The sequence below is a fragment of the Lysinibacillus sp. NPDC097287 genome, assembly GCF_044761695.1.
Taxonomy (GTDB): Bacteria; Bacillota; Bacilli; order Bacillales_A; family Planococcaceae; genus Lysinibacillus.
In genome coordinates this window covers 1-115,343 of sequence record NZ_JBIWCX010000012.1, presented here as the reverse complement: position 1 = coordinate 115,343, position 115,343 = coordinate 1, and the positions used below count along the sequence as shown (strand labels likewise).

Annotated in this window: 103 protein-coding genes, 1 other RNA gene and 5 other annotated features (1 of these 109 running past the window's edge); of the genes, 10 read left to right on the top strand and 94 right to left on the bottom strand. The window is 38.7% G+C overall.

All coding sequences use genetic code 11. The features are described from left to right. From alaS to recD2, 6 genes are all read right to left on the bottom strand, one after another. Window positions 1-2,049 carry the 5' portion of an alanine--tRNA ligase gene (gene alaS, locus ACIQ2D_RS16295; RefSeq protein WP_402865848.1) on the bottom strand. It extends 612 nt beyond the left edge of the window, so only the first 2,049 of its 2,661 coding nucleotides appear in the window; it begins with the start codon at window positions 2,047-2,049; its stop codon lies beyond the left edge, outside the window. Between the two features lie 78 nt (window positions 2,050-2,127). Continuing rightward, window positions 2,128-2,340: a binding site (T-box leader), on the bottom strand. 122 nt (window positions 2,341-2,462) lie between these two features. Beyond that, on the bottom strand, window positions 2,463-3,146 hold the full coding sequence (locus ACIQ2D_RS16290) for a zf-HC2 domain-containing protein (RefSeq protein WP_402865846.1): 684 nt from the start codon (window positions 3,144-3,146) through the stop codon (window positions 2,463-2,465). Between the two features lie 2 nt (window positions 3,147-3,148). After that, complete coding sequence (locus tag ACIQ2D_RS16285) at window positions 3,149-3,628, bottom strand: RNA polymerase sigma factor (protein WP_402865844.1); 480 nt, start codon at window positions 3,626-3,628, stop codon at window positions 3,149-3,151. A gap of 318 nt (window positions 3,629-3,946) precedes the next feature. Next, a complete protein-coding gene (gene hpaB / locus ACIQ2D_RS16280; protein WP_402865842.1) occupies window positions 3,947-5,383 on the bottom strand; it encodes a 4-hydroxyphenylacetate 3-monooxygenase, oxygenase component in 1,437 nt (478 codons plus the stop codon). A 152-nt stretch (window positions 5,384-5,535) separates the two neighbouring features. Continuing rightward, window positions 5,536-7,242, bottom strand: a complete 1,707-nt coding sequence (locus ACIQ2D_RS16275; protein WP_402865840.1) for a polysaccharide deacetylase family protein — start codon at window positions 7,240-7,242, stop codon at window positions 5,536-5,538. Between the two features lie 179 nt (window positions 7,243-7,421). Further along, a complete protein-coding gene (gene recD2 / locus ACIQ2D_RS16270; RefSeq protein WP_402865838.1) occupies window positions 7,422-9,863 on the bottom strand; it encodes an SF1B family DNA helicase RecD2 in 2,442 nt (813 codons plus the stop codon). 196 nt (window positions 9,864-10,059) lie between these two features. Here recD2 and hisA point away from each other — a divergent pair, with 196 nt between their 5' ends. From hisA to ACIQ2D_RS16250, 4 genes are all read left to right on the top strand, one after another. Beyond that, window positions 10,060-10,827, top strand: coding sequence for a phosphoribosylformimino-5-aminoimidazole carboxamide ribotide isomerase (gene hisA, locus ACIQ2D_RS16265; RefSeq protein WP_402865836.1), 768 nt, complete (start codon window positions 10,060-10,062; stop codon window positions 10,825-10,827). Beyond that, on the top strand, window positions 10,824-11,111 hold the full coding sequence (locus ACIQ2D_RS16260; RefSeq protein ID WP_402865834.1) for a hypothetical protein: 288 nt from the start codon (window positions 10,824-10,826) through the stop codon (window positions 11,109-11,111). The genes hisA and ACIQ2D_RS16260 overlap by 4 nt, the downstream gene beginning before the upstream one ends. Before the next feature lie 128 nt (window positions 11,112-11,239). Next, window positions 11,240-11,953 carry a GTP pyrophosphokinase gene (locus tag ACIQ2D_RS16255; protein ID WP_402865832.1) on the top strand — a complete coding sequence of 238 codons (714 nt, stop codon included), beginning with the start codon at window positions 11,240-11,242 and terminating at the stop codon, window positions 11,951-11,953. Window positions 11,954-12,001: 48 nt separating this feature from the next. Next, window positions 12,002-12,667: a DedA family protein gene (locus tag ACIQ2D_RS16250; protein ID WP_402865830.1), complete on the top strand. Its 666-nt coding sequence runs from the start codon at window positions 12,002-12,004 to the stop codon at window positions 12,665-12,667. Window positions 12,668-12,686: 19 nt separating this feature from the next. Here ACIQ2D_RS16250 and ACIQ2D_RS16245 read toward each other — a convergent pair whose 3' ends face one another. Genes ACIQ2D_RS16245 through cymR form a run of 4 tightly spaced genes read right to left on the bottom strand, consistent with a single transcriptional unit; the run spans window position 12,687 to window position 16,147 of the window. Next, the gene (locus ACIQ2D_RS16245; protein WP_402865828.1) at window positions 12,687-13,346 is read right to left on the bottom strand and encodes a tetratricopeptide repeat protein; all 660 of its coding nucleotides are present in this window, start codon (window positions 13,344-13,346) and stop codon (window positions 12,687-12,689) included. Window positions 13,347-13,397: 51 nt separating this feature from the next. Next, complete coding sequence (gene mnmA, locus ACIQ2D_RS16240) at window positions 13,398-14,522, bottom strand: tRNA 2-thiouridine(34) synthase MnmA (RefSeq protein WP_402865827.1); 1,125 nt, start codon at window positions 14,520-14,522, stop codon at window positions 13,398-13,400. 20 nt (window positions 14,523-14,542) lie between these two features. Further along, a complete protein-coding gene (locus tag ACIQ2D_RS16235; RefSeq protein WP_402865825.1) occupies window positions 14,543-15,688 on the bottom strand; it encodes a cysteine desulfurase family protein in 1,146 nt (381 codons plus the stop codon). 39 nt (window positions 15,689-15,727) lie between these two features. Continuing rightward, on the bottom strand, window positions 15,728-16,147 hold the full coding sequence (cymR, locus tag ACIQ2D_RS16230; protein ID WP_402865823.1) for a cysteine metabolism transcriptional regulator CymR: 420 nt from the start codon (window positions 16,145-16,147) through the stop codon (window positions 15,728-15,730). Window positions 16,148-16,282: 135 nt separating this feature from the next. Between cymR and ACIQ2D_RS16225 the strand changes: the two genes are divergently transcribed. Further along, on the top strand, window positions 16,283-17,575 hold the full coding sequence (locus ACIQ2D_RS16225) for a replication-associated recombination protein A (RefSeq protein WP_402865821.1): 1,293 nt from the start codon (window positions 16,283-16,285) through the stop codon (window positions 17,573-17,575). Between the two features lie 128 nt (window positions 17,576-17,703). On the opposite strand, the gene ACIQ2D_RS16220 is transcribed toward ACIQ2D_RS16225, so the two are convergent. The 21 genes from ACIQ2D_RS16220 to ACIQ2D_RS16120 form a co-directional block, all read right to left on the bottom strand. Beyond that, window positions 17,704-19,803, bottom strand: coding sequence for a methyl-accepting chemotaxis protein (locus ACIQ2D_RS16220; protein ID WP_402865819.1), 2,100 nt, complete (start codon window positions 19,801-19,803; stop codon window positions 17,704-17,706). A 230-nt stretch (window positions 19,804-20,033) separates the two neighbouring features. Further along, window positions 20,034-20,744, bottom strand: a complete 711-nt coding sequence (locus tag ACIQ2D_RS16215) for a hypothetical protein (RefSeq protein WP_402865817.1) — start codon at window positions 20,742-20,744, stop codon at window positions 20,034-20,036. Between the two features lie 247 nt (window positions 20,745-20,991). Next, the gene (locus tag ACIQ2D_RS16210) at window positions 20,992-21,507 is read right to left on the bottom strand and encodes a hypothetical protein (protein WP_402865815.1); all 516 of its coding nucleotides are present in this window, start codon (window positions 21,505-21,507) and stop codon (window positions 20,992-20,994) included. A gap of 226 nt (window positions 21,508-21,733) precedes the next feature. Then, window positions 21,734-22,120 carry a hypothetical protein gene (locus ACIQ2D_RS16205; protein WP_402865813.1) on the bottom strand — a complete coding sequence of 129 codons (387 nt, stop codon included), beginning with the start codon at window positions 22,118-22,120 and terminating at the stop codon, window positions 21,734-21,736. A 99-nt stretch (window positions 22,121-22,219) separates the two neighbouring features. Further along, window positions 22,220-22,981, bottom strand: a complete 762-nt coding sequence (locus ACIQ2D_RS16200; protein ID WP_402865811.1) for a tRNA threonylcarbamoyladenosine dehydratase — start codon at window positions 22,979-22,981, stop codon at window positions 22,220-22,222. A gap of 848 nt (window positions 22,982-23,829) precedes the next feature. Beyond that, a complete protein-coding gene (locus ACIQ2D_RS16195; RefSeq protein WP_402865810.1) occupies window positions 23,830-24,810 on the bottom strand; it encodes an N-acetylglucosamine kinase in 981 nt (326 codons plus the stop codon). A 120-nt stretch (window positions 24,811-24,930) separates the two neighbouring features. After that, window positions 24,931-26,013 (bottom strand): DUF871 domain-containing protein, encoded by a 1,083-nt coding sequence (locus ACIQ2D_RS16190; protein ID WP_402865808.1) that lies wholly within the window; start codon window positions 26,011-26,013, stop codon window positions 24,931-24,933. Between the two features lie 148 nt (window positions 26,014-26,161). Then, complete coding sequence (locus tag ACIQ2D_RS16185; RefSeq protein ID WP_402865806.1) at window positions 26,162-27,493, bottom strand: PTS sugar transporter subunit IIC; 1,332 nt, start codon at window positions 27,491-27,493, stop codon at window positions 26,162-26,164. A gap of 51 nt (window positions 27,494-27,544) precedes the next feature. Beyond that, entirely contained in the window at window positions 27,545-27,865 is a 321-nt protein-coding gene (locus ACIQ2D_RS16180; protein WP_402865804.1) for a PTS lactose/cellobiose transporter subunit IIA, read from the bottom strand. A 13-nt stretch (window positions 27,866-27,878) separates the two neighbouring features. Next, entirely contained in the window at window positions 27,879-28,190 is a 312-nt protein-coding gene (locus tag ACIQ2D_RS16175; RefSeq protein ID WP_402865802.1) for a PTS sugar transporter subunit IIB, read from the bottom strand. Window positions 28,191-28,423: 233 nt separating this feature from the next. After that, complete coding sequence (locus ACIQ2D_RS16170; protein ID WP_402865916.1) at window positions 28,424-29,584, bottom strand: GNAT family N-acetyltransferase; 1,161 nt, start codon at window positions 29,582-29,584, stop codon at window positions 28,424-28,426. A gap of 50 nt (window positions 29,585-29,634) precedes the next feature. After that, window positions 29,635-31,356, bottom strand: a complete 1,722-nt coding sequence (gene ptsP / locus ACIQ2D_RS16165) for a phosphoenolpyruvate--protein phosphotransferase (RefSeq protein ID WP_402865800.1) — start codon at window positions 31,354-31,356, stop codon at window positions 29,635-29,637. Beyond that, window positions 31,350-31,619 carry an HPr family phosphocarrier protein gene (locus tag ACIQ2D_RS16160; protein ID WP_402865798.1) on the bottom strand — a complete coding sequence of 90 codons (270 nt, stop codon included), beginning with the start codon at window positions 31,617-31,619 and terminating at the stop codon, window positions 31,350-31,352. Before ACIQ2D_RS16160 ends, ptsP (ACIQ2D_RS16165) begins: the two co-directional genes overlap by 7 nt. Before the next feature lie 18 nt (window positions 31,620-31,637). Next, complete coding sequence (locus ACIQ2D_RS16155) at window positions 31,638-32,357, bottom strand: sugar isomerase domain-containing protein (protein WP_402865796.1); 720 nt, start codon at window positions 32,355-32,357, stop codon at window positions 31,638-31,640. 4 nt (window positions 32,358-32,361) lie between these two features. Next, entirely contained in the window at window positions 32,362-33,084 is a 723-nt protein-coding gene (locus ACIQ2D_RS16150; protein ID WP_402865794.1) for a GntR family transcriptional regulator, read from the bottom strand. 17 nt (window positions 33,085-33,101) lie between these two features. Next, window positions 33,102-34,274, bottom strand: a complete 1,173-nt coding sequence (gene nagA, locus ACIQ2D_RS16145) for an N-acetylglucosamine-6-phosphate deacetylase (RefSeq protein ID WP_402865792.1) — start codon at window positions 34,272-34,274, stop codon at window positions 33,102-33,104. 240 nt (window positions 34,275-34,514) lie between these two features. Further along, window positions 34,515-36,386 carry a PTS fructose transporter subunit IIABC gene (locus ACIQ2D_RS16140; protein WP_402865790.1) on the bottom strand — a complete coding sequence of 624 codons (1,872 nt, stop codon included), beginning with the start codon at window positions 36,384-36,386 and terminating at the stop codon, window positions 34,515-34,517. Between the two features lie 169 nt (window positions 36,387-36,555). Beyond that, complete coding sequence (gene pfkB / locus ACIQ2D_RS16135; RefSeq protein WP_402865788.1) at window positions 36,556-37,470, bottom strand: 1-phosphofructokinase; 915 nt, start codon at window positions 37,468-37,470, stop codon at window positions 36,556-36,558. Then, complete coding sequence (locus ACIQ2D_RS16130; RefSeq protein ID WP_402865786.1) at window positions 37,467-38,219, bottom strand: DeoR/GlpR family DNA-binding transcription regulator; 753 nt, start codon at window positions 38,217-38,219, stop codon at window positions 37,467-37,469. The genes pfkB and ACIQ2D_RS16130 overlap by 4 nt, the downstream gene beginning before the upstream one ends. 513 nt (window positions 38,220-38,732) lie before the next feature. After that, window positions 38,733-40,445, bottom strand: a complete 1,713-nt coding sequence (gene ptsP, locus ACIQ2D_RS16125) for a phosphoenolpyruvate--protein phosphotransferase (protein WP_402865784.1) — start codon at window positions 40,443-40,445, stop codon at window positions 38,733-38,735. Continuing rightward, window positions 40,439-40,708: an HPr family phosphocarrier protein gene (locus ACIQ2D_RS16120; protein WP_402865782.1), complete on the bottom strand. Its 270-nt coding sequence runs from the start codon at window positions 40,706-40,708 to the stop codon at window positions 40,439-40,441. Before ACIQ2D_RS16120 ends, ptsP (ACIQ2D_RS16125) begins: the two co-directional genes overlap by 7 nt. A 175-nt stretch (window positions 40,709-40,883) precedes the next feature. Between ACIQ2D_RS16120 and ACIQ2D_RS16115 the strand changes: the two genes are divergently transcribed. Further along, entirely contained in the window at window positions 40,884-41,063 is a 180-nt protein-coding gene (locus tag ACIQ2D_RS16115) for a hypothetical protein (protein ID WP_402865780.1), read from the top strand. A 620-nt stretch (window positions 41,064-41,683) separates the two neighbouring features. On the opposite strand, the gene ssrS is transcribed toward ACIQ2D_RS16115, so the two are convergent. The 3 genes from ssrS to hisS form a co-directional block, all read right to left on the bottom strand. After that, window positions 41,684-41,885: non-coding RNA, 6S RNA (gene ssrS, locus ACIQ2D_RS16110), on the bottom strand. A 194-nt stretch (window positions 41,886-42,079) separates the two neighbouring features. Next, on the bottom strand, window positions 42,080-43,849 hold the full coding sequence (gene aspS, locus ACIQ2D_RS16105; protein ID WP_402865778.1) for an aspartate--tRNA ligase: 1,770 nt from the start codon (window positions 43,847-43,849) through the stop codon (window positions 42,080-42,082). 19 nt (window positions 43,850-43,868) lie between these two features. Further along, window positions 43,869-45,134 (bottom strand): histidine--tRNA ligase, encoded by a 1,266-nt coding sequence (gene hisS / locus ACIQ2D_RS16100; RefSeq protein ID WP_402865776.1) that lies wholly within the window; start codon window positions 45,132-45,134, stop codon window positions 43,869-43,871. 175 nt (window positions 45,135-45,309) lie between these two features. Then, window positions 45,310-45,553: a binding site (T-box leader), on the bottom strand. Window positions 45,554-45,716: 163 nt separating this feature from the next. Here hisS and ACIQ2D_RS16095 point away from each other — a divergent pair. Continuing rightward, entirely contained in the window at window positions 45,717-47,306 is a 1,590-nt protein-coding gene (locus tag ACIQ2D_RS16095; RefSeq protein ID WP_402865774.1) for an N-acetylmuramoyl-L-alanine amidase family protein, read from the top strand. 55 nt (window positions 47,307-47,361) lie between these two features. On the opposite strand, the gene dtd is transcribed toward ACIQ2D_RS16095, so the two are convergent. The 13 genes from dtd to ACIQ2D_RS16030 all read right to left on the bottom strand — a co-directional run bounded on the left by dtd (window position 47,362) and on the right by ACIQ2D_RS16030 (window position 61,485). Beyond that, window positions 47,362-47,802 carry a D-aminoacyl-tRNA deacylase gene (dtd, locus tag ACIQ2D_RS16090; protein ID WP_402865772.1) on the bottom strand — a complete coding sequence of 147 codons (441 nt, stop codon included), beginning with the start codon at window positions 47,800-47,802 and terminating at the stop codon, window positions 47,362-47,364. Window positions 47,803-47,895: 93 nt separating this feature from the next. Beyond that, complete coding sequence (locus tag ACIQ2D_RS16085; RefSeq protein ID WP_402865770.1) at window positions 47,896-50,091, bottom strand: RelA/SpoT family protein; 2,196 nt, start codon at window positions 50,089-50,091, stop codon at window positions 47,896-47,898. A gap of 207 nt (window positions 50,092-50,298) precedes the next feature. Next, entirely contained in the window at window positions 50,299-51,213 is a 915-nt protein-coding gene (locus ACIQ2D_RS16080) for a pseudouridine-5'-phosphate glycosidase (protein ID WP_402865768.1), read from the bottom strand. Window positions 51,214-51,217: 4 nt separating this feature from the next. Continuing rightward, window positions 51,218-52,309, bottom strand: coding sequence for a carbohydrate kinase (locus tag ACIQ2D_RS16075; RefSeq protein WP_402865766.1), 1,092 nt, complete (start codon window positions 52,307-52,309; stop codon window positions 51,218-51,220). A 104-nt stretch (window positions 52,310-52,413) separates the two neighbouring features. Continuing rightward, entirely contained in the window at window positions 52,414-52,926 is a 513-nt protein-coding gene (locus tag ACIQ2D_RS16070; protein WP_402865764.1) for an adenine phosphoribosyltransferase, read from the bottom strand. A 35-nt stretch (window positions 52,927-52,961) separates the two neighbouring features. Continuing rightward, a complete protein-coding gene (recJ, locus tag ACIQ2D_RS16065; protein ID WP_402865762.1) occupies window positions 52,962-55,280 on the bottom strand; it encodes a single-stranded-DNA-specific exonuclease RecJ in 2,319 nt (772 codons plus the stop codon). Between the two features lie 167 nt (window positions 55,281-55,447). After that, window positions 55,448-56,242 carry a tryptophan synthase subunit alpha gene (gene trpA, locus ACIQ2D_RS16060; RefSeq protein ID WP_402865760.1) on the bottom strand — a complete coding sequence of 265 codons (795 nt, stop codon included), beginning with the start codon at window positions 56,240-56,242 and terminating at the stop codon, window positions 55,448-55,450. Then, on the bottom strand, window positions 56,242-57,450 hold the full coding sequence (gene trpB, locus ACIQ2D_RS16055; protein WP_402865758.1) for a tryptophan synthase subunit beta: 1,209 nt from the start codon (window positions 57,448-57,450) through the stop codon (window positions 56,242-56,244). The genes trpA and trpB overlap by 1 nt, the downstream gene beginning before the upstream one ends. After that, window positions 57,447-58,064, bottom strand: coding sequence for a phosphoribosylanthranilate isomerase (locus ACIQ2D_RS16050; protein WP_402865756.1), 618 nt, complete (start codon window positions 58,062-58,064; stop codon window positions 57,447-57,449). Before ACIQ2D_RS16050 ends, trpB begins: the two co-directional genes overlap by 4 nt. Then, a complete protein-coding gene (gene trpC, locus ACIQ2D_RS16045) occupies window positions 58,061-58,852 on the bottom strand; it encodes an indole-3-glycerol phosphate synthase TrpC (protein ID WP_402865754.1) in 792 nt (263 codons plus the stop codon). Before trpC ends, ACIQ2D_RS16050 begins: the two co-directional genes overlap by 4 nt. Beyond that, window positions 58,852-59,880, bottom strand: a complete 1,029-nt coding sequence (gene trpD, locus ACIQ2D_RS16040) for an anthranilate phosphoribosyltransferase (protein WP_402865753.1) — start codon at window positions 59,878-59,880, stop codon at window positions 58,852-58,854. Before trpD ends, trpC begins: the two co-directional genes overlap by 1 nt. Then, on the bottom strand, window positions 59,880-61,241 hold the full coding sequence (locus tag ACIQ2D_RS16035) for a chorismate-binding protein (RefSeq protein WP_402865751.1): 1,362 nt from the start codon (window positions 61,239-61,241) through the stop codon (window positions 59,880-59,882). The genes trpD and ACIQ2D_RS16035 overlap by 1 nt, the downstream gene beginning before the upstream one ends. Further along, entirely contained in the window at window positions 61,201-61,485 is a 285-nt protein-coding gene (locus tag ACIQ2D_RS16030; protein WP_402865749.1) for a hypothetical protein, read from the bottom strand. The genes ACIQ2D_RS16035 and ACIQ2D_RS16030 overlap by 41 nt, the downstream gene beginning before the upstream one ends. Window positions 61,486-61,599: 114 nt before the next feature. Next, window positions 61,600-61,815: a binding site (T-box leader), on the bottom strand. Between the two features lie 572 nt (window positions 61,816-62,387). Between ACIQ2D_RS16030 and ACIQ2D_RS16025 the strand changes: the two genes are divergently transcribed. After that, window positions 62,388-64,073 carry a methyl-accepting chemotaxis protein gene (locus tag ACIQ2D_RS16025; protein ID WP_402865747.1) on the top strand — a complete coding sequence of 562 codons (1,686 nt, stop codon included), beginning with the start codon at window positions 62,388-62,390 and terminating at the stop codon, window positions 64,071-64,073. A 143-nt stretch (window positions 64,074-64,216) separates the two neighbouring features. Here ACIQ2D_RS16025 and ACIQ2D_RS16020 read toward each other — a convergent pair whose 3' ends face one another. From ACIQ2D_RS16020 to ACIQ2D_RS16010, 3 genes are all read right to left on the bottom strand, one after another. Continuing rightward, a complete protein-coding gene (locus ACIQ2D_RS16020) occupies window positions 64,217-65,848 on the bottom strand; it encodes an ABC transporter substrate-binding protein (protein WP_402865745.1) in 1,632 nt (543 codons plus the stop codon). A gap of 272 nt (window positions 65,849-66,120) precedes the next feature. After that, window positions 66,121-68,388, bottom strand: a complete 2,268-nt coding sequence (gene secDF, locus ACIQ2D_RS16015; protein ID WP_402865743.1) for a protein translocase subunit SecDF — start codon at window positions 68,386-68,388, stop codon at window positions 66,121-66,123. 301 nt (window positions 68,389-68,689) lie between these two features. Beyond that, window positions 68,690-68,998: a post-transcriptional regulator gene (locus tag ACIQ2D_RS16010; protein WP_402865741.1), complete on the bottom strand. Its 309-nt coding sequence runs from the start codon at window positions 68,996-68,998 to the stop codon at window positions 68,690-68,692. A gap of 93 nt (window positions 68,999-69,091) precedes the next feature. Here ACIQ2D_RS16010 and ACIQ2D_RS16005 point away from each other — a divergent pair, with 93 nt between their 5' ends. Next, window positions 69,092-70,609 (top strand): putative polysaccharide biosynthesis protein, encoded by a 1,518-nt coding sequence (locus ACIQ2D_RS16005; protein ID WP_402865739.1) that lies wholly within the window; start codon window positions 69,092-69,094, stop codon window positions 70,607-70,609. On the opposite strand, the gene ACIQ2D_RS16000 is transcribed toward ACIQ2D_RS16005, so the two are convergent. From ACIQ2D_RS16000 to ACIQ2D_RS15965, 8 genes are all read right to left on the bottom strand, one after another. After that, window positions 70,606-71,241, bottom strand: coding sequence for a DUF421 domain-containing protein (locus tag ACIQ2D_RS16000; protein ID WP_402865737.1), 636 nt, complete (start codon window positions 71,239-71,241; stop codon window positions 70,606-70,608). The two genes, ACIQ2D_RS16005 and ACIQ2D_RS16000, sit on opposite strands and share 4 nt — an antisense overlap. Before the next feature lie 96 nt (window positions 71,242-71,337). Further along, entirely contained in the window at window positions 71,338-71,613 is a 276-nt protein-coding gene (gene yajC / locus ACIQ2D_RS15995; RefSeq protein WP_402865735.1) for a preprotein translocase subunit YajC, read from the bottom strand. A gap of 135 nt (window positions 71,614-71,748) precedes the next feature. Beyond that, the gene (gene tgt / locus ACIQ2D_RS15990; protein WP_402865733.1) at window positions 71,749-72,894 is read right to left on the bottom strand and encodes a tRNA guanosine(34) transglycosylase Tgt; all 1,146 of its coding nucleotides are present in this window, start codon (window positions 72,892-72,894) and stop codon (window positions 71,749-71,751) included. 115 nt (window positions 72,895-73,009) lie between these two features. Beyond that, window positions 73,010-74,053 (bottom strand): tRNA preQ1(34) S-adenosylmethionine ribosyltransferase-isomerase QueA, encoded by a 1,044-nt coding sequence (gene queA, locus ACIQ2D_RS15985; protein WP_402865731.1) that lies wholly within the window; start codon window positions 74,051-74,053, stop codon window positions 73,010-73,012. Between the two features lie 18 nt (window positions 74,054-74,071). Next, the gene (gene ruvB / locus ACIQ2D_RS15980) at window positions 74,072-75,076 is read right to left on the bottom strand and encodes a Holliday junction branch migration DNA helicase RuvB (RefSeq protein WP_402753307.1); all 1,005 of its coding nucleotides are present in this window, start codon (window positions 75,074-75,076) and stop codon (window positions 74,072-74,074) included. A gap of 18 nt (window positions 75,077-75,094) precedes the next feature. Next, entirely contained in the window at window positions 75,095-75,715 is a 621-nt protein-coding gene (gene ruvA / locus ACIQ2D_RS15975; protein ID WP_402865729.1) for a Holliday junction branch migration protein RuvA, read from the bottom strand. 150 nt (window positions 75,716-75,865) lie between these two features. Beyond that, a complete protein-coding gene (locus ACIQ2D_RS15970) occupies window positions 75,866-76,729 on the bottom strand; it encodes a phosphotransferase (protein WP_402865727.1) in 864 nt (287 codons plus the stop codon). Between the two features lie 4 nt (window positions 76,730-76,733). Next, the gene (locus ACIQ2D_RS15965; RefSeq protein WP_402865725.1) at window positions 76,734-77,777 is read right to left on the bottom strand and encodes a LysM peptidoglycan-binding domain-containing protein; all 1,044 of its coding nucleotides are present in this window, start codon (window positions 77,775-77,777) and stop codon (window positions 76,734-76,736) included. Window positions 77,778-77,919: 142 nt separating this feature from the next. Here ACIQ2D_RS15965 and ACIQ2D_RS15960 point away from each other — a divergent pair, with 142 nt between their 5' ends. Beyond that, a complete protein-coding gene (locus ACIQ2D_RS15960; RefSeq protein ID WP_402865723.1) occupies window positions 77,920-78,453 on the top strand; it encodes a transcription repressor NadR in 534 nt (177 codons plus the stop codon). 349 nt (window positions 78,454-78,802) lie between these two features. Here the strand turns inward: ACIQ2D_RS15960 and ACIQ2D_RS15955 are convergent, their stop codons facing one another. The 36 genes from ACIQ2D_RS15955 to ACIQ2D_RS15780 all read right to left on the bottom strand — a co-directional run bounded on the left by ACIQ2D_RS15955 (window position 78,803) and on the right by ACIQ2D_RS15780 (window position 115,152). Further along, entirely contained in the window at window positions 78,803-79,966 is a 1,164-nt protein-coding gene (locus tag ACIQ2D_RS15955; protein WP_402865721.1) for a globin domain-containing protein, read from the bottom strand. Window positions 79,967-80,239: 273 nt separating this feature from the next. Then, window positions 80,240-80,629, bottom strand: coding sequence for a thiol-disulfide oxidoreductase DCC family protein (locus tag ACIQ2D_RS15950; protein WP_402865719.1), 390 nt, complete (start codon window positions 80,627-80,629; stop codon window positions 80,240-80,242). Between the two features lie 22 nt (window positions 80,630-80,651). Next, window positions 80,652-81,530, bottom strand: coding sequence for a prephenate dehydratase (gene pheA, locus ACIQ2D_RS15945; protein ID WP_402865717.1), 879 nt, complete (start codon window positions 81,528-81,530; stop codon window positions 80,652-80,654). Between the two features lie 104 nt (window positions 81,531-81,634). Beyond that, the gene (locus ACIQ2D_RS15940) at window positions 81,635-82,090 is read right to left on the bottom strand and encodes an ACT domain-containing protein (RefSeq protein WP_402865715.1); all 456 of its coding nucleotides are present in this window, start codon (window positions 82,088-82,090) and stop codon (window positions 81,635-81,637) included. 25 nt (window positions 82,091-82,115) lie between these two features. Continuing rightward, window positions 82,116-83,405: a GTPase ObgE gene (obgE, locus tag ACIQ2D_RS15935; protein ID WP_402865713.1), complete on the bottom strand. Its 1,290-nt coding sequence runs from the start codon at window positions 83,403-83,405 to the stop codon at window positions 82,116-82,118. 5 nt (window positions 83,406-83,410) lie between these two features. Next, the gene (locus ACIQ2D_RS15930) at window positions 83,411-83,938 is read right to left on the bottom strand and encodes a Spo0B domain-containing protein (protein ID WP_402865711.1); all 528 of its coding nucleotides are present in this window, start codon (window positions 83,936-83,938) and stop codon (window positions 83,411-83,413) included. Between the two features lie 147 nt (window positions 83,939-84,085). Beyond that, window positions 84,086-84,385: a 50S ribosomal protein L27 gene (gene rpmA / locus ACIQ2D_RS15925; protein ID WP_010860051.1), complete on the bottom strand. Its 300-nt coding sequence runs from the start codon at window positions 84,383-84,385 to the stop codon at window positions 84,086-84,088. After that, window positions 84,382-84,738: a ribosomal-processing cysteine protease Prp gene (locus ACIQ2D_RS15920; RefSeq protein WP_402753317.1), complete on the bottom strand. Its 357-nt coding sequence runs from the start codon at window positions 84,736-84,738 to the stop codon at window positions 84,382-84,384. The genes rpmA and ACIQ2D_RS15920 overlap by 4 nt, the downstream gene beginning before the upstream one ends. Window positions 84,739-84,754: 16 nt before the next feature. Next, on the bottom strand, window positions 84,755-85,063 hold the full coding sequence (gene rplU / locus ACIQ2D_RS15915; RefSeq protein WP_010860053.1) for a 50S ribosomal protein L21: 309 nt from the start codon (window positions 85,061-85,063) through the stop codon (window positions 84,755-84,757). Between the two features lie 14 nt (window positions 85,064-85,077). Then, window positions 85,078-85,154 (bottom strand) — a sequence feature (ribosomal protein L21 leader region). 45 nt (window positions 85,155-85,199) lie between these two features. Continuing rightward, on the bottom strand, window positions 85,200-85,811 hold the full coding sequence (locus tag ACIQ2D_RS15910) for a zinc metalloprotease (RefSeq protein ID WP_402865709.1): 612 nt from the start codon (window positions 85,809-85,811) through the stop codon (window positions 85,200-85,202). After that, window positions 85,801-86,352 carry a peptidoglycan DD-metalloendopeptidase family protein gene (locus ACIQ2D_RS15905; RefSeq protein ID WP_402865707.1) on the bottom strand — a complete coding sequence of 184 codons (552 nt, stop codon included), beginning with the start codon at window positions 86,350-86,352 and terminating at the stop codon, window positions 85,801-85,803. Before ACIQ2D_RS15905 ends, ACIQ2D_RS15910 begins: the two co-directional genes overlap by 11 nt. A gap of 94 nt (window positions 86,353-86,446) precedes the next feature. After that, a complete protein-coding gene (minD, locus tag ACIQ2D_RS15900) occupies window positions 86,447-87,244 on the bottom strand; it encodes a septum site-determining protein MinD (protein WP_402865705.1) in 798 nt (265 codons plus the stop codon). Window position 87,245: 1 nt separating this feature from the next. Then, on the bottom strand, window positions 87,246-87,914 hold the full coding sequence (minC, locus tag ACIQ2D_RS15895) for a septum site-determining protein MinC (protein ID WP_402865703.1): 669 nt from the start codon (window positions 87,912-87,914) through the stop codon (window positions 87,246-87,248). 27 nt (window positions 87,915-87,941) lie between these two features. Next, window positions 87,942-88,466: a rod shape-determining protein MreD gene (gene mreD / locus ACIQ2D_RS15890; RefSeq protein WP_402865701.1), complete on the bottom strand. Its 525-nt coding sequence runs from the start codon at window positions 88,464-88,466 to the stop codon at window positions 87,942-87,944. After that, entirely contained in the window at window positions 88,466-89,377 is a 912-nt protein-coding gene (mreC, locus tag ACIQ2D_RS15885) for a rod shape-determining protein MreC (protein ID WP_402865699.1), read from the bottom strand. Before mreC ends, mreD begins: the two co-directional genes overlap by 1 nt. A gap of 13 nt (window positions 89,378-89,390) precedes the next feature. Continuing rightward, entirely contained in the window at window positions 89,391-90,410 is a 1,020-nt protein-coding gene (locus ACIQ2D_RS15880; RefSeq protein WP_402865697.1) for a rod shape-determining protein, read from the bottom strand. 313 nt (window positions 90,411-90,723) lie between these two features. After that, window positions 90,724-91,395: a RadC family protein gene (gene radC / locus ACIQ2D_RS15875; protein ID WP_402865914.1), complete on the bottom strand. Its 672-nt coding sequence runs from the start codon at window positions 91,393-91,395 to the stop codon at window positions 90,724-90,726. A 32-nt stretch (window positions 91,396-91,427) separates the two neighbouring features. Continuing rightward, window positions 91,428-92,021, bottom strand: coding sequence for a Maf family protein (locus ACIQ2D_RS15870; protein ID WP_402865912.1), 594 nt, complete (start codon window positions 92,019-92,021; stop codon window positions 91,428-91,430). A 100-nt stretch (window positions 92,022-92,121) separates the two neighbouring features. Then, on the bottom strand, window positions 92,122-92,748 hold the full coding sequence (locus tag ACIQ2D_RS15865) for a hypothetical protein (protein ID WP_402865695.1): 627 nt from the start codon (window positions 92,746-92,748) through the stop codon (window positions 92,122-92,124). 245 nt (window positions 92,749-92,993) lie between these two features. Next, a complete protein-coding gene (locus ACIQ2D_RS15860) occupies window positions 92,994-94,268 on the bottom strand; it encodes a bifunctional folylpolyglutamate synthase/dihydrofolate synthase (RefSeq protein WP_402865693.1) in 1,275 nt (424 codons plus the stop codon). Beyond that, complete coding sequence (locus tag ACIQ2D_RS15855) at window positions 94,265-95,557, bottom strand: bifunctional folylpolyglutamate synthase/dihydrofolate synthase (protein WP_402865691.1); 1,293 nt, start codon at window positions 95,555-95,557, stop codon at window positions 94,265-94,267. The genes ACIQ2D_RS15860 and ACIQ2D_RS15855 overlap by 4 nt, the downstream gene beginning before the upstream one ends. A 123-nt stretch (window positions 95,558-95,680) precedes the next feature. Further along, a complete protein-coding gene (locus tag ACIQ2D_RS15850) occupies window positions 95,681-96,085 on the bottom strand; it encodes a hypothetical protein (protein ID WP_402865689.1) in 405 nt (134 codons plus the stop codon). A gap of 323 nt (window positions 96,086-96,408) precedes the next feature. Then, window positions 96,409-99,054 (bottom strand): valine--tRNA ligase, encoded by a 2,646-nt coding sequence (locus ACIQ2D_RS15845; protein WP_402865687.1) that lies wholly within the window; start codon window positions 99,052-99,054, stop codon window positions 96,409-96,411. A gap of 45 nt (window positions 99,055-99,099) precedes the next feature. After that, window positions 99,100-99,360, bottom strand: a binding site (T-box leader). Between the two features lie 265 nt (window positions 99,361-99,625). Further along, window positions 99,626-100,258 (bottom strand): valyl-tRNA synthetase, encoded by a 633-nt coding sequence (locus tag ACIQ2D_RS15840; protein ID WP_402865685.1) that lies wholly within the window; start codon window positions 100,256-100,258, stop codon window positions 99,626-99,628. An 88-nt stretch (window positions 100,259-100,346) separates the two neighbouring features. Then, window positions 100,347-100,793, bottom strand: coding sequence for an SRPBCC family protein (locus ACIQ2D_RS15835; protein ID WP_402865684.1), 447 nt, complete (start codon window positions 100,791-100,793; stop codon window positions 100,347-100,349). Between the two features lie 386 nt (window positions 100,794-101,179). Then, window positions 101,180-101,722, bottom strand: a complete 543-nt coding sequence (locus tag ACIQ2D_RS15830; RefSeq protein WP_402865682.1) for a TlpA family protein disulfide reductase — start codon at window positions 101,720-101,722, stop codon at window positions 101,180-101,182. Between the two features lie 315 nt (window positions 101,723-102,037). After that, complete coding sequence (hemL, locus tag ACIQ2D_RS15825) at window positions 102,038-103,330, bottom strand: glutamate-1-semialdehyde 2,1-aminomutase (protein ID WP_402865680.1); 1,293 nt, start codon at window positions 103,328-103,330, stop codon at window positions 102,038-102,040. Beyond that, window positions 103,331-104,311: a porphobilinogen synthase gene (hemB, locus tag ACIQ2D_RS15820; protein WP_402865678.1), complete on the bottom strand. Its 981-nt coding sequence runs from the start codon at window positions 104,309-104,311 to the stop codon at window positions 103,331-103,333. Next, complete coding sequence (locus tag ACIQ2D_RS15815) at window positions 104,308-105,072, bottom strand: uroporphyrinogen-III synthase (protein ID WP_402865676.1); 765 nt, start codon at window positions 105,070-105,072, stop codon at window positions 104,308-104,310. Before ACIQ2D_RS15815 ends, hemB begins: the two co-directional genes overlap by 4 nt. Then, the gene (gene hemC / locus ACIQ2D_RS15810; RefSeq protein WP_402865674.1) at window positions 105,062-105,994 is read right to left on the bottom strand and encodes a hydroxymethylbilane synthase; all 933 of its coding nucleotides are present in this window, start codon (window positions 105,992-105,994) and stop codon (window positions 105,062-105,064) included. The genes ACIQ2D_RS15815 and hemC overlap by 11 nt, the downstream gene beginning before the upstream one ends. Window positions 105,995-106,012: 18 nt before the next feature. After that, complete coding sequence (ccsA, locus tag ACIQ2D_RS15805) at window positions 106,013-106,840, bottom strand: cytochrome c biogenesis protein CcsA (protein ID WP_402865672.1); 828 nt, start codon at window positions 106,838-106,840, stop codon at window positions 106,013-106,015. Between the two features lie 219 nt (window positions 106,841-107,059). Continuing rightward, window positions 107,060-108,421 carry a glutamyl-tRNA reductase gene (gene hemA / locus ACIQ2D_RS15800; RefSeq protein ID WP_402865670.1) on the bottom strand — a complete coding sequence of 454 codons (1,362 nt, stop codon included), beginning with the start codon at window positions 108,419-108,421 and terminating at the stop codon, window positions 107,060-107,062. Between the two features lie 274 nt (window positions 108,422-108,695). Continuing rightward, window positions 108,696-111,605: a vWA domain-containing protein gene (locus tag ACIQ2D_RS15795; protein WP_402865668.1), complete on the bottom strand. Its 2,910-nt coding sequence runs from the start codon at window positions 111,603-111,605 to the stop codon at window positions 108,696-108,698. A gap of 17 nt (window positions 111,606-111,622) precedes the next feature. Continuing rightward, on the bottom strand, window positions 111,623-113,065 hold the full coding sequence (locus ACIQ2D_RS15790) for an S-layer homology domain-containing protein (RefSeq protein WP_402865666.1): 1,443 nt from the start codon (window positions 113,063-113,065) through the stop codon (window positions 111,623-111,625). A 93-nt stretch (window positions 113,066-113,158) separates the two neighbouring features. Then, window positions 113,159-114,811 (bottom strand): hypothetical protein, encoded by a 1,653-nt coding sequence (locus ACIQ2D_RS15785; RefSeq protein ID WP_402865664.1) that lies wholly within the window; start codon window positions 114,809-114,811, stop codon window positions 113,159-113,161. Window positions 114,812-114,978: 167 nt separating this feature from the next. Continuing rightward, window positions 114,979-115,152 (bottom strand): YjfB family protein, encoded by a 174-nt coding sequence (locus ACIQ2D_RS15780; RefSeq protein ID WP_402865662.1) that lies wholly within the window; start codon window positions 115,150-115,152, stop codon window positions 114,979-114,981. Window positions 115,153-115,343: the final 191 nt, after the last annotated feature.

Below are 115,343 nucleotides of genomic sequence, written 5' to 3'. Positions count from 1 at the left end.
TTTTACGTGAAGTCCACCACAAAGTTCAATTGAGTAGTCGCCAATTGATACAACGCGTACTACATCGCCATACTTTTCGCCGAATAGAGCCATAGCGCCCATTGCTTTTGCTTCGTCGATAGCTTTTTCTTCGATCACAACTTCAATATCTTCCCACACTTTTTCGTTAACGATACGTTCGATTTGTTGTAATTCCTCTTTTGTAACTTGTCCAAAGTGCGAGAAGTCAAAACGTAAGCGGTCAGGACCAACATAAGAACCCGCTTGGTTGACATGGTCGCCCAATACATCTTTTAATGCACGCTGCATAATATGTGTAGCTGTATGGTTTTTTATAATAAGATTACGTTCATCACGATGAACAGACGCTTTTACAGCATCTTCAATGTTCATTTCACCAGTTTCAATGACCACCGTGTGTAATGGTTGTCCGTTTGGTGCTTTCTGAACATCTTTTACAATTGCTTTAAAGCTATCACTTGAAATGACACCGCTATCCGCAATTTGTCCACCCATTTCTGCGTAGAATGGTGTTTGAGCTAACACAACTAGTGCTTCTTGACCTTCAGATGCCACTTTCACTACCTGACCATCGACAATAATTGCCGCGACAGTTGTCTTAGCTTCTAACGTATCATAGCCTACGAATTCACTTGCTACTGTTAAGTTCGCTAATACTTCACTTTGGACTTGCATTGAGTCTACATCTTGGCGAGCAGCACGTGCACGTTCACGTTGTTGTTCCATTGCCGCTTCAAAGCCCTCGTGATCTACTGTCATGTCAACTTCTTCTGCATACTCTTCTGTTAATTCAATTGGGAAACCGTATGTGTCATATAAACGGAATGCATCTGCACCTGGAATGTAGTTGTGACCAGCTGCTTTTTGCGTAGCTACAACTTCGTTAAAGATCGCTAAACCACCGTCTAATGTTTCATGGAAACGAATTTCTTCGTTTTTAATTACACGTTGAATGAATTCCACTTTTTCTGTCACTTCTGGGTAGAAGTCTTCCATGATGCTACCTACTGTTGGTACTAATTCAAACATAAATGGCTTTTCGATACCGATTTGTTTTGCATAACGTACTGCACGACGTAATAAACGACGTAATACATAGCCACGACCTTCATTTGATGGAAGTGCGCCATCACCAATCGCAAACGCTACAGTACGGATATGATCTGCAATTACTTTAAATGGTGTATTAATATCCTCTTCGCTACCGAAAATCTCATTTAAATCAATTTCGTTCGGACGTTTGTACGTACGATTTGAGAATTGTTCAATTTTCTCGATAATCGGCATGAATAAATCTGTATCAAAGTTTGTTGGTACGTTTTGTACAACTGATACTACACGCTCTAGACCCATCCCTGTATCGATGTTTTGCTTTGGTAGTGGCGTGTAAGTGCCATCAGGATTGTGGTTAAATTGAGAGAATACTAAGTTCCATACTTCAAGATAACGTTCATTTTCCCCACCAGGATATAGTTCTGGATCATTTTCATCATTACCGTAAGCTTCTCCACGGTCGTAGAAAATTTCAGAGTTCGGACCAGATGGACCTTCACCGATATCCCAGAAGTTACCTTCTAAACGGATTAAGCGTTCTTCTGGAATACCAATTTCATTTTTCCATACATTATATGCTTCTTGGTCTTCCGGATGAATTGTAATCGATAATAGTTCTGGATCAAAGCCCATCCACTTTTTATCTGTTAGGAATTCCCACGCGAAGTGAATAGCTTCTTTTTTGAAGTAATCACCAATTGAGAAGTTACCTAACATTTCAAAGAATGTATGGTGACGCGCTGTTTTCCCAACGTTTTCAATATCGTTTGTACGAATTGATTTTTGCGCGTTTGTAATACGTGGGTTATCAGGAATAACACGACCATCGAAATATTTTTTCAGTGTAGCAACACCTGAGTTAATCCAAAGTAATGATGCATCGTTAATTGGTACAAGTGGTGCTGACGGCTCATGATGATGGCCTTTTTCTTTAAAGAATTCTAAATACATGCGGCGAATTTCTGCTGATTTCATGTGAAAATTTCCTCCTCTTATATGTGTAAAATTACGATATGAATCCACTTATAGACGCAAAAAAGCCCTCATTCCCAAAAAAGGGACGAGGACTTAGAATCATCTCGCGGTACCACCCTAGTTGTAAGTTTTAAAAACTTACCTCTCAAGCACTTGTAACGTAAGTGAACGGCAGGGATTAGCTGCACTCTGGAGTAGCTTTCGGCATTTGTTAATCGTGAGGATTTTTCCAGCCTAGAAATCCCTTTCTGAACACTTGCAAATACGTACTTATTCCATCGTCGTTTTTACTATTATATAGTGAATTATAAAAAAGAATTCGCGGTGTGTCAACGTTCTGCTTTTCATAGAAATCTTAGTGTTAAGATTGCTTGTATGGTGATTTGTAACAATTCAAAAAAACAGTTTCTAATTTATTCGAAATCAAACATCTTTTCAATTTCCTTACTTGCTTTCGGCAAGTCCATTCCTTCTTTCCAAATTAAAATGCTATCTTTTGGTGTGCCGTAATACAATGCTTTGATGTCCTTCCCGTGGTTTATCTCGTTCATTTCAAAATTAAAATAATCGTAGCCTCTAAGCGGATGTGGCACCTGTGACTTCTCCTTAATAATTGGCCGTAAGGGAATCAGATAAAAATTGCCGTCTTCATCCATGTCATATTTAAGATGTCGCAAGTAATAATCGTCCTTTATGTCAACATGATATGCGATATCACCATTTGCCAATTGACTTACGTTTGTTATTTCTACCTTGCTGGATGGAATACTCGTAATATTCCACTCAAATAAACCATAATAGCTCCCAAAAATTAATGAACAAGCAATTGCTGTTAAAATAGTCCCTTTCAGAAAGGCTTTTACTTTTGAGCGATTCCAAAATGTCGCTATATTCTTTATGACATTCCCATCTGCTCTGTTTTTCGTCTGCTCTACTTGCGGCATTTCAAAATCCTTTTGTATACTAGCTAATTCACTTTTACAACCATCACACCCTACAAGATGTTCTTCTATCATTTTTTTGCTATCTTCGCTGCAAACATCATCATAATACAAAGGCAGTATATCTTTGATGATATTGCATGTTATTTTATTCATTTTTATTCCTCCTCTAACAAAGATTGCATTTTTTGTTTCGCTCGATGAAATGTGACCCTTGCCCAGCTTTCCGTTTTCTCAAACAACTGACTTATTTGCTTAAATGATAGCTCGCCAAATACTCTTAATGTAAATACCTCTTTATAAGGCTCGTCTAATCGATGGAGTGCCTTATGAATACGGAATGTCTCTTCCTTACTCTGCATCATTTCTTCAATATTATGGTTGCTTTCTTTTTCTGGGACATCTTCAATATCAAACCGTTTTTCTTTATCGAGGTACGTGAAGTATGTATTTTTTGCTATTTGACAAAGCCATACATTGATTTTGCAAGTACCTTTGAATGTATCAATACTTTTTAAAGCCTTGAAAAAAGTTTCCTGTGTAATTTCTTCAGCAACCTTGTCATTTTGACATAGCTTCAAAGTAAACGAATAAACATCCCGAAAATATTGACTGTAAATTTGCTCAAAATCTGTCACATCTCTACCTCCTCACATATATATGACTAAGTAACAAGCTATTCGTTACAAAATTTTTAAAAATTATTGATGAAGAAGTATTATGCAAACCAAAATTAAATTTCAATATTTCTTCAGTTTTCAGGTTGTTACAATTACTAGAAGGTAAAGTCGTTCACTCCACGGTAAATAACATCCATTTAGAATAATCGGCTTTTTCATATCAGGTACATACAAATTGTACCTAAGAAAAACGCAATCATAATTCAACACAAAAAAATAACTTGTGAGAATCAGCACGATTTCACAAGCTATTCTAAAATTTATTTGCAATTTAATTCATTGGGACTGTCGCAAAAAATTCTCTACCCGATTCACAAGATGCTCTCTATTATATGATTGGTAGAGTATGCTCGATAAACGCACCGGGTCCCCGAAAAAATATCGTTCGTACAGTGTTTGACGTGTACCAAAGTTACTCATCGTTAAATCCCAAGCGAGTCGGAATTTTTTCACCCGCTCCTCCCCACCTTCATGAGCCGATTGTAAGTACTGTTCAAGGTCTCCTTCATCTGCTTGAAAAGCTTTCTCAGTGGGAATCGACATTAAACCACTCGCACCAAGAAGTTGAATAATTTCCGTAAAAGTCGGATACACTTTCGGGAAAATTTGAATAGCAACTTGAAGCGTCGGATGATCAGGTCTCAAATAACCGAAACTATCTCTCTTTGCCTCTTCCTCTGATTTAATCAGCAAAGCCTTCATTGTTTCTAAAGCCACAATCACTTCAACGACCTTTTGCTGAACATGCTGATAATCTCCAATGTTAATTGTATCAACAATCGATTGCACAACTCCTAAAACAAACTCTGTCTTAGCAATTTGGCGGGACAATACTTGATGCAATGAAAATGATTGGAAGCCACTCATATTCATAAACTGATTAGCCACTTCCACATTTTCATAATAAAACACTCGCTCCCATGGCACAACAACATCATCAAATACAACAATCGCATCCATTTCCTCAAAGCGTGCACTTAATGGATAATCAAATGTAGATGTTCCACCAACAAAAGATTGTCTACACAGAAACTTTAACCCTTCTGTATCACTTGGAATCGAGAAGGCGAAACCTTTTCCTTCATCATAGCCATTTGTAGATATTACAAGCAATTCATCGGTAATCCCACCTTGTGTAGCAAGCAGTCTCGCCCCTTTTATGACTAAGCCCTTACTTGTTTTCCCTACTATTTTTGCCGCAATCGTCTTTTCTTCGTCTTCAAAGTAAAATTTATGCCGATTTACTTGTGGCTCAATAAACGTATGTGTCATCGTAAGGTCATGTTCTCGCGCAAGTTCATAGAAACTAAGTAAATGCTCCGGAAAACAATTAGGCTTACCTTTTAAGTATTCAGCTGCAGATGCAAGCGCCATTAATGTTGTATTCATATAATCCGGACTCCGCCCCATGAAACCATGAGTCGACAATGCCCATTCACGTGCAGCATGTCTTCTTTTCACTAAATCTTCCTTCGTCACTGGCTGTAAAAACGACATGCCCACTTGTTCACCGCTCGTTGGCGACAAATACGTCATCATGCCTTGCTGCGTATCACCATGCTGCAAATCAAAAAGCCTCGCCTGACTTTGCATAACCCCTTTAAACGCAGGATGCTCCGATACTTTTCCTTTTATAACTTCCCCATCTAACGAAATAAAGGTCTTCAATGCATCAATACGATCAATATACTGTTTTCCTGTTATTGCTGGCATATACACACCTCCTAAACTTCACCGTTTCTTTTGTACTCATTTAATATATGACCTTCCGCAAAAATCCGTTCCACTAATAGACGAGCTGTAATACTTGTCACAACCAACAACAAAAAAATCCATTCCAGTCATTGTGACGGAATGGATCTCTATTATTTCGCAAAAGGCGAAACCATTTTTTGATATTGTGCGAATGATGTTTGCTGATCACTGGATAATCGTTTAATTTGGAAAATATCATCAAACGGATTGTTGTAGCCTAGTTTTGTTGAAAAGCCCATCGTAAAGCCCGCTTCTCTAGCCGCATAAATAGTATTTGTATTGTATTGACCAAATGGATAAGCTAGTGCTTTTGCATCTGGAATAATCGCTAAACTTCTCTTTAAGTCCTGTACCACTTCACGATAAGGAACTAATAACATTTTCCCTGTTCGTCCAATCATATCATGCAAATTATATGTGTGTGATTCATATGAAAATACATCACGCATATTGTTTATATCTTGTCGTGAAAGTGCCTGTAAATCTGTGTAGTCAAATCGTTGCTCTTCTGGCGAATACTCGTTACGGTATGTAATTAAAAACTGTGTCGCTTGGAAGCCATGTTTTTTCAAAATCGGATATGCATATTCACGTGTTGATAGTAAGCCATCATCAAATGTAATGACAATAGAATACGCTGGTAATGTAATTTCATTGCGCATAAATTGCTGTAATTCGTAAATACTTATCGTTTCATAATTTTTACTTTTTAAATACTGCATTTCATTCGCAAATTGTACGTCGGTCATCGTTGTACTTACATTTGTAAAACGTCCTAGCTCATGTTTTTTCAATAAATGATGATACATTAAGACCGGGACACCACGGTCTAACGCAATCTTCGAGCTATGGATATAGCCTTCTCGACCCCCGATTGTCGTAACATACCAACTATCCTCTTTACGCAAAATCGGATAACGACGATTTGTATCGAGCTTTGCAAATGGAATCAATTTCCCTGTTGAACGGTCGTAAATTTCACTATTTCCCGAAATCGGGATGAAGTACTCGTTTTTCATAGCACTATCTTTGCCGACATTTTTATAAGACGGTGTATTCACAAACTTCACTTTTGATTTTTCAACATAAACGAACGTTTTTCCCCAGCGAACTTTTACATATGTGGGATCTTCCGCATTTTCAACCTTCAATTGCTGCCCCTTTAGTAAAGTAGCAATCACCATAGTCTTATTTTCACGACGGAAATCGTACAGTATAGCATTCTCTGTTGCCTCAATGTAGCCATTTGGAGTGCTTTGCACAGGCGGAGGTGTTGGTTTATTTTCTACAGGCGGTTTTGTTGGCTTACCCGTCGTTACCTCGTTTTTCTCCTCCACAACATATTTACTATGTACAAACCCTAATCGACTGTTTACAGCTATCCCATACCAGTCGCCACCTTTACTGTATATCGGATATTTCACTCCTTCTGATAAAGTTGCAAATTGGACAAGCTTATTACCCGTATTATCGAAAATCGGTGTTACTCCAGTAGCCGTGATGTGGTTAGTTACTTTGACCTGCCATTTCACATCATTTTTATACGTCTTGGCGGGTACAATCGTTGTGTAACGCTTACTCACAAAGCCATCAAAATCACCCCAACGAATTTGCCACCAATTGGCACCGTAATCTTTTTTCACAACAAAAGTTTGTCCCGCAGATAGAGTTCCGACTTGGATAAGCGAACCCGATCGATTATCATAAACAACGGTCTCCTCATTAGTTTGTACAACCGTACCACTAGCCTGCGCTTCTAACGTAAATGGTAGCAACGATAAAACCATCAGTACTAATGCCATACACTTCAATCTCACTTCTATTCACCTCATACTATTAATTTCCAAATTATAACACAAATAATTTATCACCGAAAGTCAGGGTTATTGAGCCGCAACATGTGAAACCATCGACTGCACAAAGTAACGAACACAATACCCTTTACAACATCCACATCTAGTTACGGTGATGAACTACCTAATTCAAAAAGCCCTTTTTATTTAGCCTCGTCCATAAAATCATATGGAGAAACTCCGTCCATCCCAATCATCGGATGAATATGCGGCATCGTCTCTACAGAAAGGTGCAGATCCACCACGGCTTTTTCTTCATCGGTTGTTTCAACAGTTGGTAGTGTATCCACCACTTCTACAACATCCTCTGGCATATCCATTGGATTTAAACGCGCACGAAGTGATGTAAATCGTTGCAAATCATCCGTACGCTGTAAACCATTCGCTAACACATCTGGCTCACCACATAAAATTAAGAAATTTTTCGCACGTGTAATACCTGTATATAGTAAATTCCGTCTTAACATTTTGGAGTAGCCTCGAACTACTGGCATTATCACCGTTGGGAATTCAGAACCTTGTGACTTATGAATGGAACAGCAGTAAGCGAGCGTTATCTGATTTAAGTCACTACGCTGATACGTAACCTCTATACCATCAAATGACACGACGAGTAAATCTTGCTTTTCAACCGTTTCCTTTGCCTTAATAATACTGATGACTTCACCCATATCACCATTAAACACATTGCTTTCTGGCTGGTTGACGAGCTGTAAAACCTTATCCTTTATGCGGTAGATTACATCACCGAAAACCAACTCTTTTCTTGTACCTGTATCATTTGGATTCACGAGCTCTTGAATCATCTTATTTAAATTATCAATTCCAGCAGGTCCTTTATACATCGGTGCAAGCACTTGAATATTACGAATTTCTTGTCCCTTCGCTACAGCACTTTGTACAACTTGTGTCACAACACTTGCTACTTGCTCAGATGATGCTTTAATAAATGAACGATCAGATGTTTTTGCTGTTAAGTTTTGTGGAATTGTTCCACGTTTAATTTGGTGCGCAAGTTCTATTATCGTGGAACCTTCTGCCTGCCGATACACATCTGTCAGTTCAACCGTTGGAATTTGTTTAGAGGCAAGTAAATCTTTTAATACTTGTCCTGGTCCGACTGGAGGCAATTGGTCTTGGTCGCCAACGAATACTACTTGTACATCTTCATGCAAAGATTTTAACAATTGGTGAGCAAGCCACGTATCGACCATAGACATTTCATCGACGATTATGAGTTTTCCAGTTACTTCGCGCTCGGTTTCTTCTTCTTTTTCCTGCCCTGTAAACCCTAGTAAACGGTGAATCGTCATCGCAGGAAGCTCTGTTGATTCAGCTAAACGCTTAGCTGCCCTTCCAGTGGGTGCACATAAAATGATTGGGAATGGCTCTTCTTTTTGTGCATACTCTTTTGGATTAAGCGACAGTCCGTGTAATTTTGCATATACCTCAACAACTCCTCGTACAACTGTCGTTTTCCCTGTTCCAGGTCCACCAGTTAAAATCATGACAGCTGAATTGAGTGCTTGCTCAATGGCACGTGCTTGCGTTTCTGCATACGTCACTTTTAAAAATTCTTCTGTCTCACCTATTGCCTTGCGAATTTCGTCTTTACTAAAATGTGTCGCTTTTTCATTACGCTCAATTAAGCCCAAAATTTTGGAGGCAATGCCAACCTCTGAAAAATATAAGGAAGGCAAGTATAACCGTGTTTCCTCACCACATACTTTACTTTCCTCACGCATCTCAATACACGCCTGTGAAATCGTTTCAAATGGAATGTCTTCTCTTTGGCTTTGTTCCAACATGCCCTTCACTTGTGGTAACACATGCTCAGCATCCAAATACACATGACCATCCGATAATGCCGCGGTATTTAAGACGTGGAAAACAGCTGCTTTTATGCGATCAGGGTGATTACCAGTAATACCAAGCTTTGCACCTAGTTCATCTGCACGGAAAAAACCGACTCCTTCAACATCTTCAATAAGTCGATACGGGTTTTCCGTTAAAAGTTGAATCGCTTCTGTTCGATAAGTTTGATAAATTTTCATACCAAGCTGCGGGCCAAAGCCCCATTCATTTAGTTGAATCATGACACGTTCTAAACCTAAATTTTGTTCAATCGTATTACGGATTACTTCTTTTTTTTCTGTCGATAAACGAGGCACAACATCCAGTGCACTTGGGTCTTCTAAAATTAGACGAAGTGCATTAGCCCCTAGTTTTTCAACAATCGTTTCGGCTGTCTTCTTGCCAATTCCAACAAATAAATCACTCGATAAATAGTGTACGATACCCTGCTCTGTGGCTGGTACTTCCTTAGCAAACGTTTCAATCTGAAACTGTACGCCATACTTTGGATGCTGTTTGAGCACACCTGTAAAGCGATACTGCTCATCCATTTGCAGCGGCGGGAAATAGCCTACAATAATAATCTCTTTATCTTCATACTGTAAATTTGTCTCTTGAATTTTTACGCGCACAATTGAATACATATTTTGTGTATTGTGAAAAATTGACACGATGGGACGGCCGAGTATAAAAAGCTTATTAAGCTCAAATAAATCTAGATTTTCTGTCATCAACGGTTCGTCCTTTCTCATTCATAATCAATCCTTTTATTTTACCACAGTCAGCCATGAAAATTCGCTCTATAATGGAAACATATCAAATTATTTAACATTATTTTGACAATTAACTATACTCAGCCATTCGAATGTTTTACATGCTATGATAAAGACTACGAATGTCTTGAATAAAGGAAGGATTGTGGAATAATTGGAATTTAGACCTTGCATCGACTTACACGATGGCAAAGTAAAGCAAATCGTCGGCAGTACACTAGGTCATACAGATCGAGAAATTATTGAAAATTTCATTTCTGAGTATGATTCAAGCTACTATGCAAAAATGTTTGCACAAGATAAATTAACAGGTGGTCACGTCATCATGCTAGGTGACGGCAACGAAGAAGCGGCACTTTCCGCATTAGTAGCTTATCCTCGAGGTTTACAAATAGGTGGAGGTATTACTGCAGATAACGCCATAAAATATATTAATGCTGGTGCATCACATGTTATCGTAACTTCTTACATTTTCCATGATGGCAAGCTCGATACTGAACGTCTCGAAAAACTAGTGACTGCAGTAGGTAAAGAGCATCTTGTAATCGATTTAAGCTGTCGTATGCGTGATGGAAAATGGTTTGTCGTGACAGATAAATGGACAAAATTCAGTGATTTTGAAGTGAACGCTGAATCAATTTCCTATATCGAAGGTTTTTGTGATGAGCTACTTATCCATGCCGTAGACGTAGAAGGTAAAAAAGGTGGGATGCAAGAAAGCTTAGTACGTGATTTAGCTGAGTGGACATCGATTCCAACGACTTATGCAGGTGGTGTACGTTCACTTACTGATTTAGAGAAATTCAAGGAAATAGCAGGTGGTAAGCTCCACGTCACAATCGGAAGTGCACTTACTATTTTCGGTGGCGACTTAAACTACTCAGATGTTGTAAACTATTGTAAAAAGGATGAAGCAAAGTGAAATTGATATACAAAGATTACGTTTTTCCATTCCACGAAACAAATTTAGAACGCATTATTGACGGTAAATATTTTAAAGTGAATACGTTAGACGGCTTACTTTCACTACAGGTACAATTAGATAACGAGCAAATGTTATTAGAATTTTCGAAATCTCTAAAAGCAACTTGTGGCTTTTTACGCGATCAAGAAACAGAACCATATATCGGTACATATATTGATTTACAAGTGTTTGTCGATGAATTTAATAAACGATATAACTTAAACGCCAAAATCATTGCGTAAACGGAAAACCTATCCTTCATTTTCTGAGGGATAGGTTTTTTCATGGAGTGCTTATTTTTATTTCAAGGAGATTTTTGCTATTCTTAACAGAAGTATGACTACTTGTAGCAGAAAGGATACTAGGACATATGAAAAATGAAACTGAACTAACTACCATTAAATCATTTCATACCGATATAAAACGTTTCTTTTTAGCTTATAAATTTGCACTGAGTGAAGTTGAAACAAAAATAAATATTTTAAAAGAAGAATTCAAAATAATTCATGACTATAATCCGATAGAACATGTTTCCACACGTGTAAAATCAGCAAAGAGTATTTTACACAAAGTACAGAAAAAGAAGCTTCCACCCACAATTGATGCAATTCGTGAAAACATCCGTGATATTGCAGGTGTACGTATTACATGTTCATTTGTCGAAGATATTTATAAAGTAAGTGAAATGCTCCACAATCAATGTGATATTGAAGTAGTAGACGTAAAAGACTATATCGCGGAGCCAAAAGAAAATGGCTACCAAAGTTTACATCTTATTATTAAAATTCCAATCTATATGTCTGATCGTATGGAAAAAATTTATACAGAAGTTCAAATCCGAACGATTGCTATGGACTTTTGGGCAAGCTTAGAACATAAAATTTACTATAAATATAATAAAGACATGCCTGATCATATTCGTAATGAATTAAAAGAGGCTGCACTTCAAGCAGCTGAACTAGATCGTAAAATGGAAAGACTTAACAAAGAAATAAATATTTTAAAAGAGCATGATACTGAGCCTTCGTCTTTCGGTGAAACACCAATAGTCGACTTAGCTAAATATTTATCACGTGTTAAGTAGAATTACTCACTAAATAATAAGTAAACCAGAAAGGAATTTCCCCTAACTATGCAAGAAGCCTTCACCTTTTTAAAATCAATCGATACCGAATTGTATCGATATATTGAACAATATGGCCTTGTGATGTATATTGTTTTATTTTTCATTGTTTATGCGAAAACTGCCTTTGTCGTATTAACATTTTTACCCGGAGATTCTACGGTCTTTGCCAGCGGTACGATTGCTGCAACCGGCCATTTAAATGTTTGGGTACTATTTTTAATATTTTTCTTAGCAACGGTGATTGGCGATGCACAAAATTATACAATCGGTGTGATGATACGACGTGCAAAAGCAACTTCAGGACGATTTTCACCATTAAAATACATTCCTGAAAAAACGATAACGAAAGCCACAAACTTTTTAGAAAGCTATGGTAAAATCGCTATCACCTTCTCTCGCTTTGTACCTCTTATGCGTACTACTGTGCCATTAGTCAGTGGCTTCACTTCTTATAAATTCCGAGACTTTTTTATAAATAATTGTATCGGAGCACTTATTTGGACAGTCGTTTGGCTATTTACAGGTTTAGCACTAGGAAATATTCCGGTAGTAGCAGACAATCTATTTATTTCCCTAATACTAATTTCATTTACAGGCCTAATCCCCGCGATTATTGCATTTATTGTGGAATATATAAAAAAATACGCAAAAAAAACTCGTCAGCCTCAATAGCTTGACGAGTTTTTTCACATTAGTTAAAGCGCTGTGCAATCATATCGTAAATGTAGCGCGCTTGATCGTATTCAGGTTGTAATGTAAATGCTTGCTTTAAGTGGTACATTGCATCTTCTGTATTTTCAGTAGATACCGCAAATAATACACCTAAATTATAATGTGCATCTGCATTATTCCAGTCCTGCTCAATGATGAAGTCTAATTCCTTCTTCCCTTCATCGAACATTTCTAACGCACATAGTACAATTGCATACGCTAAACGAATTTGCATATCTTCTGGCGCTAATTCGGCTGCACGTTGTAAATATGGTAAAGCAAGCTTTGGATTTTCAAGCTTCTCAAAGCATTTACCCATCATATAATAAACATCAGCACCTTCAATTTTGTGCTGAACTGCCAACTCATACAACTTCACCGCTTCTGCATAACGTTCCACATTATAATATAAATTCGCTAAACCATAGTACGCAGTTGCTACTGTTTCATCAACTGTAATCGCCTTTTGGAAGAAACGTTCTGCACGTTCCGTATCATCTAATACTGCTAATAGATTACCAAAGTTCACGTAACCAATCGCATTTTCTGGCTCTGCTTCAATGGCTTGCGTAAAAAATTGTGCTGCATCCTCATAGCGCTTTTCTTGAAAAGCTAAAATACCTTGTTCATTAAAATCCATATTATTCACCTCTACGTAGCGAAAGACTGCCTAAGCAGTCTCATCACAAATTCATCCTACATATGTTAGTTTTTCGTTGTTTTTGAAAACTTCATCAATTGTGCCGCCACCTAAGCATACTTCACCGTCATATAAAACGACTGCTTGTCCAGGTGTAATTGCACGTACTGGCTCTGCAAATGTAATATGCGTACGACCATCTTCTAAAATTTCCACTTCAACTGGTGTATCCGTTTGACGGTAGCGGAATTTCGCTGTGCACGAAAATTTCCCGGGCAATTTTTTTGTCGAAGTATAGCTCATTTTCACCGCTGTTAACGAAGTAGAGTATACCGCATCATTGTGGAAGCCTTGACCAACAAGCAATACATTGCGCTCTAAGTCTTTTCCAAGTACAAACCAAGGCTCACCGTCACCACCAATACCAAGTCCATGACGTTGACCAAGTGTGTAATACATTAGCCCGTCGTGTTGTCCCATCACTACGCCGTCCATTGTTTCCATTTTGCCGGGTTGTGCTGGTAAGTATTGACTTAGAAACTCTTTAAAGTTACGTTCGCCAATGAAGCAAATACCTGTTGAATCTTTTTTCTTCGCAGTCGCAAGCCCTGCTTCTTCAGCAATTTTTCGCACTTCTTTTTTCTCAATATCACCGATTGGGAACATAACATGTTTTAACTGCTCCTGTGATAATTGATTTAGGAAATACGTTTGGTCTTTATTTTCATCGACACCACGAAGCATTAATACTTCACCATCACCACTGCGATCAATACGCGCATAGTGACCAGTTGCCAGATAATCAGCACCAAGACTCATCGCATGCTCAAGGAAAGCCTTAAACTTAATTTCCTTATTACACATAACGTCTGGATTTGGCGTGCGTCCTGCTTTATATTCTTCTAAAAAGTATGTGAAAACTTTATCCCAGTATTGCTTTTCAAAATTCACCGCATAGTACGGGATACCGATTTGATTACATACTTTAATAACATCGTCATAGTCTTCTGTAGCTGTACAAACTCCATTTTCGTCTGTATCATCCCAGTTTTTCATAAAAATCCCGATTACTTCATAGCCTTGTTGTTTTAACAGGTATGCAGCAACCGAAGAATCTACCCCACCCGACATGCCGACAACGACACGTATTTGCGAAGGGTCTCTTGTTTCTTTCATTGAGGTCACCTTTTCTTTTATTAATTCACCAGTCTTTTCACAATAGCTGCTGTTTTTTCTGCTGCTAGTCTTACATCTTCTTCCGTTAAGCCTTGACCGAAGCTAAAGCGGATCGAATTACGTAATTCTTCTGCTCCTTGACCGAACATTGCCACCAAAACATGTGATGGGTCAATCGAACCCGCTGTACATGCCGAACCACTTGACGCACAAACTCCCGCCATATCAAGATTTACTAAAAACGATTCGACTTCCATCCCAGTAAAACTAACATTAAATACATGTGGTAGTACGTTTTGTGTATCACCATTTACATGGAATGTAAGTGCTTCTTGTGTGAAAACATCTAGCATGACTTGCTTAAAACGATTGTACAATGCACGCTTTTCCTCACGCAACTCACTTGCATTTTGCACAGCCGCTGCAAAGCCAAGTACTGCTGGTACATTTTCAGTTCCTGCACGACGTTTTTTCTCTTGTGCGCCACCATATGCATAGCTTGCAAGAGGCGTGCCTGCCTTTTGATACAGGAAGCCAATGCCTTTTGGTCCATTAATTTTATGTGCTGACACACTTAATAAATCAACATGTAAATTCACTACATCGATTTTTTCTACGCCATACGCTTGTACAGCATCAGTATGAAACGTCGCCTTATGATCACGTAAAACCTCACCAATTTCAGCAATTGGTTGAATCGTGCCAACTTCATTGTTGCCATACATAATCGTTACTAAAATCGTATCATCGCGAAGTGCGTTTTTTACCGCTTCAACAGAAACCCGACCTTTAGTATCGACTGGTAAATACGTTACGTCAAAGCCTTCACGTTCAAGCTTTTCACAGCAATGTAACACTGCATGATGCTCGATTTGTGTTGTAATGATATGCTTACCTTCAGCTGCACGCGCATATGCCGTACCAAAAATAGCTGTATTATCAGCTTCAGTACCACCACTCGTATAAATAATTTCACCTGGTTTTGCACCTATCGAATGTGCAAATACATCACGCGCATTGTCTATATGTTTACGAGCTTCTCGACCTGTCCTGTGAACACTAGACGCATTGCCATATACTTCACGCATCGCGACCGTCATCGCATCAATGACCTTATCGTTCATTGGTGAAGTCGCTGCATGATCAAGATATATAAATGAACTCATTGTTATTGCTCCTTTAAAAATTAAATGCAACTTAAAATGTTAAATGTAGAACATATAACCGTCAGTTGCATTTTCTTCTGTATATTGCGCAAGATCTTCTATTGTTGTCGTGTCTAAAACATTTTTTACGGCATCACGAACACGTAGCCATAACTCACGTTGAGGTGCTTCTTCATTTTCGATTCCTTCTACTGGTTGAATCGGTCCTTCAAGTACACTGATGACATTCGCAGTTGTAATTTCACTTGGTGGGCTCGCTAACATATACCCTCCATATGCACCGCGCACACTTTTTACTAAGCCAGAATTACGTAACGGCGATACCAATTGCTCTAAATATGCTTCTGAAAGTTCTTTTTCTGCAGCTATTTTTCGTAGTGGAATTGGCCCCTCACCGTAGTGTTTTGCCAGTTCAATCATAATTGTCAGCCCATAACGGCCCTTTGTTGAAATTTTCATTTTATCACCCTCAATTAGTCTAGTCAAAATACTAAAAACAGTATATCATAATATCCTCTCGTATAACTCGGAAATACTCCTCTAAGTATATGATATAATACCAATTAGAACAAACGTACGAAGGGAGGATTACTTTTGCATAACGAACCACTTGCTTATCGTATGCGTCCACGTACGCTTGATGAAATCGTGGGTCAACAAGGTTTCATCGGCCACGGTACAGCACTTTATAAAATGATTCAAAACGGACATGTACCGTCCATGCTGTTATTTGGTGAGCCTGGTATCGGGAAAACCTCGATTGCCAATGCCATTGCAGGTAGCTCCAAACTACCATTTTTCTCGCTAAATGCCACTCGTGCTGGCAAAAAAGACGTCGAAGATATTGTACAAGAAGCAAGAATCGCTGGAAAAGTCATTCTTTTTTTAGACGAAATCCACCGTTTCAACAAACTACAACAAGATACACTCTTACCACACGTCGAGAATGGCTCCATTGTGCTAATTGGTGCAACAACAGAAAACCCCTATCACGATGTCAACCCCGCGATTCGTTCACGTTGTGGAGAAATTCATCAACTAACACGACTAACAACAGCTAATTTAGTCGAACTTATCGAAAAGGCATTAGCCGATGAAACGCGAGGACTCGGCAAACACAATTTTGCACTAACTGATGAGCAAATCGCTCGCATCGCTAACGCTGCAAACGGCGATGCTCGAAAAGCACTTACGTTACTCGAATCCATTTACTACGCAAGTGATGAGGTCAATGGACAAACTATTGCTGCAGATCACGTCATTGAACACCTAATCGGTCGCATTGGTGTTTACGGTGATAAAAACGGCTCTCATTTCTATAACTTATTGTCAGCACTGCAAAAATCAGTACGTGGTAGTGATACAAATGCAGCCCTCTTCTATTTAGCACATTTACTTGAAGTAGGTGACTTAGTCGCTGTCAATCGTCGTTTACTAGTGATGGCATATGAAGATGTTGGTCTTGCCAATCCTGATGTCGGTCCACATATACTCGCAGCCGTTCAAGCAGCTGAACGACTCGGCTTACCAGAAGCACGCATTCCTCTCGCAAGCGCAGTAATTGAAATGTGCCTTGCCTCTAAATCAAACTCAGCTATTCAGGCCATTGATGCTGCAATTGCGAGTATACATGAAGGGAAAACAGGCGATATTCCGCTTCACTTAAGAGATGCCCACTATTCTGGCGCCAAGGAATTAGGACACGTAGGCTACAAATACCCACACAACACCCCGATTGGTACATTTGGCGGCTGGGTGGATCAGCAATATTTACCCGACTCATTAGTAGGCACAGAATTTTATAAACCTGTTATTGCTGGCGAAGAAAAACGCATGGCAGGCATTTACGAAAAATTAAAAGCTTTCCATACAGAAACGAAAAAATAACACTGAAAAGCATACTCGGCATGAGTATGCTTTTTGTGTGTAATGTTTTATACAATAGATATGATGATTCACTTTTTTTGGTGTGAGCCGTTATACACTGGAATGATCTGTTCGCTCGAGATACTTCGCTATTTCACTTGAAATTTCGATACAGCATGTGCCAATGTTCCAATTACTAGTGAGGCACGTTCCGTATCAAAACGTGCACGTTGAATTTGTGCCATCATTTCCGCTGTTGACTGCGAAACAAGGTTCACGACACGCACATTTTGCTCACTGCTTGCTGCAATGCTCTGGATAATATCTTTCATTTGCTCCGTCTCAAAATTTTGCGAAGCATTATTCGACATCTTCATAAGGACCGCATGAACATCCCGAATAAAGCTTGCACCTTGCTCCACTTCCGCACTACTTACTCCAATGGATTGTTGAATGCGTGCAGAGCTATTTTCAATTAACTGTAAAGTTGTATGAATTCCCTCAGTCGCTTGTTTTGTTTGGGTAGACAATTTTCGAATTTCATCGGCTACAACTGCAAAACCTTTACCATGTTCTCCAGCTCTCGCCGCTTCAATCGACGCATTTAAAGCTAGTAAATTTGTTTGCTCAGCAATGGCATTGATGGATAACACAACACTACCAATGCTATCAGAGGCTTGCTGGAAGGTTGAGGTAAGCTGTAATGTATCTTGCACTTTCCCAACAATCCCTGTCATTTTTGCATTAATTCCAGCTATTTGTTGTTGCGCCACATGTAGTTGCTCTTCCGAACCAGCTTCCATCGCAAGCATTTTCTCTTGAATTTCTTCAATTTGCGCCATTGCCTGCTGTACATCATAAAGCTGTTGCTGAATGGCAATATGCATTTCCTTCATTTGCACTAATACGATCATTGAATCTTCCTCTACCTGTAATGTGCGCTCTCGTAATACTTGGTTCGTCACTTCAACATCATTAGACGAGCTTTGTACCTTTGCTAATAAACTCCCCTGGCTATCTACAAAATTATTTAAGGCACGTCCCATATCCCCAGTTTCATCACGCGTGAGCATGTCCTGTGGTGTACGTATTGTTAAATCGCCTGCACCCTCTGCAATTTTCTGAACCATTTTCGTCATATTTTCAAGTTGATGGGTAATTGGTGCTAAACGACGTTTTAGGAAGTACCATGCTCCTGCTGCTCCGTATACTACATTAATGCAAAAGATAAGCAAGTTAGGCAAATGTAGTGATGACAAAAGTTGGAACATTAAAATATTCATCATCATCAGGGCTAAAAAGCTGCTTGCTAACTTATAACCAATCGAGCGCTCGTTATACACTTCTTCTAAATCTGCCTCACACATCATTCCCCACTGATCTGGTGAATGCTGTAATTGAAATAGGACACCACTTCCAACGACTGGTATATGACGGTAATCTGCATAACCTGGGAAATTTACATACACATTTTGACCTCTAGTAATTGTTCTTGAGATGCCTGAATGTAATTTTTGTGTTGCAGGATTTAAAAAAGTGAGCTCAAACTCTGTGTGACGAGTTACTTTAACGACTCCCCACTCCTTCGTCTTAATTCCCGATTTCAGATTATCACCGAGTGCAAATGTACTATCCTCAAATCGACTACGAGAAAGTGCAACTCCTTGCTCAATCGAAGGATTAAAATTTGATTTTGCCATGAACAAATAATTATCCCCTGAATTTGGAAATACATGTCCAGCCTCACGTTGAATTAAGTCACCAAGGACATCATTTGGCACTCGCGCCACTAATACACTGTGTAAAATACCATCCTTTAAAACTGGTTTTAAAAACAGCAATGTCACCGCATCATGAAAACGAGATGATCTTGCACCAATTTTTTCAGTTAAGGGATCAATAAATGGTCCGTATAATAAAGGTGCTTTTGTTTGAATGACCTGCTTAATGGCTTTATTATACATAGGGTCATTCGTCACACTATAGAACTTACCGATATGCTGCGAAAAACTCGAAGCTACAACTTCCACTTCATTATTTACTAAAAATAACTCTGTAAAATAGCTGCTTTTCTCCTTCGATTCTGTCAAAAAAGCATTCAACTCATGCTGTTCAGTTTGCACAATAACTTGCACACGATTTTCCAGAGACAACCATCGATCTCTCGTCCAACTTTCTAATAAATCAACTCGAGTTTTCGCGATACCCTCAAACGTTTCCTGTTTCGTTTGCGCAGTTTTCTTATTCAATAGAAAATTCCACCATAAATGATATCCCTCTTTAAAAGGTATCCAACCAAACACACCCACAAGCACCACTCCTATGTAATGTCATATTTTCTAACACAAATTATCATTTTATCCAAAATAAACTTACAAATTATAAACAATGATAACATACATGACATAACAACGGGATAATTATCTGAAAATTTTAAAAACAAAAAAAACAGGATTGATTGTTTTTTCAATCATCCTGTCTAGTTCGTTTTATTTGCCACATAGCGCTTTTTATAAAATGTATCTAAGTCTTCGGCAACATGACGCATAGATGGCAACGTTCTTGTGTCTGCACTTTTACAGCTAGCTTCTTCATGTAAATATTCAATCAAATTATAGGTCTGAAACAATAAACTTGAAAACTCTTGCCGATTATTTTGTACTTCAAAACGTATAGATTTCACGATTATTGCTTGTGCAACCGTTATTTCTCTTGATATGGTTAGATAATTATCTTCTTTTTTATTCCCACCCGCTTGTGGTAATAACATTTTAGAACTTTCACAGATCTGTCCATTTCCCTGAAATTTTTCTTTTAGCCATTGCAACACAAATTGGATGTAGATAATGGCATATAGTAATGACAGACATTTATCGCCTCTAGCTTTCTCAGCCAAGTGCTTAAAGTACTCTTCTTTTGACACGAATTCAAAAAGTACTAATCGTATTGGATATAACATGGCTTGTTCACTATTAATAATTAATGTATCGCTACCTTTAAATAGCGCTAGCCAAATATCCCTTATTAATGAAATAGATTTCCTCGTCGATAGTGCTAATTTACATTCTACTAATTCAAATTTTAGTACAGGAAACATGAGTTGCTGAAATAATAGAATATCCTCATCACTTATTATCAACAGAGGTTCCTCTAATTGTTTAAGATTAACCTTGTCTTTATGTAAAAGCACTTTGACGCCTCCTCCTCAATAATTTGCAGTTTTCCACTTAAATAATCCATAAATTTACTATTCCTGTATCACCTTAGTTATTTCGACAAAAAACAGCATTTCCCTTCCATTGATTATATAAGTAATGAAAATGTAACAAACGCTCCATATCACTATTCAAATATAGTAAATCTTTTCTAAATTAAATAGGGGAAAAGTAAAACCACCATGACTAAAATCAGTCATAGTGGTTTATATAGTAATAACCTTAATCTATTTCAATATCAACAAAAGCTTTAAATTGTTGCAAACAATATTTGACATTACCTTTTTGTTCCAAAACTTCTTCTCGTAGTAAAGTCGTTTTGGATTCATCACCAACAATTTCCGAATGGAGAGATAACACAGCTGTTAAAAACTCTTCATTTTCTTCTTGCTCAATGTTTGGTAAAGTGCGAGCAGCTGTTTCTAGCAGTTTCTCTACTTTCCCTGGTGTTTCTTGCAGTTCATTAGAAGCGTAATAAGTAGCAGTAGCTAAGAAATAACAGAGCTTCGCACTACAATCTATAAATAAATACCAATACGTATTAGCTGGCGGTAATTCTCCATCACGTCCATCGATAAAGTCTTTATAAAATGTAGTCACTTGCGTATACATTTGATTTAAATCTCTCATCGCTTTTCTATAATTATTTGAAGTATCAATATTATCGAACACAATGTTATTCATTTTTTCTTGTAGTCTCACAATATCTAAATGCTCACGTATAACTTGAATTTCCATCTCTCCACTCTCCCATGTTCCCATTTGTTTTTACAAAACGCCAATCCTGCTTTCCCCTATAGCAGTCATGTACATCCCAAACAAAAATTGACCTGATGTCTCTATCTATTGGAATTATTCAAATTATAGCAATAAACTAAAAGAAGAAGTGAACTCATGAAAAAAATAAGGCAATTTCGTGAATTAATAGCATTTTATGGACGTAAGCTCCATAGTTATGGTAGATTTATACTCTTTGTACATAGTATTCAAACAGTGACTGTTCCTTTTTAACATCAACTATTTCCATAATGCAACCATCTACATACTTTCTAATTCTTTTATTAGGTACATAAAAATAGACATTGTTTTTCACAAGCCAATTGCTTAGTGTGAACTCACCCTCGGAATCCTGCGAAATTAAAATATTTTTATGGCGAAGGACATCTGCCATTTTATAAAAGTTCTCTGATAATTCATAAGCGGAAACATCAAAATTAAAAATTGGCACAACCACTTCTCCTGGGTCAAAAATATGTAACGTTTGTTGTGCTTCATCAATTGCTAATTCAACCGTACTAATTTCATCGAATATATTTAACCCTCGATATTCCATTTGATAAATTTGCTCCATATGAACGCCTCCTCTTTTTTGACGTTCCTATTGTAACATAAGAAGACCATAAAAAAAGACATGCAATTAAAGTAAATCCTGCATGTCTTTTTTCTCCATTTAATCTTGAACGCGTGTAATTTTCACATCTGCTAAAATTGTATTAATGACCCAACTCGCTGCGATTAAACCAGCTACTGATGGCACAAAGGCATTAGAAGATGGCGGCATTTTCGCTTTACGAATTGCTGCATCTGGTTTTCCAACATGCTCAACTACATCCTGACGTACGACAATCGGGCTTTCATCAGAGAATACAACCTTCACACCTTTATGAATTCCCTCTTTACGAAGTTTCGTACGAATCACTTTTGCTAGTGGATCTGTATGTGTTTTTGAAATATCTGCAATTTGGAAGCGTGTTGGATCCATTTTATTGGCTGCCCCCATACTAGAGATAATCGGGATATTGCGTCTCAAACATTCCTTCATAATATGAATTTTATAAATCACTGTATCACTTGCATCAATGACATAGTCAATCCCTTGCGCGAAGAAATCTTCATATGTCTCCTCTGTATAAAACATATGCATGTCAATAACTTCACATTCAGGATTGATGTCTGCAATTCGCTCTTTCATTACAGCTGATTTTGATTTTCCGACTGTCGAAAGATACGCAACTAACTGACGATTCACGTTTGTAATATCAACGTTATCTTTATCAACTAAAATAATACGACCAACGCCACTTCTCGCACACGCCTCTGCCGCAAACGAACCCACACCACCAACGCCTAAAATAGCGACCGTTGTATTTTTTAATTTATCGAGCCCTTCTGAACCTATAGCTAGCTCGTTTCTTGAAAATTGATGTAACATAACTACACTCTCCATTTATATGAATTTTCTCTTCATAAATCCATTATACCTACTGATCAAAAGTAAACCTAGTCATATACTATGAAAAAGGCAAATTTATTTGTATATTTTATCATGGATTTCTCTAAGTGAAAAATGGTATCAAAAAAGTATCCTTGGATAGGGATACAAAAGAATTAATATAAACAGACAGAAGCTGATTTTTGCTCCGAGCGGACGCTTTCCGCGGGCTTGGCTTCAATCTCCTCGCCACTGCGTTCCTACAGGGCTTCAGCTTCAGCTCAAGCTCACCCCGCTGGAGTCGCCACTCTCCTCAAAAATCAACTATTCCCCATATCATAACCTAGGCGAAAAGCTTAAACAAAAATTGCATTCTATTATGACTACGATAAAGTGCAGATAAGAGTATAGATTTACTCATTTTTTAACCATACAGTGTTATGCAAACAACACCGTGGTTGTCTACAAACTGAAGAATATTTTCAATAGTAATTATATGAATAAGGTCTGCCGCTTTCAACCACTTACTCGCAAAATTAGATTAGTCCATTCTTGTTCACTCCCTCATAAAATAAATGTCTTATTTCTAATAAATATCTAGTTGATAGAAGTGGAAGGTGGCGACTCCTAGGGGTTCAGCGAGCAATTTGAGACACTACAGGAGCAATAGAGGAACGAAGGCTCAAAGCTCGCCGCCTGTAGCGGAAATCAACGGTTGCCTTAAACAACCTCTAATAATCTTTTACAAAGAATTTATTAACATATTCGTTACTCAATAAAGTGAAAAAGTATCCTTCAACAAGGATACTTTACGATTTCAAACAATATATTTTAGTATGTAGAATCTCTTAAACACTCCACTGTGTATAGTTTAGATGAAATGCCTCTACAAAGTTCTTATCTATTTGGATTCCTTCTATTTTTAACGCACCTACCACGGCTCCACCAATCGGCTCCAGCAAAGTTGGGATGAAATGTACTGGTAGCTGCTCCACCGTTGCTAATTGCTTTAGCTTCGGTAGGAAAAGTGTCGAGTTAGAAAATACACCACCCGCTAATACGACTGGAACTGTCCCTTCTCCCCACGACATCATATAGTAGCATGTTTTAATCGCATGATAGAATTTTTCACATGCTTCGTGAATAATGACATTTGCGACTACATCCCCTTTTTCAGCAGCCTGATGCACATACCTACTTAACGGCGCAATCATCGTTCGCGGATGTTCCTCCTGATAAACACATTCAATCAATTCCGGTACACTATCCACAGCAAAATGCTCTAATACAGCATCACTTAATGCTGTCGGCAACGCTCTCCTATCATAGCTTTGAAATACAGCCCTAAGTGCTTGTATGCCAAGATCATATCCACTACCCTCATCATCAAACAAATATCCCCATCCACCTACTCGATGTACATTTTGCATACTATCGTAACCCATCGTAATGGTACCTGTCCCAGCAATTTGTACAATGCCTTCATGTCCAAGTGTGCCTGAGTAGAGAGCAATGACAGCATCATTTTCAATAACGATTGCTGCAGTTTTACCGATATATTCACGTAGTATTGCCTCTACAGTTCTTTCCGCAGTTTTCTCCTTAACACCTGCCATGCCTGCGAAGCAACTGTGAATAGTTGCAAATGCTTGTGGATTTTGTACTTGCAATGCCTCTAGCATCTCGCGAATCGTAGCTTCAAAATGCTGTGCATCCATCGCTGTCGGATTACTACGTCCTGTTATGATTTTTGCGTGCACTTGACCAAATTCATCGCAAATAACGGCTGTCGTTTTTGTACCTCCACCATCAATTGCTAATACATACATAGCCTCTCCCCCTAAGCTTTCTATCAACCAATTATGCTTCAGCGTAATCGTCACTTCTCTTTTTCACAGGTAAAAGGATCGAGCTAATACTTCTAGACTCAACCCTTTTATCACTACACACTATTTTGTAAAACCAAATGACGACCACGGTTGAATTTGTTTTAGTAAAAAACGCTCTTCTTCTACCACTTTTGCCACTACATTCGTACAACCTGAATTTGGCATTTCTTTTAAGACCACTTGTAATTCACCTTTGTAACGAATATCCAAATCATTATCGATAGTAACATCACCCGGCTCTAAATCATGTGTATCATGTGCAGGAAAACTTTCATTTTTAAACTTTACACGTGATTGTGTACTACGAATAACATATTCTGAAACATCCCCACGATTAAAGTGTGGTTCATTAAATATAACTGCTTTTTCTAATGCATTCGTTTCGGCATTAGGTATGACTTTTAGCTCTAGCTTATTCCGATTTAATTGCCCCAATGCCCGTAGTTCTTCCTCTGAAGCATACATATTCCCAATAATACAATCATCAATCAAGCCTGTATGCCACAGATCTTTAGCTTGAACAGTTATTGGCAAATGCCTATGTTCTTCTAATGTAGGCAAACCATGTGGCGTTTCTTCCCAAGGACCATATTTAGCATGCTGCGAAGAAATCATAGCAGCTGTACGAATATGATTATCTTTAAACAGTTTAGATACCACTAAAAAGTGTTGCCGTGAAAGGCCTGTATACTGTCTTGGATAAAAATTATGACAACCAGTAATATTCTCTTTGTTCGGTTGGTAAGATAAAATATTTTCGACGTACTTTGTGCCATTACTAATATTTAGCTCTACTTTCAAATTACAAGCATCTAGTGACATGAATGCTTCCTCTTGACCTGAGAATCCCATATCTAAACGCAACGCAGCTAAATGATAATGCTCTTTAAAATAAGCAATATCTCTATACGTTAAGCCTTGTTCCTCAAACACTTGTGGTGCAATATCAGCAGAAATATCAAAGCCTAGTTGTTTAGCAAATAGATTGATTTGTTGTAGCTTTGTTCTTTCCTCATCGTTTTTCATCGACATTAGGCATGTGAAAATACGAGTAAAACCATTTTCATGCGCTAACTGAATGTAGTTTTGCATGTCTTGTAATGTACTATGTTGAGGATATAGCGAAATACCTAATTGTCTCATTTAAATACCTCCGCTGATTATTTAATGAATTACGCCTCGGCGTAATTCCGTCTAGATTCAGAAAAATGCGACTGCAGTTTTCTGAATCTAGACATCCGCCAGAGGCTTAGAATTTATTTACTCAGTGTCCTATCGCTTATTGAAAAAGTTAAACTTTTACTTTCTCCATTTCAACTTTTTCCACATTTACCGCTTCAAGCTTACTAACTTGCTGTGCTGCTTTGTTTGCTTCTTGTTTTGCGATACGGTTTGCCATCGCTATGAATGGTAGATAAATACTTACTGCCACAACAATCAGCACGACACTCAGTGCAGCTCCACGCCAAGATTGAGTTACTAAAAATCCGTTAATAATTGGCGGTGTTGTCCACGGTGCTGCAACAGTTGCCGCTGGAACAAATCCCCACTTTGTTGCAAAGAAAGCAATTGTAACATTGATCATAGGTGTCAAAATAAACGGTATAAATAAAATTGGGTTTAATACAATTGGTAAACCAAATAGTAACGGTTCATTAATATTGAATATCCCTGGTGCTGCGGATAATTTCCCTACTGTACTATATTGTTTATTTTTCCTCGCGATAATGAAAATCGCAATAATGAGTGCAATAGTCGTACCAGATCCACCCATGTTTATGAAAGCATCGAAGAATGGTTTGTTTACAATATATGGAGCAACTTCACCAGCTGTAATCGCCGCAACGTTGGCTTCAATGGCTGGTAGATTAATAGATTGCATAAATGGCTCGATGATATTTGCACCATGAACACCTAAAGTCCATAGGAACGCTGGAATGAACGCTAAGAGTAACGCTGCAACCCATGTATTTGTTAAGCCCATAAATGGCTCTTGAATTGTCGAATAGAATGTACCCACAATATCCGGAATACCGAAACCTGCAGAAATAATCGTACGCACTAATGCTAATATACCAATAGTAATAATTGCTGGCAGCAAAGCTGCAAATGATTTCGAAACTGCTGGTGGTACCCCATCTGGCATTTTAATTAATAGTTTACTATTGCCTGATAATCTACAAAATATTTCTGTAGAAATTAATGCGACTATAATGGCTATAAATATCCCGCCAGTGCCGGTTGTTAAACCTGTTAAACCACCTTCACCAAAAGTTCCAAATGTCATATAACTTGATAGACCAATTACCCCTGCAGAAAGTCCATCCTTGTCATAGCTTTTCGCTAGATTATAAGCTATAGAAAATGCTAGTAATAGAGAGAGGATACCGAATGTCGCTCCCCAAATATTGCCGCCCCATTGCGTCCAAGTTTCATGCTTCCAAATTGAATCTAGCGCATTTTGATAAAACGGAATAGGCAGATTGTTGACTAGTACTGCTAATGATCCAACAATTGTTAGTGGCATGATTGTAATAAAACCATCACGAATTGCGACTAAATGACGTTGACTTCCTACCCTTGCGGCTACCGGAACAAATTTTTCTTCTAAAAAACGGAACATCGTATACACTCCCCTTTGTGTTTTCTTTATCATTAACACCTAATTTAGATGTTATTCCCCTTTGATACGTTCATACAAATCTATCATTTCTTTTGCTAAGTCTCGAAAAGTGATTGAATTCATCAAATGATCTTGCGCATGTATAAGCAACATGGTTACTTCCACTTTTTCGCCTCTAGCTTCTTGAGTTAGTAAAGCTGTTTGTGAATGATGAGCTGCTGTTAAAGCTTCGTTTGCTAACTCAATCTTTTTTCTCGCCTCATCAATCTCGCCTGCTTTTGCTAATTGAATGGCTTCCATACATTCACTTTTTGTATTTCCACTATGGATAATTAAGCCCATAATGGATTCCATCATTACTGCTTCTTCCATTGCCATTCCTCCCTTATCCGATAAGCTTTAGTGCCTGCTTCAATACATTTTCGCCGTTCATCATACCGTAGTCCGCCATGTTAATGACATCGATTGGTAAATTCAGCTGCTTGTATTTTTTTTCAAATGTTCCTTTTAAATAACGTACTTGTGGTCCAAGTAACAATACATCCGCTTCTTTGTCTGCTAAAACTTTATCGACTTCACTTTCAGCGATGGCATAAATGTCAGCCTCAATATTTTGTTCTTGTGCTGCCTTTTGCATTTTGGATACAAGTAAACTCGTACTCATACCTGCTACACAAACTAACATAATGTTTTTCATATTTAGCACCCCTTCATTAAAATGTAATCGCTTTCGTACACTGAGAATAGCATTTATTGGTATATACCACAACACTTTTTTACACATTTTTTACACATTTTTTCCCATAAAAACATACTAAAATTATTGGGCTATTGCCTTAATACTGGTAAATAAATGATATAACACAACTGGTATAGTCCACAAAAAACTTCAAAAAATTTTTCAGAATCTCACGACTGTTCACTGGTTACTTAAAAATACTCATAAAAAACTGGCCTACTACTAGGAATAGCATCTTGCCAATTATCGATCACTTCCTTTAATACCTCTTTGTTTGCATATATAATTGTGTCCCTTACAGAAAGGTATCCGACCATCATTGCTGAAAATATGTTGATTGGTAATGCTAAGATATGATTATCCTCGATCGAATTATCCTCGATTTTCTCCACATCACCATTTTTATTTATTTTATAGAGATGTTCATTCCAAGGCCCAAATACATCTTTAATACTTAAATACAAAGGTTGAGTTATATCCTCCCATGGATAACGTTTCAAAAATTCAAAAACATCCACTATTCTTACCATGACATCTTTCGTAATTTCTTGTTTAAATTGAGGTTGCTCAAAATGAAAACCAAAGCGGCAATCATTCGAGGTAATACCTTCAATTTTATTTACACTTGCAGTATGCGACGTGATAAAGCGCCATATAGCTTGTTCAGCTACGATATCCTCTGCTACAAAGTCTTTAACCAAGAAAGTTAAATTACTTATCTCATAGCGCACATAACCCGCTATTTGATGATCACGGTAATAGGCAGCTAAATGACTGTCCGGTTCTCTCCTCGCTATACGTTGCCACCATGCACTATCGCGCTTCATACTACCGTTATTTAGTAAAGCTTGCTCATTAAAGAATTGTTGGATATCCTGAAAAACATCCTCGTCTGGCCATTCAAAGCTCATTCGCTTTACGTCATCCACCTGTTGACCGAAATTAGGAAACGCCTCCGTCGGGATCGAATAATGCAGTTTTTCAAAAAATAGCTCCCACCCAAAATAACGATAAAAAGACACTGAGAAAGGGGCTAGTACAGATATGAATTGCCCATTGTTACGCATTTCAATTAATGCTTTAATCATTAGTTTTTTCATAATTCCTTGATTACGATTTTCAGGATATGTCGCAACAAAACCAATGCCACCCATCTCATAATTCATACCATGCACCGTCATATTAAGTGGGAGCACCAATAACTGACCAACAACTTTTTCCCCATTATATGCACCTAGCGTTTGGCTATGCTGCACCCAATAGTGAAAATCCTCACGACGCGACCCTACATATTTGTTTGGAAAACAATAATCCCTTAATCGATGGACTTGTGGATAGTCTTCTTGTGGAATCGATTTAATTTCTATAATAGATACCCCCTTCCATTCTCGAAATCTTCAATCTATTGATGATAGACTACCAGATGATTACGTACGTAATGCTCGACATCTTCTGCAGTTGATAGCATCATTATGTGCTCGATATGTTCCATTAACGGCTCTCGCGAAAGCTTCGTAATTTGCGCACGGGTCTTTAATATAGCCGACGCATTCATCGAAAACTCATCTAAACCTAATGCGAGTAATATAGGGATTGCAATCTCATCCCCCGCCATTTCCCCACACATGCCTACCCATTTCCCTTGACTATGGGCTGCATCAATAACTGTTTTAATTAGTCTTAGAACAGCAGGGTGATACGGCTGATATAAATAAGAGACATTTTCATTCATACGATCTGTTGCCAATGTGTATTGGATTAAATCATTTGTACCTATAGAGAAAAAGTCCGCTTCCTTTGCAAATAAATCTGCAATAATAGCTGCTGATGGAATTTCAATCATCATACCGACTTCAATTGTTCCAGACACAGCAAATCCTTCATTTTTTAAATTTTGCTGTTCTTCCAGTAATAATGCTTTTGCCGCTCTGAACTCCTCAACTGTAGCAATCATCGGAAACATAATCTTCAAATTCCCAAACATACTAGCCCGTAATAAGGCACGTAGCTGCGTGCGGAAAATCTCTTGCTGATCTAAGCACAAGCGGATCGCACGATAGCCTAAAAAAGGGTTCATTTCTGGTGCCAACTTTAAATAAGGTAGATTTTTATCGCCACCAATATCTAAAGTCCGTACAACAGTTGGTTTGTCATGCATTTTCTCAAGCACAGCCCGGTAAACAGCGAATTGTTCTTCCTCATTCGGTAACTCCTGTCGATCCATATAAAGAAATTCTGTCCGAAATAGACCGATACCGTCTCCGCCATTCGTGACAACTGTATCGACATCTTCTGGCTTACCGATATTGCCACCGATTTCCACAGTGTATCCATCTGCACTCTTACTCTCTAAGAAGCGATATTGCGCAAGGTCTCGTTTCTCTTTTTCATGCGCCTCTTGTTGGTTGATGTAATATTGCGATAATTCTTCCGTTGCGTTCATGATGATTGTTCCGTTTGTGCCATCTACAATTACGGGCGCACCATGTTTTATAGTCTTTGTCGCTGTTTTTGTACCCACGACTGCAGGAATTTCCATTGTACGAGCCAATATCGCTGAATGTGATGTTCTACCACCAATATCTGTAATAAAACCCTTCACATACCTTGTATCTAACTGCGCAGTCATCGATGGTGTTAAGTCTTCTGCCACTATAATAACGTCTGTAGTCAAACGGCTATAATCGGGTATTGTCACGCCCAGTAAATGCGCTAAAATGCGTTTTGCAACATCTCGAATATCGGCAGCTCTTTCTCGCATATAATCATTATCCATCGACTCAAACATAGCTATAAACATAGAAGATACTTCATGCAAAGCGTATTCGGCATTAATACCTTCATTGATTTTTACTTCTATAGCAGACAGCATTTCAGGATCTTCAAGTAATAAAAGATGTGCAGAAAATATTGCTGCTTTTTCTTCACCAAACTTATGTCTAGCCATTTCACATATTTCTTGTAGTTCAAGCTTTGATGTTGCCACAGCATTCTTAAATCTAGTATTTTCTGATTCTGTATTTGACACTTCAACCCTAGAAAATGATAAATCTGGTTCTATTAAACAATAAGCTTTTGCTAGGGCGATGCCGTTGGAAACAGCAATCCCCTTCAATTCTAGCATTCTTCACCAATTCCTTTTGAAATGATTACTTCTGTTACAGTCTTCATAAGCTTGTCAGCATCTGCACCCTGTGCCGAAATCGTTACAACACTCCCTGGTGAAATACCTTGTGACATCACGCCCATTATAGACTTTAGGTTGACTGATTTATCTTTATAAGTTAGTTCTACCTCAGCTTCAAATGGTGTTACGGCAGAAACTAAAAGTGCTGTTGGACGTGCATGTAAACCTTCTGGCGTAGTAATTTTATATGTTTTTTTCATAGATAAAACCTCCTATTATTATTTAAAGTCAATTCGACCTTCATATTTGGTAATCATTAAGGTGTTGTGATTTTGATCGCTTGTTACATTTGTGCTTTCAAAAACAGGCAAGACATCCATTTGGTCCGCCATTTTTTCAATCACTTGGCTCAATAAAGTATTTAGTATTGTAGAGCCAACAACTGTTGAAGCTGGGCCATACTGCATGCCAGAACGACTAAGTAATCCATCACCAACAGGAACATGGGTATCTAACACAAAATCAACAATATCCTCAAGGCGTTTTTCACTTTTATGTCGTGTTGTATGTTCTTTATAGTCTAACGACTGAAGTGACATCACTGGTATCCCCTGTTCTTTTGCTAATAATGCAGCATCAATCGGTGCATTATTACGCCCAGAAGTGGAAATGACCATCAGAATATCCTGTTCATGAAAATTAAATTGATCTGCATAGCTGTGAATGATGTCTGGATCTTTTTCATTTGTGGAAGAAGTAAGTGCCCCTGCATGAAGCGTTAACGGCTCTATAATGATTGGGCGTACTGGCACAAGGCCTCCTGCACGGTAATATGCCTCTTGCGCCAATAAATGTGAATGTCCACATCCAAACAATTGTAAAACGCCCCCATTTTGAAGTCGCTCTACGATTACTTGTGAAGCTCTTTCTATACTTACATGCTCCTTCTCTAAAACACGAGACAGAAGTTTTTGTACTTCTTGAAAATAAGTATGCATATTATCACCTTTTTATTTCACTTATGAATTTGTATCGATCAGCACGATATATACTTCGTACTAATTCGAATGGGATACCGTCAGCTAAAAAACTTGTACGTTTTATGATTAAAACAGGAGCAGTGCTGTTGATCTGCAAATATTTACTATCCTCATTTGAGACAATCGCAGCCTCCATTTGTTGAATGGCATTACCAATTTTCTGATGAAATTTAGCTTCAATTAATGCATATAGAGAACCCATAATTTTCTTTTCATCCAGTTCAGGATACACTTTGACTGGGATATACGTTCTTTCTATAGCCATCGGTTTTGAATCTGCACTTCTTATCCTTACAACAAAGAATACCTCTTCGCCTTGTTCTAAGAGTAAATCACGTGCAATATCCATCGGTGGCACGATTTTTTCAAAGCGTAATACCTTACTACTCGGCTCCATACCTCTAGCTTTCATATCCTCTGTAAAACTTGTTAAACCCATTAACGGTTGTTCTAATTTTGGATTAGCCACATACGTGCCTCGCCCTTTTTCACGATACAATAAACCACTATTCACTAAATTTGTAATGGATTGGCGTACTGTCATTCGACTTACATCGAACTGCAAGGATAATTCCCTTTCAGAAGGTATATTTTCACCAATCTTATATTCTTCTAAATAAATACGTTGTTTTAATATTTCTTCTATTTGTACATAGATAGGTATATGAGAATTTTTATCTAACAAAATTTGCACCATCCTTACTACACTTCTTCTTTAGCATTCTCAAATACTACTTTACCTCGACAAATAGTTTTTTGTACATTCAATTTTTGATCTACTATAACAAAATCAGCATCAAAGCCTTCTGTAATATAGCCTTTTGTTGTTAGACGTAATTGCTCTGCTGCGTTAGTTGAAGACATTGCGACAAGCTCTTGTAGCGAACAATTTGTCACAGATTGCATATTTTTCACCGCTAAATCCATTGTTAGGACACTTCCAGCTAGTGCGCCATTTGATAAATGTGCACCCGTTTTTGTCACAGAGACAGCTTGACCACCTAAATCATACTCTCCATACGATAGCCCTTTTGCACGCATTGCATCTGTAATTAAAATAATCCCCAATGCACCCTTTAAACGATACGCTAACTCGACAGCTTTTGGATGACTATGCACAAAGTCCACAATCACTTCTACTTTCACATTATCTTCTACTAAGACACTTCCTACTACGCCTGGCTCTCGATGATGGAACGGTCTCATTTGATTAAATAAATGCGTCGCTTGCTTAGCCCCTAATTGCACAGCTTGTTCTACTTCTTGAGTTGTGGCATCTGAATGTCCTATCGAAACAACAATCCCATTTTTACTAAGTTCTTCAATAAATCCGAAACCACCTTCGATTTCAGGCGCTACTGTAATTTGTTTAATACGTTGCCCACTTAATTCCTGCCATCGATTAAATTGTTGGATAGACGGTAGCTTAATATATTCAATGGGTTGTGCTCCTGCTCGTTTTGTTGAAATATACGGGCCTTCTACATGTACCCCAAGAAGTTCAGCCTCATCTTCAGCACTTTCAAAGTGTGCAACATTTGCTAATGCCTTTTCAATAGCAGAACAAGATTGTGTCATCGTTGTTGCTAGAAAGCTAGTTACACCCTCTTTTACTAACGAACGTCCCAAACTATGAAGTGTATCTTCTGTTGCATCCATCGCATCATTGCCTGCAGAACCATGAATATGCATATCAATATAGCCTGGGAACAAAATCCAATCCTTGCCCTTCGCATCGATAGCTTGCTCTGCTACAGCCGATAATGCTTTACCAACTCTTTTAATTCGACCATTTTCAATGAATACATCACCTTCAAATGGAACTTGATCATGATTCACAATTGTGACATTTGAAATTAAAAGTGTATTGGTCAATTTTACACCTCCATAAGAAAAACAATTTCTCTCCCAACTACAGGTATAGTTGTCTATACCAATTATAAAGCGTTTGCAAATAAAAATAAAGCAATTTTTACTGTTATACGCAAATTTTTCTTATTCTATGCTTTTTTATCATAAATAACGTGAATTTAATTAATAATGAGACATTTCAACAAATTAAGGGCGCCCCATTAGTCAACTTAGCTAACTAATTAGACGCCCTCTCGTTATAACTTACACTTTTTCTTGAATTGGTTTTTTCCAGAATCCAACCATAACCGCCGTAACAACGGCACCTATCACTAATGATACTAAGTACATTAATGGATTTTTAACAGCCCAGATTACGAAAATACCACCGTGTGGAGCTTGTAATGTACAACCGAAGAATAAAGCCAAACCACCAGCGATAGCCGCACCGACAACAGAACTTACGATAACACGTAATGGGTCTGCTGCTGCAAATGGAATGGCCCCTTCTGTTATGAAAGAAAGACCCATTACATAGTTTGTTTTACCTGCATCACGTTCTGCTAACGTAAATTTATTTTTAAAGAATGTTGTAGCAAGTGCCATTCCAAGAGGCGGAACCATACCACCAATCATAACTGCTGCTTGAGGAGAATAATTACCAGCATCAATCATCGCAATACCGAATGTGAATGCTGCTTTATTAATTGGTCCCCCCATATCAACTGCCATCATACCCGCTAGGATAATACCTAAAAATACGATATTTGTTCCACTTAAACCATTTAACCACGAAGTTAATCCGTCCATTACAAACTTCACTGGTGTATTAACAACAAAAATCATGATTAAGCCGACAATTGTCATACCAAAGAATGGATATAATAATACTGGCTTAATTCCTTCAAATGATTGAGGTAAATGTGAGAATAGTTTCTTCAATCCAATTACTACATAACCTGCTAAGAAACCAGCAACTAATCCACCTAGGAATCCTGCACCACCAGATGCTGCTAAGAAACCACCGACCATACCCGGCGCTAATCCAGGACGATCTGCAATACCCCTAGCAATAAATCCAGCAAGTACAGGAATGAGTAATGCAAAGGCATTACCTGAGCCAATAGTATTTAGAGCTTCAGCTAATGTTCCTTCCGCGTTAATACCACCAATTAAAAATGATAAAGCAATTAATAAACCGCCACCAACAACAAATGGTAACATATTAGAGATACCATTCATCAATGGTTTATAGAAATATTCTTTAAACCCGCCTTCAGATGTTGGTTCTTCAGTAGTTCCAACAGTTTCACTTGTTGCTTTATAAATAGGCGCATCTTGCTTTAAAGCACGATCAAGTAACTCATCTGTTTTACGAATACCCGCTGCAACAGGAACTTTAATGACATGCTTACCTGCAAATCGGTCCATTTCAACTTGCTTATCAGCCGCAACAATAATCGCTGTTGCTTTTTCAATTTCTTCTGCCGTTAATGCACCTTTAACACCTGTTGACCCATTCGTTTCAACCTTAAATGCAATTCCTCTTTCTTTCGCTTTCGCCTTCAAAGCATCAGCTGCCATATACGTATGAGCAATACCCGTAGGACATGCTGTTACCGCTAAAATTAATTGTTCATCTTCTTTAACTTCTGCAGTTGCTTCTTCTTCGCCGTCTTCTTCTTTTTCTTTAGCATCAATTATTTTGATAACATCTTCTGGAGATTGTGCTGCTAATAAATCTTCACGAAACTTGGCATCCATCAATAAGGAAGAAAGACGAGATAATGTTTCAAGATGCTCATTATTAGCACCAGCACTTGCTGCAATCATGAATAAAAGGTGCGCTGGTTTTCCATCTAATGATTCATAATCTACACCATTTACTGATTTTGCAAATAAAATTGATGGTGTTTTTACTGCGTCTGTTTTTGCATGAGGGATTGCAATTCCTTCACCGATACCTGTAGTACTTTGAGATTCTCTTTTTAAGATCGCTTCTCTATAGCCATCTAAACTGTTTAAACGACCAGCTATATCTAATTTTTTAGTCATTTCATCAATAGCTGCAGATTTGCTAGTAGCAGCTAAATCGATAATAACGGTATCTTTTTTTAATAAATCCGTAATTTTCATCGTAGACCACCTAACCTTAATTTTCTTGATAGTTACACGATTCAATAAAGAATCAATTTTTCTCTAGTTGCTAAATCTTGGCTAAATGCAGTTGCACGATCTGTTATGTCGGCAACTTGAAATGTTTTAATTAAATCTTGCTCTTTCGAATAAGTTCCAATAATTCCAGCTACTTAATTTTCTTGATAGTCACTTGATCCAATAAAGAATCAATTTTATCTTTAGTCGCTAAATCTTGGCTAAATGCAGTTGCACTTCCTGATGCGACAGCAACTTGAAATGCTTTAATAAAGTCTTGCTCTTTTGAATATGTTCCAATAAAACCTGCCACTAATGAGTCACCAGCTCCTACAGAATTAAGCACTTTCCCTTTCGGAACGGTAGCACTATAAACTTCACCATTTGTAAATAGAAGGGCCCCATCACCAGCCATTGAAACAATTACATTTTCAGCTCCCATTTCTACAACCTTTTTACCGTAAGGAACTACCTCTTCAACAGTTGTAATTGTTGCTCCGAACAATTCACTTAACTCATGATGGTTCGGTTTAACTAAAAAAGGCTTATCTTGTAATACTTCTGCAAGAACTTTACCACCTGCATCAACTACTACTTTCACTCCGCGCTTACCGTACTCCCTCGTTAAATCTGAATAGAATGTTTTAGGTAGTGAAGAGGGTATGCTACCTGCTAAAACGAGTATATCGCCTTCTTGTAAAGTTTCTAACTTCATAAATAAATCCTGAATATTTTTTTCGCTCAGAGCAGGTCCTTGTCCATTAATTTCTGTTTCTTCCCCTGTCTTCAGCTTTATGTTTATCCGCGAGTCTTGTTCTACTTTTACAAAGTCAGTATGAATCCCTTCACTTTCTAACGTATTTTGAATGAATTCCCCGGTAAAGCCTCCTAAAAAACCTAATGCTTTAGAGGGTACGTCAATCGTGTTTAGAACACGTGAGACATTAATCCCTTTTCCACCCGGAAATTTACTTTCACGATCGATGCGATTTAAATGACCGATTTGAAAATGGTCCACCTCAACGATAAAATCAATGGATGGATTCAGTGTTACTGTATAAATCATGATGTCACAACCTTCATGTTTGTTTTATCTAAGTATTCTTTCATAGCTTCATTATCTAGATTGGTTGTTATAATACCTGCCTTTTCAATCTCCGCTACTTTTGCAAAGAATGTTTCTGTGAACTTACTTTTATCAGCCAAAACAAACGTTTCTTCAGCTAATTCTATTGCAATTTTCTTCAGAACAGCCTCTTCTGGATCCGGCGTAGTAAATCCAAAATTCACATCTATACCGTTCATACCTAAAAAACACTTATCAAATCTAAACTGCTTTAAATTCTCTTGAGCTACAGAACCCACTATAGCTTTAGTATTCGCTTTAATCCTTCCGCCTATTAAATAAGTCGTTATATTTGCTGAAGTTAATGCATCAACATGCATTACACCATTGGTTACGATTACGATTTTTTTATTCGTTAAAAACGGAATCATCTCTGAAACAGTCGTTCCTGCATCGAGATAAACACAATCCCCATCACGAATCATACTTGCCGCAGCTTCTGCAATTAATTGCTTATCATGAAGGTTTTTGGATGATTTATCTTGCATATTAGGTTCATCTATCTTTGAATATGGTTGTGTTGCTCCCCCATGAATTCTCTTCAAAAGTCCTTGCTCCTCTAAAAGAGCTAAATCTCTCCTAATTGTTGATTCAGATGATTTTGTTCTTTGTACTAAGTTTTGCAAGTCAACTACACCATTTCGAGTTAATAAATCTAAAATAATTTGATGACGTTCCGCTGTTATCATAACCCTACACCCTCTTGTTCATTCATTCACCTTACAATGTAATTATAGTACAACAAAAAATCAAAATCAATCATTTTCAGCCAAAAACAATCAAAACAAACTACTTTCTTTTCGATCTCCTTTATTATGCGTTGATTATCGAAATAAAAACGCTAAAAAAGGTTTCACTTAGATTTACTGGCCTGTTTATTAACGAGTTTTTACCATAACTATTAAAACGGTAGGTTGATTTCCGCTACGGGATGCTCGTTTCCGCGGGCAAGCACTATCCGCTACAATCAATTTTTAAAAAAGTAACCTATGCTAGTATTGAATATGAAATTAACCATTTTATCGGTAAATAACAACCCAATATTCCCCTTATCAACACACCTGTTAGATTTATGCAAAATGAACGCTTCTTTTTACGTAAAGCCTCCAGATTCTCTTCTTTGTAAAAGAAAAAGACTGTGGACAAACTCGAAATCCTTTGAGCTTGTCTACAGCCAGAGTTGTATAAATATTGTTTAGACACTATTTCAATAAATACTTTTTCACGTAAGCTTCTACTTCAACTGCAGTCGTTAACGTAAATATTTGCTCAAGATGTCCAGCTATTTCAGCTTTAGATAATTTGGCAATTTGCGCACGTGTATTTAAGATTGATGGCGCACTCATAGAAAACTCATCTAATCCTAGTGCCAACAGGATTGGAATAGCGATTTCATCTCCAGCCATTTCACCACACATACCTACCCATTTACCGTGTTGATGAGCAGATTCAATGACGTTTTTCACAAGCCTAATGATTGCAGGATGGTACGGTTGATATAGATAGGAAATCTTTTCATTCATGCGATCTGCCGCTAAAGTATATTGTATTAAATCATTTGTTCCTATAGATAGGAAGTCTGCCTCTTTCGCAAATAGATCAGCAATAACTGCTGCAGATGGGATTTCAACCATCATACCTACTTCAATCGTGTCAGATACAGCTATTCCTTCTGCTACTAGCTTTTGTTTTTCCTCTAATAACAAGGCTTTGGCTTCTCTGAACTCTTCTAATGTTGCAATCATCGGGAACATTACCTTCAAATTACCGTAAGTACTTGCTCTTAATAGGGCACGTAATTGCGTACGGAAAATGTCCTGCTGATCTAAACATAGACGGACTGCACGATAACCTAAAAATGGATTCATCTCATGCTCTAGTTTTAAATAAGGCAGGATTTTATCGCCACCGATATCTAATGTACGAACAACAGTCGGCTTGCCTTGCATTTTTTCTAGAACAGTTTTATAAGCGGTAAATTGCTCTTCTTCATTTGGTAATTCCTGACGATCCATGTATAAGAATTCTGTACGGAATAGACCGATTCCGTCCCCACCATTTTCAAGTATCATGTCAACATCTTCTGGTTTCCCGATGTTTCCAGCGATTTCAACATGGTGGCCATCAGCACTCACGCTCTCTAAAGAACGATATTGCTCTAGTAATTGTCTTTCCTCTTCGCTCTTTTTCTGTTTCTCCAAGTATTCATTTAGCACGTCTTCAGTAGCATTCATAATAACTTTGCCAGTCGAACCATCGATAATAACTGGAGCCCCTTGGACGATATCTCTCGTAGCCGTTTTAGTACCTACAATAGCGGGAATTTCCATCGTTCTTGCTAAAATAGCTGAGTGCGAAGTTCTACCACCAATATCAGTAATAAACCCTTTAACGAATGTTTTATCTAATTGGGCTGTTAAAGAAGGTGTTAAATCTTCCGCTACGATGATTACGTCTGTTGATATGCGGCTAAAATCCGGAATCTCAACACCTAATAAATGTGATAGTAATCGAGTTGAAACATCACGAATATCCGCTGCACGTTCTTGCATATATTCATTATCCATTGCTTCAAACATTTCAATATACATAGTGGACGTTTCTTGTAAGGCAAATTCAGCATTCCATCCATCACCGATTTTTGCTTCAACTGCTCCTAGCATTTCCGGATCTCCTAATAGCAATAGGTGAGCTGAAAAAATAGCCGCCTTTTCTTCGCCAAATTTTCTATCAGCAATGTCACGAATTTCTTCTAATTCTAATTTTGCTTTTTGATAAGCCTCTTTTAGTCTGTCCTTTTCAGCATCAATATCCGTAACCCTAACTTTTTCAAAAGATAAATCAGGTTCTATCAAGCAATAAGCGTTAGCTACGGCGATGCCATTTGAAACAGCAATCCCGTTAATCTCTAGCATTCTTCACCAATCCCATTAGAAATAATTACTTCTGTTACTTTATTCATTAGTTCTTCCGCGTCTGGACCTTCCGCTGAAATTTCTACAACAGAACCAGGTGAAACCCCAAGAGCCATAACGCCCATAATTGATTTTAAATTCACAGTTTTTTCTTTGTATGTCATTGATACTTCAGATTCAAACGGAGTTACCGCTGTTACTAATAATGTTGTTGGTCTTGCATGTAAACCTTCTTGAAGTGTAATTTTATAAGATTTTTTCATTTGAATTTCTCCCTTTAAATTAATTTGATTTTTGTATTTTTAAATCATTAAGTAATTATGCTCTAGATCACTCGATGCATACACTCTTTCAACCACCAATTATACACTTTTATCGTCATCCATCTTTTCAATAACTTGACGTTGTAATGCGTTTAAAATAGTAGCACCATAACAGTTGAAACAGGTCCTAATTGCATTCCCTGATAATATAACAAACCATTACCAACCAGTATATGAGTATCAAGGTCAAAACCAACAATATTTCCCGGACAATTACTGCTATGCTTTGTCTTTTGCTCTCGATGCATTATTAAATCCAGATATAGCGATGATCACTGGGACATCATTCGAATGATAATCGAAATCTTTCACTTCCTACTTGAATAATAGTGTATCTTTTTCATTCAACTTTTCTATACTTTGCTGTTCATGTTTAGTTCGATGTCTAAGTGATTTTGTTTATCTTTAAAATATAGTCGCTTATCATGAAGGTTTTTGATTGATTTATCTTAGGTTTTGGTGCGTTAATCTTTGAATATGAACGAGTTGATCTTTTTAAAGCGCCTAATCTCTCCTCATTGTTAATTCATATGATTTAGTTCTTTGTACTAATTTCTACAATGAAACTATACCATTACGAAATAATAATTCTAAAATAACATGATAATGTTCAGTTGTTATTATAACCCTACACCATCTTGTTCATTCATTCGCATTACGTTGTCATTATAGTACAATAAAAAATCAAAATCAATCATTTTCATTCAAAAACAATCAATTTATATCACTTAATACAGGAAAAAAGACTGTAGGCAACCTCGAAATTCTCCGATGTTGTCCACAGTCTAAGTCATATAAATAATATTTAAATACTTTTTCACCAAATTCTAAGAGAATTATCCTGCAATATTAATTGAAGGCACTTTATCCGTTAATCTTTATCAAAACAACAGCCTAAGCAATTATTAAACTATGACGAATCCCGATTGTGCCGTAATGCAAGAAAAACATTCGTTTTGAACCCACGCCTTGCAGGTGGGTGCCCGCTTTGTAACTTTAAACTTCCCGCTCCGTGTGGGGCATGTTTGCTGGCACAAAATAGAAGGCTCCCAACGATATATTGTTCGGTCAAAACTGTTAATAAGAGTATGCAGCTAAACGAACACATCAGGATTCGCATTACAGTTATAATAACATGAATATTCAGATAATTCAAATCCCAAACTATTAAAAATCGTGCATTCTTTCGAAATTACAGAAAAATACCTAGATTCCCGACATTTTTTGTTAAGGAATCTAGGTATTTGAAATTATTCAGTCAGTATATATAATGCTTCTTTCCAGAAACCCTAGCAACAGCAGTAGAAAAAATTATTTTCTAAACGGTTTAATTGCTAAGCTTAACTCATTAAGTTGGTCCGGAGACACTTCACTTGGTGCTGATGTCAGTAAACAGCTTGCACTTGCTGTTTTAGGGAACGCAATTGTGTCACGTAAGTTTGTACGGCCAGCAAGTAGCATTACGAAACGGTCAAGACCGAATGCAAGACCAGCGTGTGGTGGTACTCCATATTCAAATGCTTCAAGTAGGAAACCAAATTGTGCTTTCGCTTCTTCTTCTGTAAAGCCAAGCAGTTCAAACATTTTTTCTTGTAAGTCACGTTCGTAAATACGTAATGAACCTCCACCAAGCTCATAACCATTTAGCACGATATCATAAGCTTGTGCACGCACAGCTGCTGGATCTGTATCCATTAATTCGATATCTTCGTCGAATGGACGTGTGAATGGGTGATGCGCTGCATAGTAACGACCGTCTTCTTCTGAGTACTCGAATAATGGCCAGTCAGTAATCCATAAGAATGCAAATTGCGACTCGTCGATTAAACCAAGATCTTGGCCTAATTTCGTACGAAGTGCACCAAGAGATGCAGCTACTACAGAAGGTTTGTCGGCAACGAACACTAGAATATCGCCGATTTCAGCACCCATGCGCTCGATTAGAGATGCCGCTAATGCTTCATCAAAGAATTTAGCAATCGGGCCGTTTAAGCCTTCTTCAGTTACCTTCAACCAAGCAAGACCTTTTGCTCCGTAGATACCAACGAATTTCGTTAATTCGTCCATGTCTTTACGAGAGTATTTGTCTGCAGCACCTTTGATGTTGATACTTTTTACTTGTTTTCCTGATGCAACTGTATCAGCAAACACTTTGAAGTCACAGCCATCAAAAATATCATTTAAAGCAACTAATTCTAAACCAAAACGAACATCTGGCTTATCTGAACCGAAACGATCCATTGCTTCTTGATATTTCATGCGTTGGAATGGCGAAGGAATATCAATGCCTTTTACTTCTTTCATAACCGCTTGAATTAAACGTTCGTTCATTTCTAATACTTCTTCTTGTGTTAAGAAGCTTGTTTCGATATCGACTTGTGTGAACTCTGGTTGACGGTCAGCCCGTAAATCTTCATCACGGAAACAACGAGCGATTTGGAAGTATTTTTCAAAACCTGCCACCATTAATAATTGTTTAAATAATTGTGGTGATTGTGGTAATGCATAAAACTCGCCTTCGTGAACGCGTGATGGTACTAAATAGTCACGTGCGCCTTCAGGAGTAGATTTTGTTAAGATTGGTGTTTCTACTTCTAGGAAACCTTCGTTTTGTAAGAAGTTACGAATTGTACGTGTTACATCTGAACGCATTTTGAATGTATCGAACATTACAGGACGACGTAAGTCAAGGTAACGGTATTTTAAGCGTAAATCTTCTGATACATCTGTACGGTCTTCAATTTGGAATGGCGTAGTTTTCGCTGTATTAATAACGATTAAGCTAGTCGCTTCTACTTCAATTTTACCGTTAGGCACGTTTGGATTAATTTGATCTTCTGAACGAAGTAGTACTGTCCCTTCGATTTCGATTACGTATTCACTACGTACTTTGTCTGCTAAAGCATGTGCTTCTGCTACATCTGGGCTAAATACTACTTGTGTAATCCCTGTACGGTCACGTAAATCGATGAAAATTAAACCACCAAGGTCACGGCGACGTTGCACCCAACCTTTTAATACTACTTTTTCGCCTTGTAACGCTTCTGAAAGTTCGTTACTAGCATGTGTTCTCTTTGCCATTTGTAATTCCTCCAACTAATTATTTACCTAATAGATAATTTACTAATTCTGAAAATGCGACTTTTTGTTGCTCGCCTGATTCCATATGTTTAACCGTAGCCGCTTGTTCTTCAAGCTCTGTTTCACCAAGAACGATTGTATATTTCGCGCCTAGACGGTCAGCAGATTTCATTTGCGCTTTCATCTTACGATCTAAATAATCCATTTCCGTAGAAATACCTTTCGCACGGAATGAACTTGTTAGCTCCACCGCTTTTAGCTTCGCTTCGTCTCCCATTGCAATCATGAATACTTCTAGCGCAGACTCTGTATCCAGTTCTACACCTTCTGCTTCAAGTGCAAGTAGTAAACGTTCGATACTTAAAGCAAAACCAATACCAGGTACATCTGGTCCACCAATCTCCTCGACTAAGCCGTTATAGCGACCACCACCACATAGCGTTGTAATTGCACCGAAGCCAGAAGCTGTCGACATAATTTCAAACGTTGTATGATTGTAGTAATCAAGGCCTCGTACAAGATTTGGATCTACCTCATATGAAATACCAAGTGTATCCAAATACGTTTTCACTTGTGCAAAGTAAGCAGCAGATTCTTCTGTTAAAAAGTCCGTTAATGCTGGTGCAGTAGCCATTAATGCATGTTCACGGTCTACTTTACAATCTAAAATGCGCAGTGGATTTTTTTGTAATCGGTTTTGACAATCCGAGCAAAACTCGTGGATATGTGGCTCAAAGTGCTTAATAAGCGCTGTACGGTGCGCATCACGCGTTTCTTTATCGCCCAATGAATTGATGACTAATTTTAAATCCTTTAAACCTGCTGATTCATAAACATCCATTGCTAGTGCAATAACTTCTGCATCGATTGCTGGATCAGCACTACCAATTGCTTCCACACCAAATTGTACAAATTGACGATAACGCCCAGCTTGTTGACGTTCATAGCGGAACATCGGCCCCATGTATGAAAGCTTTACTGGTTGGTCAGGAGAACCGAACATTTTATTTTCTACATAAGATCGAACCGTTGAAGCTGTACCTTCTGGACGAAGTGTCAATGAGCGACCACCACGATCTTCGAAAGTATACATTTCTTTTTGCACAACATCAGTTGTTTCTCCAACACTGCGCGTAAATAAATCCGTTTGCTCGAAAATCGGTGTACGAATTTCGTTGTAACGATAAACACGACATAAATCACGGATAATCGACTCTACTTTTTGCCACTTTTCCGATTGTCCTGGCAAAATATCTTGTGTACCACGTGGCACTTTAAAATTCATACAAATACCTCCTCTACGATTTGCTTATGAGCGAGTTTGCGTGTGGATTGAACACCTCTATTGAGAAGTAGAACGTTTTTCCATCGACGTTTGAGCGAGATTCCCCTGATGTTGAGCGACTCCAGCTCGATATTGGGCGACCAAAACAAAAAAAGCCCTCGCCACCTTGCTAAACGCAAGGGACGAGAGCTATATATGCTACCGCGGTTCCACCCTAGTTGACGCACAAAAAAACATGCATCCTCCTCATAAATCGGATAACGGCCGATTCCGTTTTTTCCTACTAAGTAATACCTTTCAGAAAAAAGCCTCTCAAGTGTTGTTCACGTTATACATTTTTGTAGGAAAGATTTCAGCCTAGGTCTTTCCCTCTCTTGTTCAATAGAGGTATACGCTACTCGCTTGGTCATAAGCGTTCAATCATTTTTTCATTACTCTTTATGTTAGTCATATCTACAAGTATTGTCAACTGTTTTCGTTTTTCTCAAGTTACAGACATCAAAACGACGAATTCCGTGACTATCTTCACAGGAATTTCACATCATAAATATGATAAAATAGCACGAGAATAGGAGGAATCCGATGATAAAAAAACTACTACATATCGTTCCAATCTTACTGTTATTTTTCACCGTCACGATTCCAAGTATGCAGATTGGACAAAAAGCTTCCGCAGATTCAGGTGATTTAAAAGTAACAGGTACGATACTTCATTTACGAGAAGGACCAGGACTATCTTATCCAATTATTACGACACTTGAAGAAGGAGATTCCCTTACATCCATTGGACGTCAAGATGACTGGATTCAAGTAAAAACTGGCAACTATGAAGGTTGGGTAGCTTCTTGGCTTACTGCTCCAACAAATAGTGTACAAACAGTCGATAAAACCGTCATTGCACAAGTCGATCGGTTAAATATCAGAACCGAACCGGATATATCATCTGCCGTGCTCGGTCAGCTCTCTACAGGTAACCAAGCAACACTTTTACAAGAGTCAGGTGAATGGGCAAAAATCAGCTGGAACGGTTTAACTGGTTGGGTATCGACTAGCTATGTGACAATTAATGAAACAACTAAAAAAAATACGGAAAACAAAACTGAAACAATTGAAAATAAAACTGAAACAACTAAAAATAAGACAGTTACCTCACCCGAAGATACGACATTTACAGTATTGGTAGACACATTAAACGTCAGAAAAAAAGCTGATTTATCAGCAAGTAAAGTTGGCACTGTCTCGAAAGGGCAAGTCTTTAAAGTACTGAAACATGAACATAATTGGGTGCAAATTCAATATAATGAAAACAAAACAGGCTGGGTATATAGCTTTTATGGAACTTTTTCCGATATTTCGAAAAACACTTCTACCAGCTCTTCAAAAAAAGATTTAGGTTCTGTTACAATTATTTATAATGGGACAAACCTTCGAACGGATGCCACAACTAGCGCAGAAGTTGTCGAACGAGTAGATGCTGGTGAAACATATCCAATTATCGGAACTAAGGATGATTTTTACGAAATTCAACTAGGTAAGGAAACCGCATTCGTTGCGAATTGGGTTGTATCTACAGATGTAAAAAATGCAGCTGTTAAAGATGAAAAAAAGACCACCCCTAAAAAAGGAACTTTGAATGGTATAACAATTGTCGTTGATGCCGGACACGGTGGAAACGACCATGGTACAACTGGGCAACGTGGAACAGATGAAAAAGACATTACTTTAAAAACAGCTTCCTTATTAGCTTCAAAACTTAGTGCCGCTGGTGCCGATGTCATCATGACTCGTGAATCAGATGAGTATGTAGCGCTGCGCAAACGTGTATCCGTTGCCCATCAATATGATGCTGATGCCTTTATTAGTCTTCATTATGATGCGACGGACGATAGCTCTGTTTCTGGCTTCACTTCGTATTATTTAAATGGAAACCAAAAGGGACTCGCTGAAGCGATTCATAATGGGCTTGCAAGTAAAATCAATTTAAGGGATCGTGGTACACAGCCTGGTAATTTCTTAGTCCTACGAGAAAATCGCCAGCAAGCTGTACTTGTCGAACTTGGTTTCCTTAGTAATGCTGGGGAAGAACGCGTCATAACAACAGAGAAGTTCCGCGAGCAGGCATCTCTAGGTATCTATCAAGGAATCCTTGATTATTTTAATAAAGATATTTAAAAAAATGAGCATATCACTGATTTAGTGATATGCTCATTTTTTATGCTTCTATGAATTATTTTGACTCTAAAAGAATAGTAACAGGGCCATCATTTGTTAATGCAACATCCATCATTGCGCCGAAAACACCCGTTTCGACTTGTAAGCCGTGTTCACGAAGTGCATCATTGAAAGCCACCCATAGTGGCTCAGCGATTTCTGGTCTCGCCGCACTAGTAAAGCTTGGACGATTCCCTTTTTTTATATCACCATACAAAGTAAATTGTGAAACAGATAAAATCGCTCCACCATGCTCTAAAATAGAATGATTCATCTTCCCGTCAGCATCTTCCCATAAGCGTAAATTGGCGATTTTTTTTGCAAGATAGGTTGTATCCTCCACTGTATCCCCATGCGTGATACCAACAAGAAGCACATAACCCCTGTCAATTGCACCTGTAACTTTACCATCAACTGTTACAGATGCTGCTTTACTACGTTGTAATACTACTTTCATTATTTGAAACCTCTATTCTATCAAGTCCACCTTGGCGTAATTACCTTTGCATACCACCAGAGGCATAACGTTACTTACGTAATTGTTAGACTATTAGTTTATGACACGTTGTACAGAGTATATATCAGGAATTTGCTTTATACGTTCTACGACTTTATGCAAATGCGAAATATTTGAAATTGAAATAGTCAAATGGATAGTTGCTATTTTGTCTCGATCCGCACGACCACTTACGGCTAAAATATTCGTTTTTGTTTCACTCACAATTTGCATCACTTCGTTTAATAAGCCTGGACGATCAAAGGCAGATACCTCAATATCCACTGGATACTCTTTTCTCTCTGGTGCCAATCCATCTTCCCATTCTACTTCGATTAACCGATCTTGGTCACCTTCGACTTGAATGTTTGGACAGTCTGCACGATGGACCGAAACTCCTCGACCCTTTGTAATAAAGCCGACAATATCATCCCCAGGCACAGGTGTGCAACAACGTGATAATCGAATAAGCATATTATCAATGTCTTTCACAACAACGCCAGATTCCGTACGTCTTTGCGGAATTGGATTTTTCATTTTTAACTCGATTTTTTCAAGCGCTTCTTCTTGCTCACGCTCTTTACGACGTTTTTCGGCAAGACGATTAACAACTTGTTGGGCTGTAATGCCATTCACAGCAACATTAGCAAATAAGTCTTCTTCATTCGTGTAATTCATTTTTTCACAAACACGTTTAAGATTATCAGGAGATAATGTTTCTTTAATATCATAACCCTGCGCACGAATTTCCTTGTCAATCATCTCTTTACCTTTGACAATGTTGTCTTCTCGAAGATGACGTTTGAAAAATTGTTTAATTTTATTTTTCGCTTGTGATGATTGCGCGATTTTCAACCAGTCACGACTTGGACCAAATGACTGTTTTGAAGTCAAAATTTCAATGATATCACCTGTTTTAAGTGGTGTATCCAATGTAACCATTTTGCCGTTAATTTTTGCGCCAATTGTACGGTTTCCGACTTCTGAGTGCACACGATATGCAAAGTCGATTGGTACTGAACCAGCTGGTAATTCAACGACATCTCCCTCAGGCGTAAAAACGTAGACCATATCCGAGAATAAATCAAATTTTAACGATTCCATAAATTCCTCTGCATTTGAAGATTCATTTTGGAATTCTAAAATTTCACGGAACCAAGTCAATTTTTGGTCAACATTTTGTTTCTCATTATCAACCTTTTTACCTTCTTTATATGCCCAGTGTGCAGCAATCCCGTATTCTGCTATTCTATGCATTTCCTTTGTACGAATTTGCACTTCAAGCGGATCACCATAAGGTCCAATTACAGTCGTATGTAATGACTGATACAAATTTTGCTTCGGCATCGCGATATAGTCTTTGAAGCGACCTGGCATCGGTTTCCATAATGTATGCACAATACCTAACACGGCATAACAATCTTTAATGCTATCAACGAGTACACGAATTGCTAGTAAATCATAAATTTCGTTAAATTGCTTTTTTTGTAACACCATTTTGCGATAAATGCTGTAAATATGCTTAGGACGACCATAAATATCCGCATCGATTTCAACATCACCAAGTTGTGATTTCATTTCACCCATTACATTATCTAAATAGGCTTCACGCTCATCACGTTTCTTCTTCATAAGACTTACAATACGGTAATATTGCTGTGGATTTAAATAACGCAGAGCTGTATCTTCTAACTCCCACTTCACCGTAGAAATCCCTAGACGGTGTGCTAATGGCGCAAAAATCTCCAATGTCTCTTTCGAAATACGGCGTTGTTTTTCAGCAGGTAAATGCTTTAATGTACGCATATTGTGCAGACGGTCTGCTAGTTTAATCAAGATTACACGAATATCTTGAGCCATTGCGATAAACATTTTACGATGATTTTCAGCTTGCTGTGCTTCTTTCGACAAATATTTAATTTTTCCGAGCTTCGTTACGCCGTCAACGAGCATCGCTACATCTTCACCAAACTCACGCACTAAATCGTCACGCGTAAATTCCGTGTCTTCTACAACATCATGTAAAAAGCCGGCTGCGACTGTTTCCGGATCCATTTGTAGTTCAGCTAAAATACCGGCCACTTGTACCGGGTGAATAATATACGGTTCGCCAGAGCTACGAAACTGCTCAATATGTGCGTCTCTTGCTAATTCATATGCTTTTTTCACGAATGCGACATTTGCGTCATTCATATAGGATTTGACTAAATCAAAAACATCTTGAGGAGTCAAAATTTGCTCTTTCGCCATAACATGTCCACCTTGCTCGTCAAATTTTTCAGATTAGATATAACTTCAATTGTATAAAACATCAAGGGCTATTGTAAAGGGACTATGTCATATAGTTTAGTTATTCTCGTGAACGGCTCTGGAAATGGAAATATATATAATTATAATGAACAAAAAGACCCCCTGCTATGCATAAATGCTTAGCAAAGGGGTCATATTTATAAGTTTTTATTTTGATTGATTGAATGCTACAGCAATTTTCGCACCAACTACTGCATTGTTTTTCACTAATGCAATATTGGCATCTAAGCTCTTGCCTTCTGTTAATTCTTTTACTTTTCCAAGTAAGAATGGTGTAACGTTTTTACCTAGGATGTTGTTTTCTTCTGCTTCTTGTAAAGCTTTTTCAACAATGTTTGTAATAAAACCGTTATCCATTGCGTCTGCTTCAGGGATTGGATTAGCAATTACTGCTCCACCCTTTAGACCTAATTCCCATTTAGCATGTAACATCGCTGCCACATCTTCTGGTGTATCTAATTGGAAGTTAACATCAAAGTCACTTTCACGTGTGTAGAATGCTGGAACTTTATCCGTACCGTAACCAACTACTGGTACACCTTTTGTTTCAAGGTATTCAAGCGTTAGACCGATATCTAGAATTGATTTTGCACCTGCACAAATTACAGCTACGTTTGTTTGAGCTAATTCTTCTAGGTCTGCAGAAACGTCCATTGTTGTTTCAGCACCACGGTGAACACCACCGATACCACCTGTTACGAAGATTTCAATACCCGCTAATTCTGCACAGATCATTGTTGCAGCAACAGTTGTCGCACCTAGTTTTTTCGTTGCTAGTAAGTATGCTAAATCACGGCGTGAAGCTTTTGCAACACCTTGTGAATTCCCGAACATTTCTAGTTCTTCATCAGATAAACCGATTTTAATTTTACCATCAATTAATGCAATTGTTGCTGGAACCGCACCATTGTCACGGATAATTTGCTCCACTTCACGTGCAGTTTTTACGTTTTGTGGGTATGGCATACCGTGTGAAATGATAGTAGATTCTAAGGCAACGATTGGTAAGCCTTTCTCTTGTCCTGCTTTTACTTCTTCTGATAGTACGATAAATTCTTTCATGTTGTTATTCCTCCATTTCATTTTTCAAAAGTTCTTCTGTTAATTCTGGTCTGACCGTGTATGGTGAAGCGAGTGTATTTTTAGAATTTGTTAGTCCGGCATCGATACATACTTCAAATGGCTGCTTTGTTAACCAGCTATGAATTACTCCGCTGACAAAGGCATCACCAGCACCGGTTACATCTTCAATTTTCGAGATTTCCTTTGCAGCAAAATGACGTGGCTTAATTGCATTTGTTGCAGCGAAGACACCTTTTGCTCCTGCAGTAATAACAGCGTACGTAACACCTGCGTCCAGCAGATGTTGTAATGCATTTACATAATCTTCTTCAGTTTGGATGCCATGCCCTACAATTGTTTCTGCCTCGTCCGTGTTACAAATAAACCATGTTATGCCTTTCAACGAATAAGGAAGTCTATTCATTTTTGGCGAAGATACTGGCACAATCACTAATGGGATTTCTCTTGCTATCGCAATATTTTGAATATACTCCACTGTTTCTTTTGGACAATTTAGGTCAATGATAAAGCATCCTGCATTCATCAGCATTGTCTCATGTTGTTTTAACAAAGACGGTACTAATAAATCGTATACATCCATATTGGCAACTGCTAATGCTAGTTCACCTTGTTCATCCATAATGGCTGTGTACGAACCTGTCGACGCATCTGGTAGCTGTTCTACATAGCGTAAATTCATAAAAGCTTCAGAAGCTTCTTGAATAGCTAGCCAATCAGCATCCTTACCAGCTGTCGTTAACAATGTCACATCATGACCAAGACGCCCTAGGTTTTCCGCAACATTGCGTCCAACGCCGCCCACACTGAATGTGGAACTAGAAGGGTTTGACGTTCCGAGTTGAACAGTTCCTTTCACATGAAACTTTCGATCAAGGTTTGCTCCGCCGATACAAATAATTTCATTTTCCTCAGGTAAAATATAAGCACGACCGACAATTTTTCCTTGTTTCGTTAAACTCGATACTAAATTTGCAAGGACTGGACGTGACAAATTCATCTTATCTGCCATCTCTTGTTGAGACATAAACGGATTTTGACGAATTAGCGAAAGTACAGCTTGCTCTCTCTCATTCATAGCATCACCTTTTGTTATATTTGTTTGAATTATAAACTTTTGTTTTTGGAAAGTCAAATAAAAAGGACGTGCCCACTTTATTATGAGGCACATCCATTTTTTTATTAGTATTGAATTAATGTTTTAATACTTAAATCGCCAAGCTTCGCACGACCATTTAATTCTGTTAATTCGATTAAAAATGCGCAGCCAACCACTTCGCCGCCTAATTGTTCAACTAAACGTACTGTTGCTTCAATTGTACCACCAGTGGCTAAAAGATCATCACAAATCAATACTTTTTGACCAGGTTTAATGGCATCTTTGTGCATCGTTAATGTGTCTTTTCCGTATTCAAGACCATAGTCAGCACTGATTACTTCACGTGGTAATTTCCCTGGTTTACGTACAGGTGCAAAACCAATTTCAAGCGCATAAGCAACTGGACAGCCAATGATGAAACCACGTGCTTCAGGGCCCACAATAATATCAGCACCCACTTCTTTAGCATACTTCACAATTTCATCCGTTGCATATTTATAAGCAGGACCATTATCCATAATTGTTGTAATATCTTTGAAACTAATGCCTTCTTTCGGCCAGTTTTCGACTGTTGTAACGTATTGCTTTAAATCCATTCTATTGTTCCTCCTATGAAAGCTGCTTTAATATATTAGTACATCCGTTCATCGAACCATTGCTTTAACTCAATATAAGGGGCATAGACCAATTTTTGCTCCATATCAATCTGTTCTGAACGCTGTTTGTAAGACGGTGCCTCCGATAATGCTTGTTTTGGCGCATTCTCGTTGACAGTCGTCAGTCCACTCTCCATTGTAACAAAATCAAGTTCAAAAAACACCTGTGACATAAATTTCAATGCCTCTAGTGGCCAGCCTGTATGGTTAGCTAGATCATCTAAATGCATATTCAATGGAAATGAAGGTCTGTTTTTTAAGAACTTATAATACCAAGAAAATTGTTCGCGCGTCGGCATACCATTGAAATACTGTGAATCTGGCATATAGAAATGTGCATAAATACGTGTTGGCGTTGTTTTTTTCAATACAGTTTCTAACAGTTGAACATTTAGCGGTAAATCGAGTAAAACGATAAAATTCGCTTGTCCCACATTCGATAATGACTCATCCACATGTAAAATTGGCACGCCAAGTAGCGATTGATAATAGGTAATCGTTTCAGGTCGAAAAGCTAAAAATGCAGCTTCTTCCTTTGGCACTGTATTAAGCCAGCGAGACGTTTGGCGTATACCTCGAATATCGAATAACTGCCATTCAGTCGTTTGTACGTCCTCAATCATAAACTGTGGTTTTTTACGACCTTGCCATTCATTAATTTGAAGATCACCAATAAACGATACTTTGATACCATACGTCAGCTCATCATGTAAATGCCCTTTGTTAAAACCAACACTATCCAATTTCTCAAATCCATCTGTTAATTCCATTTTAATATGATTTTCTGCCGCACCTATTTTACGCATTGATGCAATTTCTACATCCTCTAGCACGTACACTGGTTTTGGAAATTCCGTACCAAATGGGCCTAACTTCGCAATTTCTTCTATGGCATCTGTTGAAATTTCATCAATTTTTAGCGGAATATCAATGTTTAAAACTGGTGTTAATTGCTCTTCAGTTAAACAAGCCCTTGCCTGTGCATCGAGTCGAGCGCGTAGTTCATCGACATGTTCAAGCGGGAAAGTCATCCCTGCTGCCATTGGGTGTCCACCAAAATGCGGTATAATATCACGATTTTTAGCAAGCTCATTATAAAGATGGAACCCTTCGATACTACGTGCAGAACCTTTTGCAGTTCCTTTTTCCGGATCAAGGGATAAGACGATTGTTGGTCTATAATATAATTCGACTAGTCGTGATGCCACAATCCCTACCACACCAGGATTCCAACCTTCTCCTGCAACAACTAACACGAGTGAATTATGAATTTTTTCATCTGCTTCAATCATCGCTGTTGCCTGCTCGGTAATGTCCTTCACAATATCCTTACGCTCGGTATTACAAGCATTCAACTTTTTAGCAAGTGATGAAGCCTTTATTGCATCCTCTGCCATCAGTAATTCTACACCTGGCGCAGCTTCTCCAAGACGACCTACTGCATTTAAGCGTGGACCAAAGTAAAAGCCGATTGTTTCTTCATTAATTTTCGACTGATCGGCGCTTGAAACTTCACACATCGCCTGTACCCATGGACTAAGCGATCGTTGCATTTCTTCAATACCACGCTTTACTAAATAACGATTCTCATCAACAAGTGGCACTAAATCTGCAATGGTACCAATTGCTACGAATTCAAATAAATGCGCCGGTAATTCGCCGTATAAAGCATGTGCTAGTTTAAACGCTACGCCAACACCTGCAAGCTCGCCAAATGGATAATGACCCTCTGGCACACGTGGATGTAAAATAACATCAGCTGGTGGTAATTCTTCACCAGGCTCATGGTGGTCCGTCACGATAACATCCATACCAAGCTCCTTCGCTACACGAATCGGCTCTATACCGGAAATACCGTTATCGACCGTTATAATGAGCTGGACACCCTCAGCATGTGCCTCTCGGAATAATTGCTCACTCGGGCCATAGCCATGTAAAAAACGATTTGGAATTTTAAACGACACATCTGCGCCAAGATCAAGTAAAACATGTAGCATAACTGTCGTACTAGTGACACCATCGGCATCGTAATCGCCATATACTAATATTTTCTCTCCATTGTCCAATGCTTGCTCGATTCGTGCCACCGCTTCCGCCATACCATGCATTAAAAACGGGTCATAAATACTTGCTTCCGTCATATTTAATAAGCTTTCTGCATGTGCTGATGTTTCACAGCCACGAGCCGCTAAAATTTTTGCAGCAATAGCAGAAAGTTGTAAGTCGTTTTGTAATTGTTGGACAAGCTGCTCGTCTGGGCGTTCCACTTGCCATCTTTTTTTCGATTGAATCATTTCTTCACTTCCTCACGAAAGCTATTATACCGAAAATGGACAAGGCGCGCACTATCCTTTGGTTACCGAAGCGTCTATCCGTCAGTTTGTGGAGTTTATCCGTCAGTTTTTAGATTCTATCCGTCACTTCAAGATTTTTATCCGTCTACAAAGAAAAAAGCCTACTCTCATATAAGAGTAGACTTCACACACACACTTTTTGATGCAGCGACCAACGATTCAACCTTAGCAAAATCACCTTCATGCAACGCCGTGACAATTGTACTCCCTACAATCACGCCATGACCCAGTGCTCCCATACTTACAACTTGCTCCGGTGTAGATATCCCAAAGCCTGCAAGCACTGGAATCGGACTTGCCTCACGCAATCTTGCAAAATGGCCCTCTAAATCTGCAGCAAAACTTGCACGTGCACCAGTAATTCCGTTCACCGTCACCGCATAGACAAAACCTTGACTCGCTGCAGCGATTTTGGCAATGCGTTCAGGTGGACTTGTTAATGATACAAGTTGCACGATGTCAACGCCATGTGGATTTAATGCCTCACGTAAAATCGCACTTTCTTCAAGTGGCACATCTGGCACGATTAACCCTTTGACACCACCTGCCGCACAAGCAATTCCAAACGCCTCTAATCCATACGCTAGTACAGGATTAAAATAGGTCATCACAACAAGTGGCACCGTAATGTCCTCTCGGAAAGATGTTAACTCTGCTAATACTTTTCGCAGCGTTATACCTTCTGCTAAAGCGCGTTCACCCGCCTGCTCGATCGTCGGACCATCTGCTACAGGATCTGTAAACGGGATCCCCACTTCAATTGCAGTCACACCGATTGCTTGCAGTTTTAAAATCGTTGGCTTTAATGTCTCAAGACCGCCGTCTCCAGCCATAATATACGGCACAAATGCTTTATCGCCAGCTTCGTTAGCCTTCACAATAGCTTGCTCAATCGTTGACATTACTGCTCACCTCCAAGTACTGCACGCACTGTATGTACGTCTTTATCCCCACGACCAGATAAGCACACAACAATCACTTCATCAGCTGTCATTGTTTTCGCTAGCTTCGTCGTATATGCAATCGCATGAGAACTTTCTAACGCTGGTAAAATACCTTCTGTTCGGCTCAAAAGTTGTAAGCCTTCTAGCGCCTCTTTATCTGTAATTGAGTCAAATTTCGCACGTCCGATATCATGTAAATAGCAATGCTCTGGCCCTTTCCCTGGATAATCAAGCCCAGCCGAAATCGAATGTGCCTCTTGCACAAAACCATTTTCATCTTGCAATAAATACATGAACGCACCATGTAGAACGCCTAACTGACCACCAGCAATTGCTGCAGCATGCTTACCTGATTCAAGCCCCCTCCCTGCCGCTTCTACACCGTACAATGCCACATCTTCATCATCAACAAACGGATGGAACATGCCGATTGCGTTACTGCCACCGCCAATACAAGCGACAACCGCATCTGGTAAACGCCCTTCTTTTTCTAGTATCTGCGCTCTTGTTTCCACGCCAATCACACGCTGGAAGTCACGCACAATTTTCGGAAATGGATGAGGCCCTAATGCAGAGCCTAAAATATAATGTGTGTCCTCAACATTTGTTACCCAATATCGGAGTGCTGCATTCACAGCATCTTTTAATGTTTTCGAACCGCTTTCCACAGACTCCACTTTTGTCCCAAGCAACTCCATGCGGAATACATTTAACTGCTGACGTTTAATATCCTCTGCACCCATGAAAACAACACATTCTAAATTTAATAGCGCACAAGCTGTCGCTGTTGCAACACCGTGTTGGCCAGCCCCAGTTTCAGCAACAATTTTCTTTTTGCCCATACGTTTTGCGAGTAAGGCCTGCCCGATGGCATTATTAATTTTGTGTGCACCTGTATGGTTTAAATCTTCACGCTTTAAGTAAATTTTTGCACCACCTAGTTCCTTCGTTAAGTTCTCTGCGAAGTACAGTGGTGTTTCACGTCCTACATAGTCTTTTAAATAATAGTCCAGCTCATCAGTAAACGCTTTGTCTGCCATTGCCTCGTCATACGCTTCCTCTAATTCAAGAAGTGCTGTCATTAACGTTTCTGGTACATATCGACCGCCAAATTTCCCGAAGCGACCTTCTTTTGTTGGTACGCTATTTGCTAGTGAACTCGTCATTTTACTCTCTCCTTCTTTGCTGCCTGTAAGAATCTCTCAATCTTGTCTATATCTTTTATGCCATCTGTTTCTACGCCACTCGATACATCCACCATGAACGGTGTAACAAGTGATACAGCCTCGCTAATATTTTCTTGTTTTAAGCCACCTGCTAAAATCAGTTTTTCTTTTGGAATCCCAGCAGTCTCAAGTAAGGTCCAATCAAATGTATGCCCACTACCACCCTTAAAATCCGTTCCAGGAGCGTCAAATAAATAATAATCGACATCGTACTGCGCGGCTGCCTGGACATCCTCAGCTGAACGCACTGATAACGCCTTTATCGACGGATAGCCTTGCTCTAGGATAAAGTCAGGAGCTTCTTCCCCGTGATACTGTACGTAATCTAGCGGCACACCTTCCACTGCGGCACGAAGTTCTTCTGCTGTCGGATTAACAAACACACCAATCTTCAATACACCTTCTGGCACATGCTTTGCCAGTTCATGTGCTTGGGCAATCGACACGAGACGTTTACTAGGTGCAAAGACAAAACCAATAGCATCTGCTCCAGCACATACCGCCGCTTTAACATGATGGACTTCCTTTAAGCCACAAATTTTCACCTTTGTCATATCGATAGCCCCGCTTTACTTACCTGTAAACTTTTTAATGCTGCCCCTGCATCACCGCTTCGCATTAATGACTCTCCGACAAGTACTGCACTTGCCCCCATAGATGCAACAGTATTCGCGTCGTCACTCGTCCAAATACCACTTTCACTAATGAGTACACGTTCTTCTCCGAACGGGAAAGCATGCGCAATTTCTCGTGTACGTTCTAGGCTCACTTCAAATGTACGCAAATCTCGATTATTAACACCAATCAGTTTTGCTCCAATAGCAACTGCACGCTCGAGCTCTTCGACATCATGTACTTCTACTAACACCTCAAGCCCCAAACTTGTTGCGTAACCGTATAAATCACGTAACGTATCATTTTCTAACGCCGCAACAATAAGTAAAATAATCGATGCTCCAGAGGCTTTAGCAAATCGGATTTGCACACGATCTATCATGAAATCTTTGCAAAGAAGTGGCGTTGGGACAGCTGCTGCTACTGCTGCTAAATCATCAAATGAACCTTTGAAAAATTCTTTGTCTGTTAACACTGAAATTGCCGCAGCACCCGCGTTGGCATAAACTTTTGCCTGTGCAACTGGATCTGCCCCCTCTGCAATCAACCCCTTTGACGGAGAAGCACGCTTCATTTCTGAAATGACCTGTAATGTATCTGATTTTCGTAATGTCTCAAAAAGTGATACTCGATGCTTTTCTGTGAAATTTGCTAGTGGGTCTGACTGTTCAAGAAGTGCTCCTACTTCTATTTTTTTCTGTTCAAGAATTTTCGTTAATATATCCATTATCGAACCTCCAGTTCTTTAATTTTTTCACTGTAGGCAACGACTGCCTCTAGTTTCTCTAAAGCTCGGCCGCTATAAATACTGTCTTTTGCCATGTCGACACCTTCTTTGACTGTGAGTGCTTTGCCATATCCAAATAGCCCTATACCCGCATTTAGCAATACGGTATCTAAATAAGCACCTTGCTCACCTGCCAACAACTTACGCATAATGACCGCATTTTCGTCTGCGTTGCCTCCGCGAATTGCTTCTAGTGGTGCATAGCTTAACCCTGCATCTTCTGCCGTTAGTGAGAATGGAATTAAATCACCTTTATCGACTAAAACAAATGTATTTTGCCCCGCTAACGAAGCCTCGTCTAAACCTTGTGGACCAGAAACGACTAGCGCCCGCTCTCTTCCAAGCATTTGCAAAACTGATGCATATTCCATAACAAAATTCGGGCGGTTAATGCCCGTAAACTGTGTTGCTAATGGTACCGGATTTGTTAGTGGACCAACTAAATTGAAAATCGTTGGCTTACCAAGTGCTCGTCTGACTTCGCCAATGCGCTTTAATTTCGGATGGACATTAGGTGCATATAAAAACGCAATTCCCTCTTTTTCAAGTAATTCAACTGTTTGTTCAACCGTAATATTCGTGTGAATACCGAGCGCCTCTAACACGTCCGAACTGCCTGACGCAGAAGAAATTTTGCGATTGCCGTGTTTCGCCATTTTCACGCCAGCTCCCGCTAATACAAATGCTGAAGTCGTACTGATGTTAAACGTATTTAAGCCATCGCCACCTGTACCGCAATTATCCATATAGACACCTGGTTTTGCAGGTACATCGAGCGCGAAAGAACGCATAACAACTGCGAGTGCAGCCACTTCATGAGCCGTTTCACCTTTCGCCGATAAAGTCGTTAAAAAGCTCGCAATTTCTTCTTTCGGTGTCTCGTCTTGAAACATCCACTTTGCCGCTTCGAACATCTCCTCATACATTAAGTGCTCATTTTGTTGTACTTTATGGCGTATTGCTTCCATCAGTTTACGCTCCCTTCATTTTGTAGCAGTTGTCTAAATAATTGTTCCTCTTCAGATACTTGCTCGATTAGTTCTTCAACATTTGTATATTTTGTCACTGTCACAGCTGTTTGCATGTGCAGTGTTTCATTTGCAACAACAATAGATCTGCCCGTTAAAGCAAAATCTAGATGACCGTTAAAACCAATGAAACCAATTGCTCCACCAAATATCTCCGCTGTTTGAGTTGTTTCTTCTAAAGATGCCTTTACCTGTTCCTTCGGTGTACCCGTTGGCAATGTTGCTTTTAACACATCTAATGAATGTAGCATCGGCAAGATTGTTCCTTCAAGGCGGGATGTCATATACAATGCTTGTCTCGACCGCTCAATACGCATCGCTTCAATAACCTGTATGGAATCACGGAAGCAAACTGATTGCAGTTCATTCTGCACAGCACCTACTAATGCAGTATGAGATCTTCGGACCTGCACGTTTTCAATTAGCTTCCGTTCATTTTCTACATCCTCCACATTCGTATGACCACGTTTATACGAGCCCTCAGTTGGCGTTGCAATGACGCTATCACCCTTTACTCGAATTAAACTTTCGGGCGAAGTTCCCATTACAATATGGTCATCAAATGCCACATAGTACATATACGGCGCTGGATTTTTTTTTCGTAACTTACGATAAAGTGCAAAGGCATCGCCCTCTAAGTTCGCTAAAAATCGCTTAGACAATACAACTCGTGAATTTTCACTGTCTAATACTCCTTTTACTCTTGCCAACGATGCTTCAAATTGCTCCATGGATGTTGACTCAAGCGATTGATATATACATGTTGTATCTTCACCTTCGTGAGCCGTTAGCAATTGCTCAGCCAGTTCTTCTAGATTTGGCTCCTTTTTCTCCGCATCAATATTCGTATGAATAAGTGTCACTTCATCTGTCACATGGTCAAATACAATGATCGTTTCATACACATGAAAATGGATATCTGGCAGTTGTGGCTGTTCATCATTAGCTGTAAAGGAAGAAGCTGCTTCGAATCCAACAAAACCTACGGCGCCACCTGAAAACGGAAACTGCGTCGTGTTTGAAATACGTGGCATTAATCGTTTTAGTAACACAAATAAATCGCCTTTATGTGTATAGGTTTGACCTGTTTTATGAGCGAATTCCTGTATTTCATCCCCTGTACCTTTATACGTTTTTCGAGGATTTGCACCGATAAACGAAAATCGACCCGCCCCTTCATGTTGTGCTGAACTTTCAAGTAAAAATTTATGCTGACCTTGAAGACGTCTAAAAATTAAAATCGGTGTGAGTGAATCACCGTTAATTGTTTTCATCTTTGTTCTTGAACTCGTTGATTGCATAGTTATCCATCTCCTTTTCGAAATTCAAATTCGCCCTTGCAAAATCCGTGACCAAAATCTGTACTTGACAGCACATTCCACTACAGGCGAACGCTTTGCCGCTGACGCTTCGCTTTCGCGCAGAGCAAGAGCTTCCTGGGGGCGAACCTGGAGCCTCCTCGTTGACTCCTGTCGCTTCGCTTTCGTCGCAAAACACAGTCTCGCTACGCTCCTGCGGGGTCTCGAGCTGTTCGCTAATCCCCAAGGAGTCGCCGCCTTCCGTTCCATGTGCTTACTTCGTTTATTAAAACAAGTACATGTTTCGGTGATGCCCCCCCTAAATAAAAAAAAGTCCCCTGCAAATAGGAATTTCCTAATTGCAGAGGACGATCATGACCGCGTTGCCACCTCAAATTAGAGCAGAATTGCTCTCACTTATGTGCTTAAAGCACTCCCTATAACGTGGGAATACGTTTGCTAAAATGTTATTAGCAACTCTCATAAGTCCATTCACATAAGCTGCAAATCAGTTCACACCAACCACTGACTCTCTTTTTTGCATACTTATGCTACTACTCTTATTCAACAATTTCTCAGCTATTCTCGACTATTCTCTGCTCATCTGTTCTAAGGCTGACCTCGCTCCCGAGATCTTCTACCTTTTATCCGAACGAAAAGTTAGACTTATTCTATGCCAATCTATTAGAATTGTCAATCAATTCTTCTTAAAAATAATCGGGATGTCCTAAAAGTAAAATAGTGTGCTGAGAGTATTTTTAATATGCTAATTTTTGATATGCAGGTAAAAATCCACGTAGACTTCTGCGGGAACATTATTTGCGACGAAAGCGTGCGGCAGGAGCACGCACAAGACGTAAGAGGCAACAAACCGCACGTAGCGAGGGTTGTGACTCACGCTGTGACCCGCGGAAAGCGAAGTGGATTTTCATCCTATAGAAGGTCAGTTGTTCTGCTTAAAGGAACTTATTGGATAGCCTACTATTCTAGAAAATCAATGCATAAAAACTAATTAGTATTTATCCTCTGTGAAAAACAGTTACTTCTACGTTACATTACCGTCTTTCTAACATTGACCAACTATATTTATCAAGCTATATTAAATTCAGTACTACAATTATCCAATAAACAGAAAAGGTAGGATCGCTAATGTCCGTACGAAAAAAATTAAATATAGGTTTTATTTCACTTACGTTGTTTCTATTAGTCTCTAGCATCATTTCTTTTATTCAATTTAAAGCGGTTGAGGGGAATCTAGAGGAAGTGCTCGATCAACGTATTGCACAAATACAGTTAACTGATGAAATTCAACGGACAGTTGATTCACATGGGATGTTTTTACGTGCGTATATTTTAGATCAAGACCCTGCTACAGAACAAACCTTAAAGGACACTGAAGCACAGCTTACAGAAACTATTAACAATCTTTCTGCTATGGTACGTTCAAATTACACAACAAAAAGAGTTCAGCAAATCGATGTGTTACATAAGGAATTGTTGAAAAAGTCCAATGACGCCATACAAGCTTTTGATAGTGGTGATATTGATCTTGCCTTATCCTACATAAATGGCGATGTGACTAAAGCCAATAATGGTATTTATACACTCTATTCTGAGTTAAAAGACTATCATAATGACCAGCTAACGAAAATTGATAAGACCGCAAAAAATACAGTGTCGAGAGCGATTATCATTTCTATTGTTATGTTCATTTTAAGTGGAATAGTGGGACTTTATTTTATGTACTTTGTGAAAAATTCTATTATTGTACCACTCCGTAAAGTAATCGATGCCGCTGATACATTAGCAAAAGGTGATTTAACAACAGCTAATATTGAGCATCGTACAAGTGATGAGATTGGTACACTAGCAACAGCTGTGAATACGTTAAAACAAAATTTATATACCTTGGTTCATAATGTACAAGACAGTGCTTCACAGCTATCAGCAGCATCTGAAGAACTGACAGCAAGTACTGAGGAAGTGACAGCAACTTCGGCTGAAGTCGCTCATCGCGTACAAGAAACAGCAATACATTTATCTGCTTCAGCTACTGCATCCCAACAAAGTGCAGTTGCGATGGACGAGACATCTGCTGGTGTTCAACGAATTGCCGAGTCTACCCAAAGCTTACATCAAAACGCTGTTACTATGACGAATACAGCTAATGATGGTGGTCAAACGGTCGATACAGCCAAGCAACAAATGGCGACAATTTCAGAATCAACTGTACGTATCGCTGATTTAACGCAAAAACTAAGTAAACAATCTGAAGAAATTGGACAAATTACGAAAGTAATTACAGCAATTACCGACCAAACGAATTTACTTGCCCTAAATGCAGCAATCGAAGCTGCGCGAGCTGGCGAACACGGTAAAGGCTTTGCAGTTGTAGCAGACGAGGTAAGAAAACTTGCCGAAGAATCGAATCAATCAGCAGGTCAAATCGTAGCATTAACAAATGAAATCCAAGCAGGTACTCGAAATGTAGCAACAGCTGTGAATGAAGGACTTGCATCTGTAAAAGATGGCGTCGTAATGATTAACAACGCTGGAGATGCATTCAATTCTATTACGATATCGATTCGCTCCTTTACAGACCAGATTGAAGATATTTCTGCAACGTCCCAACAAATTTCTGCAAGTGCAGAGGAAGTTGCCGCTTCTGTTAGTGAAATTTCAAGTAGCGCAAGTATTTCATCAGACAATGCACAAATGATTGCAGTAGCTGTCGACGAGCAAGCTGCTACTATGCAGCAAGTCAATAATGTCGCAGTTGAATTAAGCGAAAGTGCTCAACAACTCCAATCATTACTTCACCGTTTTAAAGTATAACAAAGCGTATTCGCGCCCATTCACACGAAAGACACGCCGGAAGGATTGAAGTGACCTCGAGCGTGCGGCGCGAAAACCTAGACATCAATAAAAAGAAGCGACCGCATTATCATAATGTGGTCGCTTTTTCATATTCACAAGGTTTATTTTTCGATGCTTACTTTACCAAAGTCATCAATTTCCATTGGATGGAGGTCAAAGCCTTTTACTGTATCCGCCATACCCACTGGTGGTGTTGTATGGGCTAGTGGAACCCATGGTGCATCTTCATGTATTATACGTTGCGCTTCTTTGTAAAGCTCGATGCGTTTATCATGGTCATATTCTACACGTGCTTCTTTAACAAGCTGGTCAAAGGCTTCTGATTTGTAAAAAGCGTAGTTACTTGCTGGTTTCTCAGCATTTTCACTCGTTAAGTTTGGATATAAGAAGTTGTCTGGGTCTGCCATTACACCTGTCCAACCCATTAACATCATATCGTGCTCACCATTACTTGCTTTTTCTAAATACGTTGCCCACTCATAAGACTCTATTTCTACCTTAACACCAATTTTCGCTAAGTCAGATTGAATACCTTCTGCTATCTTTTGAGGTTGAGGCATATATGGACGAGGGTTACTCATCGCAAATAATTTCACACTAAAGCCATCTGGATAACCGGCTTCCGCTAATAATTTTTTCGCTTCTTCAATGTTGTATTTGTAATCCTCAACATCGTCTGCAAATCCCCAAAGTGCAGGAGGAACAGGGTTTTTCGAAACATCCGCAAATCCACTATAGAATGAATCGATTAATGCTTGTTTATCAATAGCCATGTTCATAGCTTGGCGCACTTTCAACTCATTGAATGGTTTTTTCTCCATGTTCAATGCTACATAACCTAAATTGAAACTTGGACGTTTTACTAGTTGTAAATTGTCATATGAATCGATTGTTGTAACATCACTTGGGTTCACACCATCTACAACATCTGCTTCGCCTGCGATTAATTGATTTAAACGTGCTGCATTATCAGGGACAACTGTAAATGTCATACCCGCTAATTTTGGTTCGCCGGCTACATAATAATTGTCGTTTGCTACAAGTCTAATGTTTTCGTTTGGCGACCAGCTTTCAAATTTAAATGGACCAGTTCCTACTGGATGGTGACCAAATTGCTCTTTATGTTCTAGGATAGCGGCCGGACTTGCCATTGCTAACATAGGAATCGCTAAGTAGTTCGCAAATGGGGCAATCTTTTCTTTCAATGTAATTTCCACTGTTTTAGCATCTACGGCTTTCACAGCTTCAATTTTATGGTTTTCATCGCCTTTAAAGCCTCCGAATAGGAATGAATAATATGTGAAATCCCCGCCGACGTGGTATGGGTTTTCTGTATCCATCCAACGTTCAAAGTTGAAAACAACCGCATCTGCATTAAAATCCGTACCATCTTGGAACTTGATGCCTTCTTTTAAATGAATCGTAAAAGTTAAACCATCTTCTGATGTATCATAACTTTCTGCTAATTTAGGCTGTAATTCTAAGTCATTATCATATGTAAATAGTGTTTCAAAAATAGCATGTGTCACACGAATGGATTCGCCGTCTGTAACATTAATCGGATCAAGTCCGACCGAATCTGCACCACGTGCATAAATTAAAGTTTCACCATTTGAAACTTTGCCTGTATCGTCTTTTTTCACTGTGTCCTCATCTTTTCCACCAGAACAAGCAGCAAGTACCACTGACAATACCAGAACTAAACAAAATAACAGAGACTTTGTCTTTTTCATGATGTCTACCCTCTTCCTCAAGTTATTCTCAATGTTTTAATACCTATGTACATTATATGGTATCTTAATAGTTTCAAATAATTTTGTCAATATACCACTATAAAAAAACAAACAGATTTTTCGGTTTTAATTAGCAAAATCCCTAGATTAATCATTGGAATCCAGCTTTAAAAACGATATATACGAATAATAACATTTCCTTTAACAATATTATTCGGAAATATAAAAAGAAACCTTGCCCACTATGTGTAAGCAAGGTTTCCCAAATGATTTTATACTTGTGGTTCGTCTGAACCCCATTGTTTTTTCTCTTTTTTACGAATTTGACCATCTGATTTTTCCATCTCACGGATTTTTAGTGAGTACCAGATTTGTGCGGCGATACAAATAGAAGAGTAAATACCTGTAACTAAACCGATTAATAATGCAATCGAGAAGTTTTGAATAGATGGTGCACCGAAAAGAAGTAGTGCTACAACAACAATGATAACAGTTAGTACTGTATTCACCGAACGTCCCATCGTTTGACGAAGTGATTTATTAACGATATTCGCCAGTACTTCACGGTCTGTAATGACATCGTGTTGATTTAAGTTTTCACGCATACGGTCAAACGTAACGATTGTATCATTGATCGAATAACCGACGATTGTCAGTACAGCGGCAATGAACGTAATATCTACTTCTAAACGGAAGATACTAAACATTGCTACGATGAGGAATACGTCATGTAGTAAGGACACGATTGCCCCAACACCCATTCGCCATTCGAAACGTATAGCTACATAAATAATAATACCTAATGCTGCAATAGATAAAGCTTTAATTGCATTTTTCACAAGCTCTTTACCAACAGTATCAGAAACAGTACTTACAGTTGGCTCATGACCATACTTTTCTAAAGCTTCTTTTTTGAATTTTAAAACGTCATCTTGCGATAGATCATCTTTATAGCGAATTACTGCCATATTTTTATCTTCACCAGAAAGAACAATATCATCTGACTCGAAGCCGATGCTCTTCACATATTTTTCAACTTCTTCTTTATTCAATGCTTCATTTGCTTCAATTTGAACACGCGAACCACTTGAGAAGTCGACGCCTAGATTTAGGCGGAATACACCAAGAATCACAACGCCAGCTACTAAAATGATTAGTGAAAGCGTATAGAATTTTTTACGATTGCGTACAAAGTCAAAGCGATCAAATTTTGTTGATAAATCTAATGTACCGATATTTTCGTTTAAGCTATGCTGTTTAGAACGAGGAATACCAAACCAAGCTGGATTGTCGAAGTAACCGCTATTAACAAGTAAGCCTTGTAACACACGAGAACCCCAAACTGCTGTTATGAAGCTTAGTAAGATACTAATGATTAACATCGTTGCAAACCCTTTAACAGAGCTTGTCCCATAGTAGAATAGTACCCCTGCAGCTAATAATGTTGTTAACTGCGCATCGACAATCGCTGATAATGATTGTTTAGAACCCAGTTGGACTGATTGTTTGACTGAATGTCCAACACGTAATTCCTCACGAATACGCTCAGCTGTTAAAATGTTAGCATCTACTGCCATACCGATACCAAGTACGATGGCTGCGATACCCGGTAGTGTTAAGACCCCATTAATCCAGTCAAATACGACAAGCACTAGGAATGTGAAAATCGATAATGTAATAATCGAAATAAAACCAGGTAAACGGTAGTAGAATAGCATAAAGATGAAGATGAATGCTACACCGACAATACTTGCAAAAATCGTACTTTTCAGCGCTTGGTCACCAAATTGTGCCCCAACTGAGGTAGAGAAGATTTCAGTAAGTTTTACTGGTAATGCACCTGCATCTAAAATATCCGCTAAATTTTTTGTTTCTTCAACCGTAAAGTTACCACTAATCATAACGTCAGTTGTATTTAATGTCTGGCTGACTGCTGCTGCGGATTCATAGCGAGGATCCGCTTTTTGTGATTCTGCTTTATAAGAATCGACACCCTCTTCAAAGTCTAACCATACGACAAGTAAATTTTGTCCAGCTGGCTTTGCAGCAATTTCACGTGTAATATCCGCAAATTTTTTCGCATCTTTTAATGTAAGCGAAACGATTGGTCGATTTTGTTCATCAAATGAAGCACTTGCACCATTTGGCTTTAAATCATCACCATCTAATAATAAATTATCGTCGACATCACGGAATGTTAAATTCGCAGATGTAGATAATAATTTACGCGCAGATTCTTGGTCTTCGATACCCGCTAATTGCACACGAATACGATTTTTGTCCTCAACTTCAATGCTTGGTTCGCTTACTCCAAGTGCATCGACACGGCTACCAAGTGCAGCTGCAGTCGCGGCTACAATTTCAGGTGTAATTTTTTGACCTTCTTTTAATTCTGATACTTCATAAAGAACCTCAAACCCACCTTGTAAGTCAAGACCAAGCTTAATGTCCTTTAAGACGCCTCCTACAGTCGTACTAATGGTTGCTGTAAAGAGCACCAAAAGCAATACGAATGCAACAATACGACTTCTTAATTTCATTGATAAATCCTCCTCGAATTGGTGTAAGTCATTAACTTACACTACAAACAAGTATACTAACCCATACTTTTTGAAGCGTTTATTCCTCCTTTGCTCTTAGAATAATGTTGCCTGTGCTTCAAAAGTTGGATTTACTTATTTAAATCGTTCAATAACGCGCTAGTATGTACAGCTCAATTTTTTAGAATACTTGTACAAAGTAAAAAAGCGCAACACACTCATTATGAAACACGTTGCGCTTGGTGTCAATTCAACACTTATAGTATTCTCAATTTCTTTCAAAATTTCTACATATTGATGTTTAGAGTTTAACGGGACCTAGTAAGAATTTTAGCTCTTCTGCATTAATGTCTGCAAACCAATTATCTTTTTGTAAAAATTCTACTTGATTAAAGGACACGATATCGGATGGTGACACATTAAAAACTGTTGCAACAACTTCATAAAGATGCAACTTTTCAACATCTTTCTTTTTCCATTTCTTTTCAACGCAAAAACGCCATAGCTCCTCAGCAGTAATCGTATCGTATTGGTAATACTTAAATTCCTCCATCTTCGTTTCTATAGCCGGACGGATTTTTTCAAATAGTTGTGCATGTTGCATACTCATCTTGAATCCTCTCCAATCAAAGTTGTATCGAAAGAAGTGTTTGCATACAAATAGTGTAAATGAATTTTTGCGGCTTGAGAAGGGACGGATGGCATGAGTTCTTTTGTACGAGGTACACTATTTTTAATGTTTGTGATCTTTTTATCTAAACTTTTTGGCTTCTTTTATAGAATGCAATTTATGCGTATTGCTGGGGAAGAGGCAGTCGGTATTTATATGACCGCCTATCCTGCGTTTATTTTCTTCCTCTCGCTCATTCAACTCGGACTACCTATCGCTGTTGCGAAAATCGTGGCCGAGCTGCTTGCACAAAATAAACGTGATAGTATTTTTGGCGTTATGCGTACAGCTATTATTTGGTCGTTTATCGGTATGATTATTTTCATGCCACTACTCGCACTCACAATTCCATATATCTCCTCTACTCTTTTACATAATGAACAAACGACCATTACATTGTGGATTGCACTCTTCGCCGTGCCTGTTGCTGTCGGCTCTGGTTTATTGCGCGCCTATTTACAAGGTGTCGCAAAAATTTCACCAACTGCTTGGGCACAGATGATTGAACAAGGTGTACGTATTGGTTTTATCACCTTTATGTTACCATTTGTCGCTAGTTATAATAATGCTGCTGTAACTGCTGCTTCTGCGATGGGAATCACATTATTAGCCGAAGTTGTTGCTTTCTTGTATTTATGGCTTCACTACATCGTCTCTAAAAAGAGACTATTATCACGAAAAAACGAGGTACAACCTTACCCAGCTGCACCTATGCTTCGAGTTGCCATACCTTCAGCAGGGAGCAAATTATTCGGTTCCTTCACTTGGTTTTTAGAGCCGATAATCTTTTTAAAGGCGTTAACTATGGCTGGCTTAACAGCGTCTGCTGCGACCGTATTATACGGTGTCATATCTGGTGTATTAGTGCCCTTACTTCTGTTTCCAGCATTCGTATCTGCTGCTCTTTCCATTGTGTTAATTCCGGCTGTTAGTGATGCAGTCGCCCGGAAGCACAACGCCCTTTTACAGGAGCGCGTTTCCGTTTCATTGCGTTTATCTTCACTCGTTGGCTGTGTTGCAGCTACGTATTTTTTCATTCACGGCGACGAACTTGCAGTGAATTTATTCCATCTAGATGAGAACCGTGGTTATGTAAAAATTTTAGCACCTATTTTTTATTTTTATTATATTCAAAGCCCTCTACATTCCATTTTACAAGCCATTGGTGAGGCAAGAGCTGCAATGATGAACTCAATTTACGGTGGGCTAGGTAAATTATTCGTCATGTTTGTTCTTGCTTCACAACCTGGCATTCAAGAAAAGGGTGCAGTAATTGCCATTGGCTTCGGCGTTCTGCTTACATCATTTTTGCATATTGCTACTGTCCGTCAACGTAAAAACTTACGTGCCGGTTTCCGTATGTTTGTCGTTCCGTATAGCTGCTTTATCGTTGTTTGTATTGCCCAATATTTTTTAATGCAAATCATGCCGTTACCATTCATTTTAAGTAGTTGTATTACGTTATTTTTGCTATTTACGCTATTATTGCTAGCAAATCAACTCCGTTTTTCTGATTTGCGCTATATTCGTAAGCTGTCAAAACGTGTTTAACGCTCTTTCAGTTGTACATGTAGCTCATTTTCTTCCCATATACAAAAAAAGACCGTGCTAGTATCTTTCACATTTCTTTTCGCTAACTCTTCTATTAGCCAATCTACATCTTTGTGCAAAATCATTAAGTGTCGTTCTTGGATATCTCCATCGACAATTAGTGGATATACAAAGGCTTTTTCATCCTTTTTATAGACAGATAAATTGCCAGAGGGCTCTAAATAGGCATACGCAATCTCTGTTACAGAAGCGACGCCATTTTCCCGTAATTGCTGACATAAATCGTCTAAATTATAACGTTGTTTGCGCATTTCATGTTCAAAAATTACGCCGTCTCGTACAAGTAATACTGGATCGCCATCAATTAAATCACGAATTTTCTTATTTTTTAATGACAAATAAGCACTCGTTATTTGAATAATTAGCAAAACAATCATCGGTAGGATGGAATCAAACAATGGACTTTCTAATTCATCGAGTGCAAAAGATGCGACTTCCGCTATAATTACAAAAATCACTAAATCCATGACCGATAACTCACCTACTTCCCGTTTACCCATTAAACGAAAAATAATTAAGATCAGCACATATAAAAAACACGTCCGAAAAATAATTACAAAATAATCTTCCATACAGTCACCCCCATACTATCAAGGTGACCTTACTTATCATTTTTTATACAAAAAAGACTTACAACATGTCCATGCATATTGTAAGTCTCTTTATCATTATTTTTTTAATAAGTCGTCGTTTACAACACGGCCAATTGCTTGACGGTCGAATTTTACACGAACATTATCAGCAATAATTAATGTTACAACTGTATCTTCAATAGCTTCTACAACACCGTGTAAGCCACCAATTGTAATAATTTTATCTCCACGTTGTAGACTGCTTTGCATATTTTGTGTTTCCTGCTGTCTCTTTTTAGCAGGACGGATTAAAATAAACCACATCGCAACGAACATCAATAAAATTGGTAATAAACCTAATAATTGATCCACAGTTCTTACCCCCTTTCTAATTCTCACTTTTTTAGTATAGACCATTCTACCCTAAAAAAGCGACGAACAAGCACAAAAAATTTCTATTTTACATAACATTTTACTAGCAAAGGTAAAATAATGCTCTATTTAAGCTTAAAAGTTCTTAGCATCCGGTTTGTTAAAGCCATATTTTTCAAAGAATTCTTCACGGAAGTCTCCAAGTCGGTCTTCACGAATCGCTTCACGCACTTGTTCCATTAGATTTAGAAGGAAGCGTAAATTATGATACGACGTTAAACGAAGACCAAATGTCTCTTCTGTACGGATTAAATGACGTACATAAGCACGAGAATAGTTTTTGCAAGTATAGCAATCGCAGTTTGGATCGATTGGACCAAAGTCACGTGCATACTTAGCATTTTTCACGACTAAGCGACCTTCAGATGTCATCAGTGTACCATTACGTGCAATACGTGTTGGTAATACACAGTCAAACATATCGATTCCACGGATAGCACCGTCAATAAGTGAGTCTGGTGAACCAACGCCCATTAAATAACGTGGTTTGTTTTCAGGCATTAATGGTGTTGTGAATTCTAACACTCTATTCATAATATCTTTCGGCTCACCTACTGATAAACCACCGATTGCATAGCCCGGGAAGTCTAGTTCTACTAAAGCTTCTGCAGAACGACGTCGTAAATCTTCGTATTCCCCACCTTGAATAATACCAAATAAACCTTGATCTTCTGGACGAGCATGTGCATCTTTACAGCGCTTTGCCCAACGAGTTGTACGGTCTACTGATTTCAACATATATTCATGTGTTGCAGGGTATGGTGGACATTCATCAAATGCCATCATAATATCAGAACCTAAATCATTTTGGATTTCCATCGCTTTTTCTGGACTTAGGAAAAGCTTGTCCCCATTTAAGTGATTACGGAAATGTACGCCTTCTTCTTCAATTTTACGGAATTGGCTAAGTGAGAACACTTGGAAGCCACCTGAATCTGTTAAGATTGGACGATCCCAGTTCATGAATTTATGCAGACCGCCTGCTTCTTTCACGATATCATTACCTGGACGTAGCCATAAATGATACGTATTTGAAAGAATAATGCCGGCATTCATTTCTTTTAACTCTTCCGGAGACATCGTTTTAACTGTTGCTTGTGTCCCTACTGGCATAAATGCTGGTGTTTCAAATGAGCCGTGTGGTGTATGCACGATACCAAGGCGTGCTCCTGTTTGCTTACATGTATGAAGTAGTTCATAACGAATTGCTGGTTGTGTCATAAAGTAAAAAACCCTCTCTTATCTTGAATAAACACAGAGGCTCGCACGATGCGAGTCAGTCAGCCGTTTGCGCAGGATGTACCGCTCTTAGACTGACTTCCACTGATTATTAATATTATTTATTTTTTGGTCGAATAAACATCGCATCACCAAAGCTAAAGAAGCGATATTTTTCTGCAACTGCTTGGTTGTATGCACTTAAAATAGTTTCTTGTGTCGCTAGTGTACTCACAAGCATTACAAGTGTTGATTTTGGTAAATGAAAGTTTGTGATTAAACCATCTACGACTGAGAATTCATAGCCTGGATAAATGAAGATTGAAGTCCAACCTTGCTCAGCACGTACTTCACCATCATATTTTGAGCCGATTGTTTCTAACGTGCGCGTCGAAGTTGTACCAACTGCAACGACATTGCCGCCGTTTGCTTTGACACGATTAATGACCTGTGCCGCTTCTTCCGTCACACTATAAAACTCGGAATGCATTTCGTGGTTTTCAATGGAGTCTACACTTACTGGACGGAATGTTCCAAGTCCAACATGTAGTGTGATAAATACAATTTCTACACCTTTTGCTTTAACTTGTTCTAATAATTCTTCTGTGAAATGAAGACCTGCTGTTGGTGCTGCAGCAGAACCACGCTCTTTAGCATATACCGTTTGATAGCGATCCTGGTCATCTAACTTTTCACGAATATACGGAGGCAGTGGCATCTCACCAAGCTGCTCTAAAATTTCATAGAAAATACCGTCATACTTAAATTCGAACAAGCGTCCGCCATGGTCCAATTCACCGGTACAAGTGGCAGTCAGTAAACCTTCACCGAACGTAACAACAGTGCCTACTTTCACTCGTTTTGCAGGCTTCACAAGTGTCTCCCATTCATCTGTACCAGCTGTTTGTTTTAACAGTAGTACTTCGATATGTGCACCTGTTTCCTCTTTTACACCCATTAAACGGGCTGGTAATACACGTGTATCATTTAACACTAGGCAGTCTCCTGCATTTAGCTCATCTAATATATGCGCAAATTTGTGGTGCTCCACTTTCTCTGAAGCTGGTGTCACAACCATTAAACGACTTGCAGTACGATCCACAAGTGGTGTTTGCGCAATTAGTTCCTCTGGTAATTCAAAATCAAAATCTTCTACACGCATTGTAAATACTTCCTTCTTTTATGTTTGTTGAGGATACTCATATCCAAAATGTTCGTAGGCAAGATGTGTAGCCACGCGTCCCCTTGGCGTACGCTGGATTAAACCAATTTGCATTAAATATGGCTCGTACACATCCTCAATTGTCACACGTTCTTCACCAATAGATGCAGCCAGTGTATCCAGACCTACAGGACCTCCTTGGAAGCGCTCAATCATATTGGTTACAAGCTTATGGTCAATATGGTCGAGTCCTCTTGGATCAACTTGTAACAGTTCGAGTGCTTGTTTAGCAAGCCCATCAGTAATCATACCATCTCCGAGAACCTGTGCATAATCTCGCACTCGTTTCAATAAACGATTTGCAATACGCGGAGTCCCACGGGAACGTCTCGCCATTTCACCAGCAGCTACCTGCTCAATTTCCACATCAAATAAATGCGCACTGCGCACAACAATCTCAGCAAGTGAAGCATCATCATAATATTCTAAGCGCAAAAGTACACCAAATCGATCTCGTAGTGGTGCTGATAAAGCCCCAGCTCTCGTCGTTGCTCCAACGAGTGTAAACGGTGGTAAATCTAATCGTACCGAACGTGCTTCAGGGCCTTTTCCAACGACAATATCTAGACAGAAATCTTCCATAGCCGGATACAATACTTCCTCAATCGCACGAGGTAAGCGATGGATTTCATCGATAAATAACACGTCTCCCGGTTCAAGCGAGCTTAAAATTGCCGCTAAATCCCCAGGTCGCTCAATCGCTGGTCCACTCGTCATGCGCACATTAACATTCATTTCATTGGCAATTACAGCAGCGAGCGTCGTCTTACCAAGCCCAGGAGGACCATATAAGAGCACATGATCTAAACTTTCCTGACGAAGCTTTGCCGCTTCAATGAAAATTTGAAGATTTTCTTTTACTTTATGTTGTCCAATATACTGCGATAAACGCTGTGGACGTAAAGATAATTCAAATTGCTCATCAAAAGTGCCTGCTTCACCATTTATTAATCGTTCCGACATGAGCTCACCCTCCTTTCATTATGTCAATTTCAATAACAATTGTAACGCCTGCTTCATATACGCATCTGTCGTTTGCAGACTGTCATTTTCCTCAAGTCGCGGACGAATTTTGTCCAATTCCTTTTCTGAATAACCGAGTGCCATTAATGCTAATAACGCTTCTTCTAACTCATGCTTATGTGGGTTGACGCCGAATAACGGCAACTCATCCTCCATACTTGGCAATTCAATCGTGTCTAAAAGTGCGCCTAGCTTGCCTTTTAAATCGAGGATCATTTGACGCGCAGTTTTCTTCCCAACACCTGGGAACTTCACTAAGAACGGCTCGTCCTCACGTTCAATCGCGCTAATCACTTGTTGTGGATTCCCTGTCGCTAAAATGGCAAGTGCTCCCTTAGGGCCAATACCTGACACTAAAATGAGCTTGCGGAATAGCTCACGCTGATCTAAAGTCGGAAACCCATATAAAAGCTGTGCATCCTCACGCACATGCAAATGTACATAGATTTGCTGCTCTGTTGCACTCATACGGAAAGCAAATGGATTTGGGGTATTTAACTGCCAGCCAATTCCGTGTTGCTCTAGCACAATATATTCAGGCGTAATACGTGTTACTTGTCCTTTTAAATAATCATACATCTAAAATCCCTCACATTCATCGTTATCGATTATAGCATATAGCGAACGAATGCTCGACAAAAAGAAAAGGTGAAAGTACCCTCTTTACAACCAATGGGAAAAAGAATGACCGTCATGTCAACGGTCATTCTCAGCTATTTTTATATGCTATTATGTCTCTACAAATCTATCACTATCGTACCACAATCTTGGCCAATATGTGAGCGCGCGTTTCGTAAATGGTAGTAAATAATCTAAAAACACCATCTGTTGATTTAGTGGTAAATCCAACACATACAACCATTCACGTAATAGCTCATTAGGAAATTTTAATCGATGTAGTTTTCTTTTATCTAAGCGCTTCAGTTGTGGTAATTCGACCAATAACTTTTCTAAATCATAATCCACTGCCGGCAATACTCGGTGTAGCCATAAGATATATTCATCATCTGCCTCACCTAAATGAGCCAAGTCAAAATCTATAAAACGTAGTTCCCCATCAGTGCACCATAGAAAATTATGATGCACCACATCTCCATGCAATAGCGTTAATTCCTTTTCCTGCACATCTTCCATTTCAATAAGTCGTATCGCTTTTTCGCTATATTTGAGTATTTGTGCAACCTCTTCTTTCGTTAAAAACGCACGTATCTCATTGCGTCGACTTTTAAAGCGCATCAAACGCATTTGCCATTTTAATAGTTGTGAGTGTTGGTGCAATCCTTGCACTTGTTGCCAAGCAATATTTCTAGACGAATCATGCAATGAAATTAATAAATCAAGCGATTGCTGTCGATCCTTTTTCTTCGAGAAATCTGCACTATGACTACCTTCTTGCCATAATTGCACAATAAGTTGTTCATCATCACTCGGTACTAACGGTAATGCAAGCGAAGGCTCAAAATGAGCTAGTTGCTGATGAATCGTTCTTACTTTTTCAGCAACTTCTAATTGCTTCGCTCTTTTCACAAAATAATAATTGGATTCATATTTATACTTCCAGATATTAGGCTTTAATTCCTCAACGATATACACGTTTTCACCATCGATAAGGCGTCATCCCACCGGGGAAATGTTGCGGTGGCATCCATGGCGCAAATGGTGGGCATGGCGGTTGACAGTGACATTGATCAAATTGCCAATTCGGCATCATTGGTGGTTGCGGTTCACAAGGTTGTTCCATTTGCTGATGGTGGTGGTGTTGATGGTGGTTTACATTAAATAAAGAAGAAAATGAGCTCGATTCTTGGAATTTACCAGCACCTGCGATATCATAGGCAGGCATTGGGCATGGTGCTTCTTGTGGTGGCATTGGCATTGGCATCGGACATGGCATCCCTTGTGGTGGCATTGGCATTTGCATCGGCGGCATTGGCCAAATCATCTGATGATGTATTGGTTGGTGGCAACTCGAACAATGCGGTACCTGTGGCATCATGTGCATTTGTGGTTGGTGGCAACTCGAACAATGTGGCATCATGTGCATTTGCGGTTGATGACAACTCGGACAATGTGGTACCTGCGGCATTTGTGGCATGATATTCATTGGTGGTGGGGGTGCTGGTTGTGGCGGAGTTGGTTTAGTAACTGGTGGTGCTGGTGCTGGTTGTGGTGCTGGTGTGTGAATCTGGATTGGCGGTAAAGCTGGATGTTCCATTTGTGGCATAACTAATTGCTGATTCCAGTTCATCTCTAGTGGCGGTTGCATCCACATCATCTGTGGTTGCTGCATAGGCATTGGCATCGGGAATGGTATCGGGATCATTTGTGGCTCTGGTCTTGGCGGTGGCGCCGGCAGAGGTCTCGGCTCCTCCTTTTTAACACTTTCCTTTACATGATGCGTTGGTTGAACAGGTGCTTCTTTTACATGATGTGTTGGATGAACAGGTGCTTCTTTTACATGATGCGTTGGTTGAGCAGGTGCTTTGTGTATTTTTTCAGGCAAAATAATCTCCATGCCGGGCACAATATAATCGGGGTTGGCAAGATGGACGTTGAGCCGTTTCAAATCTTCAAACGAAATGCCGTACTCTTTGGCAATCTTCCACAATGTATCTCCCTTTTTAACAATATGAATACGCACTTTCTTCCTCCCTTCCTCTCTTACGTATCATATGTGCGAATCTCCAATTGGATACAAAAAATTCACGCATAACCCAAAAGCTTCATGTTACACTAAGCACTAAGGAATTGGTTTCCTTCATTACTGGCAGAGGTGATCTCTTATGAAAAAAATGTTAGGCGAAGAACGCCGACTGCAACTTCTTATACAATTACAAAAAAGCAAGGCACCCATTACAGGGACAGATTTAGCGAAATTCGCGAATGTTTCTAGACAAGTCATCGTGAATGACATGACACTTTTAAAAGCTAGAAATGAGCCAATCATTGCAACAAGCCAAGGCTATCTATACATGCATCCAGATCAACTCACTCAAACTGTTGAACGCACGATTCCTTGCTTCCATTCTTCTGAAGATGCAAAAGATGAACTCCTTACAATTGTCGACCGTGGGGGCACAGTAAAGAACGTGATTGTCGAACATCCCATTTACGGCGAAATCACAGCTTCCATTATGGTGTCTAATCGACATGATGTAGAAAGATTCATACAGCGTGTTCAAGATACAAAAGCTAGCTACCTATCAGAACTTACAGGCGGAACACATTTACACGTTATTTCTGCACCATCTTTAGAAACACTAGATGTAATCGAAAATGCCTTACGTGCTAAGGGCTATTTAGTGAATGAACAATAGTTTTACAACCATCTACTTACAAAATTAGATTAGTCTATCCCTCGTAAAGTAAAAGAACTTTTTTCTAATAGATATCTAGTTGATTGGAGTGGAAGGTGGCGACTCCTAGGGGATCAGCGAGCGACTTGAGACCCTGCAGGAGCACTAGGGGAACGAAGGCTAAAAACGTCACGTCCTGTGACAATTTATCTGCGCGAAAGCGAAGCGACAGCAGCACACGCCTTCATGACCAACATCCTGTTGCCCTGAAGCGGCTCAAGGCTCGCCCCCTGGAAAGCGCCGCCTGTAACGGAAATCAACGGTGCCTTGAACAAAGTGAAAAGATTGTCCAAATATGGACAATCTTTTTTCATAGGAACATCGTTGAATCAAAAAATGTACGATGTATTTGTATTTTATTTTCGTTTTCCGCCTGTAGCTGCTCGACAATTTCATCCATGAATAACTTTGAGCCACATAGATAAATATCAGCATTTTTCTGATGGGCAGCTTCAGGTAATGTTGCCAAATGTCCATCCATATTACTGTCCTGATAATACGCTTCATACTTTCCATGCTTAAAATGATTTATTTTTCTTTGCAATAATTCTTGATATATAGCGACTTCTTGGTTTTGTGCAAATTGAATAAAGATAATCGGATTATCAATATTATCCTCCAATGAGTCCACTAAATGTTTCAATGTCGCAGTCCCAATACCCTCACTTATAAAAACAATCGGGTTATCCGTTTTCTTCAACACAAACAAACCTGCTGGGGCGCTGACTTCCAATAAATCCCCTTCCATCGCCACATCAAGTAAGTAATCTGTCACACGGTCATTCATATGAACATTCGGGTTTGGATACATCGTAAGTACATATCCACCCAGCTCTTTTTCTTCCGCGACTGCATATTGATGATTCAAAAAATAAGTTTCACCCGGCATTTTTATACGTACTGAAACGTATTTACCCGCTTCAGTCACCCCTACAATCTTGCCATCAAGCGGAACAATATGAAGGGCCATTGCAACATCATTTTTCCGCTCTTTCTTCACAATACGGAACGGTTTAAATAAACGCCAACCACCTTCTAGCTCAACTGCTTGATATAAATCTTTTTCGACTTGAATAAAAATATCAGCAATACGATTAAAAGCTAATTGTAACGCTGCAATGCCGTCTTCTGTCGCTTTATCGCCTAGTGCCTCGCGAATAGACGCTGTTAAATACTGCCCAACAATTGGGTAATGCTCGGGTTGAATACCCAAACTACGATGCTTATGTGCAACCTGCATAACAGCTGGAACAAAACGATCTATATGCTCAATTTGCATAGCAGCGCTATAAACTGCTTCAATCAACGATATTTTGGATCGACCTGACTTCTGAAGAATATGATAAAAAATATGTAATAGGTCAGGCGCATCTTTTTGTAACTTTTCAATAAATATATCTTTAATCTTCTCTCCATTCACACTTATTGCTGATGCAATTTTCTCAATTTCTTTTACTGTCTTTACCGAAAACATACTTTTCACTCCTTTTTTTGTCAAATTAATCCTCTTTTTATTAGTTTAGCACGTTTGGTTGTGCAAGGCAGCGTCATTTTATGGTCTTTCCCGCAAAACACTGCACCCACGTGATCTTACTTCTATCAGCTATGCCATTTGTGCACATATATCCGCTGTAATTTCAGGGGGAGCCGTTTTTTTCTGTTTTCATCTGAGTATCCGAAGTAGCCATAGGCAAAGTAAACACAAATAAAAAGCGCATATGCCATTGCAGCATATGCACAAAAGTATTTATAGAAATCGGTGTCTTTGTTCAGCAGTTGGCAACATACATGCTTCCTTTTGGCCAAATAAACGATAACGATTTTTCGCAAAAATTCGATAGAAAAGGTTTCGAATAATAGGGGGTACAACAAGAAAAACATAAAATAATTGCCAAGCCCCGTCTAAATGACGGCAAACTTTCAAGGCGGCAGTGGACTCCGTATAAGCTCGAACATCCTCTATCAAAATTACACTATTTACGTCAGCAGAAATTTCATATTCTTCAAGTAGCCTTTGCCCTGCTGCACTCTGAATGGAGGCAAATTGGTAATAAGCAGCCTTATCGCGCTTCATAATAAACTGCACACTGCTATCACAAAAATTACAAACACCGTCAAATAAGATAATACCTCCCATTTAACCACCCCCAAACCGAATTTTACGCCTCTTCTGGTGTAATATATGTAAAGTATGTGCCAAGTGACTTCACTTTGCAACCAAGAGCAGCTAGCTCTTCCATAGCTCCTCGCATCATCGGTTCTTTTTCATCTGCCAATACATCAATCATAAAGAAGTAGTCACCTAGTCCTGTTTTTAAAGGGCGTGACTCAATTTTACTTAAATTTAACTGGCGCCATGCAAAAACGGATAGCACTTGGTGAAGTGCTCCTGAACGGTCCGTTGGTAAGGTAATCATAAAAGTTGTTTTTGCCTTACCATCTGATAATTCTTGTGGCAGACGTTTGTTTTGCTTCGATAATACGAAGAAGCGTGTATGATTGAAATGGAAGTCATGTATGTTTGCTTGTACAATCTCCAAACCATATTTTTCAGCTGCTGAAGCATTCCCAACTGCAGCGATGCATTCATCTGTGTTTTCAGAAACGTACTTTGCTGCTGCAGCTGTCGATGTTGTTTGATGTAGTGGCACATCGCTAAAACGGTAAAATAAGTACTTATGACATTGTGCTAAAGCATGCGGATGCGAATAGACACCCTTTATAGACTCCCAGTTTTCCTTTTGCACTTTATTGACCATTAAATGCTGCTGAATTTTTGATTGTACCTCGCCTGTTACATAAAGCGTTGCCTCGTGGAATAGATAATCAAGTGTTAGTGGTACCGAGCCCTCTAATGCATTTTCAATCGGTACAACCGCTAAATCCACTTTGCCCTCAGCCACAGCCTCAATGCATTCTGGAATTGTTGCACATGGCACGAGCCATTCATTCGGAAAAATCCCCTTCGTTGCTAAATATGTAAACGATGCTTCTGGTCCTAAATATGCGACTCTATTTTCCCATTGTTGCTTTGTCATTGAAATTGCCTCCTTTGCTACAACTTGTAGCACTTAAACCATTCATAATTTTCTAATATTTTAGGTTAAAAAGAAAGAGCGCACTAAAAATGCGCCCTTTTCTATTATAATGCACCTGAACTAATAACTTCTGCAGATTCTACAAAATCAAGGCGTTTTAGTTGTTGCATTAATTCATCCAACTCACAGCTCATACTCGTTACATCTAATGATAGCGTGACGTTTGCACGACCTTGAATTGGAATTGTTTGATGGATTGTGAGTATATTACAATGTGTGTTCGTCACAGTTTCCAATAGCTTTGCAAGTGTTCCTTTACGGTCTTGAAGCTGTAAAAAGACTGTTAAAATCCGTTCTTGCACAATAGAGTGGAAAGGAAAAACAGCATCACGATATTTGTAAAACGCACTACGCGATAAATCTACTTGTTTTACCGCATCCCATATGGAAGATACCGTACCACTTGAAAGTAAGTGTTTCGCCTCCAAAGTTTTTTGCATAGCATCTGTCAAAACGTCTTCACGAACTAAATAATATCGCTGGTTAGCAACGTTTTTCATACTCTTCCCCCTAAAAACCTATTCTTTAGTCGACAAATTCGAATTCGAATTCTAGTAAGCGTACGATATCGCCATTTTGCGCACCACGTTCACGTAATGCCTCATCGACACCCATACCACGTAATTGACGTGCAAAACGACGTATACCGTCCTCGCGACTGAAGTCTGTCATTTTGAAGATACGCTCAATCGCATATCCACTAAGAATGAATGTACCATCAGGTTCACGAGAGATTTCGATTGTATCTGCTTCAGATTGGTGTTTGTAAAGCACCGTTGCATCTGATTCTTCATCAAGATCTTCGAATAATGGGAACTCTGGAGTCACTTCTAGTAAATCAGCAATTTCAAATAATACCGGCTTTAAGCCTTGGCGTGAAACTGCTGATACTGGGAAGATTTTCACATCTCCGCCCACTTTTTCACGGAAAATTTCTAAGTTTTCCTCTGCATCTGGCATGTCCATTTTGTTTGCGACAATAATTTGTGGACGCTCTGTTAAACGAAGATTATATTGTTTTAGCTCATCATTGATTGTTAAGTAATCTTCATAAGGATCGCGACCTTCCATACCAGACATATCAATAACATGCACGATAACACGTGTACGTTCAATATGACGTAGGAATTGGTGACCAAGACCAACACCTTCGTGCGCACCTTCGATTAAACCTGGTAAATCGGCCATTGCAAAGCTACGGTGATCATCCGTTTCAACCATTCCTAAGTTTGGTACGATTGTTGTGAAATGGTATGCACCTATTTTAGGCTTTGCCGCAGAAACAACTGAAAGTAATGTTGACTTACCTACACTTGGGAAGCCTACTAAACCTACATCTGCTAGTACTTTCAACTCTAATATAACATTTAATTCCTGTCCTGGCTCCCCTTTTTCAGAAAGTTCTGGAGCAGGATTGGCTGGTGTTGCAAAGCGACAATTTCCTCGTCCACCACGGCCAGCTTTTGCAATAATCGCTTGTTGACCATGCTCGACTAAATCGGCAAGGACTACGCCTGTTTCTTCCTCCATTACGACTGTGCCTGGTGGTACTTTAACGATTAAATCATTTGCACGTTTACCATGCATCCCTTTACTCATACCGTGTTCACCACGGTCAGCCTTAAAGTTGCGTTTATATCGGAAGTCCATTAACGTACGTAGACCCTCTTCAACCTCAAATACAACGTTACCACCGTGACCGCCATCGCCACCAGCTGGACCACCATTCGGTACAAATTTTTCACGACGGAAGGCTACCATACCATCTCCGCCGTCTCCACCTTTTACATAAATCTTGACGTGATCGACAAACATTTAATTCACTCCCTGCTTGCACTCAATACATATATCCAAGACGTATTTGTCTCTTCTATTGTTTGAATGTCGAATTGTTTCAAACCTTTTTCGGTGAATGCATCAGCACTCCAAAGTCCATTTAACGTAAACGTTACGGTGAATGTATCGTCCTCAACACGAACATCTATCGCTAAGCTCTGTTCAGTAAATGGATCTAATGTATCATAAACATGAATAACTGTTTTATTTAAGTATTCTACAACTGCCTCATCAATATTGTTTGTGACAGGTTTGCTAATCTCACCACTAATTTTCATTGGCAACGAAGGATAGCGCCAATTTGCTGTTTGTAGCCATTCCATCGTTTGTGGCAACTGTAGTCGATTTATGCTAGAAAGCACCCGTAACTGTTCAGAGAAATTTTGAATAAGTTTCTTTGATTCATCGATTCTACCTAAATCTAAATTCATGCGAATTAGTTGAAGCTGATTCACATAATCATGATTCGCAAAACGTAATACTTCACTAATGGTTAGTGATTGACTGTTCATCCCATTCACTCCAATAAAGTTATCTTCATTAGTATAACAAGTTTTATCGTTTTTTTCTCTTAATTCCTCACAACAACTATGATTTTTGAAGAAAAAAAAGGACTGCAATAAATGCAGCCCTCCGCTTTATGATCATAATTATGAAAATTAAGCTTGTTGAGTTTCTGGGTATACAGATACTTGTTTGCGATCGCGACCTAGGCGTTCGAATTTTACAACACCGTCAACTTTAGCAAATAGTGTATCGTCACCACCACGACCTACGTTTGTACCTGGGTAAATTTTTGTACCGCGTTGACGGTAAAGAATTGAACCACCAGTTACAAATTGGCCATCAGCACGCTTCGCGCCAAGACGTTTAGACTCAGAGTCACGTCCGTTTTTAGTAGAACCTACCCCTTTTTTCGATGCGAAAAGTTGAAGGTCTAATGCTAATAACAATTTCATTCTGTTCCACCTCCTACTTTGTTGTAGTTGATTTGGATATATTGTCCGTAATTTTGCACCATAGAATACACTTGGGCAGTCATTACTTGGACAATTAACTGTAGTTTTGCATCAATTTCGGGTTCTAAATCTGTTGGTAGATCTACCTTAAGATAGCCTCCACCTTCAGCTGCTTGTTCAACTTCTGGTTGTAATTGTAGTAGTGCGTATATAGCATTCACCGTACCAATGGCAATAGTAGATGCTCCTGCACATACTAAATCTTTACCAGATTCATCGTACTCAGCATGTCCTGAAAATTCAAATGCAGACACATGTCTATTTTCATCATGATGAATCGTAACTTGTATCATTAGTTACACCTCACAATTAAGCGTTGATTGACTCAACAACTAATTTTGTATAAGGTTGACGGTGACCTTGTTTACGACGGTAGTTCTTTTTAGCTTTCAATTTGAAAACAACGATTTTCTTTTGACGGCCTTCTTTCACAGCTTTAGCTGTTACTGTAGCGCCCTCTACGAATGGAGCTCCAACTTTAACGTTTTCGCCACCTACGAATAAAACTTTATCGAAAGTTACAACTTCGTCAGCTTCTACGCCTAATTTCTCAACATAGATTTCTTGACCAGCTTCTACTTTGATTTGTTTACCACCAGTTTCAATAATTGCGTACATTTTACTGCACCTCCTCTTAGACTCAGACTCGCCTGTTTATGAAGGTGATCACAAGGATACTTAAACCTTCCCAGAGCGGTTGTAGTAGCACGGGTGCTACAAACAATAACATTAAGATATTACCACATAGAATCTCTTAAGTCAACCTATGCATTACATATTTCTCAAATGCTAAACGGTATTTCCGGTAATTCCATTCTTTTATAACTTGCATCCACACAAAGAGACAGAGAATCACTAAAAAAAGTGACTGCGGTAAGTTACTTACTGTCATCAATAATATGACGGTCACAAAAAACAGGGAAAGCGAATGATAGAATTCAAAAGCTTTAGCACTCGGATAAAAAATATAAAGAAGTGCAAGAATAACTCTTCCCCCATCTAAAGGTATAACCGGCAATAGGTTAAAGGCTAATAACACGAGTTGAACATTTATCAATCTTTCTGCGATTAATTCCGGCATAAAAAAAGCGAAACCAATCCCTAATAACGAAGCGATTGGTCCACCTAAAGCAATCCACAAGAGCGATTTCTCATCAACAATCGTTGGATTATCAAATTCAATTTCTCCTCCGTATGGTGCTATCACACATGATTTCACCTTTACACGACAAAGCTTGGCGGCGAGTAAATGCCCTGCCTCATGCCATAAAAGTGCCCCTAATATGATTGAGTAATACGCAATCTGCCCACTAAAAATCATTAAAAATACGAAGGGGATACATAAAATATGCAATTTAATTTTCATTAGTATCCGTTCGAAGCCACTGGACAATTTCTTCTAAACTGTAATGTTTACTATCCTTTTCAATGGACATATATAATTGCCCTGCCTGTTTCATGCCGATTAAATCATTCACTTTTACAGATGTATAAGGTAGTTGTGCCAAACTATCAAGCATACCATACGAAACAGTCGTCCCATCTGCATAACTGATAGACATCGTCTTACCTGTATATTTTGTATGACCTGTAAACACAACGAGTCCTTCTTGACCAGTATGTACAGGCAATCCTACATCATACTGCAATAAAAAACCCTCTTGAAATGTTTCCGCTTTAGAGAATGATAATAAATCAGATTGCCCGATATCACTTGATACAACAATCTTCTCTTCCTCTTTTTTTAAGAGGCTTTGTCCAAGCTCAGTCAAATACGTCATATCCGCTGATGTTGTAACAAGCTTCCGTACAGGTGTTTTAAGGGTACCATTGTCCTCTAAGCGAATTACGAGCATAATGGCAGCTACAAGTATTGTCATAACAATCCATTTCCATTTTTTAAACAAGCCTTCATCCCTTTTTTCACACTATATGAGGCAGCATGTCCGTTCATGCAAAATAAAAACCTTTCCGCATAAATACGCGAAAAGGTTTAATAATTTATCTTGAAAATAATGCTTTGAATTTCGAAAACATGCCTTTACTTTCATCTTCAATAGCCATCAATGGCACTGACTCACCTAAAATACGACGAGCAATATTACGATAGCCTAAAGATGCTTTATTCGCAGGGTCCATGACAATTGGCTCACCTTTGTTTGATGATGAAATGACACTTTCACTATCAACGATAATGCCCAATAAATCTATCGATAAGTGTGTCGTAATTTCATTGACATCTAGTGTATCGCCATTTTTCATCATATGGTGACGAATACGGTTAATAATTAGTTTTGGCGCTGTGATTTCTTCCTGCTCTAGTAAACCGATAATACGGTCTGCATCGCGCACAGCCGAAATTTCCGGTGTCGTCACAACAATCGCATGATCCGCACCAGCAACAGCATTACGATAGCCCTGCTCGATACCAGCTGGGCAATCTATTAAAACATAATCATAGTCTCTTTTTAGTTCATCTACTAAACTCTTCATCTGCTCAGGTGTCACAGCGTTTTTATCTGTCGTTTGAGCAGCAGGTAATAAAAATAGTTTCTCATCAACACGTTTATCTTTCACTAGTGCTTGATGTGTTTTACAACGTCCTTCAACGACATCGACTAAATCATAAATAATACGATTTTCTAACCCAAGTATAACGTCCAAGTTTCGAAGTCCGATATCGGTATCGACTAAACATACTTTTTTACCTTGAAGAGCCAATGCAGTTCCAAGATTGGCAGTAGTAGTTGTTTTCCCTACTCCGCCTTTACCTGAAGTTATTACGATTGCTTCCCCCACATTAGCTTCCTCCTTTAGACGCAATTAAGAATGGTCGAATATTTTTCAACGCATGAATTTGGTCGTACATAATGCGACCATCATTTCCTATAAATGCACAAATCATCTCAGTTCTATTCACTTTTTTCACATATTCATCTGACATCACTTCAACCTGATCAGCAATCATAATATGTGTGGCTTCAAAACGAGAGGCTGCAATAATCGCTTCGTTATTGCCCTGCACACCAGCATGTACAATGCCTTTTAACTTTCCAAGCACATATACATTGCCGCCAGCTTCAACACGACCGTTTGGATTGATATTACCTACTATAATAATATCTCCAGGTGCACGAAGGATTTGACCAGATCTGACAACACCTACATATGTATCTTGTTGGCTCTCTAACATTCTCTGATTACTTTCATGTACAGTTAGTACATCACTTTGCACGTTCGTTACCGAAAGTTGCTCAGATTGTTGAATAATCTCTACTAATTCTTTCAATTGTTCATCCGAACAGTATCGGTAACCTAGATGTAATTGTACATCTACTTTACCGTCGATACTGCCTTCTGAAACTTTCCCCTTTAGTTCCTCTACTAAATCAACATAAGCGCATTGATCATCTAAGCGTAGGATAAAACCATCTTTTGTACCCTTCATATGAACAAGTTGTTTTTTCATGAACGTTTCACCTCACGTTGCTCGTTATTACGAAACTTCACGCGCCCTCTGTAAAACACGCGCATTAATTAGATACTTGAATGCCCAACCAAGAATCATTAAAAATAACATGTTGGCAATCATTGTAGGTAGCAACCGTGAAAGTAAAAATTCTGCTAGTGGAATCGATGTAAAATCGATTAAATAAAAGAATTGATAAAGTACAAATTCTAAAATAGCTACCAAAATAAGCGAAATAGTAGTAGTGACTACTAAATGCTGATGAATAACTTTTACGATTGAACCAGCTAAAAAACAAATAAGTGGATATAACACAGAGTATAATCCAATAATATCAATGTAAAAGACATCATACAAGAGACCAAAAAAAAGACCATACATCACCGCGCGCTGACGGCTGTAATAGATGGAAATAAAAATCAAATATAATATTAAAAATCTTGGCACTAAATAATAAATTTGCTCATTCAATTCAATCGGTGAAAGCATTGCAAATTCAGGTTCTAGCAAAAATAACAGTACCGCAATAGAGGGAATGAGAAATCGAACCATCATTCACCCTCCTCTTCACTGTCCTCTTGTGGATTTGTTAAATCCTTATTTGTCGAATTTCCATCCGCACCATCAATAACTGTCGATGTACGGTTTGCAATCATGACATACTCTAAAATTGAAAAATCGGCAGATGGTTTTACATATGCCATTTTTGTTAAGCCGTAATCATCAGTACTTATCTCTGTAATTTCACCAATTGGTATACCTTTTGGGAAAATCCCACCTAGCCCAGATGAAACAACTTGCTCGCCTTCTTTGACCATTAAGCTTGAATCGATTCGCTTCAAAATGAGTTCATTACGCTCTTCATCAAAGCCCTCTATTAAACCGTACGCTTCTTTTTCCCCTAAGACCATTGCCGATACACGGTAGTTTGGATTATTTGTATACAAAAGTTCTACCTCAGATGTAAAAGGTGTCACTAAAGTAATTTTACCAATTAAACCACTCGCTGTCATAACCGCCATATTCTTAGTCACACCATGTGATGAGCCTTTATCTAAGATGATTTTCTCTTCCCATTGGTCTGGATTACGGGCAATCACAGTTGCCTGAATTGGATTAAACGCTTTCAAATCTTCTGATTTTTCAATTTGTTCAAATTTCTTAATGTCAGATTTCAGTTGTAAAGCCTCTGTTTGTACAACTGCAAATTCTTCTAAGCGTGCTTTCAAGCGTTTGTTTTCTTCGTACGTATTTAAAAGAGAGTCAATGTTATTAAAAATACCTGCAATATAATTTGCCGGCTTCGCAACAATGGATTGTGCGACGCCGACAGTATCTTTAATAATTTGTTCCGGTAAAGTTGCGTTTGTCCGATCACGTAATGAGAAGCTAATCAATGCCACAAGAAAAATCATGCCCACGAGCAGCAATATTACTTTCTTATTGAAAAAAAAATGTGGCATTGCCTAAACCTCCTTACCCTCTACCTTGTTGTTGACGAATTAAATCAATATGATCTAAAGCTTTACCAGTACCAATTGCTACACAGTCAAGCGGATCTTCTGCGATGAATACTGGCATATTCGTTTCACGGCTAATAACTTTATCTAAGTTTGTTAATAACGCACCGCCACCAGTTAAGACAATACCGCGTTCCATCACGTCAGCAGATAATTCTGGAGGTGTTTGTTCAAGAGTTTTCTTTACGCCATCAATAATAGCTGTCACTGCTTCACGTAATGAGTCTGAGATTTCAACAGAAGAAATTTCAATTGTTTTCGGTAAACCTGTCAAAAGGTCGCGACCACGGATGTCCATTTTCAGCTCTGGACCTTCAGCACTTGCAGTACCAATCTCCATTTTCACAGCTTCTGCCGTACGTTCACCGATCGTTAGGTTATATGTCTTACGGATATATGAAATAATCGAATGATCCATTGCGTCACCGCCGACACGAACTGACTCACTTGTTACGATACCACCTAAAGAAATAACTGCCACTTCTGTAGTACCGCCACCGATATCAACTACCATAGAACCAGTTGGATCCCAAACAGGTAAGTTTGCGCCGATTGCAGCTGCAAACGGTTCTTCGATTGTAAATGCTTCTTTTGCACCAGCTTGTCGAGATGCGTCGATTACTGCACGTTGTTCAACTGATGTAATACCATAAGGCACACAAATCATAATATTTGGTTTTTTCCAGTTACCCCCGGAATTTTTCGATGCTTCTTTTAAGTAGTACTCTAACATCGCTCTTGTAATTTCAAAATCAGCAATAACGCCGTCTTTCATTGGACGAATCGCTACGATTGAGCCTGGTGTACGACCGATCATATTTTTCGCGTCATTACCAACTGCAACGATATCTCCTGTTTTTGTATTTTGTGCTACAACTGAAGGTTCGCGTAAAACGATCCCTTTTCCTTTAATAAAAACTAATGTATTCGCTGTGCCGAGGTCAATCCCGACATCTTTACTTCCTAATCCAAACAAATTGTGTACTCCCTTTCTATTTAAGTCATACTTAAGTTTCGTTGACATAAAATCATACCGCTCATTATAACGCAAAAACGCAAGAATTTATAGTGTCACATGCACTGTCTTACGTAAAACATACTAATTTATTTTTTCTACTAAAATTTTCGCGTTCATAGATTAGCATATAATTTTTTTTCGTGTAAGACAACGCCTGACATGTTGCCAATTTTTGTGAGCAACCGATACTATCATATATCTACAATGACGTACTATTACGTAAATAGTTTCTTAAATATAAAAAAAAGCTCTGCAAGTTAATCTTGCAGAACTAAAAATAACCTTTTTCCTTTAGACTAATGTATCGATGATCCCCGATAATCACGTGATCGACCAAATCAATACCTATAATATAACCCGCTTCTTGAATTCTTTTCGTTACTTCAATATCTTCCGGGCTCGGTGTTGGTACACCACTTGGATGATTATGCGCACAAATGATGGATGCCGCTGATCGTTTTACCGCTTCACGAAAAATCTCTCTTGGATGCACTATAGAGGCATTAAGACTCCCGATAAAAATCGTTTGCTTATGAATGATTTGATTTTTCACATTTAAAAATAAGCATACGAAATGCTCTTGTGTGAGCGATGTCATATCAGGCATTAAGTACGTAGCTGCATCTTGCGGAGAACGAATCGTATATTTTTCATCGACTTGCTTTTGTGACAAACGTCGTCCTAATTCAATAGCAGCAAGTAGCTGAATCGCTTTGACTTCACCAATGCCTTTAATCGTCATCATCTCTTCAATCGTCGCATGTTTTAAATGATGTAAACGTTCGAATGAACTGAGCACTCGATTTGCAAGGGAAAGTACCGATTCCTCCCTCGTGCCTGAGCGCAGTAGTATAGCAAGTAGCTCTTGGTTCGATAGACTCATTGCCCCTTGCCGTAGCAATCTTTCACGCGGACGATCTGCGATATGTACGTCCCGTATCATCATCTCTGGTAAAACATCTATAGGCAAAAGCCTCACTCCTTCGCAAATTGGATAATATTTCGAGCTACCAATTGCGTAAACAACGCTGCAAGTGGTAACCCAACAACATTGTTATAATCCCCTTCAATTCGCTCAACTAAAAGTGTGCCAGCCGTTTGAATACCATAACCACCCGCCTTATCAAACGGATCACCCGAAGCAACATAGGCTTCGATTAATGGTTGTGATAATTTGTTAAAAATGACTGCCGTTTCTTCCACAAAAGTCGTTTCTTGTCCATTTGGTTCTAATATGGCAACTGCTGTCATGACCGCATGACGTTCTCCTGATAAACGTGTTAAGTGTGAAATAGCCTCCTCGCGTGTAGTTGGCTTATGCAGAAGCTCATTGTCAAAAACGACAATCGTATCTGCACCAATGACCGTCGCTGTTGGAATTTTTTTCGCTACATCGCGAGCTTTTAACAATGCCACACCTTTCACATACTCTTGCATCGTCATTGCTTGTACGCTTGTCTCCTCCACATCACTCGTCACAATGTCAAATGGGACATCTAGCATAGCGAGCAATTCCTTACGTCGTGGAGAAGCAGAAGCAAGCACAAGCTTTTTATTTGTTTCAAACATCATTTTTTACATTCCTCCTCAACACTCATCATAACGGAGAAATGTTCTTTTGAAAATTTTCAAAAAAACGAGATAATATCCATTTCGCTATACTTTCAGTTTAAAATTTCACTTGTAAGCAGGCATTTTTCGACTTATAGTGTGCAAAAACATGTAAGCGAACAATGCTTAAATCATTTGATATCTTGGATACTGCCGTACCGATAGATTGCCAATCAGCAGGTAATGTAGAATCATTTGCTGTTTCTTGAAAATTTAATTTTGCTGCATTTTTATCAGCTAACACACCAGGTAGCTCGGCAATCTTTGCATCTGTACAACTTTCATTGACTACAGTAAATGCTTTTTTAAACGTTGGTGGATCTTCTAAGAACGTTAACTTACTTTCATCAAGGACCATACTTGTCCAAACGTAAAATTTCCCATCCACATCCACAATGGCACCTTCCTTTAAGGCTGGATACCCGGCTAAAAATGCACTCGCACTTTCATAATTTGAAAATACACCTGCCTGGCTAGCGTAAAACATGGATGAAGGAGACGAATCACCCGCAGTTGGAATAATTTCCTCTTTGCTTTCAGTTTCGCTATCCTCTTTTTTTAGTGCTACTTGATTACTCGTTTGGAGAACGCCTAAAAATATAGCAACACCCAAAAGACCTACAATACTCCCTATAACTATTGCCTGAATCACTTGTTTTTTTATGCCACGACTTACAATTTTCATGCGTTCATCACCTCTCCATTCAACGTAACAAAATTCACATAAAAAAAGACGAGACTCGTGTCGTCTCGTCTAAAAAAATTTATCGCTAGTATGTAGCAAAAAACGTTTCTATTCTTCATAATTTGCCAAATGTAAGCTAATAAATTTTTTGCAACTTATAAACTTTCACATTAACTAGCTATTATTCAATATAAGCATAATAACAATCCAAAAAATACCCAATTTATTTTAAAAGGGATTCATCATCATGTATGGGGTTGATTTCCGTTCCGGCTGGACAATGCACTTCGAATTTCTGCAAGTAAGTATAAAGAACCCGATACGATTGTTTTATTGTGCATTCGGGATTGTTCTTCGATAAATGCAATACCGTCTTGTAAAATATATTTTTCTTTAGCATTTGAAAGCTGTAGCATTTCTTTTGCCGACATAGCACGAGGATTGTCTATATCTACGAAATAAAAACAATCACTTACCTGCTCAAGCTGACATAATACCGCTTTTACGTCTTTATCGGCAAGTATACCAACGACAAATGTCACAGATTCTTCTGGCAAGTCTTCACGTATCGTTGCAACTAACTTCTCTGCACTAGCAGGGTTATGAGCCCCGTCTAAAATAATATATGGCAACACTTCTTCATACCGTCCTAACACAGTTGCCTGTTGAACACCTGCTACTATGCTTTGAAGATTCACAGGTAAGTTTAATGCAGAAGCAACCTCAAAAAAAGCAGTAATCGCTAATGCCATATTATTGGCTTGATGTTGCCCTTTCATTTTTCTTTTAGGAATCGTCAATGTTAAGCCGTTTTCATCATTCGTATACTTTTCACCAGCAGTGGTTGGCTCGATGTAAAATTGATCACCTAACTCTAGTACCGGTGCTTTTTGTGTACGTGCTTCCTCGCAAACAACAGCTTTTGCTTCTTGTGGCATTTCACCGATAATAACAGGACGATTTTGCTTAATAATACCTGCTTTATGATGGGCAATACTTGCAATTGTGTTCCCTAAAAACTTTGTATGCTCTAGCGCAATACTTGGAATAATGGATACAATCGGCGTTACCACATTCGTGCTATCAAGTAAACCACCCATCCCCGTTTCAATTAGCGCAACGTCTACATGGCTATTCACAAAATGTAAGAATGCTGCAACCGTAAGCAATTCAAAATCTGTTAACTTTCCGCTTAGTCCAGCCTTGCGCATTTGCTCAAATACGATGTCCATCTCAGCTGTAGTAATCGGTAAACTTGCCACTTGTATTTGGTCATGCACATCTAAAATACAAGGCGACATAAACTTGCCTACGCGTAAGCCATGTTCCTTCGAAATTGCTTCTAAAAAGGTAAGGGTAGAACCTTTTCCATTTGTACCAGCAATATGCACAACACGAAGCTTCTGCTCTGGATTTCCCACCAATGATAGTGCTTCTTGAATCGCCGTTAGTCCTGGTTTGATGACATCATCACTTTGTACTGACCATTTTTCTTTATATCGATCAAATTGTGGAATCATCGAACTACCTCCAGTAGCGATTTACGAGCTTCCGCTATAAAATATAACGAACCAGTAATGACTAAAATGTCATCAACTTCTTTCCCCTGTATTTCCGCATCAATAACACCCAGCCAATCTGAGCTATACACTTTTTTCGGATGCTGTGATAACGCGGCTAGTTGCTCTGCAGGCATCGCATTTGGTAAAGAAATTTGCGTAAAAGCTATTGAATTTGCTACTTTATCCATTAGCGCAACACTATTGACATGGTCCTTATCTGAAAGTGCTGCGTAGATAAAGTTATATTTTCGATTTGGATAGACGTCTTTTAATGTTTGGATAAGCGCTGCTGTACCTTCTGAATTATGCGCCCCGTCTAACACAATATTTTGGGCAACTTGCTCAAAGCGCCCTGCCCACTGCGCTGTTTGTAGTGCAGTACGAATAGAAGACTCCGCTATTCTTACATGTCCCTTTTCTTGTAGCACTAACATTGCAGTCACCGCAAGACTAGCATTAGCCACTTGGTGTGCACCTGCCATTTTCAGTGCAATTTCTTGCATCTTAATGTCCGCTTTTTCATAATCAAACTGCTGCATACCTTCTAGTTGCTGTGGCGTCGTGCTCGTAAAATCTTCACCTAAGATGAAACACTCAGCATGACGTTCTGAAGCCACTTCACGAATGATTGCGAGTGCTTCTTCATTTTTCACCCCAACAATAACCGGGACACCTTCTTTAATAATGCCGGCTTTTTCAAAAGCTACTTTTGCATACGTGTCCCCTAAAAATGCAGTATGCTCTAACGAAATCGTCGTAATTATAGATACAAGCGGTGTAATAACATTTGTAGCATCTAAACGTCCGCCAAGCCCCGTCTCAATTAATGCAAAATCCACTTGTGCCGCAGCAAGATATAGGAACATTATTAACGTTATCACTTCAAAAAAACTAGGATAATCGCCATTGTAATGCGTTTCAATTATACGTGCCACCGCATTCATATACTGCAAAAATTGCGCATCAGGAATCTGTACACCGTTAATTGTCATGCGCTCGTTGACACGTTCTAAATGTGGTGATGTAAATGCCCCTACTTTATAGCCTGCCCCCTCAAACATTTTACGTAGTGCATTCACAGTGGAACCTTTACCATTAGAACCTGCTATATGAATTGCTTTTATCTTATCCTGTGGGTTATCTAAGTGAGCTAGCACTTCTCGCATCATGACTAGTGGCGCACGTTTATGGTCAACTGCTTTTAATTTGAAAATAAAATCTGTACATTGTTCCATCGTTGTAAACAAACCAAACACTCCTTATGTATGCAATAGCTCTATTTTAGTACAAAAATTGCCTAGCACACACTCTATTCGCATTCAAATTAAAAACACACAGCAAGTCGCTGCATGTTTTTTTATTGGGTATAACTATTGTAATTGATATTCCATTCCAAGTAGAGCGCCCATATCATCTAGGATAATCTTTGCATCATTATTTAAAAGAGGATGAACATCCGGTCTTTGGACTAATTCAAAAGAGTTTTTTAATGTTCTTTTCAACATGGATATATCAAAGTTCGAACAATATTCATTAATTTTATTGATTGTTAATAAATCTGTACGTGTTAATTTATTGTTTGTTCCATCGTTTACTTTACTATCCGTAATTACATGCTTAATTAACACTTTCGCATTTGTATTAAGGAGTCTATAATATTTTGCTTCTGATAATTTAAGAAGATTTGCCTCTATGATTGCTCTCGCATTAACAAATTCCAAATCGTCACAGGCCATATTTACTTTCGCAATGATTGTTCCTATATTTCCAGACATCAGTAACCTCCAAGATTTAACATCACTTTAGTGCATAATAAAAGGCCATTCTAATTACGATAGAATAGCCAAGAGAAATATTAATAAATCCTTTTCTTTGATAACCAGGCAATCATAGTATGTAAGATTTATAATAGTCTTCATACATTAGACCCTAGGATTCGCGCCCTACCTATTTATGTATTCCACCCTTGTCTATTATACTAATATCAAACTAGTATAATGCATAATTAGCCCTATTTCAAGAGCTCTTTTTCATTACAAAACACACAAATAGCAAAAAAACAGCGGATGACCAATAAGCCATCCGCTGCCAAACGTGTTTACATATTTTTAAGTTCTTCTAAACGTTTTAATACTAATGCATGTTTGCTTTCGTAATCTGCTAATTTTTCACGTTCAGCATTTACTAAAGCTTCTGGTGCCTTTGATACAAATTTTTCATTCGAAAGCTTTCCAGACACTAACTTAACTTCCTTCGCCCATTTCTCTAATTCTTTTTCAAGACGCGTGATCTCTTCTTCTAAGTTAATAAGTCCTACAAGTGGCAAGAATAGTTCAGCTCCCGTAACAACAGCTGTCATCGATTGACCTGGTGCTTCTAATCCTTCTCCAATTGTCAACGTTTCTGGGTTACAGAATTTTTCTAAATACGCTTTATTTGCTTCAAGTACACTTACAGTCGCAGCATCTTTCGCTGAAATGAATAATGGTACTTTTTTGCTCATAGGTGTATTTACTTCCGCACGAATATTACGTACTGAACGTATAATATCCATAAGCAGTTTCATATTATCCGCTTCTTCTGCGAAGTGTAGGTCAGCGCGTACTGTTGGCCATGCAGCAACTGTAATAGACTCACCTTCGTGCGGTAAGTGTTGCCAAATCTCTTCCGTGATAAATGGCATGAATGGGTGTAGTAAACGCATCGTTTGATCTAACACGTACGCTAAAATTGAACGTGTCGTTTTCTTCGCCGCTTCATCCTCACCATTCATTGGTAATTTCGCCATTTCGATATACCAAGAACAGAAATCATCCCAAATGAAGTTATATAGCTCACGGCCCACTTCACCGAACTCATAACGTTCAGCAAGTGAAGTAACACGTTCGATTGTTTCATTAAGACGAGTTAAAATCCATTTATCTGCTACTGATTTTTCACCAGTTAAATCGATTTCATCATATGTCATGCCGTCCATGTTCATTAATGCAAAACGAGAGGCATTCCAAATTTTATTGGCAAAGTTCCATACCGATTCTACTTTTTCAGTTGTGTAGCGTAAATCTTGACCAGGTGATGAGCCTGTTGCTAAGAAGTAACGCAGTGAGTCAGCACCGTATTGTTCGATAACATCCATTGGATCTACACCGTTACCAAGTGATTTACTCATTTTACGTCCTTCGCCATCACGTACTAAACCGTGAATTAATACATCTTTGAATGGACGTTCGCCCGTAAATTCAAGCCCTTGGAAAATCATACGAGACACCCAGAAGAAAATAATGTCATACCCAGTTACAAGTGTGCTTGTTGGGTAATAACGTTTGAATTCTTCACTTGCTTCATCTGGCCAACCCATTGTTGAAAATGGCCATAACGCAGATGAGAACCAAGTATCCAGAACATCTTCATCTTGCGTCCAGTTTTCAGCGTCAGCTGGTGCATCTTTTCCAACATAAATTTCACCTGTTTCGTTGTGATACCAAGCTGGAATTTGGTGACCCCACCATAATTGACGAGAAATACACCAGTCGCGAATGTTTTCCATCCAACGAGAATAAGTGTTTTCAAAACGAGACGGTACAAAGTTTACTTTGCCTTCCTCATCTTTTTGAAGTTCAAGAGAGGCATCTGCAAGTGGCTGCATTTTTACGAACCATTGTGCTGACAGATAAGGTTCCACTACTGCGTCAGTACGTTCAGAGTGACCTACAGAGTGCATATGCTCTTCGATTTTAATTAACACGCCTGCTTCTTGTAAATCAGCAACGATTTGTTTTCGGCATTCAAAACGATCCATACCGTTGTATTTGCCAGCAAGTTCATTCATTGTACCGTCTTCGTTCATTACTAAAATACGCTCTAAATTATGACGGTTACCAACTTCAAAGTCGTTCGGGTCATGCGCTGGCGTCATTTTTACAACACCAGTACCGAATTCCATGTCTACATATTCATCAGCAACAATTGGAATTTCACGGCCAACGATCGGTAAAATAATTGTTTTACCAATTAAGTCTTGATAACGTTCATCTTTCGGGTGAACAGCCACACCAGAGTCACCAAGCATTGTTTCAGGACGTGTTGTAGCTACTTCTACGTATCCTGAACCATCTGCTAGTGGGTACTTCATGTGATAGAATGCACCTTGAACATCTTTATAAATTACTTCGATATCAGAAAGAGCCGTTTTTGCAGCAGGATCCCAGTTAATAATACGTTCCCCACGATAGATTAAACCTTTTTCATAAAGTTTAACGAAAACTGTTTTTACTGCATCTGAAAGACCTTCATCTAAAGTGAAACGTTCACGAGAGTAATCAAGGCCAAGACCTAGCTTCGCCCATTGCTCACGAATATGACCAGCATACTCTTCTTTCCATTCCATTGTTTTTTCCAGGAATTTTTCGCGCCCTAGATCATAACGTGAAATATTATCTTCACGAAGTTTTGCTTCTACTTTTGCTTGTGTTGCAATACCCGCATGGTCCATACCTGGTAACCAAAGCGCATCATATCCTTGCATACGTTTCATACGGATTAAAATATCTTGTAAAGTTGTATCCCACGCGTGACCAAGGTGTAATTTTCCTGTTACGTTCGGTGGTGGAATAACGATTGAATATGGTTCTTTTCCACTCTCAGGTTTCGCTTCGAAAAACTTACCTTGCAGCCACCATTCATAACGACCTGTTTCAATCGACTGTGGATCATACTTTGTTGGCATTGAAATGTTTTCTGTCATGTTTGTTCCTCCTATTTTGGACAAATAAAAAACTCCTAGCGTCTACAAAAGGACGAAGGAGTTTTAAGTTCGCGGTACCACCTTTAATTCCGAGTTGGTTGACAGTCAAGTGCCTACAAATGCACCTAAACAAAACCGATTCTCGGCTCTCAATTCGATAACGGTGTTTAACCGGCTTTAACTACTGTTAGTTCACTAAAGCTGCTCTTGGGCTACCTTCAATTGTGCACAAATGGAAACTTTGCAGCTACCGTTTCCTCTCTATAAATGCGCGGGCAATTTACTCTTCCCTTTCCATGCATCGCTATTTAACTTCCCACATTGTACCGCAATAGCACGCATTTTTTCAAGTAGTTTAGATATTTTCGACTAGTAGCTTAGAAAGGAAGTGAAATTTTATATGCGACGTAAATACAATCCCTGGTTTTTACCACCTTGGCTACGACAAATTCGTTTTTACTGTCGAACAATCATTTTACCAATTTGCGCCTTCCAATTTGTACGTGTCATAATCATTCCAACTACTGGAGATTTTATAATCTTATTATTATTGATACTTCTTTTCTATTTACTAATGAACGACATTATTTGACGGGCGTACTTTCAACAATGTGTAATTTTCTTCCAAATCCCAAATCATTGATGGTGCCTCCTGCTGCCATGAGCTAGACTCCCGAATAACAATTTGGCTCGCAGATTCTTTCGCCAGCACAACTTGTTCTTCAACTGCTAGCACAACTTCTTCCGCAACAGGTACGGGCGGTGCCTCAACAACATGTGCAACTGCTATTACTTGCTCAGTCTCGCTAAATGTACTCGCTATCGTCCATTCTAGCTGACACGTTTGGTTATTTAGAGAAGGTCGAATGTCTTTCACCATTAAACTATCAATAGATGCATCTTTCGGTAAATCAACATGTAATGGCACCGCATATTCAAAATATCCGGTATCTCCTTGAAGATCAAGTGCATCTATTTTCACCAAATCATCCGAATCCACCATGGCATGTTCTTCTTGGAAATCAAAACGCACATGTGCTGTCACATGATAAATACCAATTAACCGCAATGAATCCTCTAGTTGCTGAGCCTGCCACTGGGGCGTAATTTGTACAGAAGCAATTTCCGTAGGGCAACCATATCCAGGAAAACAAAAAGTCTCACTCATATTCCAAGTTTTATGTTCGATAATATTCCCTCCCATGCATTATATGTTGCTTTAATGAGGGGTATGACAGCTAAAAAGGAGGTGTCTCATGGTTTGAGACACCTCCTTTTTCACGTTGGCGTAATTATGCGTGTAATGCTTTAATTTTATTTGCTACGCGATCAGTTAACATTTGTGTTGCTTTTGGCACGATTGGCTTAAAGATCGGATTTAATATAGGACCAGCTAAGCCCCCTGCATTCACTTCTAAATAGCCTGTCATACGAGTATTGTTTTCATCAATACTTTCTGCTAAGAAATAGCCATTACCTGTGAAATTATCAGAAATTCCTTTTAAGTTGAATGTTACTTTAGATGGTGCAGACCATTCTAAAATATCAATTTCTACTTCTACCGTTTTTTTCAATACACCGACATTACCTTTAAATGTCCATGTAGACTGTTTGTCATTAATCATCGTATGCGCGTTATAACCTGGGACAAGCTTCGCCCATTTCTCCATATCGCTAACGAAATCCCATACGTTTTCAATCGTTACGGGTACTTCTACTATATGTGTGCCTGTTGCCATATCAATTCACTACTTTCTTTTATGAATAGCTATATTATAAACGATTTTGCTTACAAAATGCTTATGAGAATAGTAGTATTTATGTCGAATAAAATTTGGCAGACAGGATCTGAAACATACAAAAATATTAAAGAAGTACCAGTAGAACTCTAAAAAAATTCTTAGTGAAGACAATTATTAAACATAAAACATGACTGTAGCCCATTCTGCTTCCAAAAATAGTAGGCATGTTAAATAACTATTTTCCCTATTACTGTTAAAATTAAACGAACAACTTATCTAAATCGTTTCAAATAAATTTAAAAAACGTCGAACTTTTATCGTCCAACGTTTTGAGTGAAAAGCCATTTAATTATGTATCTCAAATAATAAGCATCGTAATTCTCTTAAAGCTGTGACACCAATTCATTCAACTCATCTTGGTTAACTTCACCCTGAACCCTGTATTGAACAACCCCATCTGTATCGATAATTATTGTTGTAGGATAGCCCATAATTTCAAATGATTTTAGTAAAAGACCTTTCTCATCTAAGAAAATAGGGAACTTAATATTATATTGATCCGCAAATTTTTCCACAGATTCAACACCTTTTTCTTTTGAAGTCATATTGATCGCGAGGAATTCCACATTCTTCGGTTTTTTCTTATAAAATTCATTTAAGTCAGGAGCCTCATTTATACAAGGTCCACACCACGATGCCCAAAAGTTCAAAACAAGAATTTTACCTTTATAATCCTCCAATGTGGTTTCAGATTTATCGAAGCGAACGAGTTTAGTTTCATATGCTATTTGCTCTGTTCCGTCTTCTTTTTTAATCAGAGCGTTAAATGTTTGGTCATTTGCAAACTCATTTTTCACGACAATCCCTATTAAAGTGACAATTAGTACAAGCGAAATGATTAAACCCATCTTTTTTTTAGCCGTCATAACCCACTCCTTTATTCTATATTTTAGTATAAATAGACATCATTGTATAAACATAACAATACTATTCTTTACACAATATAGAAAGATAAATTAAGGGAAAATTAGGTTAATCTCCAAAAGTAGGGAATTTTATTTACTTAAAGAACTTATTGATTTTAAAATGCGTGTTGATTGGAGTGAAGGCTGGACGCCCCCCGGAAAGCGCCCAGCCGGAACGGAAATCAACCTCAAGTTATGGTGATGAGCCGAGTTATTAACAACTTTAAAAAAAGATAAAAGCCACCCAAAATGGATGGCTTTCAAACTATAGATATATTAGCGTGCTAATTGGGCAAATACTTTATGGAATGCTTCCACTGTTTGCGCAATATGTTCTTCTGTATGTGCTGTTGAGATGAATAACCCTTCAAATTGTGAAGGAGGTAGGAAAATACCTTCTTCCGCCATTAAACGGAAATATTCAGCAAACAATTGTAGGTCAGAAGTTTTTGCAGAAGCAAAGTCGATAACATCTTCATTTGTGAAGAAGAAGCCAATCATTGAGCCTGCACGGTTAACTGTATGCGGAATATTATATTTCGTTGCTGCGGCACGGAAACCTTCTTCTAATTGGTCGCCTAGTTTTTTGAAGTAATCATAAGTGCCTACATCTAAACGAGATAATGTTTCATAACCTGCTGTCATGGCAAGTGGATTGCCTGATAGTGTACCCGCTTGGTAAATAGGACCTGCTGGCGCAACTTGCTCCATGATTTCTTTTTTACCTGCGAATGCACCTACTGGCAGTCCACCACCGATTACTTTACCTAAACAAGTCATGTCTGGCTCGATACCGAAATAGCCTTGTGCACAACCGTAATCTACACGGAATCCTGTCATCACTTCATCAAAGATTAAAATCGTTCCATGTTCTTTTGTTAAGTCGCGTAAGCCTTGTAAAAATTCTGGTAGTGGTGGTACAACACCCATATTCCCAGCAACTGGCTCAACGATAACTGCAGCAAGTTCTGAACCGAAGCTTTCAAATACAGCTTTAGCAGACGTTAGATCGTTGTATGCTACTGTTAGCGTATTTTTCGCGATATCTGCAGGTACTCCCGGGCTATCTGGTAAACCAAGTGTTGCAACACCTGATCCTGCCTTGATAAGCAGAGAATCCCCATGACCGTGGTAAGAACCTTCGAATTTTAAAATTTTATCGCGACCTGTAACACCACGTGCAACACGAAGTGCTGACATCGTCGCTTCCGTGCCTGAAGATACGAAACGAATCATATCCATGGCAGGCAGACGGTCTAATACTAATTTAGCTAAGCGATTTTCAGTATAGCTTGGTGCACCGAATGATGAACCCTTTGCCGCTGTTTCAGCAATAGCTTGTACAACCTCTGGGTGCGTATGACCTAGAATAAGTGGACCCCATGATAATACATAGTCGATATATTCATTGCCATCAATATCTTTAATGATTGCACCTTTACCAGATTCCATGAAGATTGGGTCCATATTTACTGATTTGAATGCACGTACTGGACTACTAACACCACCAGGCATTAGATTTACCGCTTCAGCATATGCTTGTTTTGATTTTTCGTAAGAACGAGCCATTTATTTCTCCTCCAACCAGCGTGCTGCATCTTTTGCATGATACGTAATGATTAAATCTGAACCTGCACGTTTCATACCTAGTAATGTTTCAAGCACAACTTTTTTCTCATCAATCCAGCCGTTAATTGCAGCTGCTTTTACCATTGCATACTCACCTGATACGTTGTAAGCAACGATTGGTAATGTGAAGTTATTTTTAACATCACGAATAATATCTAGGTAGCTAAGAGCAGGCTTAACGATTAAGAAGTCAGCACCTTCAGCTACATCAGATTCTGCTTCACGGAAAGCTTCTAGACGATTTGATGGGTCCATTTGGTACGATTGACGATCGCCAAATTGAGGTGCGCCATCAGCAGCATCACGGAACGGTCCATAATAGCTTGAAGCGTATTTTACTGCATAAGACATAATTGGGATATGTTCAAAGCCAGCTGCATCTAATCCTGCACGAATAGCGGTAACAAAGCCATCCATCATATTCGACGGCGCAATAATATCAGCACCAGCTTGTGCTTGAGATACTGCTGTACGCGCAAGCAAATCTAATGAAGGGTCATTTAAAATTTGCTCTCCTTCAATGACACCACAATGGCCATGGTCTGTATACTCACATAGACAAGTATCTGCAATGACAAGAAGCTCTGGATGACGTTCCTTAACAAGACGTGTAGCCTCTTGCACAATACCATGATCGTGGTAGGCACCAGAACCGACCGCATCTTTTTCTGCCGGTAAGCCAAATAAAATGACAGCAGGAATACCTAAAGCAACGACTTCATCGATTTCTGCACCTAAGTTATCTAATGAAAACTGAAACACACCTGGCATAGAAGATACTTCATTTTTAATATTTTCGCCTTCGATGACAAATATCGGATAAATTAAATCCGCTTTGTGTAAGTATGTTTCTTTTACCATAGCGCGCATAGTAGCATTTGCGCGAAGACGACGATGTCTTTGAAATTGTAATTGAGTCATGTTCTCTGTTCCTCTACTTTCGTTAATTCCTCTAGTACAGCCTGCATCGTATATACACTTGGCTTCACATCTACCTTAGCACCGTGATTCGTAATGGCCGCTTCAGTAATATGACCAATTGCAGCTATACGAACCGCTTCCCAGCCAACAACAGATGCTATATCTAATGCATAAACATCCACCGCCGATGGACTCGCAAAGATAACTGTAACATCCTTGTTTTCACGAATACAATTAATAATAATTTGCTTGTGATCATGTCGTTCAAGTGTTTCGTAAATCGTCCATTCCTTTAGCTCAAATGGCAACCCTTCCTTTAAAGTTTTCTTCGCTTTTTCCCCGCGAATAAACAAGCAAGTAGGGTTATCTTCTGCCACGTTTGGAAATTCTTTGACAAACACATCAGCACTAAAAACAGATGGCATAAAGCTAACTCTAAAACCTAATGCTTCTAAAGCCTCTGTTGTTTTTGTACCGATCGACGCAATCTTCCCTTGAAAATGCTGTGCACTTAGATTAAATCTCTTTATCTTACTCGCAAACGCATCCACTGCATTTTGACTCGTAAAAATAAGCCAGTTAAATTGGCGTGCATATTCTAATTGCACACCATCATTTTGATCTATAAGTTCGCAAGTTTCAATCAATGGGGTAACTATTACTCGACCACCTAGCGTTGTAATATCTTCGATGATTGTGCTCGTTTTAGATGTGCCAGTTAAAATAATCATTTTACCTTGTAAAGGTAAATTATTGTGCATCTTGCTCTGCCTTCACACGTTGGATTAAATCAAAGGCTCCCTGCTCCGTTAAAATAGCTGCAAGCTCTTTACCAATCGTCTCTGCATCAGAGCCTACGACAGTTTCTTTATAAATAACCGAAGCATCTGGTGCTGCAACTAAACCTGTAAGAGTAATTTGTTCCCCATTTGTTTTGGCATACCCTGCGATAGGTACTTGACAGCCGCCGTCCATAGCCGCTAAAAATGAACGTTCAGCATGCGCTTCTTGCCATGTTGCACCGTCCGTAAGTTTAGCTAATTCAGCTAATAATTCCTCGTCATCTTTGCGGCATTCAATACCCAAAGAACCTTGTGCAACTGCTGGTAGGCAGTCTTCAATAGATAAAAACTCAGTTACAACATCATCGCTCCAGCCAAGACGCTTTAATCCCGCTGCCGCTAAAATAATTGCATCGTAATCCTCTGTTTCAAGCTTTGCTAAACGTGTATCGACATTACCACGAATCCATTTGATTTCTATATCTGGACGTACCGTCAATAATTGTGCACTACGACGAAGTGAACTTGTACCGACAACAGCTCCCGCTGGAAGATTTACAAATTTCACATGTCCTTTTGAAATAAACGCATCTCGTGCATCCTCACGTGGTGGGATACAGCCAATGACTAAGCCCTCTGGTAGTACAGCAGGCATATCCTTCATAGAATGTACCGCAAAGTCGATTTCCTTGTCGTAAAGTGCTTGTTCGATTTCTTTAACGAATAAACCTTTACCACCAACTTTTGATAATTGTACATCTAAGATTTGGTCGCCTTTTGTCAAAATTTCTTTTACTTCAAATTCAAATGGTGCTCCAGCAGCCTTAAGTTCATTAATGAACCAATTCGTTTGTGTTAATGCTAGCTTACTTCTTCTTGAACCTACGATAATTTTTCTCAACAGTCTCCAACCTTTCTCCTAATACCATAAATGGAATCGCGATAAGCTACTACCTAAAAAGAAATTGGCAATAACCAATAAATAAGCATAGATTTGCAACCACGCATATTTTGTGCCTGTCAGCTTACCTTTACGATTCACATATAAAATAAAACAATAAAGTATTAATAATATAAGGGACCCAATAATTTTAGCGTCAAAAATAAATAAGCTATCTAACGATAACAGTGCCCATTCAAATCCTAAAATTAAACTTACAAATAACAATGGAATCCCAACAAAAAACGATACATTTATCCAATCGCTAGTTTGCTGTAAAGAGGGCAAACGAGACCATAAATGCGTCAATTTTTTCTTCTTTAATAAGCGATATAACACTAAATACAATGTCGAAAACACAAATGCTAATGTAAATGCCGCATACGATAAAATCGCAAACGAAATATGAATAAAAAGCATTTCCGAGATTAATGTCTCCCCTACTGCCCCCGTTGGTCGTTTCGGCATAAATGTGAAAATACTAGCAAACACAAAGCCTAGTATATTAATGATAAATACCGGTAAATCCACTCTCGCAATACAATGAAGAATAATCGATAACGTCACGAGTAACCATGAGTAAAAGAGAATTCCTTCATATAACGACAAAATCGGAAAACGCTTCAGTTCAATAATAGTTAGTAATATTATTGCGCTTTGAATGACCCATACAAATGATACAAGCCAAAAGGCAATTCTTCTTGCACGAACTTGCTTATAAAAGTAATCGGTAAAGTAAAATACCAGACTGATCGCATACAAGACGATCATTACTTCATAGAGCCTTGTCGTTGTCAAATCAGCCAATAGACATCCCTTCTTCATGTAGAAAAGTGCCAAAGCGCCCGTCTACACCCGACAAGCGTTGGAGAATTCTCAGTTGAAAGTACACACTTACACTTTCAACTGAGAATTCGAAACGACCTCGAGGGTGTGGCGCTTTAGCCTAGACATTTTTAAAAAATAAAAACGTTTTCGTATCATTAGTTTACCACACAGATACGAAAACGCCTCATATAAATTCATTTATAAAGAGTACTTTGGTTGCATAGATGCCTGATGCTGCACATGCTCTTTGAGTTGTAGCTTTTGCTCGCTCATCGCATCAACTTCTGCTTCCACTTCATCTTCAATACCAAATATTTGTTGGAATAAACGTAACTGTTCATTTGCTTTTGGTGAATTCGCCATTTCTTTCGCTTGCAAAATAGGCTCTTTTAATAACTGATTAATTATAGATTTCGTATGTTTGCTTAAAATCTTACGTTCACGATCCGTTAACTCTGGCATTTTATTTTCAATGCTCATCATCGTTTCTTCTTGAATGCGATTCGCTTTTTTACGTAGTGCTGAAATAACCGGTACAACACCAAGTGTTGCAAACCAATCTTTAAACTGCACAATCTCTTTGCCAATCATTCGTGTTATGTCAGAAGCAGCTCGTTCACGCTCAGCTAAATTCGCTTCAACAATGCCTTGTAAATCATCAATATCATATAAGAACACATTCGGTAAATCCCCTACCCGCGGATCGATATCACGAGGCACCGCAATATCTACCATAAACAATGGCTTACCTTTACGCAGTCGATCGACAAATTCCATCAATTCATAATCGATGACATAATCTGTCGCACCAGTTGACGTAATTAAAATATCCGCTTCTAACAGCGAGCATTGTAATTCTTTCATCGATTTTGCCTCTCCGTGAAACTTTGCAGCTAAACTCTCCGCTTTCTCAAACGTACGGTTAATGACTGTGACTTTGCCAACACCACTACCGTATAGGTTTTCAATCGCAAGCTGACCCATTTTTCCAGCGCCCAAAATTGCAACATGCTTACGCCCTAATGAACCGAAAATTTTCTTCGCAAGTTCTACTGCTGCATAAGATACAGATACCGCATTTTCACCGATAGCTGTTTCGTTATGTGCTCGTTTTGCAAAAGTTACCGCTTGTTTAAATAGCTGATTGTAGACCGTACCTGTCGTCCCAATTTCTTGTCCATTCAAGAAGCTTTTTTTCACTTGACCTAAGATTTGCGTTTCGCCAAGGACCATTGAGTCGATTCCTGCAGTCACTTTGAACAAATGCTCTAATGCCGCATCCTCTTCTCGAATAAATAAATGAGAAGAAAAAGTCTCCACCGGCAAATTGAACCAATCAGCTAAAAATTGCTTCACAAAATGACGCCCTGTATGTAACTGATCTACCACCGCATAGATTTCAGTGCGGTTACATGTCGAAATAATGACGTTTTCCAATATACTTTTTTGTTTTTGTAGCGCTTCCATTGCCTGTGGTAGCTCACTCTCAATGAATGACAGCTGCTCACGAATTTCAACAGGCGCTGTTTTATAATTCAAGCCTACTACGATGGTATGCATGAATAACACCTCACACGTTCTAATTCATAAATAATATTATAGCATAGTTCGACAACTGTTCATCTATATATTTGTGAACATGTCATGTAAAAATTACCACATTAGAATTATTATAAACTGAGTGTAACAAACTAAACAGTCGGTTTCAATATATCTGTTTAGATTAGTTAAGTCTTTGCATAATTGCACCCATTATGACGTTTCATTTTCTTATTAAATGCAATAAAAGTAAAACTGCCCCTAGAAAAATACTAGGAGCAGCTAAACTTACCTATTAATTTGAAACTTTCACCTTTTTCGATGATAGTAAATTATTGTCTTTATCGTAAGCGATAAATTCAACTTCTGTATTGATCTTGAAATCTTGCATAACCTGTACATTTTTCGTCAACATAAAGACGCTATCACTTCGCTTCGTTAAATCAAACTGAATATCACCACTGACAGACGAGTAACGCACAACAACACGGTCAACGCCTGGGCAATCAGAAGGAATACGTGCGTTCATCGTAATAATACCTTTACGTATTGTTACTGTCGATGAATCAAATAAATCTCCACCATTTAAACAGCTTGGATATACTTTTTTACATAAAATCGAGTCAATAATTGTTTGATACGCTTTATGGAATTGCATTTGATTTGAAGCATGGAAGTAAGTTCCGCCAGTCTCATCAGCTAATTGCTTCAATACTTTTTCATTAATTTGTGATTTTTTACCCATGCTCACAGTATAAACTTTAATCCCTTGTTTTTTTGCTGCAGCAATTGTTTCATTCAAACTTGATCTGCTTGTTTTTCCATCCGACACAACTACAATTGATTTTGATGTTTTCTGATCAGCTGAGAACTTACTCATTGCTAGTTTTACACCAGTAAAAATATCTGTAGCACCAGCGTCTTTTTCATTTTCGAATAAGTTACGTGCTAATACCGTTGATGTATCGCCTTCTCCTAATACTCGTGCTTTAGTGTTCGTTTTAATAACAATATTATTTTTCGCATTAATCTGTTTGATTAAATCATCCGTCTTTTTACCTCGATAGTTTGTTGGGTCAACTGCACGCATCGATGCAGAATAATCAACTACATAGGCTACTTCAGAAGCTAGCGAACATACATTTTCTGAGAAGTAAGGATTTGTGAAAATTTGTTTGGAAATCGTTTTATTTGTGATGTCCTTTAAAATCATTGCATAACGTGGATCAACTTTGTTGACTAGTTCTGCTTCTATTTTTGAATCTCCGTAAATGATCGAATCAAAATACGCAACAGCTGTACCTGGATGACCCGTGCCTGTTAAGTAGTCTGATGTGTTCGTTACAAATGAGGCTGTTTTTTCGACACCATCAAATGTAATTTTCACTGTACCTTGATAGTCCGTCACAATATCTCCACCAGGACTTACAAGTGTCACCATTACTTTTGTATATCGGTCTTTCCCATTTGGTCTTGCTGCTTCTTCAGCACTTTCCTTCAACGCCTCAACACGTTTTTTATATGCTTCTACTTGACCTAGTAATTTACCACCTTGATATTTAAGCAATACAGTACGGTCATAGTTACTTAAATTACTTAAAATATTATAGATAGCTATGACACTATCATAATGCTCGATTGTTAGCTTTTTTTCCTCCGGCATATGACTCATTAATTGGATAATCGAGCCTACCGGGTTGATATTTTCTACTTGTGAAGCAATCGCATCATCAATTCCTTGGATACGATAAATCGGAAGACCTTGGTCATTAATCATATACATGATTTCGGTCTTAGCTGGTTTTGTCACCGAATTTTTTAAACGATAATCGAGTATTTTTTCAAACAAATACACCGAAATATCATAGTTTTCAAATTGTAATTGCGCTCCTTCGTAACCGAGTGCTGGATAGGTTGCATCATTGCCGCCGTATTGCAAATATTTATTTTCAACTACGCCTAAAGCATTCGTTACATTTGTTTGCTGCCCGATACTAAATTTCTTTTCACCCGGATCAATCCAGTGCACATCAACAAGGTTTTCTGTAAAGTATTCAGGTAATTTTGGACGCTCTACGGGTGGTTTTGGTAAGCCTCCCTCCGTATCATCTAAATTTTTCGGATCATAGACTTCAAAGTTAATGCGCATTTCTGCCTTTGGTGCGTAACGAACATTAGCATTTAACTTTTCTCCAACAAGACATTTCATACTTGGATCTGTGTTGTTTATTAATTCAAAAGAAATTACATCACGCGCAGATTTTGTTAACGCCGGTGCAACAACGATGGCAGAAACACTCGAACCATCTGATTGAACATTTCGAACAGTTTCCCCACTTGCATCGACAATCTTTGCACCATGTGTAGATGTTACACGGAACGTATACGATTTATCATCGGCGATCGGGTCACCATTACATGCTTTTAATGAAACTGTTATTAATGTTCTATCTTCATCGTTTGCAATTAAATCTGGTTTTTCAATATCAATCGATTGTAGCGCATTGTTTACATATGGAGGCCCTACAAAATCGTTGTCATTATCATTAGGCTCTTCAAATTCCCCACCTGTTGAACCCATGAAGCCCGGTGGTAATGTGATTTTGTCATTGTCGCGCCCAGATGCCGCTTTCTTTAAGCCTTGTACAGCAAATGATGCATTTTGTACGCCACGATATAAAAATACTGCTAAATCGCCACGTGTTAGCTTTGTAGATGGATTAAAATCAGCAAATGTTTTTTTGCCAGTAGATCCTGTTGAAATATCATTAATATATAGATATTGCACCGCTTGAGGCTCGTCTAAATCTAAGCCTTTAAACGCAGCGTAAATACGTGCAAACTGTCCTCGCGTAATTGTTTTCGAACGATTCGATGCAACAAATGTACCTTCCAACGGTAAGTAAAATTCACTATAGAAGTTATAAGCAACACTCTCGTTGTAAGTTAACGCATAGTTTTTATCCAGTTTAGAGAACATCGTCACGACATCTCGTTCAGCAACCTGTCCGTCTGGCAAAAAATTATTTGCGCCATTTGTCGACATTAAATCGTTGTTGATTGCCCATGAAATTGCTCCATATTTACTATTTGTCGTAGGAACATCTTGAATATTCGTAGCTGCTTGTGTCGTTGCGGGCACAACAGTGACAAATGTTAGCACGAAGCACAATAGTAATAAAAGTGCTTTTTTCACATGTCTCATTTATTCAAATCCTTTCCCTAGTCGAAGAATAGTACATCGTCTCTATGATTTTGTTTTAGGTCATTTTCTAAATAATTTAAGAAGCGCTCTAACACTACCGAAGCCTGTGCTCGTGTTAATGATTGGTTCGGATTGAATCTTCCAGTTACTGGATCGCCCGTCATTAACCCTAATTCGTTAACGATATAAATACCATCACGAGCATAATCTGGAATTTGGGCATCATCTGTAAACTTTGTAACATAGCCTGGATTTGGTGCTTTATTTTCTAGACCTAACGCTCGTACAAAAATGGCAGCTGCCTGCGCACGAGTAATCGGGTTATCTGGTTTAAAGTAGTCTGGCGTTACACCTTTGATAATGCCTTTTTTTACTGCAGATTCAATATATGCGTAGTCCTTCATTGTGCGTTTAACATCTTTAAAAATACTAGTAGTAGGTTTTTTCGATTTCTTTTCTTCCATTACACGTAAATCGACCGCTTTCCCGATTGCAATTGTAAAATCGGCACGTTTCATCGGCGTGTTTGGCGAGAAGAAGTTACTTGCATCTTCATAAATTCCTAAAGAATATAATTTTTCAATCCCATCCTTCGCGTAATGATTTGATATATCACGGAACTTCGGAATAATTAGACGTTCAATCGTCGGCATATATTCTGTATTTAAGTCTAGTGTACCTGTTGAACCTGACCCTAAATTATACGTATATTCAGAAAGAACATCTTTTTCACTTACTACTGCGTAGCCTCCATCAAAACTTGATAAATCAGCAGGATTATCTTCGTAGTTTAAAACTCGTGATTTACTAGTCGATAAGCGGTTTTTCACATGCCCTGTTGTCCCATCACTATTCGAAATGACCATTTCTGTAATTTGCGTTTCTGTCGCACCCCAGAAGTTCTCATATCCTACATGACGACTATCTGTTTCGATAGTAATTGTTTTAGTAGGTTGGTTTTTCTTGCCTGATGATGTATACGTTTTTCGTGAAATAACATTTCCTGAGTAGTAATCAGATGCTGCACGATTATCCGTTACAGTACCTTGTGAAAATTGAAAATCTGCTAAAGTGTACGTTACACCAGCGATGACAATTTTCTCAGAATATTTTTTCACTACACCATTCGCCGTTTTTTGACCAATCGTTGTGTGATCGACTACATCAGATTCATATGAAACCGTACGTGAAAGCGTATCACCACTGCTAGAAGTTAGTTTCATATTAAACGTTTCTGTAATTTTTCCCTTAGATTCTTTTTCTGTGATTTTTACATTTTTACTTGTGCCTGTAAATACGACTGGTTTCCCTGAGATAAATACGGCTTCTTCATATGTATACTCATTTTTTACTGCTCCAGTTGTTTCTGGTGATGCAGCTGATGCATCTACTTGTATTCCCATCATCATGATGATGAGAGCAAGACATGATATACAAATTCTTTTTATATACTTTTTCATGAGATGTTGTCCCTCTCTTTCATCTTTCAACCTATTTACTAGAATTGAAAGCGGAGATGGCATGTGAAGAATCTCCACATGCCGTCTTCACTATTAATCGACTAAAATAAAGTACCCTTTTACAAAATTATTCGACATAACTACTAAACGATCTGATGGTTTTAAGTCAGAAGGCTGAATAACTTTGCCTGCTTTAATAATTGTTGCTTGATCGATATCCATATCGATTACTTCCCCTGCTTCGTACCAGCTTCCGTTCATCCATTGACTAACACTCTTCACATTAATCACTGCCGGGAACGTCGATTTTACTGATTGAAGTTTACCAACTAGCATACGCTGTGCCACTGGTGTTGAATTATCTAAGATATGAATTGCTTGTACATGACCATCCTTCACATAGAAGTAACCGTATTGGTCTTCGTAAAGGTATAATTCAATATCAGGTACGATTGTATACGTTTTGGCATCGTCATTAACTTTTGCCTTTGTCGAATTACTAATCGATAGCACTTGCCCATCTGTATCTTTAAAGACGTTCGATTCAATCTTTATAGCATCGTCTATTTCAATTAAATAGCCATCAGCTTGTACTAATTTTCCATAGTATAGATCATGTGTTGCTAAGTTTGGTGACATAAAACTATCACTAGTTACTTGAACCACTTGTGCATAATGATCACGGACCGCACCATCAGAGACAACAAATGCTGTACCGTAAGCCATTAAGCCTGTTGGTTCAATTAATCTTCCGTTACGAATTAAAATTGAACCATCATGATAATACATACGACCTGCTGATTTTAGCGTTAAGAACTGATAACTTGTATCTACAGCTGTCATTGCTTCATAGTACGTACGTTCATTGTTTTGAAGGACAACAATTTTCTCGATAACTTCCTTACCAAATTGCTTTACAGTTGCGTAATACGCTTCACTACCAATGTAATTTTTCAACTGACCTTTTTCTATTTTTTTATTGCCAACATAGATAGGTACTTTTGAAGTGAAAGACATAGTAGACAGTTCTGAGGTTGGCCCATTTCCAAATTGCCAATTCTCTAAAGCGTGTTGATTTTTCACTGTAAGTTTATTACTATTTGCATTGACTGTTTGAATTTCGCCTTTATACAGATTTTCAACCAATGTGCCAGACACACTAATTTCTACCTTCGAAACGATAGATGTACCAGTATTGTTTAGCCTTAGCTTGACGCGATCACCGATATACAGCGAGCTGATGTCAACAGCGGATGAATTTTTTTGATATGCTGTGTCTTTATTAATATAGTAAGTTGTTTCTTTCCCAACATCCGGCTTCACCATGATGTACATACCTTTTGGGTCGATACTTGTTACGACACCTGCGATTGTTTTCGAGTTTTGCGCAACGGTTGTCGATTCTTCAGAGACATTTGAAGTTCCGCGTAAAGCCACTACACGTCGAAGTGATACTTCCGCCTCAACCTTCATGCCCATCTTAAAGCCGTCAATCGTTGTTTCTGTATTATTAATATAAAGTAAGACATCGTTGTTGATGTTGAATGTGACTGTACGTCCGCTATTATTTTGTAATGTAATTTTACTAAGCTGTTTTTCTACTTCCCCATTTGCATTTGTATACTCTGAATAAGTAACATCAACAAATGTTCCAGTTACTTGCTGGGCAGCTTTTACAGAATGTCCTGTTGGTAACGCTACCATTATAAGCAAAAGAACTACTAGTATGTATGATATTTTTTTCAACTATTCCTGCCTCCTAAACGTATGTATTATTCATGAATAGTATAGCTCATCTATTGCTAGATTTCTTATTCAAAAAGTTGTATTTTCCCAATTGATTTCACAACTTACTTTACTTTATTGAATACAAAGATAGAGGTAGCTCCCAACTTCAAGCTACCTTTCCATTATCATACTTGAATGTCAATTGTATGTCCTGCAGTCGGATGTGGAGCATCTAACATTTCTACGAGTTGTGCTGTATTTTGTTGTTGCATGTCCATTGCCTGCTTTGTAACAGCTAAAGATACATTTTGCATTAAATTTGCTTGATTCATGGCAATTGATAACGCTGCGATATCCATTCACACACCACCTCCTATCTACTTTATCGGCCAAACATTTCATACATCAAGTATTTTTACAGATTTCTACATAAAAAAAACATCTACATCGTTAAATTGGGACTGACCTAATAACATGAGACAAATAAAAACACCTTTCATTGAATAACGGGTATTTAAACCTGAAATAATCAATGTGGAGGTGTTTTTCT

Bases quoted from the DNA above. Each gene is read 5' to 3' on its own strand.
- ACIQ2D_RS16290 (WP_402865846.1), bottom strand. From the start codon at position 3,146: ATGAATAAAATAACATGCAATATCATCAAAGATATACTGCCTTTGTAT.
- hpaB (WP_402865842.1), bottom strand. From the start codon at position 5,383: ATGCCAGCAATAACAGGAAAACAGTATATTGATCGTATTGATGCATTG.
- recD2 (WP_402865838.1), bottom strand. From the start codon at position 9,863: ATGACAGAAAATCTAGATTTATTTGAGCTTAATAAGCTTTTTATACTC.
- ACIQ2D_RS16255 (WP_402865832.1), top strand. From the start codon at position 11,240: ATGAAAAATGAAACTGAACTAACTACCATTAAATCATTTCATACCGAT.
- ACIQ2D_RS16250 (WP_402865830.1), top strand. From the start codon at position 12,002: ATGCAAGAAGCCTTCACCTTTTTAAAATCAATCGATACCGAATTGTAT.
- ACIQ2D_RS16245 (WP_402865828.1), bottom strand. From the start codon at position 13,346: ATGGATTTTAATGAACAAGGTATTTTAGCTTTTCAAGAAAAGCGCTAT.
- mnmA (WP_402865827.1), bottom strand. From the start codon at position 14,522: ATGAAAGAAACAAGAGACCCTTCGCAAATACGTGTCGTTGTCGGCATG.
- ACIQ2D_RS16235 (WP_402865825.1), bottom strand. From the start codon at position 15,688: ATGAGTTCATTTATATATCTTGATCATGCAGCGACTTCACCAATGAAC.
- cymR (WP_402865823.1), bottom strand. From the start codon at position 16,147: ATGAAAATTTCAACAAAGGGCCGTTATGGGCTGACAATTATGATTGAA.
- ACIQ2D_RS16210 (WP_402865815.1), bottom strand. From the start codon at position 21,507: ATGGAAATTCAAGTTATACGTGAGCATTTAGATATTGTGAGACTACAA.
- ACIQ2D_RS16205 (WP_402865813.1), bottom strand. From the start codon at position 22,120: ATGGAGCAAATTTATCAAATGGAATATCGAGGGTTAAATATATTCGAT.
- ACIQ2D_RS16200 (WP_402865811.1), bottom strand. From the start codon at position 22,981: ATGTTACATCAATTTTCAAGAAACGAGCTAGCTATAGGTTCAGAAGGG.
- ACIQ2D_RS16195 (WP_402865810.1), bottom strand. From the start codon at position 24,810: ATGTATGTATTAGCAATTGATGGTGGAGGTACAAAAACGACAGCCGTT.
- ACIQ2D_RS16190 (WP_402865808.1), bottom strand. From the start codon at position 26,013: ATGAGACAATTAGGTATTTCGCTATATCCTCAACATAGTACATTACAA.
- ACIQ2D_RS16185 (WP_402865806.1), bottom strand. From the start codon at position 27,493: ATGTTCCGTTTTTTAGAAGAAAAATTTGTTCCGGTAGCCGCAAGGGTA.
- ACIQ2D_RS16180 (WP_402865804.1), bottom strand. From the start codon at position 27,865: ATGGAAGAAGCAGTAATGATGGAATCCATTATGGGCTTAATTATCCAT.
- ACIQ2D_RS16175 (WP_402865802.1), bottom strand. From the start codon at position 28,190: ATGAAAAACATTATGTTAGTTTGTGTAGCAGGTATGAGTACGAGTTTA.
- ptsP (WP_402865800.1), bottom strand. From the start codon at position 31,356: ATGCTAGAATTGAAGGGGATTGCTGTTTCCAACGGCATCGCCCTAGCA.
- ACIQ2D_RS16160 (WP_402865798.1), bottom strand. From the start codon at position 31,619: ATGAAAAAAACATATAAAATTACTACGCCAGAAGGTTTACATGCACGT.
- ACIQ2D_RS16155 (WP_402865796.1), bottom strand. From the start codon at position 32,357: ATGCATACTTATTTTCAAGAAGTACAAAAACTTCTGTCTCGTGTTTTA.
- ACIQ2D_RS16140 (WP_402865790.1), bottom strand. From the start codon at position 36,386: ATGAAAATTACGGATTTATTAAAAAAAGATACCGTTATTATCGATTTA.
- pfkB (WP_402865788.1), bottom strand. From the start codon at position 37,470: ATGATTTATACAGTAACACTGAATCCATCCATTGATTTTATCGTTGAG.
- ACIQ2D_RS16130 (WP_402865786.1), bottom strand. From the start codon at position 38,219: ATGATAACAGCGGAACGTCATCAAATTATTTTAGATTTATTAACTCGA.
- ptsP (WP_402865784.1), bottom strand. From the start codon at position 40,445: ATGCTAGAGATTAACGGGATTGCTGTTTCAAATGGCATCGCCGTAGCT.
- ACIQ2D_RS16120 (WP_402865782.1), bottom strand. From the start codon at position 40,708: ATGAAAAAATCTTATAAAATTACACTTCAAGAAGGTTTACATGCAAGA.
- aspS (WP_402865778.1), bottom strand. From the start codon at position 43,849: ATGGCAAAGAGAACACATGCTAGTAACGAACTTTCAGAAGCGTTACAA.
- hisS (WP_402865776.1), bottom strand. From the start codon at position 45,134: ATGAATTTTAAAGTGCCACGTGGTACACAAGATATTTTGCCAGGACAA.
- ACIQ2D_RS16095 (WP_402865774.1), top strand. From the start codon at position 45,717: ATGATAAAAAAACTACTACATATCGTTCCAATCTTACTGTTATTTTTC.
- dtd (WP_402865772.1), bottom strand. From the start codon at position 47,802: ATGAAAGTAGTATTACAACGTAGTAAAGCAGCATCTGTAACAGTTGAT.
- ACIQ2D_RS16085 (WP_402865770.1), bottom strand. From the start codon at position 50,091: ATGGCGAAAGAGCAAATTTTGACTCCTCAAGATGTTTTTGATTTAGTC.
- ACIQ2D_RS16080 (WP_402865768.1), bottom strand. From the start codon at position 51,213: ATGAAAGAATTTATCGTACTATCAGAAGAAGTAAAAGCAGGACAAGAG.
- ACIQ2D_RS16075 (WP_402865766.1), bottom strand. From the start codon at position 52,309: ATGAATGAGAGAGAGCAAGCTGTACTTTCGCTAATTCGTCAAAATCCG.
- ACIQ2D_RS16070 (WP_402865764.1), bottom strand. From the start codon at position 52,926: ATGGATTTAAAGCAATACGTTACAACAGTCGAAAACTGGCCGAAAGAA.
- recJ (WP_402865762.1), bottom strand. From the start codon at position 55,280: ATGATTCAATCGAAAAAAAGATGGCAAGTGGAACGCCCAGACGAGCAG.
- trpA (WP_402865760.1), bottom strand. From the start codon at position 56,242: ATGTCAACGATTGAGCAAGCTATTGTGAAGGCTAACGAAGCTGGCGAT.
- trpB (WP_402865758.1), bottom strand. From the start codon at position 57,450: ATGACGAGTTCACTAGCAAATAGCGTACCAACAAAAGAAGGTCGCTTC.
- ACIQ2D_RS16050 (WP_402865756.1), bottom strand. From the start codon at position 58,064: ATGACAAAGGTGAAAATTTGTGGCTTAAAGGAAGTCCATCATGTTAAA.
- trpC (WP_402865754.1), bottom strand. From the start codon at position 58,852: ATGGATATATTAACGAAAATTCTTGAACAGAAAAAAATAGAAGTAGGA.
- trpD (WP_402865753.1), bottom strand. From the start codon at position 59,880: ATGGAAGCAATACGCCATAAAGTACAACAAAATGAGCACTTAATGTAT.
- ACIQ2D_RS16035 (WP_402865751.1), bottom strand. From the start codon at position 61,241: ATGCAATCAACGAGTTCAAGAACAAAGATGAAAACAATTAACGGTGAT.
- ACIQ2D_RS16025 (WP_402865747.1), top strand. From the start codon at position 62,388: ATGTCCGTACGAAAAAAATTAAATATAGGTTTTATTTCACTTACGTTG.
- ACIQ2D_RS16020 (WP_402865745.1), bottom strand. From the start codon at position 65,848: ATGAAAAAGACAAAGTCTCTGTTATTTTGTTTAGTTCTGGTATTGTCA.
- secDF (WP_402865743.1), bottom strand. From the start codon at position 68,388: ATGAAATTAAGAAGTCGTATTGTTGCATTCGTATTGCTTTTGGTGCTC.
- ACIQ2D_RS16010 (WP_402865741.1), bottom strand. From the start codon at position 68,998: ATGAGTATGCAACATGCACAACTATTTGAAAAAATCCGTCCGGCTATA.
- ACIQ2D_RS16005 (WP_402865739.1), top strand. From the start codon at position 69,092: ATGAGTTCTTTTGTACGAGGTACACTATTTTTAATGTTTGTGATCTTT.
- ACIQ2D_RS16000 (WP_402865737.1), bottom strand. From the start codon at position 71,241: ATGGAAGATTATTTTGTAATTATTTTTCGGACGTGTTTTTTATATGTG.
- tgt (WP_402865733.1), bottom strand. From the start codon at position 72,894: ATGACACAACCAGCAATTCGTTATGAACTACTTCATACATGTAAGCAA.
- queA (WP_402865731.1), bottom strand. From the start codon at position 74,053: ATGCGTGTAGAAGATTTTGATTTTGAATTACCAGAGGAACTAATTGCG.
- ruvB (WP_402753307.1), bottom strand. From the start codon at position 75,076: ATGTCGGAACGATTAATAAATGGTGAAGCAGGCACTTTTGATGAGCAA.
- ruvA (WP_402865729.1), bottom strand. From the start codon at position 75,715: ATGTATGATTATTTAAAAGGACAAGTAACACGTATTACGCCTGAATAT.
- ACIQ2D_RS15960 (WP_402865723.1), top strand. From the start codon at position 77,920: ATGAAAAAAATGTTAGGCGAAGAACGCCGACTGCAACTTCTTATACAA.
- ACIQ2D_RS15955 (WP_402865721.1), bottom strand. From the start codon at position 79,966: ATGTTTTCGGTAAAGACAGTAAAAGAAATTGAGAAAATTGCATCAGCA.
- ACIQ2D_RS15950 (WP_402865719.1), bottom strand. From the start codon at position 80,629: ATGGGAGGTATTATCTTATTTGACGGTGTTTGTAATTTTTGTGATAGC.
- pheA (WP_402865717.1), bottom strand. From the start codon at position 81,530: ATGACAAAGCAACAATGGGAAAATAGAGTCGCATATTTAGGACCAGAA.
- ACIQ2D_RS15940 (WP_402865715.1), bottom strand. From the start codon at position 82,090: ATGAAAAACGTTGCTAACCAGCGATATTATTTAGTTCGTGAAGACGTT.
- obgE (WP_402865713.1), bottom strand. From the start codon at position 83,405: ATGTTTGTCGATCACGTCAAGATTTATGTAAAAGGTGGAGACGGCGGA.
- ACIQ2D_RS15930 (WP_402865711.1), bottom strand. From the start codon at position 83,938: ATGAACAGTCAATCACTAACCATTAGTGAAGTATTACGTTTTGCGAAT.
- rpmA (WP_010860051.1), bottom strand. From the start codon at position 84,385: ATGAAATTGTTATTAGCATTAGACCTTCAACTTTTCGCATCGAAAAAA.
- ACIQ2D_RS15920 (WP_402753317.1), bottom strand. From the start codon at position 84,738: ATGATACAAGTTACGATTCATCATGATGAAAATAGACATGTGTCTGCA.
- rplU (WP_010860053.1), bottom strand. From the start codon at position 85,063: ATGTACGCAATTATTGAAACTGGTGGTAAACAAATCAAAGTAGAAGCT.
- ACIQ2D_RS15910 (WP_402865709.1), bottom strand. From the start codon at position 85,811: ATGAAAATTAAATTGCATATTTTATGTATCCCCTTCGTATTTTTAATG.
- minC (WP_402865703.1), bottom strand. From the start codon at position 87,914: ATGAAAAAACAACTTGTTCATATGAAGGGTACAAAAGATGGTTTTATC.
- mreD (WP_402865701.1), bottom strand. From the start codon at position 88,466: ATGGTTCGATTTCTCATTCCCTCTATTGCGGTACTGTTATTTTTGCTA.
- mreC (WP_402865699.1), bottom strand. From the start codon at position 89,377: ATGCCACATTTTTTTTTCAATAAGAAAGTAATATTGCTGCTCGTGGGC.
- radC (WP_402865914.1), bottom strand. From the start codon at position 91,395: ATGATACGGGACGTACATATCGCAGATCGTCCGCGTGAAAGATTGCTA.
- ACIQ2D_RS15870 (WP_402865912.1), bottom strand. From the start codon at position 92,021: ATGTTTGAAACAAATAAAAAGCTTGTGCTTGCTTCTGCTTCTCCACGA.
- ACIQ2D_RS15865 (WP_402865695.1), bottom strand. From the start codon at position 92,748: ATGAAAATTGTAAGTCGTGGCATAAAAAAACAAGTGATTCAGGCAATA.
- ACIQ2D_RS15860 (WP_402865693.1), bottom strand. From the start codon at position 94,268: ATGATTCCACAATTTGATCGATATAAAGAAAAATGGTCAGTACAAAGT.
- ACIQ2D_RS15850 (WP_402865689.1), bottom strand. From the start codon at position 96,085: ATGTCTGGAAATATAGGAACAATCATTGCGAAAGTAAATATGGCCTGT.
- ACIQ2D_RS15845 (WP_402865687.1), bottom strand. From the start codon at position 99,054: ATGACAGAAAACATTTCAATGCCAACAAAGTATGATCCACAGTCGATT.
- ACIQ2D_RS15840 (WP_402865685.1), bottom strand. From the start codon at position 100,258: ATGGGAGGGAATATTATCGAACATAAAACTTGGAATATGAGTGAGACT.
- ACIQ2D_RS15835 (WP_402865684.1), bottom strand. From the start codon at position 100,793: ATGGCAACAGGCACACATATAGTAGAAGTACCCGTAACGATTGAAAAC.
- ACIQ2D_RS15830 (WP_402865682.1), bottom strand. From the start codon at position 101,722: ATGACGGCTAAAAAAAAGATGGGTTTAATCATTTCGCTTGTACTAATT.
- hemL (WP_402865680.1), bottom strand. From the start codon at position 103,330: ATGGCTCGTTCTTACGAAAAATCAAAACAAGCATATGCTGAAGCGGTA.
- hemB (WP_402865678.1), bottom strand. From the start codon at position 104,311: ATGACTCAATTACAATTTCAAAGACATCGTCGTCTTCGCGCAAATGCT.
- ACIQ2D_RS15815 (WP_402865676.1), bottom strand. From the start codon at position 105,072: ATGCACAATAATTTACCTTTACAAGGTAAAATGATTATTTTAACTGGC.
- hemA (WP_402865670.1), bottom strand. From the start codon at position 108,421: ATGCATACCATCGTAGTAGGCTTGAATTATAAAACAGCGCCTGTTGAA.
- ACIQ2D_RS15795 (WP_402865668.1), bottom strand. From the start codon at position 111,605: ATGAGACATGTGAAAAAAGCACTTTTATTACTATTGTGCTTCGTGCTA.
- ACIQ2D_RS15790 (WP_402865666.1), bottom strand. From the start codon at position 113,065: ATGAAAAAGTATATAAAAAGAATTTGTATATCATGTCTTGCTCTCATC.
- ACIQ2D_RS15780 (WP_402865662.1), bottom strand. From the start codon at position 115,152: ATGGATATCGCAGCGTTATCAATTGCCATGAATCAAGCAAATTTAATG.